Raw genomic sequence first — 115,075 nt, 5'->3', positions numbered from 1 at the left:
GTCCTGGTCGATCGTGCCCGCGTCCTGCGTGTCGGCAGCGTCCACGCCCGCGTCGTCGGTCGACGCAGCGGGGTCCTGGCTGTCGGTGTGGTCGAGCGCGGCCGGGTCGCCGGAGGTGTCGCCGTCGACGGTTTCGGCATCGTTGGCGGCGAGATCCTGGCCGCTGGCGCGATCGCCCCCGGCGGCATCGTCATCGCCGGGCGCATCCGCATCCGCGGCGGCGATCCCGCCGACGGCGCGTTCGCCCTCGAACTCGAGCTGCGGCTCCAGCTCGCCGAAGTCCTTCAACTCGGACAGTGGCGGCAGCTCGTCCAGGCGCTTGAGGCCGAAGTAGTCGAGGAAGGCCTTGGTGGTGCCTAGCAGTTCGGGGCGGCCGGGCATGTCGCGGTGGCCCACCACGCGGATCCACTCGCGCTCTTCCAGGGCCTTGATGATGTTGCTGTTGGTGGCCACGCCGCGCACCTGCTCGATCTCGCCGCGGGTGATGGGCTGGCGGTAGGCGATCAGCGCCAGCGTCTCGAGCGTGGCGCGGGTGTACTTGACCTGGCGCTCGGTCCACAGGCGCGCGACCCAGGCGTGCACGTCGGCCTTGACCTGGTAGCGCCATCCGGAGGCGACCTCGACCAGTTCCACGCCGCGATCCGCACTCTCGGCCTGCAGCGTCTCGAGCGCGGTCTGGATGCTGCCATCCGGCGCGGGTTCGTCGAGCGGGAACAGCGCGGACAGCTGGACGGCCGTCAGCGGCTGGCTGGAGGCCAGCAGCGCGGCCTCGACGATGCGGTTGATGAGCGGTTGATCCATCGGCAGTGCTTGCAGGTGGGAATGGGTGGATGGCGCGGGACGGATGGACGGCGGGCGGGTCGGCGGCGGTGGTGCCGGTCAGCGGCCTTCAGTTGTCCGGACGCTCCGCAGGCTCGTCGTCGAATTCGCTGGAGAACTCCAGCGGTTCGTCCGCGGCGCGGCCGAGCGCGAGCGATTTCACGTAGATCGGCGCCAGCGGAGCCTCCTGCACCACGTCGAGCAGGCGCTCCTTGGCCAGCTCGAGGATCGACAGGAAGGTGACCACCACGCCGAGCCGGCCTTCGTTCGGGTCGAACAGCCCCTCGAAGCGGTGGAAAGCGCCATCCTCCAGCCGGGTGAGCAGTTCGCCCATCCGCTGGCGAACGCTCAGCGCGTCACGCCGGATCGCGTGGCTGGTGAGCAGCTCGGCGCGCTTGAGCACGTCGTGCAGCGCCATCAGCATCTCGCGCAGTTCCACCGGCGGCGGGGTCCTGATCGCGGCCCGGTCGGGCACGAAGGCCGACACGGGCGCGGTATCGCGGTCCATGCGGGGCAGGGCGTCCATGTCCTCGGCCGCCTGCTTGAAGCGCTCGTACTCCTGCAGGCGCCGCACCAGGTCCGCGCGCGGGTCGTCCTCCTCGCCGTCCTCGCTGGCCGGCCGCGGCAGCAGCATCCGCGACTTGATCTCGGCCAGGATCGCGGCCATCACCAGGTACTCGGCGGCCAGTTCGAAACGCAGCTCCTGCATCACCCCGATGTAGTCGACGTACTGGCGGGTGATCTCCGCAACGGGGATGTCGAGGATGTCCAGGTTCTGGCGGCGGATCAGGTACAGCAGCAGGTCGAGCGGGCCCTCGAACGCCTCGAGGATCACCTCCAGCGCGTCCGGCGGGATGTACAGATCCTGCGGGATCTGCAGCACCGGCTGGCCATGCACCACCGCCAGCGGCATTTCCTGCTGCTGCGGATGGGCGTGCGCCTGCGCGGCGTTGTCCTGGGCGGGTTGGCTCATTCGAGGTGCGGCCCCTCCGGGCCGTCTTGCGTGTGTGGTGCCAGCGCCGCGGGCGGCCAAGGGCTGGGCGTGCGGACGCGCATCCCCGGCATGCACGGGTCCGGAACATCAGCACTGGTCAAAGCGTCTTGCGACCGGCCGCCACGTGCGGGCCACGCCGGAAGCCGGCAGGAAACCGCGAAGGGGGCGTCGGATCTGGCCGAAGGGCCGCGACTGTGCGTCCTTGAGCGACGTGAGCGGCGTTCGGCTGCGAAACCTGTTCCCTAGGGTAAGCGCAGGGCCGGCGGGCTGTCCAGCGATCGCGACGGCTAGAATCGTGTCCGGTCAGTCTGGAGCACGGGCATGTGGTATGCGATCGAGGGATACGACGGCGAATCGGTACTGGACCGCCGCATGGCGGCGCGTGCCCGTCATCTGGCCCGCCTGACCGCGCTTCGCGACGCCGGCCGGCTGCTGCTGGCGGGCCCGTGCCCGGCGATCGACGCCGACGATCCCGGGCCGGCGGGCTATAGCGGCAGCATCGTGATCGCGGAGTTCGAATCGCTGGAGGCCGCGCGCGCCTGGGCCGACGCGGACCCCTATGTGGAGGCGGGGGTCTATGCGCGGGTGGACGTCCGTCCCTTCCGCCCGGTGCTGCCGCAGCCGGCGATCTAGGTCGCCGCCATGTTGCGGCGTGCCATGCATGGCGGGTTGGAAGCGTTTACATTCGGTGCTCCCCCGCTGTCTGCTTCCTCATGATCCGCTCTTGTTCCCCCAATCGGCGCCTGGCGCCGGCCCTCACGGGCCTGCTGGCTGCGACGCTGCTGGCCCCCGTCGCCTGGTCGGCGCCCCCGCCGCCCCGTACGTCGGCAGGCAGCCCCGAGGCCGAGCGGGCCTATGTCGATGCGCTGATGGCGCGGATGACCCTGGCCGAGAAGCTGGGCCAGCTCAACCAGCCCCCGGGCGTGGGCAACAACACCGGCCCGGCGGCGATGGCCGGCAGCGAGGACCAGGTGCGCGAGGGCCAGATCGGCTCCTGGCTCGGTACCCAGGGTGCCGCGCTGACCTGCCGGCTGCAGAAGATCGCGGTGGAGGAGTCGCGGCTGGGCATTCCGCTGCTGTTCGCCTACGACGTGATCCACGGGATGCGCACCATCTTCCCGGTGCCGTTGGGCGAGGCTTCGAGCTTCGACCCTGATGGCGCGCGCGAGGCGGCGCGGATCGCCGCGGTGGAGGCCACCGCCCACGGCGTGCACTGGACCTATGCGCCGATGGTCGACGTGGCGCGCGACCCGCGCTGGGGCCGCATTGTCGAGGGCGCGGGCGAAGATCCCTATCTCAATGCGGTGTTCGCCGCGGCCAAGGTGCGCGGTTTCCAGGGCGAGGACCTCGCCGCACCCGACACCATGCTCGCCACCGCCAAGCATTTCGTGGCCTATGGTGCTGCGCAGGGCGGGCGCGATTACGACGTGGCCGACATCTCCGAGCGCACCCTCCACGAGGTCTACCTGCCGCCGTTCAAGGCGGCCGTGGACGCCGGCGCGCAGTCGATCATGGCCTCGTTCAACGAGGTGGGCGGGATCCCGATGCACGCGCATGGGCCGCTGATCCAGGACCTGCTGCGCGGACAGTGGGGCTGGGACGGCCTGCTGGTGAGCGACTACACCGGGGTGATGGAACTGATGCCGCACGGCATCGCCGCCGACCGCGAGGCCGCGGGCGCCGCCGGTCTGCGCGCTGGCGTGGATGTGGACATGGTCAGCGCGATCTACCTCCAGGACCTGCCGGCCGCGGTCGAGGCCGGCCGGGTGCAGCTGGCCGAAGTCGACGCTTCGGTGCGACGGGTGCTCAACGCCAAGTTCCGGCTGGGGCTGTTCGAGGATCCTTACCGCTACTGCAAGGACGCCGGACGCCAGCAGGCGATGACGCTCACCCCCGCGCATCGTGCCGCCGCGCGCCGGGCGGCGCAGAAGTCCATGGTGCTGCTGGAGAACGAGGGCGAGGTGCTGCCGCTGTCGAAGTCGCTGGGCACGCTGGCGGTGATCGGCCCGCTGGCGGACGAGCCCTGGGGCATGCTCGGCAACTGGGTCGGCATCGGACGCCCTGAGGATGCGGTCACGCCGCTGGCGGCGCTGCGCGAGGCGCTGGGCGACGGAACCCGGCTGGTCGTGGCCAAGGGCAGCGACATCGAGGGCGACGACACCTCGGGCTTCGACGAGGCGGTGCGCGCCGCGCGCCAGGCCGACGCGGTGCTGATGTTCCTCGGCGAGCATCCCGAGATGAGCGCGGAGGCCAACAACCGCACCTCCCTCGACCTGCCCGGCGTCCAGGAACAGCTCGCGCTGGCGGTGGCCGCGACCGGCAAGCCGGTGGTCGCGGTGCTGCTCAACGGCCGGCCGCTGTCGATCGGCGCCTTGCAGGGCAAGGTGCCGGCGATCCTGGAAGCCTGGTTCCCCGGCGTGGAGGGCGGCAACGCCATCGTCGACCTGCTGTTCGGCGACGAGGCCCCGTCGGGCAAGCTGCCGGTCACCGTGCCGCGCAACGTCGGCCAGGTGCCGATCTACCACGCGCATCGCAACACCGGCCGCCCCCCGGCGAAGGACAACAAGTTCACCAGCAAGTACATCGATGTGGACTGGACGCCGCTGTATCCGTTCGGCCACGGCCTGTCCTACACCACGTTCGAGTACGGTCAGCCCCAGGTCGGCCGCGCACAGGTGTCGGCGGCCGATCCGCGCCAGCAGGTGCGCGTACGCGTGACCAATACCGGCAAGCGCGCCGGCACCGAGGTGGTGCAGCTGTACCTGCGCGACGACGTGGCCAGCGTGACCCGCCCGGTGCGCGAGCTGCGCGGCTTCCAGCGGGTGGAACTGCAGCCAGGCGAGTCGCGCGAGGTCGCGTTCGAGCTAGGCAGCGAAGACATGGCGCTGTACGACGCGCGGATGCGGCGGGTGGTCGAGCCGGGCGGCTTCACCGTCTTCGTCGGCGGCAGTTCGGAGGCGACGCAGTCGGCGCGCTTCGAGGTGGTGGACCGGTGAGAAGGGCCGGGCCCCCGATCAGGCGCACCGGCTCCCGGTCGGGGCGTTTCGCGGTCCGCCACAAGCCTGTGCATGCGAGGGGGAAACCTGGGTGAGCATCACGATCAAGGACGTGGCCCGGCAGGCGAACGTGTCGGTGGCCACCGTGTCCCGGGCCTTGAACGGCCATCCCAACGTCGCCGCGGACGTGCGCCAGCGCATCCTTGCCGTGGCCGAGCAGCTGCGCTACAGCCCGCACCACGCGGCGCGCAGCCTCAGCAGCCGGCGCACCCAGACCATCGGCGTGGTGCTGCCCGACCTGTACGGCGAATTCTTCTCCGAACTGATGCGGGGCATCGACCAGGTCGCGCGCGAGCGCGGGCTGCACCTGCTGGTGTCGAGCTACCACGGCAATCCGCGCGAGCAGGGCGCGGCACTGCGCACCATGCGCGGACGCGTGGACGGGCTGTTGCTGATGTCTCCCTTCGTCGACGGCGCCGAAGCGCTGGCCGCCGAACTGCCGCCGATGCCGGTGGTGCTGATGAACCCTGCGCTGGCAGTGGACGGGCAGGCAGCGGTGGGGGTGGACAACTACGGTGGCGCGATGGCGATGGTGCGCCACCTCGTCGAATGCGGCCACAGGCGGATCGCGTTCATCGCCGGACCCGAAGACAACTTCGATGCCCGGGAGCGCCTGCGCGGCTATCGGGACGCGCTGACGCAGTTCGTGCCCGAGGCCGAGGCCCGGGTGCTGCCGGGCGACTTCGACGAAGCTTCGGGGCACCGCGCAGGGCAGTCGCTGCTCGATGGGGAAGGGCTTCCGGACGCGATATTCACCGCCAACGACATGATGGCGCTCGGCTGCCTGTTCGCGCTCAACCAGGGCGGGCTGCGGGTGCCGGACGACATCGCGCTGGCCGGCTTCGACGACATACCGCTTTCGCGCTACGTACACCCACCCTTAACGACCATGCGCGTCGAGATCGCCGAGCTCGGCGCACGCGCCATCCACCGACTGCTCGATATCGCGCAGGAGGCGGCGGAACCGGAACCGCTCCAGCAACTGCTGGAACCGCGACTGGTGATCCGCCGGTCGAGCCAGGCGTCCGCACACGGCGGATGAGGTGACGCCCCGACACCCGTCCGCTACAGAGTCGAAAAGCGATGCGTCGCTCGTCGCCGCGTCGATCCCCCGCTCAACGACGACAGGACCGCCCTGGGAGGGCAACAAGATGAATCCGAAGTCCCGCTCCGCGTCGCGCAGGCTTGAGCGCAGCCTGCTCAGCTGCGCATTGGCTGGCTGCATGCTGCTGTCGGCGCCCGCGTTGGCCCAGTCCACCGCCGCCACCATCCGCGGCCAGGTGATGGTCGACTCCACGCCCGCCGCGCAGGCGCAGGTAACCGCCACCAACCTCGCCACCGGCCTCACCCGCGGCGTGCAGACCGGCGCCAACGGCAGCTACAACCTCGCGGGCCTGCCCCCGGGAACCTACCGCATCCAGGTCGAGGCCAATGGCCAGGCCAGCTCGCAGAACGTGACCGTGGCTGTCGGCCAGACCGCCACCCTCAACCTCGGCGTCGGCGGCGTGGCCGAAACCGGGCCGACCGGCGAAGCGACCGACCTCGATGCGGTGGTGGTGACCGGGCAGTCGCTGGTGGAGACCAAGACCTCGGAGATCGCGACCTATGTCTCGCAGCGGCAGATCGAATCGCTGCCGCAGGCCTCGCGCAACTTCCTCGCATTCGCCGACATCGTGCCCGGCGTGACCTTCAGCACCGGCGCGGAGGGCTCGACCTCGCTGCGCAGCGGGCCGCAGCTCTCGAGCGGCATCAACGTGTTCATCGACGGCGTCGGGCAGAAGGACTACGTGCTCAAGGGCGGCATCACCGGCCAGGACTCGAGCCGTGGCAACCCGTTCCCGCAGCTCGGCATCTCCGAGTACAAGGTGATCACCTCCAACTACAAGGCCGAGTACGACCAGCTCAGCAGCGCCGGCATCACCGCCGTCACGCGTTCGGGCACCAACGATTTCAGCGGCGAGTTCTTCTGGGACCGCACCGGCGACGACTGGCGCAAGGCGACGCCGGCGGAGGAGGCCGGCAGCGGCAAGGTGCGTTCGAAGGAAGAGCAGTACGGGATCGCGTTCGGCGGGCCCATCGTGCGCGACCTGCTGCATTTCTTCGTGACCTACGAGGCCAAGGAGTACAACTCTCCCCGTACCATCACCCCAGGGCGCCAGTTTGCGGTCGAGGACCTGCCGCCAGCCTTCCAGGCCGCCGCGCGGGAGGCGGTGGCGGTGCCGTTCCAGGAGGATCTGTACTTCGGCAAGCTCAGCTGGACGCCGGGCGAGGCCCACCTGGTGGAACTCACCTTCAAGCGGCGCGACGAGGAAGAGGTGACCAATGTCGGCAACGGCCCCAACCTCGCCGAGCGCGCCACCCTGAAGGCCGGCGAGGAGACGCGCGCCGACCTGCGCTACCAGTTCAGCTCGGCCAACTGGCTCAATGACGCCCATCTCACCTACGAGGACGCCAATTTCGCGCCGCGGCCAGCGCTGATCGCCAATGGCATCGAACTCTACGTTCCGCGCCGGGGCGAGGAGACCCTGGAGAATCCGGACATGGAGCTCGTGCTCCGCGGAGGGGGCGGTGCCGACTACCAGAGCAAAGGGCAGAAGGGCTATTCGTTCCAGAACGACCTGACCTTCTTCGGCTGGGAGGGACACACCATCAAGATGGGCGTGAAGTACAAGAAGATCGACATCACCGCCTTCGAGCAGACGCCGTACAGCCCGCAGTTCCGCTACGACGTCGCCCAGGGTGCGTTGGTGCCTTACTTCGTCGAATTCACCGCGCCAGGCAACGGCAACCCCACGACGGTGGAGTCGGATGCGACCCAGGTCGGGCTTTATATCCAGGACGACTGGGAAGTCACCGATCGCCTGACGCTCAATCTCGGTATCCGCTGGGATTACGAGGAGAACCCCAGCTACGAGGAGCACGTCACTCCCGAGACCCTGTCCAGCCGGTTGCGCGCGTACGCGGCCGCGCGTCCGAACATGGACTACGACATCGAGAACTACATCAGCAACGGCAGCAACCGCGATTCGTTCAAGGATGGCTTCGCGCCACGCCTCGGCTTTTCCTACGACCTGACCGGCGACCAGCGCCACGTGCTGTTCGGCGGCGCCGGCCGCTCCTACAATCGCAACCAGTTCGATTACCTGTCCTACGAGCAGTACCGGCTGGCCTTCCAGCGCTACCAGTACAACTTCAATACGCCGGGCCACGACTGCACGGACCCGGAACGCCCGCGTACGCCCTGCATCGCCTGGGATCCGGCCTACCTGACTCCGGGTGTGCTCGAGTCGCTCGTCGTGCCGGGGACCAACTTCGGCGCCGAGGTCTTCCTGCTCAACAACGACCTCAAGACACCGTACTCCGACCAGTTCAGCCTGGGCATCCGCAATGCGTTCGGCATGCTGGGCTACGACTGGAATTCGTCGGTCACGCTGCAGCACATCCTCAGCCACGACGGCATCCTGTTCACGGTCGGCAACCGGCGCGAGGACGGCAGCTTCTACCCACCCGGCGTGGTGTTCGGCAGCGCGCCGGACGCGGACCTGCCGGGTTACAACCGCTTTTTCCGCGGCGACAACGGCGTCGAGACGCGGCTCAATTCGGTGCTGATCTCGCTGGACAAGGCGTATACCCAGGACTCGCCCTGGGCCACCGGCCTGGCCTACACCTACAGCGATGCCAAGGAGAACCGCCAGAACTCGGACCTGCTGACCTTCGACTATCCGGATCTGGAGAACGTCGCGTTCATGCATTCGGCGGGAATCCCCCGGCACAAGGTGGTGTTGACCGGCATCGGCGACTTCCTGGGCCTCACCCTCTCGGGCAAGGTCACCTGGACCAGCCCGCCTGGCAACAACGGCCTGGCCTGCTTCGAGGGATTCGATCCCGGCGCCTGCAGTGTCGTGGGCCGCTTCGAGACCTACTATTTTGACGAGCAGGACTTCTTCCAGCTCGACCTGGCCGCGCAGAAGGAGTGGGATACCGGCGGGGGGATCCGTTTCCGCGTGCGGGGCGATATCCTCAACGTGACCAACGAGCGCAACTACGCCGACTTCGGCAACTTCCGCGGCGTCAATCAGGTCCAGGATCCGAACTTCGGCCAGCGCACGGGCCTGGGCATCACCGGCCCGACGCGGACGTTCAAGCTGACCATGGGCTTCAGCTGGTAAGCAACCGATGGGCCGGCTGCCCGCGCGCAGCCGGCCTTTTTTTCACTTGCGAAGAAATCGTTTCCAGTAATTCCCACTCAAGATGCCTAGCCCTGCGTTTCCTCGATTCCTTCCACTGCTGGCGCTGATGCTGGCGCTTGCGGCCTGCCAGCGCGATGCGCCGCCCCCGGCCGAGCCCGCGGTGGCACCGCCCAAGCCAGGCCCCATTCCGCAGATCGTGCTGCCCGAACCGGATCCGCAGGCGGAGGAGCCACCGGGCCCGCCGGAGCTGCCGCCCCTGTTCCGCGACATCGAGCGACGCACCTTCCAGTTCTTCTGGGACACCACCAACGAGGTCAACGGGCTCACGCCCGACCGCTTTCCGTCGCGGCCGTTCGCCAGCATCGCCTCGGTCGGCTTCTCGCTGACGGCGTATCCAATCGGCATCGAGAACGGCTGGGTCAGCCGTACCCAGGCGGTCGACCGCACCCTGGTGACGCTGCAGTTCCTCGATGGTGCGCGGATGGGGCCGCAGGCCACCGGCCGCAGCGGCCACAAGGGGTTTTTCTACCACTTCCTCGACATGCAGAGCGGGGCGCGCTACGAGTCCTGGGTGGAGCTGTCGAGCGTGGACACGGCGCTGCTGATCATGGGCGTGCTGTTCGCGCAGTCCTACTACGACGGCGACGATGCGCGCGAGGTGGAGATCCGCGAGCTGGCCGACCGCATCTACCGGCGGGTGGAGTGGCCCTGGCTGCAGCAGCGGCCGCCGCTGATCTCGATGGGCTGGTATCCCGAGCGCGGATTCATCAGCCACGACTGGCGCGGCTACAACGAGGCGATGCTGGTCTACATCCTGGCACTGGGTTCACCCACCCATCCTGTCGAGCCGGAAGCCTGGGAGGCGTGGACGCGCACCTACGAACGCGACTGGGGCGTGTTCCAGGGGCAGGAGTACCTGAGCTTCGGCCCGCACTTCGGACACCAGTATTCGCACGTGTGGATCGATTTCCGCGGGATCCGCGACGAGTACATGAAGAATCGCGGCATCGACTATTTCGAGAACAGCCGCCGCGCGACCTATGCCCAGCGCGCCTACGCCATCGAGAACCCGATGGGCTGGGAGGACTACGGCCAGAACATCTGGGGCCTGACCGCGAGCGACGGGCCGCAGCGCACCACACAGCAGTTCAGGGACGAGCAGCGCGAGTTCCGCCACTACAGTGCGCGCGGCGCGGGCCTGTCGGACCATTTCGACGACGGCACGATCGCGCCCACGGCGGCGATCGCGTCGATCGCGTTCGCACCGGAGATCGTGATCCCCGCCACCGAGGAACTGTACGAGCGCTACGGCGAGTACCTCTACTCCAGTTACGGCTTCCTCGACGCGGTGAACCCGAGCTTCAAGTACGACGTGCCGCTCAAGACCGGGCGCCTGATCCCCGGCCGCGGCTGGGTGGCCAGCGACTACATCGGCATCGACCAGGGGCCGATCCTCACGATGATCGCCAATTACCGCAACGATTTCGTGTGGAAGGTGATGCGCGGCAATCCCTATATCCGCAAGGGGCTGGAGCGCGCGGGCTTCACCGGCGGCTGGCTGGCGCCGCCCGGGGCGCCCACCACCTCGGGCGAACCGGATCCCGAGGCGGCCGCCGCCAGCGACATCGGCATGGCGCAGTCGCGCGACCGCGACGAGGAGAAGCCGCCGGCCGAGCCGCGTGCATCGGATCCGCCGCCGCAATAGCGTGTCTGCCACAATGGGGGGCGATGCCGGCGGGCGACCGCGCCCGCCGCGTCGCCGTGCCCGGGACGGGATCTGGATGTCGATGCGATCGCGCTGGCCAATGCTGATCGCGCCGCTGCTGGCGCTGCTGCTCGCTGCCTGCGCCAGCGAGAACGACGCGACCACGGTGCGGTTCTGGGCCATGGGCCGGGAGGCCGAGGTGGTGGCGGAACTGCTGCGCGAGTTCGAGCGCGAGCATCCGGGCATCCGTGTCGAGCTTCAGCAGATCCCCTGGACGGCCGCGCACGAGAAGCTGCTGACCGCGTTCGCCGCGGACGGGCTGCCGGACGTTTGCCAGCTCGGCAATACCTGGATCGCCGAGTTCGCCACCCTCGACGCGCTCGAGCCGGTGCAGGGCAGGGTGGACGATTCGGCGATCATCGACGAGCGCGATTATTTTCCCGGCATCTGGGCCACGAATGTGGTCGACGGGGTGCTGCGCGGCGTGCCGTGGTACGTCGACACGCGCCTGCTGTTCTATCGCAAGGATCTGCTGGCCGAAGCGGGCATCGACGCGCTGCCGCGCACATGGGCCGAGTGGGAGCGCGCCATGGACGCGATCGTGCGCGCGGGCCCGCCCGGCCGCCACGCGGTGCTGCTGCCGCTCAACGAGTTCGAGCCGCAGCTGTCGCTGGCGCTGCAGACCGGGGATCCGCTGCTGCGCGAGGACGATGGACGCGGCAACTTCAGCGGGCCGGGCTTCCGCAAGGCACTCGCGTTCTACGCCGGAATCTTCGAGCGCGGTTGGGCACCGCGGGTATCGGAGACGCAGATCTCCAACGTCTGGGACGAGTTCTTCCGCGGCTCGTATGCGTTCTACCTGTCGGGACCGTGGAACATCCGCGAGTTCCGGCGTCGGCAACCGCCGGAACTCGCAGGTGCCTGGGGCACGATGCCGCTGCCGGGGCCCGACGGCCCGGGCGCGGGTATCGCTGGCGGCACCAGCCTGGTGCTGTTCCGCTCGTCGCCGAACAAGGACGCGGCCTGGCAACTGGTCGAGTTCCTGTCCAGGCCCGACGTGCAGCAGCGCTTCCACGCCCTGATCGGCGACCTGCCGCCCAGGCGCAGCGCCTGGGCCCACCCGGCCCTGGCCGGCGACGAACTCTCGCGGGCCTTCCGCGACCAGCTCGAGCGCGTGCGGCCCACGCCGCAGGTGCTGGAGTGGGAGCGGATCGTGCAGGAGATGCGCCTGTCCACCGAGCGCGTGGTGCGCGGCGGGCAGGCGCAGGATGTGGCGGTCCGGCAGCTGGATGCGCGCGTGGATGCGATCCTGGAGAAGCGCCGCTGGGTGCGGGCGCACGAGGCGGACCGATGAGCCGGCCGACGCCGATGGCGCCCGGCAGGCGCGGCGACGCGCACCCATGGACGGCCGGTACGCCGCGCCTGGGCCGGGAGCCTGCGCGGCCGGCGGGCAATGTGCCGGGTAGCGAGGGTCGCGGCCATCCCTGGCGCCACCTGGCAGCGGACAGGAGGCGACGCCTTCATGCGTCGTGACCTGGCCGCCTGGATCTTCGTCGCACCGGCGCTGATCGTGCTTGCCGTGTTCTTCGGGCTGCCGGTCTGCGCCGCGCTGCTGCTGAGCTTCACCGACTTCGATCTCTACGCGCTGGCCGATCCCGACCACCTGCGCCTCGTCGCATTGGACAATTATCTGGACCTGTTGCGCACGCCGATGTTCTGGAAGGCGCTGGGCAATACCGCGTACTTCGTCGCGGTCGGCGTGCCGCTGTCGATCCTGGTCTCGCTCTGCGCCGCGCTGCTGCTCAACTCGCCGCTGGCGAGGATGCGGGCCTTGTTCCGGACCGCGCTGTTCGCGCCGGTGGTGACCACCCTGGTGGCGGTGGCGGTGATCTGGCGCTACCTCTTCCACACCAGCTACGGCCTCGTGAACTGGGCACTGGGGCATTTGGGGATCGGACCGGTCGACTGGTTCGGCGATCCGCGCTGGGCCATGCCCACGATCATGCTGTTCGCGGTCTGGAAGAACTTCGGCTACAACATGGTGATCCTGCTGGCGGGGCTGCAGGCGATTCCGCAGGAGCTTTACGAGGCCGCGCGGATCGATGGCGCCTCGCGGTGGAGGCAACTGCTGCACATCACCCTGCCGCAGCTCGGGCCTGTGCTGCTGGTGGTCGGCGTGATCACGGTGTCGGGATATTTCCAGCTGTTCGCCGAGCCGTACGTGATGACCCGGGGCGACCCGCTGCAGAGTACGGTCAGCGTGCTGTACTACATGTTCGAGGAAGGCTTCAAATGGTGGAACCTGGGCCGCGCCTCGGCGGTGGCCTTCCTGCTGTTCCTGCTCATCCTCGGCGTGACCGCGATGATGCTGCGCGCGGGGCGGCGGCGGGGGCTGGTATGAGCCGGATCGGCGCGTCGCGCTGGCAGGCGCTGCAGGTCAACGGCGCGCTGCTGGCGCTGGCCGTACTCAGCGTGGCCCCGCTGCTGTGGATGCTGTCGGTCTCGCTGATGCCGCGTGGCGAGGCCAGCCATTTCCCGCCGCCGTTCCTGCCGTCGCGGGCCACGCTCGACAGCTATCGCGAACTGTTCGCCACCACCGGCATCGGCCGCAATTTCGCCAATAGCCTGCTGGTTTCGGTCGGCATCACCGTGCTGTCGCTGCTGCTCAATACGCTGGCCGGCTATGCCTTCGCCAAGCTGCGCTTTGCCGGGCGCGAGCGGATCTTCCAGTGGCTGCTGGCGGCGCTGGTGGTACCGGCGCAGGTGGCGATGCTGCCGCTGTTCCTGCTCATGAAGCAGCTCGGCCTGGTCAACAGCTACTGGGGCGTGATCGCGCCGGGCATGGCCTCGGTGTTCGGTATCTTCCTGGTGCGCCAGTACGCGCGCAGCATTCCCGATGCGCTGATCGAGGCGGCGCGCATCGACGGCGCCGGTGAGGCCCGCATCTTCTTCCGCATCGTGCTGCCGCTGCTCAAGCCGGTGCTGGTCACGCTGGCGACCTTCACCTTCATGGGCGCCTGGAACGACTTCATGTGGCCGCTGATCGTGCTCACCGACCAGTCCCGCTACACCCTCCCGGTGGGGCTCGCGGCGCTGTCGCGCGAACACATCATGGACGTGGAGCTAATGATGGCCGGGGCGGTGGTGACGGTGCTGCCGGTACTCATCCTGTTCCTGCTGCTGCAGCGCTACTACCTCCAGGGCCTGCTGCTCGGGAGCGTGAAAGGATGAGGGCGGGCGTTTGCGGGACATTCGAACGCAGCCGCGGGATCTGGGGCACTAGCGTCATCACCGAGACGGCGGGAATCCCGCGCTTCGAAGCGTCGACACGCCGGATTCGGACTTTCGCGGGAATGAGGGGGGATAAGGCCCTGCCCAGATTTCCAGCCCTCGATGTCATCCTGCCCGGTACGGAGCAATGGCAACATGCATTGGGGCTCGCCCGATGCCAGACGCTCTGGACTACGAACGACACATGAGTGACAGACCGCAACCCGTCATGGACGCACGCTCCTTCCACAGAGCGCTCCTTGCGAGCCTGTTCGCCCTGACCTGGCTCTGCTTGGCGAGCCCGCTTGCCGCGCAGCCGTCGCTGGAACCCGAACCCGCGCAGTCCCACCGGCTGCTGGATGGTTTCGACGACCTGTCGGCCTGGCGCGTGGTGGCCTCCGACCAGGTCAGCGGCAGCCTGCGTGCGGTCGCGGGCGACCAGGGCCAGGCGCTGTGCCTGGACTACGATTTCAATGGCGTATCCGGGCACGTCGGCATCCAGCGCGAGCTGGCGATGGACTACCCGGACAACTACCGGTTCTCGTTCCGGCTGCGTGGCGACTCGCCGGACAACGACCTGCAGTTCAAGCTGGTCGACGCCAGCAGCGACAACGTGTGGTGGGTGAACCGGCCGCGTTACCGGTTCCCGCGCCAGTGGAGCGAGGTGCGCTACCGGCAGCGCCATATCGCCAAGGCCTGGGGGCCCGGGTCCGATCCGGTCTTGCGCAACAGCGCCAAGGTCGAGTTCACGATCTACAACAACGCCGGCGGCCACGGCAGCGTGTGTTTCGACAGCCTGGGCTTCGAGGTCCTGCCGGCCGAGGACCGCAGCCCGCTGGTGGCCACCGCCGTGGCGACCGCGGGCGACGCAGCGCTGGCGGTGGACGGGCTGACGGCGACGGCGTGGAGCGCGGACGTGTCCCCGCTGCCGCAGCGGCTGGTGCTCGACCTGGGCCGCGCGCGTGAGTTCGGCGGGCTGCGCCTGCGATGGGAGAGCGGGCTGCATGCGTCGCGCTACCGCATCTCGCTGTCCGACGACGGGGCGGCCTGGCGTGACGTGCGCCAGGTGGAGCAGGGCGGTGGCGGCGACGACTGGATCGCGTTGCCCGAGTCCGAAGCGCGCTACATCGCCTTCGATTTCATCGACGGTCCGGGCGCCCGGTTCGTCCTGGGCGAGGTTGGCGTGCAGCCACTGTCGTTCGCCGCCTCACCGAACGACTTCGTCGTCGCGATCGCGGCGCAGTCGCGCAAGGGCCTGTTCCCGCGCGGCTTCCGCGGCGAACAGCCCTACTGGACGATCTTGGGGCTGGATGGCGGGACACAGCAGGGCCTGATCGGCGAGGATGGCGCGATCGAGGTCGCCCGCGGTGGTTTCAGCATCGAACCCTTCGTCCTGGTCGACGGCGCGCTCGCCACCTGGAGCGACGTGCGTACGCGGCAGTCGCTGCAGGAAGGCTACCTGCCCATCCCCGGCGTGCACTGGTCGCGCGAGGACCTGCAGCTGGACGTCACCGCGTTCGCGCATGGCGAGGCGGCCGACTCGCGGCTGGTAGCGCGTTACCGCCTGTCGAATCCGGGCGGCCGCGCGCGCGACTACACGCTGGCCCTTGCGGTGCGCCCGTTCCAGGTGAACCCGCCGAGCCAGTTCCTCAATACACGGGGCGGAGTGAGTCCGATCCACGGCCTGTCGATCGACGGCGGCACGGTGTCGGTGGACGGCCGGGCGCGGGTGTTCGCCAAGCAGTTGCCGAACGCGGCCTTCGCCACGCCCTTCGACGCGGGCATGGCGGTGTCGCATCTGGAAGCCAGGCGGCCGCCATCGTCCAGGAGCGTGGTGGACCCGACCGGGCTGGCCTCTGGCGCCCTGCTGTACCGCATGCGCCTGGCGCCCTGGGAAACGCGCACCATCGACATCATGGTGCCGATGACGGGCAACGCGGGCCTGGCGCGGCGCTGGTGGGACGCGGCCGAGCTGCAGAACGAAACCGCGGCGATGTGGCGCGGCAAGCTCGGCCAGGTGACGTTGCGGGTGCCACCCGAGGGCCAGGCCCTGGCCGATACGCTGCGGACGTCGCTGGCGCACATGCTCGTGTCGCGTGTCGGCCCGCGCCTGCAGCCGGGCACGCGTTCCTACTCGCGCAGCTGGATCCGCGATGGCGCGATGATTTCCGAAGGCCTGCTGCGCATGGGGCGGCCCGAGGTGGTGCGCGAGTACCTGGAGTGGTATGCGCCGTACCAGTTCGACAGCGGCAAGGTGCCGTGCTGCGTCGACGACCGCGGCAGCGATCCTGTCCCCGAGAACGACAGCCACGGCCAGCTGATCTTCAACATCGCCGAGTACTGGCGCTACACCGGCGACGACGCCTTTCTCGCACGCATGTGGCCGCATGTGGAGGGCGCCTGGCGCTACATGGAGCAGCTGCGGCTGTCCGAGCGCACCGCCGCCAACCGCCGGGTCAACCGCGCCTTCTACGGCATGATGCCGGCCTCGATCAGCCACGAGGGCTACTCGGCCAAGCCGATGCACTCGTACTGGGACAACTTCTGGGCGCTGCGCGGCTACAAGGATGCGGTGCGGATCGCGCAGGCGCTCGGACGCGAAGAAGAAGCCGGCCGCATGGCCGAATCGCGAGACCAGTTCCACGGCGACCTGATGGATTCGCTGCACGCCGCCACCCGCCTGCACGGCATCGACTTCCTGCCCGGCGCCGCCGAGCTCGGCGATTTCGACCCGACCTCGACCACGATCGCACTGGCGCCCGGCGGCGAGCAGCACCGGCTGCCGCAGGACCTGCTGCATGCAACCTTCGAACGCTACTGGCGCCACTTCTCCGGGCGCCGCGACGGCAGCCTCGACTGGAAGGACTACACGCCCTACGAATGGCGCAACGTGGGCGCACTCGTGCGGCTGGGCTGGCAGGAGCGGGCAAACGAAGCGGTGGACTACTTCTTCGCCGACCGCGCGCCGCCGGCCTGGAACCAGTGGGGCGAGGTGGTCTCGCGCACGCCGCGCAAGCCGTTCTTCCTCGGCGACCTGCCGCACGCCTGGGTGGGCTCGGACTTCGTGCGCGCGGCGTTGGACATGTTCGCCTACGCGCGCGAGCGCGACGGCAGCCAGGTGTTGGCCGCGGGCCTGCCCCCCGCATGGCTGGAGGGGGAGGGAGTCGGCATCGCGGGCCTGCGCACGGCGCATGGCCCGCTGGCCTACCGCCTGCGCCGCGACGGCGACGGCCTGCTGCTGGAGGTCGACGACACCGGGATGCGCCTGCCCGAGGGCGGCCTGGTGCTGCCCTGGCCGCTCGACGGCGCCCCGGGCGCGCTGTCGGTGGAATCGGGTGCCGCGGAGATGGACGGCGACGAACTGCGGGTCACCGCGCTGCCGGCCCGGGTGCGGATCGGAGCGCAGGACTAGCAGATGGCGCCGGTTGCGGACATCGGCGGGCGGCATCGGCAATCCACGCTTACGCCGGGCCTCGTCCGCGCACCTGCGGCGGCGCAGGCCGCGGCGTGCGCCTCCGCGGTTGGCTCGCGCTAGGCTGCAGGAAGAGGAGCGGCGCATGCCCGCACCGGTCGCGAACACCTCGTTCCCGCTGTGGCCGCTGCCGGCGGCGATCGCGCTGCTGTTCACCACCGCCGCGCACCTGGCGCTGTGGCTGTCGATCCGCGATGGCCATGTGGAGGCCTGCATCCCGGTGCTCGAGGGTTGCACCTCGATCAGCCGCGCCGCGCGCCACGGGCTGGGCAATCACGTGTTCCGGCTGCTGGTGCTGCCCTGCGCGCTGCTGGTGGGGCTGCACTGGTGGCTGGCGGCGCGCCGGCTCGGGCCTGGCTGGAGGGATGTGGGCTGGCTGGGCGGGATCGCCGCCACCGCGCTAGCGGTCTACGCGACCTTCCTCGGCAGCGACGGTGAGATCTACCGGTTCCTGCGGCGCTACGGCGTGGTGTGCTTCTTCGGTTTCGGCTATCTCGCGCAACTGCGCTTCCTGCACGGCATCGCCGCAAGCGGACAGGCCCGCCGCACCGTGCGCGCGATGCTGGCGGTTGGCGCGCTGATGCTGCTGCTGGGCCTGGCGAGCGTCGCCGCCACGGCCCTGGTCGCGGATGAAGGCTGGAAGGACCGGATCGAGAACGCGCTGGAATGGCAGCTGGGCTGGCTGCTGGCCGCGTGGTACCTGCTGCATGCGGCGCTGTGGCGCCAACTGCGGGTGCGGCTGGCGCTGGCCTGATCGACCGGTTCGCGCGGCCTGGCGTTGCCGGGGCCGCGCTGTGCCGGTCCCGGGCTCAGGCGCGTGCGGCTGCGATGATGGCCGCGGCCTTGGCCGCGCTGTCGCGGACCTTCTGCCACTCGCCTGCGTCCAGCCAGCTCTTCGGCACCATCCACGAACCGCCCAGGCACAGCACGTTCGGCTGCGCCAGGAACTCGGCGGCATTGGCCTCGCTGATGCCGCCGGTGGGGCAGAGCCTGAGGGCGGCGAGCGGGCCCGCCAGCCCCTTGAGCATGGCCAGGCCGCCGACCGCGTTGGCGGGAAACAGCTTGCAGCAGCGGAAGCCGTGCGCCATCAGCTGCAGGAACTCGGTGGGCGTGGCGCCGCCCGGCACGGCCGGAATCGATGCGCGTGCGAGCGCTTCGGCCAGCGGTGCCGGCGTGCCGGGCGTGACCAGGAAGTCGGCGCCCGCGTCGATCGAGCGGGCGATGTGCTCGGCCGTCAGCACCGTGCCCGCGCCGATCACGATCTCGGGCAGCTCCTTCTTCAGCACGGCGAGCGTCTCGAGCGCCGCCGGGGTGCGCAGGGTGAGTTCCAGCGAGGTGAGGCCACCTTCCAGCAGGGCTTCGGCGATGCGCCGCCCCTGGTCGACGCTGTCGGCGGTGATCACGGGCAGGATGCCGGCCTGGCGCAGCAGCTGTTCGGCGCGGTTCTGGAGCGATTCGATGGTCATGGGCTCGTCTGGAGTGGTGGCGGTCGGGCGTGCGCGCTCAGGCGTCGCGATGTTCGTGCGGAGCGAGCGCTGCCGCCTGCGGGTCGTCGCCCAGCTGGTATTCCTGGTCGTATTCCCACTGGCCGCCGTCACGCGCGGGCGGACCGCAGGAGATCGACAGCGCCCCCTGGTCGGCCGGCGACACCATCGCGCGGTTGAGGGCGAACAGATTGCGGCCCACATCCCAGGCGCAGTGCGCGGTGCTGGGCGCCAGCTCGCGCTCGGCCCATTCGCCGGCGTCGACCAGGGCTTCGAGGGTGCCGGCCTCGCCGTTCAGCCGCAGGATGTCGCCCTCGCGCAGGCGCGCGATCGGGCCACCGCGCGCGGCCTCCGGCGTGAGGTGGATCGCGGCGGGAATCTTGCCCGATGCGCCGGAGAGGCGGCCGTCGGTCACCAGCGCCACGCGGCGTCCCTGGTTCTGCAGCATGCCCAGCAGCGGCGCCAGCGAATGCAGTTCGGGCATGCCGTTGGCCTTGGGCCCCTGGTAGCGCACCACGGCCACGAAGTCCTGCGGCAGCAGGCCCTGCGCATGCAGCTTGTTGAGCGTGCGCGGATCGTCGACGACCACGGCGGGCGCTTCGATCGTGCGGTACTCGGGCTTCACCGCCGAGAGCTTGATCAGCGAACGGCCGAGGTTGCCGCGCAGCAGCCGCAGGCCGCCCTGGGCTTCGAACGGTGCGGACGCAGGCCGCACCACGTCCTCGTCGGCGCTGACCGTCGGCGCGGGCACGAACCCGAGCGAGCCGCCTGCGAGGCTGGGCTCGTCGCACCAGGCGCGCATGCCGCCGGGCAGGATGGTCTCGACATCGCCATGCATCAGGCCTGCGTCCAGCAGTTCGCGGAACACGAAGCCGATGCCGCCCGAGGCCTGGAACCGGTTCACGTCGGCCTCGCCATTGGGATAGACGCGGGCCAGCAGGGGTACGACCTGCGACAGCGCGTCCATGTCGTCCCAGGTCAGCACGATGCCGGCCGCGCGGGCCACGGCGGGCCAGTGGATGGTGTGGTTGGTGGAGCCGCCGGTCGCCATCAGTGCGACCACCGCGTTGACGATCGCGCGCTCGTCGATCAGCCGGCCGAAGGGGCGGTAGTCGTCGCCGAGCGCGGAGATCTCCAGCGCCCGTTCGGTGGCGGCCAGGGTCAGCGCGTCGCGCAGGCCGGTGCCCGGGTTGACGAACGAGCCGGGCAACTGCACGCCCATCGCCTCGAGCAGCACCTGGTTGGAGTTGGCGGTGCCGTAGAAGGTGCAGGTGCCGGGCGAGTGGTAGGACGCGGCCTCGGCCTCCAGCAGTTCTTCGCGCGTGGCCTCGCCTGCGGCATAGCGCTCACGCACTTCCGCCTTCTTCTTGTTGGGGATGCCCGGTGTCATCGGCCCGGCGGGAATGAAGACCGCCGGCAGGTGGCCGAACGCGAGCGCGCCGATCAGGAGGCCCGGCACGATCTTGTCGCAGATGCCCAGGTGCACGGTGCTGTCGAACATGTCGTGCGAGAGCGCGATCGCCGTGCCCTGCGCGATCACGTCGCGCGAGAACAGCGACAGGTCCATGCCCGCGCGGCCCTGGGTCACGCCGTCGCACATCGCCGGCACGCCGCCGGCGACCTGGGCGGTGGCGCCGAGGTGGCTGGCGTGCGCGCGGATCAGCCCCGGATAGGATTCGTAGGGCTGGTGCGCCGAGAGCATGTCGTTGTAGGCGGTGACGATGCCCAGGTTGGGCGTCACCCCGCCGCGCAGGCGCGACTTGTCGGACGGGCCGCAGGCGGCGAAGCCGTGCGCCAGGTTGCCGCAGCTCAGGCGGCTGCGGCTGGGGCCGGCCTGGCGCATCGCCTCGATGGCGGCCAGGTAGGCCGCGCGCGAGGCGCGGCTGCGCTGGCGGATGCGTTCGGTGACGGCGTGCAGTACGGGGTGCAGGTTCATCGGAATGGGGGCTGTCCCTGTCGTTGGCGCGCGCGGCGTGGGGTCACGGGCACCAGTGGATGTGCAGCGGCGCGCCGGGCGTCTGGAACGCGATGCGCGCGGGGTATTCGAGCGGATCGTCGCCGCCGAGCACGCGCTCGAGCAGCTTGCGCTTGCTCTCGCCGCGGATCAGCAGCAGGCGGGTATGCGCCGGCGCCAGGCCGGCGGGGGTGAGGCTGATGCGGCGCAGGAACTTGCCAGCGCCCGGGCAACCGGTGGCGTCGACCGCGACGTAGGGCGCGCGCGACTGCAGCGCCGCTTCGAGGTTGTGCATGCGCGGGAACAGCGAAGCGGTGTGTCCGTCTTCGCCCATGCCCAGCACGACCACGCCGGGTGCGGCCCGGGCGTGCAGGTTCGCGGCACTGACCGCTTCCTCGATGCTGCGCCCGGGGCGGGTGATGCTCTCGAAGCGGGCGGCAGCGGCGCGATCGCGCAGCAGGGATTCGCGGATCAGGCGCGAGTTGCTGTCCGGGTCGTCCGGCAGCAGCCAGCGCTCGTCCACCAGGGCGACATCGACGCGGCTCCAGTCCAGCGGCGCCTTGGCCAGCGCCTCGTACACCGGCGCAGGGGTGCTGCCGCCCGACAGCAGCAGGCGGGCACGCGGCCGGTCCTGCAGGTCGCGGCCCAGCACCGAGGAGATCGCCACGGCCGCGCCCCAGGTCCACTGGGTCAGCGACTCGTAGGTGTGCATCTGCACGGCCGGCGCGGGCGCTGCGTCCATGGCCCCGTCGTGCGCATCGTGCGGACTCATGGCGTGGGCGCCTCGAGCGCTTCGCGGCGCGCGATCGCGGCCGCGCCGAGCAGGCCGGCGTGGGGATGCAGCACCGCCAGCGACGGCACGCTCGCCATCGCCGGGGAGAAGCGCCCCTTGTGTTCGAAGCGCTGGCGGAAGCCGGAGTGCTGGAGCGCGTCGAGCATCTTCGGCACCAGGCCGCCGGTGAGGAACACGCCGTCCCAGGCGCCAAGTGTCAGGACCAGATCGCCCGAGACCGCGCCGAACACCGCGCAGAACACGTCGACCGCGCGCATGCAGCGCGGATCGCCCGCCTGCGCACGGGCGGTCACGTCGGCCGGCTGCAGCGGTCCCGGATCCTCGCCCGCGATCTCGCTCAGCGCGCGGTGGATGTTGACCAGGCCCGGGCCGCAGATCAGCCGCTCGTTCGACACCCGGCCGAACTGGGCCGAGAGCTGCGCCAGCACCGCCAGCTCTTCCGGGGTTCCGGGTGCGAAGCTGGCGTGCCCGCCCTCGGTCTCGAGCGGAAAGTGGCGGCCCTCGCGGATCATCAGCGCGCCCACGCCCAGCCCGGTGCCGGGACCGAGGATGGCGTAGGTGCGGTGCTGCGGCGCGCGCTCCGGCGTCCACGTGGCCGCGCCGATCGGCACCACGTCGCCGGGCTGGAACAGCGGAATCGCCATGGCCTGCGCGGCGAAGTCGTTGACCAGGCTGACCCGTTCGAAACCCAGCTGCGCCTGCGTGCGGCGGCGGCAGATCACCCAGGGATGGTTGGTGATGCGCGCCTCGTCGCCATCCACGCGCCCGGCCACGGCGAACACGCCATGGCGGATGCCCGTGTCCGCCTGGCCGGTCTCGACCAGGTAATGCCGGGCGGTATCGGCCAGGGATGGAAAATCGGCGACCGGAAAGCGCTGCACGCTGTCGACCAGCAGCGGCGACTCCGCAGCCGGATCCGCCAGGGCGAAGCGGGCGTTGGTACCGCCGATGTCGGCGAGCAGGATCCGGGGCGCGCTCATCCGCGGCTGCCCGCCTTGCCCACGGTGCGCGGCAGAAACCCCGCCGCGCCGGCCGGGCCCCAGGACCCGGCGGGATAGTCGTGGACCGGGGTGGCGGCGTCCGCCCAGGCGGCGCTGATGCTGTCGATCCAGCGCCACTGCGCCTCGACCTCGTCGTCGCGCACGAACAGGGTCTGGTCGCCCTTGAGGGCGTCGATCATGAGCCGCTCGTAGGCGATGCGCCGCTTGGGCGGCAGCATCGCGAGGTCCAGCGACATCGGCAACAGCTCGGTCGCACCCCATTCGGGCGCGGCCAGCGAACCCATCAGCCCCAGCTCGATGGTCTCCTCCGGCTGCAGGCGCATGCGCAGGCTGTTGGGGCGTGCGTGCTCGCGATCGGGGCGGTCGAACACCCAGTGGGTGACCGGCTTGAAGTTGACCAGCACCTCGGTGGTGCGCGAGGGCATGCGCTTGCCGGTGACCATCCGGAACGGCACGCCTGCCCAGCGCCAGTTGTCGATCCAGGCGCGCAGGCCGACGAAGGTTTCGACAGCGCTGTCAGCCAAAAAACCCTTCGCGGCCGAGCCTTCCACCACGCCCGCCGTATAGCGGCCGCGGATGCTGTCGGCGGCGGCGTCGGCGGCGGTCATCGGCCGCAGCGCGCGCAACACCTTGCGCTTCTCGTCGCGGATGCTGTCGGCGTCGAGCGCGGCCGGTGGCTCCATCGCGATCAGCGCCAGCAGCTGCAGCATGTGGTTCTGCACCATGTCGCGCAGCGCGCCGTAGTCGGCGTAATAGCCTTCGCGCCCGTCCACGCCGGCGGTCTCGGCCACCAGGATGTCGACCGACTCGATGGATCGGTTGTCCCACACCGCCTCGAGCAGGGTGTTGCCGAAGCGCAGGGCCAGCAGGTTCTGCACCGGCGCCTTGCCCAGGTAATGGTCGATGCGGAAGATCCGCGACTCGTCCAGGGCCGACTTGAGCGTGGCGTCGATCGCGCGCGCCGAAGGCAGGTCGTGGCCGATCGGCTTTTCCAGCACCAGGCGCGAGGGCGGTTCCAGCAGGCCGGCGCCCTTGAGCCCCAGGCAGGCGGACTCGAACAGGTTGGGCGGGGTGGACAGGTAGCTCACCGCAGGCCGGTCGGCATAGCGCGACAGCGTGCCGGCCATGCCCTCGACGTCGTTGAGGTTGAGCGGGTGGTAATGGATCCGCCCCAGCAGGTCGTCCAGGGCGCCGTTGTTGCGGGCGTCGCCGCCGATGCGTTCGCGCAGCCAGGCTCGGAAGGCGTCGTCGTCGTGCGGCGTGCGGCCGATGGCGACGACGCGGAAGTTCTCCGGCAGCAGCCTGTCGCGAAGCAGGTGCAGCAGGGAAGGGAACAGATAGCGTTGAGCCAGGTCGCCAGTGGCGCCGAACAGCAGAAGTGAGTCGTGCATTGACGCCCGCGTTGCCATCGTTAGGGAAGGGGATCGGACAGGCTTCGCCCGTGGCTCCGAATGATGCCAGAGTACCAGCGCGCGCTGTCCTTCGGGGTGCGCTCGAGCGTCCCGTAGTTGACGTGGATGATACCGAACCGCTTCGAATAGCCCAGCGACCACTCCAGGTTGTCCAGCAGCGACCAGGCCATGTAGCCGCGTACGTCCACGCCGGCGGCGATCGCGTCGTGGATGGCGGTCAAATGCTTTCGTAGGTAATCAATTCGCAAGGGATCGCGCACGCGGCCTTCCTCGGCCACCGGCGGGTCGAAGAAGGCCGCGCCGTTCTCGGTGATGTAGACGGGCAGGTCGCCATAGGTGCGCTTGAACCAGAGCAGCAGGTCGGTCAGTCCCTGCGGGAAGACCTCCCAGCCGGTCTCGGTATAGGTGCCCAGCGGCTGGCGCACCACCTTCGTCCTCTGGGGATAGCTGTCGCCATCGCCGGTGACGCTGCGCGTGTAGTAGTTGATGCCGACGAAATCCAGCGGCTGGCGGATCAGCTCGAAGTCCGCCTCGGGGAAGTCCGGCCAGGCCTCGCCGAAGATGTCCCTGAGTTCGTCGGGATAGCGGCCGAGCAGGGCCGGATGCAGGAACTGCTCGTTCATGTAGGCGTGAGCGCGGCGCACCGCGGCCGCGTCCTCGGCGGAGTCGCCAGCCGGATACTTGGGCTCGATGTTCACCACCAGGCCGATCTCGTGCGCGCCCTCGGCGCGATAGGCCTGCACCGCCGCGCCGTGGGCGCGCATCAGGTTGTGGGCCGCGATCGGCGCCTCGAAGCGGCTGCGATGCCCGGGCGCCAGTGCGCCGTGCAGGTAGCCGCCGTCGGTGACCACCCAGGGCTCGTTGATCGTCGCCCACTTCTTGACCCGCCCGTCGAGCGCGCGATAGAGCACGCCGCCGTACTCGGCGAACCAGTCGGCGCAGTCGCGGTTGAGCCAGCCGCCCCGGTCGTCCAGCGCGGCCGGCAGATCCCAGTGGAAGAGGGTGAGCAGCGGCTCGATCCCGTTCTCCAGCAGTTCGTCGACCAGGCGCGAATAGAAGTCCAGGCCCGCCTGGTTCACCCGGCCGGTGCCTTCGGGCAGGATCCGCGACCACGACACGCTGAAGCGGTAGGCCTGCAGGCCGAGTTCGCGCATCAGGCGCACATCGTCCTTCCAGCGATGATAGTGATCGCAGGCGACATCGCCGGTATCGCCGTTGAGGGTCATGCCCGGGGTGTGCGCGAAGCGCGTCCAGATGCTGGGGCCGGCGCCGTCGGCCAGGGGCGAGCCTTCGATCTGGTGGGCGGCGGTGGCGGCGCCCCAGAGGAAGCCGGGCGGAAAGCGAAAGTCCTTGGAAGAAGGCGAACTCATCGGTGTGCGGCGTCCTGGTGATGGCCTGCGCGGCATGAAAACGATTACATTGCGAGAATAACGCAATCGTCCGAAGCGTAGTGTCGAGGTGGCCGCCATCCTGCCATCTCGGCCGGCGCGGCAGCTTCGCGCAGCGCAAGGACGGATCCTCCAGCCGGGAGAAACGAGTGGCGCACGTGCAACTGGACCAGCTGCGCAAGGTGTATCCGGACGGCCATGTGGCCGTGGCCGGCGCCAGCTTCGAGGTGGCCGATGGCGAACTGCTGGTGCTGGTCGGCCCCTCGGGCTGCGGCAAGACCAGCCTGCTGCGGATGGTCGCCGGACTGGAGGAGATCACGTCCGGCCGCCTGCACATCGGCGGGCGGCCGGTGAACGATGTCGCGCCGGGCGAGCGCGACATCGCCATGGTGTTCCAGAACTACGCGCTGTACCCGCACATGACGGTGGCCGAGAACCTCGGCTTCGCGCTGAAGCTGCGCAAACTGCCTGCCGAAGCGATCGCGACACGGGTGGCCGAGGCGGCGCGGATGCTGGAGCTCGAGCCGCTGCTGTCGCGGCGACCGGCGCAGCTGTCGGGCGGACAACGCCAGCGGGTCGCGCTCGGGCGCGCGCTGGTCAGGCAACCGCAGGTGTTCCTGCTCGACGAACCGCTGTCCAACCTCGACGCCCGCCTGCGCGCCGGCATGCGGGTCGAGATCGCGCGGCTGCACCGCCAGCTGGGCGCGACCATGCTCTACGTCACCCACGACCAGGTCGAGGCGATGACCCTGGGCCAGCGCATCGTGGTGATGAAGGATGGCCAGGTGCAGCAGATCGACGCGCCCATGGCGCTGTACCGCAATCCGGCGAACCGGTTCGTGGCCGGGTTCCTCGGCAGTCCGGCCATGAACCTGCTGCAGGGCCGGCTGCTGCGCGGGGACGGCTGGCGGTTCGAGCTGGTCGACGGCACGACAGTTCCATTGCCGGACGACGACCCAATCGATCCGGCCCTGGACGGAAAGGATATGGAACTGGGCGTACGCCCCGAGCATCTGCTGCCTGTGAGCGGCGAGGGCGCCGGGTTCGAAGCCGGTGTCGAGGTGGTGGAGCCGATGGGTAGCGACGCGCACGTCCATGCCCGCGTGGGCGGACAGGCCCTGGTGGCTAGGCTCGCGGCGGAGTCGCTACCGGCGCCGGGCGAGCTCCTGCGGCTGCGCATCGCGCCTGGCCAGTTGCATCTGTTCGATCCTGCCAGCGGCCTGGCATTGACGCGCCGGTGACGGCATCTTCATGGCGCGACCGCGCGTCGCGGGTCATCATGGCCGAATGATGTCCGACGGCCCCCCCTTTCTGCCGCCGCCGCCTCCATTGTCCGAACGCTGGGCGTTGTTCCTCGACGTCGACGGCACGCTGGTGCCGTTCGCGGACGATCCGGAGCAGGTGTATGTCTCCCCCCGCCTGGTGGACCGCCTGGGCGCCCTGTCGTCCGCGATGGACGGCGCGGTGGCGCTGGTCAGCGGCCGGCACGTGGACGTGCTCGACCGGCTGTTCGCCCCGCTGAGGCTCGCCGCCGCCGGCCTGCATGGCCTGCAGCGCCGACGCGCGGGCGAGGCGCTGGCCGGCCCGCCGCCGCTGCCGCCGGCGCTGGAGCAGGTACGGCTGGAAGCGCTGGAGCTGGTGTCGGCCTGGCCGGGCGCACTGCTCGAGGACAAGGGCGAAACGCTGGCCCTGCACTGGCGTGCCATGCCCGACGCCGCGGACGCGCTGCAGGCATATGCGGCGCGGACGGTGCAGCGCCTGCCGGGTTACCAGCTGCAGCCGGGCGACATGGTGGTCGAACTGCGGCCGCAGCGCGCCAACAAGGGCACGGCGATCTCGGCCTTCCTGGCCGAGCCGCCGTTCCGCGGGCGCCAGCCGGTGTTCGTGGGCGACGACCTGACCGACGAATACGGCTTCCAGGCCGTGAATGCGCAGGATGGCCTGGGCGTGCTCGTGGGCGACCGGGCCGGCAGCGCCGCCCGCTGCCGGCTGCCGGACATCGCCGCGGTACACGCATGGCTGGGGACAGGCAATTGAACGGAGGACAACGCATGCGGCAGACGCTCGATCTCGGCGTCATCGGCAACGGAAGTTTCGGGGCGCTGGTCGATCGCGAAGCGCGCGTGGTGTGGTCGTGCCTGCCCGCATTCGACGGCGACCCGGCCTTCTGCGCACTGCTTTCGCCGCGCGCGCACGAGGGCGGCGACCTTGCGGTGGAGCTGGAAGACTTCGAGCGCAGCGAGCAGCAGTACGTCACCAATACCGCGCTGCTGCGCACCGTGCTCCACGACCGCCACGGGGGCGCGGTCGAGGTGCTCGATTTCGCGCCGCGCTGGAAGCAGAACGGGCGCATCTACCGGCCCGTGTCGATCATCCGCCGCATCACGCCGCTGGCCGGCAGCCCCCGGGTGCGGGTGCGCGTGCGGCCGTTGGCCGACTGGGGCGCTCGCGTGCCCGATTCGACCTGGGGCAGCAACCACATGCGCTGGCTGCTGCCTGGCTTCACCCTGCGCCTGACCACCGACGTGCCGATCCGCTTCGTGCGCGAGCAGACCGCGTTCGTGCTCAACGAGGCGCAGTACATGGTGCTGGGGCCGGACGAGCCGCTGCAGCGATCGCTGTCGGGCTACGTGGAGGAGGCGATCGGGCGCACCGACGCCTACTGGCGCGAATGGGTGCGCTACCTCTCGATCCCGCTGGACTGGCAGCAGGCCGTGATCCGCAGTGCGATCACGCTCAAGCTGTGCCAGTACGAGGACAGCGGCGCGATCATCGCGGCGATGACCACCTCGATTCCGGAGGCGCCGCACACCACGCGCAACTGGGACTACCGCTACTGCTGGCTGCGCGACGCGGCCTTCGTGGTGCGCGCGCTCAACCGGCTGGGCGCGACGCGCAGCATGGAGGAGTTCCTGCGCTACATCTACAACATCGCCACCCACGACGGCAGCCTGCAGCCGCTGTACGGCATCGACTTCGCCGAGGAGCTGGAGGAGGCCGAGGTCGAGAGCCTGGCCGGCTATCGCGGCATGGGGCCGGTGCGGCGCGGCAACCTGGCCTGGGTGCAGAAGCAGCACGACGTCTACGGCAGCGTGGTGCTGGCCTCGACCCAGCTGTTCTTCGACCAGCGGCTGGTACACCCCGGCGACGCGGCGGCCTTCGCCCGGCTCGAACCGCTCGGCGAGCGCGCCTGGGCGCTGCACGACCAGCCCGACGCCGGGCTGTGGGAGTTCCGCGGCCGGGCCGAGGTGCATACCTACACGGCCGCGATGTGCTGGGCCGCCTGCGACCGCCTGGCCAAGATCGCCGGGCAGGTGGGACGCGACGATCGCGTCGCGTACTGGCGCCAGCGCGCCGACGCCATCCAGGCGAGGGTCATCGAACGCGCCTGGCGGCCGGACGCCAATCATTTCAGTGCTTCGTTCGACAGCGACTACCTCGACGCCTCGCTGCTGCTGCTGGCCGACATCGGCTTCCTGGCGCCGGATGATCCCCGCTACATGGCCACCGTCGATGCGATCGGCCGCGACCTGCGCCGTGGCGACGCGCTGTTCCGCTACGTGGCGCCGGACGATTTCGGCGAGCCGGAAACCAGTTTCACCATCTGCACGTTCTGGTACATCGACGCGCTGGCCGCGACGGGCCGCGAGGACGAGGCGCGGGCGATGTTCGAGCGCCTGCTGGCGCGGCGCAACCACCTCGGGCTGCTATCGGAGGACCTGGCGTTCGACGACGGCGAAGCCTGGGGCAACTTCCCGCAGACCTATTCGCACGTCGGCCTGATCATCGCCGCGATGCGGCTGTCGCGCAGCTGGCAGGAGGCTTCATGAGTCGTCTGGTGGTGGTATCCAACCGCGTGGCGCTGCCGGGAGAGAACCGGGCCGGCGGCCTGGCCGTCGGGCTGGAGGCGGCGCTGGGCGCGCGTGGCGGGCTGTGGTTCGGCTGGAGCGGCAAGGTAGTGCGCGAGGACAGCGGGCGCCTGCACGAACAGCAGGCCGGCGACGTGCGCTACGTCACCATGGACCTCAACCGCGCCGACCACGACGCCTACTACAACGGCTTCGCCAACCGCACCCTGTGGCCGCTGCTGCACTCGCGGCTGGACCTGGTCGACTACGCGCGCGAAACCCGCGCCGGCTACCGCCGTGTCAACATGCTGTTCGCCGAGAAGCTGGCGCCGCAGCTGCGCGACGACGACGTGCTGTGGATCCACGACTACCACCTGATCCCGCTGGCGGCGATGCTGCGCGAGCGCGGCGTGCGCTGCCGGATCGGCTTCTTCCTGCACGTGCCGATGCCCTCGGCCGACCTGGTCTCGGCCCTGCCCGAGCATGGCCGCCTGTTCGGCACCTTGTTCGCCTACGACCTGGTCGGATTCCAGACCGTCCGCGATGCCGACCGCTTCCGCACCTATGCGCGGATCTTCGGCGGCGCCTCGGTCGATGCCGACGGCGTGGTGCGGCTGCCGGGCGGCGGCTCGGTGGCGGTTGGGGCCTTCCCGATCGGCATCGACGCCCATCGCATCGCCCAGCAGTCGGCCGCGGCGGTCAACAAGTCCGCGGTGCGGGCGCTGCGCGACAGCCTCAGCGGGCGCAAGCTGGCGATCGGCGTCGACCGGCTGGACTATTCCAAGGGCATGCCGGAGCGTTTCCGCGCCTTCGCCCGCTTCCTCGAACGCCACCCGGGCGAGCGCGGCCGGCTCACCTTTCTGCAGATCGCCCCGGTGTCGCGTGGCGACGTGCTCGAATACCAGCACCTGCGCGACCAGCTCGAGGGCATCGCCGGGCATATCAACGGCACCCACGCCGCGCCGGACTGGACCCCGCTGCGCTACGTCAACCGCAATTTCCCCCATCCCACGCTGACCGGCTTCTACCGGCAGGCGTCGATCGGCCTGGTGACGCCGTTGCGCGACGGCATGAACCTGGTGGCCAAGGAATACGTCGCCGCCCAGGATCCGGACGATCCGGGGGTGCTGGTGCTGTCGATGCTGGCCGGCGCCGCAGCCGAACTGGATGCGGCCCTGCTGGTGAACCCCTACGACCTGGACGGCGTGGCGGACGCCATCGCCCGGGCCGCGGCCATGCCCCTGGCCGAGCGCCGCGAGCGCTGGGAGTCGATGATGCGGCCGATCACCGGCTACGACATCCATGCCTGGTGCCGGGCGTTCCTGGCCCGGCTGGCCGGGGAGAAGGGCTGAACCGGGCGCGGGAGGTCCGCGACGGGCGGGCGGCCCGGTCGTTATACTCGCGGGTCGGAATGCGGTTGGGGTCGTTAGTATCCCAATGCATTCAATGACTTGAAAGTCATTCCTACCTTCTCGCTAGAACCATAGGAGCCGCGCCTGCGCGCGCGGCCAGGGCCTCCAACGCCGCATGCGCCTGTCCACGATCAAGCTCGCCGGATTCAAATCCTTCGTCGACCCCACCACCTTGCACCTGCCGACCAATATGACCGGCGTGGTGGGGCCGAACGGCTGCGGCAAGTCCAACATCATCGACGCGGTGCGCTGGGTGATGGGTGAAAGTTCGGCCAGCCGGCTGCGCGGCGATTCGCTCACCGACGTGATCTTCGCCGGCTCCACCGCGCGCAAGCCGGTGTCGCAGGCGATGGTGGAGCTGATCTTCGACAACTCCGACCACACCGTGGGCGGCGAATACGCGTCGTTCAACGAGATCTCGGTCAAACGCACGGTCAGCCGCGACGGCCAGAGCAGCTATTACCTCAACGGCGCGCGCTGCCGCCGCCGCGACATCACCGACCTGTTCCTGGGCACGGGCCTGGGCCCGCGCAGCTATTCGATCATCGAGCAGGGCATGATCTCGCAGGTGATCGACGCCAAGCCCGAGGAGCTGCGCGTCTATCTCGAGGAAGCGGCCGGCATCTCCAAGTACAAGGAACGGCGCAAGGAGACCGAGACCCGGATCCGCCACACCCGCGAGAACCTCGACCGCCTCAACGACCTGCGCGAGGAAGTGGGCAAGCAGCTCCAGCACCTGGCCCGCCAGGCCAGGCAGGCCGAGCAGTACACCGCCATCCAGGCCGAGCGGAAGATCCGTGACGCGCAATGGAAGGCGCTGGAATTCCGCGCGCTGGACGCGCAGCTGCAGGCGCTGCGGCAGGGCCTGTCGCAGGAGGAGACGCGGCTGCAGCAGCTGATCGCCGAGCAGCGCGAGGCCGAGCGCGAGCTGGAAACCGGTCGCGTGCGCCGTGACGAGGCCAGCACCGCGCTCAGCCGGGTGCAGGCCGCCAATTACGAGGTGGGCGGTACGCTGGCGCGGATCGAGCAGCAGATCGCGCACCAGCGCGAGATGGCCGAGCGCCTGCACAAGGCCCGCGACGAGGCCCGCCAGGCGCTGGAGGAGATCGGCCAGCACATCAGCGGCGACCAGTCGCGGCTGGAGATGCTGCAGTCGGCCATCGCCGATGTCGAGCCGCAGCTGGAGGCCCTGCGCGAGGGCGACGAGGTCCGTCAGGAGGCGCTGCGCGCCGCCGAGGAGGCGCTGGCCGACTGGCAGCAGCGCTGGGAAGCGCACAATCGCGAGCAGAACGAGGCCTCGCGCGCCGGCGACGTCGAGCGCACCCGCGTGGACTATCTCGACCGCCAGTCGATGGACGCCGACCGACGCCGCGAACAACTGCAGGCCGAGCGTGGCGCACTGGACCTGGACGCGCTGTCGGAAGCCTTCGAGGCCATCGCCCTGCGCCACGAGGAGCAGAAGCTCGCGCTGGACGGCCTCAACGAGCAGCTGGAGGCGCGCAAGCAGGCTGCGCTCGACCTGCAGGACCAGCAGCGCAGCGCCCAGAACGAACTGTCCGACCTGCGCAAACAGGCGCAGGAGGCGCGCGGCCGCCTGTCCTCGCTGGAGACGCTGCAGCACGCGGCGCTGGGCCAGGAGCAGGGCGCCGCGGTCGAATGGCTGCGCCGGCACGGCCTGGATTCGGCCAGGCGCGTGGGCGAGCAGCTGAGCGTCGAGCCGGGCTGGGAGAACGCGGTCGAAGGCGCGCTGGGGCAACTGATCGAAGGCGTGCTGGTGGAGGCGCCGGAGGCGCTGGTCGAAGCCCTGGCCGACCTCGGCGAAGGCCGGCTGGCCCTGGTGGCCTCGGCCGCCGGCGCGGACGATTTCGCGCCGACCTCGCTGGCGGCGAAGGTGCAGGGGCCGCTCGCCATCCGGCGCATGCTGGCCCGTCTGCACGTGGCCGAGAGCCTGGGCGAGGCGGCCGCCCTGCAGGCACGGCTGGATCCGGGCGAATCGGTCATCACCCGCGGCGGCGAGCGCCTCGGCAGCGGCTGGGTGCGCGTGATGCGCTCGGGCGCGGCCAAGCAGGGCGCGCTGCTGCGCGAGCGCGAGATCAAGCAGCTGCGCGCGACGATCGAACAACTGCAGGCGCGCGAGCATGAACTGGAAGCCGCGCTGGCGACCGGGCGCGAGCGCCTGCTGCAGGCCGAGCAGCAGCGCGAGGATGCGCAGCGCCAGCTCTATACCGCGCACCGCAGCGTCTCGGAACTGGCCGGCCAGCTGCAGGGCCAGCAGGGGCGGGTGGACAACGCGCGGGCGCGGATCGAGAAGATCGAGGCCGAACTCGGCCAGCTGATCGAAACCATCGACGGCAGCGCCGCGCAGGCGCGCGAGGCGCGTTCCCGGCTGGAGGATGCGGTGGCGCGCATGGCCGAGCTGGAGGCCGCGCGCAATGCGCTGGAAGCCGAGCGCCGCAGCCTGGTCGAGGCCCGCGACGCCGCCCGCGCAGCTGCGCGCGAAACCCGCGACACCGCCCACGCCCTGGCCCTGACCCTGGAATCCCAGCGTGCCCAGGTGGTCGCCCTGACCCAGGCCCTGCAGCGCATGGGCGGCCAGCGCGGCCAGCTGGACGCGCGCCTGGGCGAACTGGCTGCGCAGCTCTCCGATGGTGACGCCCCGGTGGTCGCGCTGGAGGAACAGCGCCAGGCCGCGCTGGAGCGCCGCGTCATCGCCGAGAAGGACCTGGCCGCCGCGCGCTCGGCGCTGGAGGGCGTGGACAACGACCTGCGTGCGTTCGAACGCGTGCGCCACGAGCGTGAGCAGCAGGCGCTGGCGCAGCGGGAAGCCATCGCCCAGCGCCGCCTCGACCAGCAGGCGCTGGAGATCAGTGCCGGCCAGCTCGCCGCGGCCGTGGCCGAGGCCGGCTTCGTCATGGACGAGACCATTGCCGCCCTGCCCGAGGACGCGACCGCGCCGGCCTGGGAAAAAATGGTCGTCGACTTCGACGCGAAGCTTCGCAGGCTCGAGCCGGTGAACCTGGCCGCGATCCAGGAACATGCCGAGGCCGCGCAGCGCAAGGAGTATCTCGACGCCCAGGACGCCGACCTGACCACCGCGCTGGAGACGCTGGAAGAGGCCATCCGCAAGATCGACCGCGAGACCCGCGGCCGCTTCAAGGACACCTTCGACCGGGTCAACTCCGGCGTGCAGGAGATCTACCCCCGCCTGTTCGGCGGCGGCCACGCCTACCTCGAACTCACCGGCGAGGACCTGCTCGACACCGGCGTGGCGATCATGGCGCGCCCGCCGGGCAAACGCGTGAGCAACATCTCGCTGCTGTCAGGCGGCGAGAAGGCGATGACCGCGGTGGCGCTGGTGTTCGCGATCTTCCAGCTCAACCCGGCGCCGTTCTGCCTGCTCGACGAGGTGGACGCGCCGCTGGACGAAGCCAACGTCGGCCGCTTCACCGCGATGGTCTCGGAGATGAGCCAGCAGGTGCAGTTCCTGTTCGTGACCCACAACAAGGCCACCATGGAAGCCGCGCAGCAGCTCAGTGGCGTTACCATGCGCGAGCCCGGCGTGAGCCGGCTGGTGTCCGTCGACCTGGCCGAGGCTGCGCGCCTGGCCGGGGCGGCGTGAGGCCCCGCACCAGTTCCGGAGGACATGCATGACCGAATTGCGCATTGGCATCCTGATCGCGGGCCTGATCCTGCTGGCGGCGATCTGGTACTTCGGCACGCGCCCCCGGCAGGGCAAGGAGCAGGGCAGGCGCCTGCCGCGCGAGGAGCGCGACGGCGACGCCAGCCGGGTCGAACCGACCCTGGGCGCGCAGATCGAGCGCGAACTGGCGGACGCACCGCCCGCGGGCGGCGAGGAGCTGGTGCAGACGGAGATGAGCCTGCTCGACGAGAGCGTCGGCGCGGCTTCGCCCAACAGCGAGCTGGGCAAGCGTGTGAGCGAGGACTTCGAGAAGATCATCACGCTCTACGTCGCCGCGCGCGCCAACCAGGTGCTGCGCGGGCCGGACATCGTGGTCGCCGCCGAGAAGGCGGGCCTGACCTACGGCCACATGAATGTGTTTCACCGCCTGGTCGAGAGTCATCCGGAGCGCGGGCCGATCTTCAGCGTGGCCAACATCCGCAAGCCCGGCAGCTTCGAGATGGCGAGCATCCAGTCGCTGGAAACGCCTGCGATCGCCTTCTTCCTGACCCTGCCGGCACCGGTGAGCGCGCTCGACGCCTGGGACGCCATGCTGCCGGCGGCCCAGCGCATGGCCGAGCTGCTCGACGGCGTGCTGCTGGACGAGTCGCGCAACGCGCTGGGCCGGCAACGCATCGCGGGCCTGCGCGACGAGATGCGCGCCTGGGATCGCGAGCACGAAGTTCCGCCGGTCACGCGCAGCCCGCGCTGGTGAATCCTGTCACCGGGCACAGCATGCCCGGTTGACGTTGCGGACTGGAGAGCCCCGCCGCGAACCAGGTCCTGCCTGCTGGGCGCTGAGACCTGTGGGACCCCGCCGCGAACGGCGGGCCCGCTCCGCAAATGTCCCCCGGAATCCGCCCCTGGCGGATTCCTCCTCCTTGATTTTGCTGCGCGGACCCACCGCCCCCGGCGGGGCTCGGCTGCGGATCGAGAAAACGCCGTATCCCTGATACCTGCAGGGTAGTGAGTTGCGCTGCTTCTACCGCGGTTGCGGAAGGACCGAGGTACGGGCGTCGCGCCGTTGGCGCTCTTTCCCGCTACCGTACCGAATGCTTGCGGTAAGGGGCGGGACGGCGTCCGCCGCGGCGCGCGAATGGTGCCGGCGTCATCGGACACGACCTGCGCACCTGCCCGGGCTGCACGGGAGCGCGCGCCCCACCATCAGCAAACCGAGCCTCGCCGCGGCCGGCGGGCTTCCGCAGCGAAATCAAGGAGGAGGCGTCCGCCGCCAGGCGGACGCCGGGGGACATTCGCGGAGGAAGCCCGCCGGTCGCGGCGAGGCCCCTCAGGTCGCCGCGCGCCAGCGCCCGTGATAGTCAAACCTGGCGCGCATCTGACGGATGCAGGGGGGACTTCCGCAAAGGAAGCCCGCCGGTCGCGGCGAGGCCCCTCAGGTCGCCGCGAACCAGGCCCCTCAGGTCGCCGCGAACCAAGTCCCTCAGGTCGCCGCGAACCAAGCCCCTCACGCCGCCGCGAACCAGGCGCCTGTGGTAGCCGAACCGGCCTCCGCATCCGACGATGCCGGGGCACATTCGCGGAATGAGCCCACCGTCGAGGTGAGGCACGTCAGGCCGCCGCGTGCCACCGCCCGTGACAGCCAAACGCGGCGCCGCATCCTACAATCCCGCGCATGCCCGACCCCGCCGCCACCGCCCGCGTCGCCGAACTGCGAGCCCGCATCGAAGACGCCAATCATCGCTACTACGTCCTCGACGATCCCGCGATTCCGGATGCCGACTACGACGCACTGATGCGCGAACTCGAGGCGTTGGAACAGGCCAACCCCGAACTCGCCAGCGAGGATTCGCCCACCCGCACCGTGGGCATCCGTCCCGATGGCGGCTTCCCGGAAGTGACGCACGCGATTCCGATGCTGTCGCTGGCCAACGCCTTCGAAACCGCGGGCGTGCCCGAGGATGCCGATGACCGTGTGCGCTACGCCGAGGTGGCCGATTTCGAACGCCGCATCGAACAGAAGCTCGGCATTGCCGAACCCGTGTTCTCGGTCGAACCCAAGCTCGACGGCCTGGCGATCAGCCTGCGCTACGAGGGCGGCGTGTTCGTCCAGGGCGCCACCCGCGGCGATGGCAGCACCGGCGAGAATGTCACCGCGAACCTGCGCCAGGTGCGCGCGGTGCCGCTGAAGCTGCGCCCCGGCCAGCTGCCGCCGCCGGCGGTGCTCGAGGTGCGCGGCGAGATCTACATGCCACGCAAGGCCTTCGAGGCCTGGAACGTGGCGGCGCTGGAGCGCAACGAGAAACTGCTCGCCAATCCGCGCAACGGCGCGGCCGGTTCGCTGCGCCAGCTCGATCCCGCGGTGACGCGGCGCCGGCCGTTGGCCTTCTTCGCCTACGGCGTGGGCGAGGTGCGGGGGCTGGAGCTGCCCGAAACCCACTCGCAGACCCTGGCCCTGCTGCGCGGCTTCGGTTTCCCGGTGTCGCCTGAAGTCGACACCGCCAAGGGCTTCGACGGCCTGCTGGCCTATTTCCGCCGGATCGGGAAGTTGCGCGATGCGCTGCCCTACGACATCGACGGCGTGGTCTACAAACTCGACGACTACGACCAGCAGCGCGAGATGGGTTTCGTCTCGCGCGCGCCGCGCTGGGCGCTGGCGCACAAGTTCCCGGCACAGGAGCAGTCCACCGTGCTGCGCGCGATCGAGGTGCAGGTCGGGCGCACCGGTGCGATCACGCCGGTGGCCAGGCTCGAGCCGGTGCAGGTGGCGGGCGTCACCGTCACCAATGCCACGCTGCACAATGCCGACCAGATCGCGCGGCTGGACGCGCGCGAGGGCGACACCGTGATCGTGCGCCGCGCCGGCGACGTGATCCCGGAGATCGTGCGCGTGATCGAGGAGCGCCGCCCCGCCAGCGCCGTGCCGTGGACGATGCCGTCGCATTGTCCCGTCTGCGGCTCGGAACTGGTGCGCGAAGAAGGCGCGGCCGCATGGCGCTGCAGCGGCGGACTGTCCTGCCCGGCACAGCGCAAGGAGGCGGTGCGCCACTTCGCCTCGCGTCGCGCGATGGACATCGAAGGCCTGGGCGACCGCCAGGCCGAGGCGCTGGTGGAGTTCGGATTCGTGCACTCGCCGGCCGACCTGTACGCGCTGACGGTCGAGGACCTGGTACGGATGAAGACCGCGCTCGACGCGGCCACCGCCGCCGATCTGTTCGCGACCGTGGCCGACAGCCGCGGCGCGTTGACGCTGGATATCGCGGGCCAGGAAGCGCTGGCCGACGAGGCGCTGGACTGGAAGAACGCAGCCTTCCTGCGCCGCCACCTGGCTGTGGACGTGTCGGGCAAGCTGGCGACGCGCTGGGCCGAGAACCTGGTCGCCGCAATCGAGGCGAGCAGGCGCACCACCTTGCCGCGCTTCCTGTTCGCGCTGGGCATCCCGCACCTGGGGGAAACCACGGCAAGGTCGCTGGCGGCCTGGCTGGGTTCGCTGGACTTCGTACGCACGACGCCGGCGGTGCTGCTGCAGGCGCTGCCGGATATCGGCGCCGAGGTCGCGCGCTCGATCGCGACCTTCTTCGAACAGCCGGGCAACGCGGCGGTGGTCGATGCGCTGCTGGCCGCGGGCATCACGTTCACCGACGAGGCGATGCCCTCGGCTGGGTTGCACGAGCGCCTGGGCCTGGCGCACCTGCTCGGCACGCTCCCGGTCGACAAGCTCGGCGGCAAGAGTGCCGAACGCCTGGCCGACACCTACGGCAGGCTCGACGCGCTGCTGCGCGCCAATGCCAGCGGATGGGCGGGTGCAGGCGCATCGAGTGCGGGCGCCGGGAATCTTGCCGCCTACCTGGCCGACGAGGACGCGCTGGCGGAGTTGCGCGCGACCGATGCCGCGATGCAGCGACTGCTGGACGCCGCGCCCGCGAAAGCCGAGCGCGCGGCGGGACCTCTGGACGGCAGAACCGTGGTCCTCACCGGCAGCCTGTCGGCGATGACCCGCGACGAAGCCGGCGAGAAGCTCGAAGCGCTGGGCGCCAAGGTCGCCGGCAGCGTTTCGAAGAAGACCCACCTGGTGGTGGCCGGCGAAGCCGCGGGCTCCAAACTCGCCAAGGCGCAGGAGCTGGGCATCGAGGTCTGGGACGAGGCGCAGCTGCTGGACTTCCTCGGGAAGCATGCATGAGCCCGCCGGTGTCGTTGCGGCCGGTGCAGCCCGATGAAATGCCGCGGCTGCTCGGCATGCTGCGCAGTTTCTACGCCGAGGACCGCATCCCACTGGACGAGGCGCGCGTGCGCCGCGGTTTCGACCAGCTGCTCGCAGATCCCTCGCTCGGCGCGCTGCTGTTCGCCGAGGCCGAGGGCGAATGCATCGGCTACCTGGTCCTCGGCTGGTGCTTCAGCATCGAGCAGGGCGGGCGCCACGTGCTGGTCGACGAGCTGTACCTGGCGCCGGCTGCCCGCGGTCGCGGGCTCGGCGGCGCGCTGCTGTCGGCGGCCTGCGACTGGGCGCGTGGACAGGGCGCGGCGGTCGCGCGGCTGGAAGTGAACCACCACAACGCGCGCGCGAAGGCGCTCTACCTGCGCAGCGGATTCCGCGACGACCAGCGCGACATCCTCACCCGCGCGCTGGCCGTGGAGTCGGCATGAACCACGAGGCACTGCGCCTGCGGGCTCGGCTCAACCGCCTGGTGCGCGAGTTCTTCGACGCGCGCGGCGTGCTGGAGGTCGAGACGCCGGTGCTGTCGCGCGCCGGCAACACCGATCCCAACATCACCTCGTTCCACCTCGAGTTCGGCGGACGCACCGATGGCGCACCCCGCAGGCGCTGGCTGCGCACCTCGGCCGAATTCCCGATGAAGCGGCTGCTCGCCGAAGGCCTCGGCGACTGTTACGAACTGGGCCGCGTGTTCCGCGACGGCGAGGCCGGCGGCCGCCACAACCCTGAGTTCACCATGCTCGAGTGGTACCGCGTCGGCTGGACGCTGGAGCCGCTGATCGACGAGACCGCGGCCCTGGTGCAGGCCGCGCTGGGCCTGGTTGGACGCGAGGCGACGCTGCGCAAGGCCTCGTTTCGCGAGGTGTACCGCGATGCGCTGGGAATCGACCCGATGACGGCGCCGGTCGATGAACTGCGTGCCGCGTTCCCGGGCGAGATCGATCCGGCCGGCCTGACCCGCGACGACTGGCTCGACCTGCTCATGACCCACCGCATCCAGCCGGCTTTCCCGCAAGGGCAGTTGCTGGCGATGTACGACTACCCGGCCACGCAATGCGCGCTGGCGAAGGTCGTGCGCCGCGGCGAGGTGGAAGTGGCGGAACGCTTCGAGCTCTATCTCGGCCCGCTGGAGCTGGCCAACGGCTACCACGAGCTGACCGATGCCGCCGAGCAGCGCGCGCGCTTCGAGCGCGACCACGCGGTCCGCGCCGGTCGCGGCGCGGCGCGGCCGCCGATCGACGAGGCCCTGCTGCAGGCGCTGGCGTCCGGCCTGCCGGATTGCGCCGGCGTCGCCCTGGGCATCGACCGCCTGCTGATGGCGATGCTCGGCACCGGCGCCATCGCCGACGTGCTGGCCTACGACTTCAGCCGTGCCTGAGCCGCGCGTGTCGGCGGCGTAGAATGCGCCGATGAGCCAGGCCATCGACTACGCACGCTACGACCGAATCCGTCCCATCCACTGGACCGGCGACGCGCTGGAACTGCTCGACCAGCGCAGGCTGCCGTTCGCGGTCGAGTACCTGCGCTGCAGCAGCAGCGAGGAGGTCGCCGCGGCCATCCATGCGCTGGCGGTGCGTGGCGCACCGGCGATCGGCATTTCTGCCGCCTGGGGCGCGGTGCTCGCCGCGCGCGAGGTCGAGGCGGCCGACGCATCAGCGGCAGCCCAGGCGCTGGAGCCAGCGCTGCAGCGTCTCAATGCCGCCCGTCCCACCGCGGTGAACCTGGCCTGGGCGTTGGCGCGGATGCGCGCGGCCCTGCTGCGTGCGCAGGCGGGCGAGGGCATGGACTGGCGCGCGGCGCTGGAAGCCGAAGCGCGCGCCATCGAAACCGAGGATCTTGCCGCCAACCACGCCATGGGCACCCTGGGCGCTTCGCTGATCGCGCCCGGCAGCGGCGTGCTGACCCACTGCAATACCGGCTCTCTGGCGACGGCCGGCTTCGGCACCGCGCTGGGCGTGATCCGGGCCGGCGTGGCCGAAGGACGCATCGGCAAGGTGTTCGCCGGCGAGACGCGTCCCTGGCAGCAGGGCGCGCGCCTGACCGCCTGGGAGCTGCTGCAGGACGGGATTCCTGCGACGCTCATCGCCGACTCCGCTGCCGCGCACCTGATGAAGACCGGGGCGGTGCAGTGGGTGGTGGTCGGCGCCGACCGCATCTGCGCCAACGGCGACACCGCCAACAAGATCGGTACCTACCAGTTGGCGATCGCCGCGCGCCACCACGGCGCGAAATTCATGGTGGTGGCGCCGTCCTCGACGGTCGACATGGACACCGCCTTGGGCGAACTGATCGAGATCGAGGAACGCGACCCTGCCGAGCTCTACGGCATCGGCGGCCAGCGCACCGTGGCCGAGGGCGTGCCGGCCTGGAACCCGGTGTTCGACGTCACCCCGTCCTCGCTGATCGATGCGATCGTGACCGAGAAGGGCATCGTCGAGCATCCGGACACCGCTTCGATGCGGGCGCTGTTCGCCGCCTGATCCGCGGCCGTCGCCGTATCCGGCGGCGGCCACCGTGCCTCGGCGCGCGGTCAGCCCTTGCGCGCCAGCCGCCAGATCGCGACCGCGCTGAACAGCAGGGTGAAGCCCAGCGAATAGGCGATCGCCATCGCCAGCGGTTCGAACTGGAACTTCTCCACGCGCGCGGCATGCATGGCCAGCTGGATGACGTGGAACTGCGGCCAAACCGGCACCTGCCAGTGCAGCGACTCGGGCAGCGGGAAGAACATCCCCGAGAGGTAGCAGCCCGGCAGGTAGACCAGGTTGGCATAGCCAGGCGCCGCGCTGCCCTTGAACAGGGTGCCGATCATCAGGCCCATCGCGCAGAACGGAATCGCGCAGGCGACCAGCACCACGCTCAGCGCGACGATGCGCGGCGCATCGAGCTCCAGCCGGCCGGCGAGCAGCGCCACGGCCAGGATCGGCAGGTAGGCGAGCACGCCGAAGCCGAGGCCGCAGGCGAGCTTGGCCACCAGCCAGGAACCGGCCGGCGCCGGCTGCGCGCGCTTGAGCCGCAGCAGGCCCATGTCGCGTTCCATCGCCAGCGAGGCGCCGATGCCGAACAGCCCCGGCATGCTGACCGCCATTACCGCGAAGGCGGCGAACAGGAACACCCCGACCATCGGATCCTCGGCCGTCGCCTGGCCCGCCACCAGCAAGGCGATCAGCGCGTACAGGGCGACCGGCATGATCAGCACCGGCAGGGCGAGACCGGGATTGCGCAGCATGCGCAGCGCCTCGCAACGGGTTTCCTCGGCGTAGGCGCGCAGCAGCCTGCGCGTGGAGGGTGCCGTCAGCAGCGGGGTCGATGCAAGGATGTTCATGCAGCCTCCTTCGTGAGGGCGTTGAAGGCGTCGTCGAGTCCGGCCTCGCGCACTTCCAGTCGCGACAGCGCGGGATCCTCGTCCAGCAGGCGCCGCACCACGCGCTCGGCGCCGACGGCGGTCAGGTGCAGGCGATCGCGCTCGCGGCGTGCTTCCTGCACGCCGGGCCAGGCGGAAACCTCGGCTTCGCTGAGCCGCGTCTGGCAGCTGATCCGGCGGCGCGCGACCAGGGCGCGCATCTCGTCGACGCTGCCGGAGGCGACCAGGCGCCCCTTGGCGATCACCGCCACGCGATCGGCCAGCGCCTCGGCCTCTTCCAGGTAATGCGTGGTCAGCACGATCGAGCAGCCGGTCGCGAGCAGGCCGCGGATGCTCGACCACAGCGCCGCCCGCGCCTGCACGTCCAGTCCCACCGAAGGCTCGTCGAGGAACAGCACGCGTGGCCGTCCGCAGAGGGCGACGGCGAACTGCGCCAGTCGCTTCTGGCCGCCGGAGAGCTTGCCGTAGGCGCGATCGGCGAAGCCCGACACGCCGGCGCGGTGCAGGCATTCGTCGAGGCCGAGCGGGTCGGCGTAGTAGCTCGAAGCCAGCCGCACCAGCTCGCGCGGAGTCAGCTCCTTCGGCAGCTCGACATCCTGCATCATCGCGCCCAGGCCCTGCCGGCGCGCGCTCTCCTGCGGCGGACCGCCGAGCAGGTCGACGGTGCCGGCATCGGGTTCGAGCAGGCCCAGCCATAGCGAGATCGCCGTGGTCTTGCCGGCGCCGTTCGGACCGAGCAGGGCCAGCAGTTCACCGCTGCGCAGCTGCAGGTCGAAGCGGTCGAGCGCGGTCACGCCGCCGAAGCTGCGGGTGATGCCCCGCAGCGTGGCGACGGGCGTCGCGTCATGCGTCTTCGTGGCAGGCGTGGGTCGGGGCGCGGGCGCTGGCGGCTCCGGCTGCGGCGCAGTGCCGCCGCCGCGGCGCACCCGGCGACCGTTGAGCAACTGCCCGATCAGCGTGGGCCGCACCAGCCAGTGGTAGCTGGCGAACAGCAGCGCCAGGCTGGCGACCACAATGAATGGATACTTCAGGCTCCAGTGCAGCGACCAGTGGCCCACCCAGACCTGCAGCGCGGCCACCACGGGCAGGTGCACGAGATAGATCCAGTACGAAGCGTCGGCAACGTAGCGGCGCACGGGGCTGTAGCCGCCGAGATATCGCAGCGCGGCGCCGGTGAGGCCGAGCGACAGGCCCCATGCGGCGACGCCATGCATCAGCGCGAAGCCCGCCTTGGTCAGCAGGGCACCCTCGAACAGCACCAGCGGATTGGCGGGGACGCCGTCCGGCGCCATCGGGGTGACTCGCAGGCTCACCAGCATCCAGGCTGCGGCGAGCGCGCCCGCCAGCAGGTTCGGCAGCCAGTACCGTGCCAGCGCCGCCAACCCATCGCGGGAACGGTGCAGCAGCCAGCCCACGGCGAACGCGGTGCCGTAACCCGTCAGCGACGCCAGCTGCGGAATCAGGCTCTGGTCTGGCGTGGGAATCCCGGTCCAGTAGAACCAGTTCGACAACGGCAGCAGTGCGCTCGCCACCGGCAGGGCGAGCACGAACAGGATAACGACCGGCAGCCGCAGCGCGGACGAGAACACGCGATCGGCCAGGCTGCGCAGCGCCTGCCTGCGGTCGAGGCGCGCGACCAGCCCGGCCACCAGCAGGACCAGCACATAGCACTGCAGCAACTGGTACAGGAACCACAGATGGGTCAGCGGGAATGCGCCGGCGACCTTCGGCATGTCCGGCATCTCCGGCAGGCTGCCGCCGAACACCTTGCTGAGGCCGACGACCCAGACCATCGAAATCAGCGGGAACAGCACCACCCAGCCCGCCACCAGCGGCAGGCCGATGCGCAGGATGCGGTTCTTCCAGAATCCGGCGGTGCCGAGCCGGCCATGCAGCAGGCGCGCGAAGTAGCCGGCGATGAAGAAGAACAGCGTCATCCGGAACACGTGCGAGACGAAGGCGGCATCGCCCAGGAACGCGCTCGGCGAGTGGTCCTGCATCGCCCACAGCCCCGGCGGCCAGCCCGGTATGAACGACAAGGCGGCATGGAAGGCCACGCCGAGCAGGAGCGCGAAGCCGCGGACGGCGTCCAGCGCATGCAGGCGCTGCGGATCGTGGTGGGGCATGGCGGTGTCCTTCAGAGGAAGTCGCGGCGGCGCGCGACGGTGAGCTGCGGCAGGGCGACGGCGAACACGAGGACAAGGGCTTCGACCAGCAGCACGCCGAGCACGCTGCCGTTCCACACCGGCGCGTCGGCATCGAGATGGGCGCGGATGCCGGGAAGCGCACCGACGACGAACATGAAGATGCTCACCGACATGTTGGTGAGGATGATCGCGGCCGTCATTGCGCCTTCGGAGCGCGCGTGCAGCGCGGCGCAGAGCACGATCGCGAAGTTGGCGAGCAGGTAGCCGCACAGCGCGACGACGAAGGGCAGCATGCCGTCGGGCACCGCAGGCGAGGCCAGCACCAGGGCCACGGCCGAGAGCGTGGCGGCCAGCCAGGGCAGCGCGAAGCACAGCAACAGGCCGAGGGTCTTGGCCAGCACGTACTGCGGGACCGAGACCGGCAGGCTGAGGATGAACTGCAGCGACTGCTCCTTGCGCTCGTTGGCCACGCCGTAGATCGCCAGCATCACCCCGCCAGCGATCACCGCGGTGATCCAGGCGATCGAGCCGACGTTGAAGGCGACGCGGCCGAATGCGCAGGCCAGGGCCGAGAGGGCGGCCGCGGTGGCGGTCGCCAGCATCATCCCCCGGTGGACGTGGAGTTCCTTGGCGATGAGCCGGTTGACGATACCGTTCATGGGTTGCGCGCTTCCCGGTGATGCATGACGTTGGCGACGAAGATCTCTTCCAGGCTCATGCGCTGGACGCCGTGCACGGCGCTTCCCAGCAACGCGAGCTGCGCCTGGTCGAAGCGGTTGGTGGTGAGGGTGCGGAACCGGCCTTCGCCGGCCTGCGCCACGATGTCGGGCAGCAGGGGCAGGGCGGCGCCGGGTTCCAGCTGCACCTCGATGCGGCGCCAGCGCTCCAGGAACGCTTCCTTGTCGCTGTTTTCCAGCAGCCGGCCGCGGTCCATGAAGGCGATGCGGTCGGAAATGCGCTCCACGTCGACGGTGTTGTGCGACGAGAACAGGATCGAGCGGCCGTCGTCGCGCAGCACGTCCATGAGTTCGGTCAGCAGTTCCTGGCGCGCGACCGGATCCAGGCCGTTGCCGGGCTCGTCGAGCAGCAGCAGCCGCGGCCGGCGGGCCAGCGCCAGCAGCATGGCGGCCTTGACCTGCTCGCCGTGCGACAGCGTCCGCGTCGGCTGCTGCGGATGCAGGTTGAAGCGGCGCTGCAGGGTGGCCGCATAGTCGGCGTCCCAGCCGGGGTAGGCCGAGGCGACGAAGGCCATGTGCCAGCCCAGCGTCGCGTTGGGGATCAGCCGCATGTCGGCCGACACATAGCCGATGTCGCGCTTGGCTTCGGCCTGCGCGGCCGGCATGGCGTGGCCGAGCACGCGGATCTCGCCAGCGTCGGGCGCGATCATGCCCATGGCCATGCGGATGGTGGTGGTCTTTCCCGCGCCGTTCGGGCCGACCAGGCCCATCACCTCGCCGGGCTCCAGGTCGAAGGAGAGCCCCTGCAGCTGGAAGAAACGATAGGCCTTGCCGACGCCCCGCAGGCGCAGGTGGGCGGTGTTGCTCATGGTGTGCTCCCGGCGCGCAGCGCGCTGCGCAGTCGTGCTTCGAGTTCCTTGTCGGTCATGCCGAGCTGGCGCGCGATCTCTGCGGCGCCGCGCAGATGCTCGTCGAGCTTCTGCTGCTGCAGCTCGCTGGCGGCGCTGCCGCGACCGCTGTCGGCGACGAACGAGCCCTTGCCGTGGCGGGTGACGATCACCCCTTCCGACTCGAGGTCGAGATAGGCGCGCTTGACCGTGATCACGCTGACCTTGATGGTCGCCGCCAGCGCCCGGATCGAAGGCAGCTCGTGGCCGGCGGGCCACTCCCCGGACGCGATGCGCGCGCGCATCTGCTCCACGATCTGGAGATACATGGGCCGCGCGTCGGTCTGCGAGATGTGGAGGTCAGTGTTCATACTGTGCATATAGTGTATGCACAGTTGAGGCGCGGTCGGGAAGTACCGTCTGTCGGGAGACCTGGGTCTGCAGGCCGGCGCGGAAGTCGGATCTGCCTCAGCGGTGCTCAGCGCTCGCGCCGGCGCCAGTCGAAGTCCGGCCGCTGCAGGCCCAGCACGATGCCGATGGTGGTCGAGGGCAGCAGGACGCAGGCCACGAACAGCAGGGTCTGCGCGCCGCTGATGTCGAACGCGGCCAACAGCCACTGGGTCGTGGTCATCCAGGCCCAGTGGATGCCGATGCAGGTCCACAGCCGGCCCGACAGCGCCCGCGCATAGCCGAGGATCAGCCCGAGCCCCGGCACGAACATCCATTGCTGCAGCGAATCCAGCGCGCCGACGGCCCAGGCGAAGGCGACGAACACCGCCAGCTGCGCCAGCAGGGCGACCCATGCCGGCGCGTGCCGCCCGACCAGCCCCTGGACGTAGCCGCGCAGCCCCAGTTCCTCGGGCAGGGCCTCCGACAGAAGAACGGCCAGCGCGATGCCCGGCAGGAGCAGGGCCAGATCCGTCGTCCCCAAGCGCGGCGACAGCGTCGCCCAGTCCAGCCACAGGCAGAGGGCCACGCCAGCGGCGGCGGGCAGCAGCCACAGCGCGATGCCCGCGGCGAAGGCGAGCAGGTTGCTGCCTGCCGCCGCGCTCCATCCCGCCACGCGCCAGGGCAGCCGCTCGTACCGGAGCAGGCCCCAGACCAGCGCGGCGACGCCCGCCGACAGCAGCACGCCTTGCGCAATACGCTGCGCGCGCGGGTCGGACGCGACCTCGGGCATTCCCAGCGTCAGCCGCCAGAGCACCACCAGGGCGACGGCGAACAGCAACAGGCGCGGAAGCGGGGACGGTGCGATCGACCTCATCGGGACCGGATGCGGGCGGGGTGCGGACAGTGTGGAGCGGCGGACCGCCTCGCTGTACTGACAGCTGTCAGGCACTGCTGCTGGCGGACGATCCGGAAGCGTGGCGCGGACGGCGTCGCGGATCCGGAGGGCGAAGGGGCGGGAGCGATGCGGCTGTCGCTGCGCAAAGGATCCGCAAGTGGTTGTTTTCGCGCAGGAATATGCTGGCGAAAAAACGGCGTTCGTGATAGCATTCCGCGATTGATTCCGGCGCGGCCGAGAGGCCCGCCGCCACGTTTTTCCGGGCGGCTGCCGGCAGCCGCGGGGAAGCCCGGCATACACAGGACGCAAGCAACTCGATGACCGATCTCGCGCAGGAAATCATCCCGGTCAACCTCGAAGACGAAATGCGGCGCAGCTACCTCGATTACGCCATGAGCGTGATCGTGGGGCGCGCGCTGCCGGATGTCCGCGATGGCCTGAAGCCGGTGCACCGGCGCGTGCTGCACGCGATGAACGAGCTCGGCGCGCACAGCAACAAGCCCTACTACAAGTCGGCGCGTATCGTCGGTGACGTGATCGGTAAGTACCATCCGCACGGCGACCAGTCGGTGTACGACACCCTGGTGCGCATGGCGCAGCCGTTCTCGCTGCGCTACATGCTGGTCGACGGGCAGGGCAACTTCGGTTCGGTCGACGGCGACTCCGCCGCGGCGATGCGATACACCGAGGCGCGCATGGCGCGCATCACCCACGAGCTGATGGCGGACATCGACAAGGAAACCGTCGACTTCCAGCCCAACTACGACGAGAAGGAGCTCGAGCCGTCGGTGATGCCGACGCGCTTCCCGAACCTGCTGGTCAATGGTTCGGCCGGCATCGCGGTGGGCATGGCGACCAACATCCCGCCGCACAACCTGGTCGAGGTGGTGGACGCGCTGATCGCGCTGATCGACAACCCCGAGATCGACATCGACGGCCTGATGGAATACATCCCGGGCCCCGATTTCCCCACCGGCGGCATCATCAACGGCGTGGGCGGCATCCACCTCGCCTATCGCACCGGCCGCGGCCGGGTGCGCATCCGCGCCAAGTGCGAGGTGGAGGTGGCCGACAACGGCCGCGAGTCGATCATCGTCACCGAGATTCCCTACCAGGTGAACAAGGCGCGGCTGATCGAGAAGATCGCCGAGCTGGTGAAGGACAAGAAGCTCGAGGGCATCAGCGAGCTGCGCGACGAGTCCGACAAGGACGGCATGCGCATCTACATCGAGATCAAGCGCGGCGACTCGGCCGAGGTGGTGCTCAACAACCTCTACGCCCAGACCCAGCTCGAGTCGGTGTTCGGCATCAACATGGTGGCCATCGTCGCCGGCCGCCCGCAGCTGCTCAACCTCAAGGAAATCCTCGAGGCCTTCGTTCGCCACCGACGCGAGGTGGTCACCCGCCGGACGATCTTCGAGCTGCGCAAGGCGCGCGCGCGCGCCCACATCCTCGAGGGCCTGACGGTCGCGCTCGCCAACATCGACGAGATGATCGAGCTGATCAAGACCTCGGAGAACCCGGCGGTCGCCAAGGAGCGCATGCTCGCGCGCCTGTGGCAGCCGGGCCTGGTCGGAGCGCTGCTGGAAGCCGCCGGCGCCGAGGCCTCGCGTCCCGAGGACCTGCCCGCGGGCGTGGGTCTGCTGGCCGACGGTTACCAGCTGACCGATACCCAGGCGCAGCAGATCCTGGAGATGCGCCTGCACCGCCTGACCGGGCTGGAGCAGGAGAAGCTGACCGAGGAATACCGCCTGCTGCTGGACACCATCCGCGGCCTGATCGAGATCCTCGAGGATCCGGAAGTGCTGCTCGAGGTGATCCGCACCGAGCTGCGCAACGTCAAGGAAGAATTCGGCGACGAGCGCCGCAGCGAGATCCGCGCCAGCGAGGAGGACCTCGACATCCTCGACCTGATCGCGCCGGAAGACGTGGTGGTCACGCTCTCGCACGCCGGCTACGCCAAGCGCCAGCCGGTGACCGCCTATCGCGCGCAGAAGCGCGGCGGCCGTGGCCGCAACGCCGCGGCGACCAAGGACGAGGATTTCATCGACCAGCTGTGGCTGGTCAACACCCACGACACCCTGCTGACCTTCACCAGTGCCGGCCGCGTGTTCTGGCTGCCGGTGCACCAGCTGCCCGACGCCGGCCCGAACGCGCGCGGCCGCCCGATCATCAACTGGATCGCGCTGGAAGAGGGCGAGAAGGTGCAGGCGGTGGTGCCGGTGCGCGGGTACGAGGCCGACAAGTTCGTGTTTTTCGCCACCCGCAACGGGACGGTCAAGAAAACCCCGCTGACCGAGTTCGCCTTCCGCCTGGCGCGGGGCAAGATCGCCATCAACCTCGACGAGGGCGATGCGCTGGTCAATGCCGAGCTGACCGATGGCAGCCGCGACGTGATGCTGTTCGCCAGCAACGGCAAGGCGGTGCGCTTCGACGAGGGTTCGGTGCGCGCCATGGGCCGCACGGCCACCGGCGTGCGCGGCATCCGCCTGGCCGATGGCGAGTGCGTGTGCAGCCTGGTGGTGGTCGATGGCGACGGCGACATCCTGACCGCCAGCGAGCGCGGCTACGGCAAGCGCACCTCGCTGGAGGAATACCCGAAGAAGGGACGCGGCACGCAGGGCGTGATCGCACTGCAGACCACGGCCCGCAACGGCAAGCTGGTCGGCGCGATCCAGCTGTCGGACCAGCACGAAGTGCTGCTGATCTCCGACGGCGGCACCCTGGTGCGGACGCGCGCATCGGAGATCTCGCAGGTCGGTCGCAACACCCAGGGCGTGACCCTGATCCGCCTGGGCGAGGGCGAGACGCTGCAGGCGATCGAACGCGTGGATGCCTCCCTGGGCGAGCAGGATGAGCTTGCCTCGCCGGTGGCAGGCGACGTCGAGGCCCGTCCCGAGGCCTGACGGCGCCGCCCGTTCCTGCAGGAAGCGGCCCGCCGCAAGGCGGGCTTCTTCTTTGGGGCGACGCGGGCGCGGGCGGCACATGGCCGAGGCGGCGGGGCAGGCAGGCGATCGCCTCTATCCGGACCGCAGCCCGGGGTGACGTCGCGCGGTGCCGTCCCCAAGGAACTGCTGTTCCGCGCCGGCGCAGCCGGATTCACGCTGTCTATACTGGCGGCAAGTCGGGGAAGGGCTGACAGCGATGGCAGGCGTGGGACGGCGGATGTTGGGCGAGGCCGCGCGCGGCGTAGCCGTGGTGGGGCTCCTGTTGCTGGCGCTGGTGGGCTGCAAGCGCAACGAAACCGGGCAACTGCCCGCGCTGAGCGGCGAGGCGATCCAGGCCGAGCGCGAGCAGGTCGAGGGTTTCGCGCTGGTGCGCGCCTGGCCCGACCAGACTGGCGAGGGGCTGTCGATCGCGCTGGAGTTCTCGCAGCCGCTGGTCGGCACGCAGGACTTCGACAGGCTGATCACCTTCGCCGAGCCCGTGGCCGAACCCAGCAGCTGGACGCTCGATGAGGCCGGCACGGTGTTGCGTTACCCGCACGTCAAGGCCGACCAGCACTACACCCTGCGCATCTCCACCGACCTGACCGCGGCCGACGGCAGCCGGCTTCCGCTCGCGCTCGAGGAGAAGGTATACACCGGCGAACTCGACCCGGTGGTCGGGTTCGCCTCGCAGGGCAGCGTGCTGCCGGCGAAGGAGTCGCGCGGCCTGCCGGTGGTGTCGGTCAACGTCGCCGAGGTGGACGTGGAATTCCTGCGCGTGCGGGAGGCGTCGCTGCCGAAGTTCTTCGCCGAATACCAGCGCGGCGGGCGCCGAGGCAGCTGGGAACTCGACAACCGCTGGAACGACCGCACGCCGATGTCGCAGCTGGCCGAGCCGGTCTACGTCAACCGCTTCGTGCTGGGCGGCGAGCGCAACGAGCGCGTGCTGACCTACCTGCCGCTGCAGGACATCGCCGAGCTGCAGCAGCCGGGCCTGTATTTCGCGGTGATGAAGCGCGCCGGCTCGTTCCAGGACGAGTTCGAGACCGCCTACTTCACCGTCAGCGACATGGGCCTGCACGCGCGTGCGTACAAGGACAGGCTGTTCGTGCACGCCGCTTCGCTGCGCGACGGGGCTGCGATCGGCAGCGCCGAACTGCGCGTGCTCGACGCGCGCGGCGAGACGGTCTACCGCGCCGGCACCGACGCCAATGGCAACGCCCTGCTCGACTACACGCTCGATGCCGGACACGTGCTGGTGGCCAGCCGCGGCAGCGATGTGGCGATGCTGCCCTTCAACCAGCCGGCGCTGGACCTGTCCGAATTCGCCGTGTCCGGGCGCGAGGCGAGCTGGTTCGACGTGTTCGCCTGGTCCGGGCGCGACCTCTATCGTCCGGGCGAGACGGTCCGCGTCTCGGCGCTGCTGCGCGACAACGACGGCCGGCCGGTGGCCGCGAAGGACGGCAAGGCGCAGACGCTGTTCGTTCGGCTCAAGCAGCCGGACGGCAAGCCGTTCTTCGAGACCCGGCTGCGGCCCGGCGCGCTGGGTTACTACAGCTTCGAGAAGAACGTGCCGGCCGACGCGCCCACCGGCCGCTGGCAGGTGGAGTTCCGTACCGATCCGTCCAGCCGCGAGGCCGTGCAGGGCATGGCGCTGCGCATCGAGGAGTTTCTGCCCGAGCGCATGAAGCTGGACCTGGATGCGGCCGACGCCATCCTGCGTCCGGGCCAGCCGCTGAAGCTGCAGGCCACCGGCGCCTATCTGTATGGGGCGCCGGCCGCGGGCAACCGCTTCACCGCCAGGCTGGCGGTCGCGGTCGAGCAGCATCCGCTGGAAGGCATGCCGGGCTGGTTCTTCGGCGATCCGACCGTGCAGTTGCCCAGGGAGGCGAAGGACGTCGTCGACGCCTCCCTGGACGGGCAGGGCAGGCTGCAGCAGGACATCGCGCTGCCAGAGGAAGCCAGGCCGACCACGCCGATCGCGGCGGTGGTCTCGGGCAGCCTGTTCGAGACCGGCGGACGCAGCGTGAACCGCACGCTGCGCCGGGTGCTGTGGCCGGCGCAGGCGCTGGTCGGCGTGCGCCCGCTGTTCGACGACGCCGAAGGCGCGGACGCCAACAGCAATCCCGGCTTCGAACTGATCCGCGTGGGCAGCGACGGCAAGCCGCGCGCGGCCAAGGGCCTGCAGGTGACCCTGGTGCGCGAGCACCGCGACTACCACTGGCGCTTCGACGAGGATGGCGGCTGGGAGTATGAGTACACCAGCCGCTACGAGAACGTGGAGACGCGCAGCATCGACACCGCGGCCGCGACCCGCGTGGACTTTGCGGTGGAGTGGGGCGAGTACCGCATCGACGTGCTCGATCCGGAAACCCGGCTGGTCACCCGCTATCCGTTCCGCGCCGGCTGGAGCTGGAGCGACGGCAATCGCGGACTCGACGCGCGCCCCGACAAGGTCAAGCTGGCGCTCGACCGCACCGCCTATCGCGCCGGCGACCGGATGAAGGTGACGGTGACGCCGCCGCATCCTGGCAAGGGCCTGTTGATGGTCGAGAGCGACCGCATGCTCTACGTGCAGGAGATCGAGGCCAGGGCCGGCAGCAGCTTCGAGATCCCGGTCACCGAGGACTGGGAACGCCACGACGTGTATGTGACCGCACTGGTGTTCCGCGGCGGCAGCGCCGCGAGCAAGGTAACCCCCGCGCGCGCCGTGGGCGTGGCGCACGTGCCGATGGACCGGCGCGACCGGCGTGTCGCGCTCGGCCTGAAGGTGCCCGCCCAGATTCGCCCGGAAGGTCCCGTGCAGGTGGTGCTGAGCGCGCCGCAGCTGGCGGGCAGGGAGGCCTATGCCACGGTGTCGGCCGTGGACGTGGGCATCCTCAACATCACCCGCTATCCGGTGCCGGACGCGCGCGCGCACTTTTTCGCCCAGCGCCGGCTGGGCGTGGATGCCTGGGATGTGTACGGGCGCGTGATCGAGAGTTTCGAGGGCGGCACCGCGCGCATGCGCTTCGGCGGCGACATGCCGCTGGCGGCCATGCCGCAGGCGCGCCGGCCCACTGCGCGCGTGCAGACCGTCGACCTGTTCAGCGGCCCGGTGAAGCTCGACGCCAGCGGCAATGCGCGGGTCACCCTGCCGGTGCCGGACTTCAACGGCGCGCTGCGCGTCTCGGCGCTCGTGTACTCCGCGGACGGCTACGGCAGCCGTGCGGTGGAAACCGTGGCGCGTGCCCCGGTAGTGGCCGAGGCCAGCATGCCGCGCGTGCTGGCGCCGGGCGACCGCGCCACCGTCACCCTGGACTTGACCAACTTCACCGGTCGGGCCGGCCGTTTCGACGTGCGCCTGGAAGGGATCGGCCCGCTGGAGGTGGGCGAGGGCGCCCGCACCGTGGAGCTGGCCGCCGACGGCAAGACCACGCTGACCTTCCCGCTGGCCGCACGCACCGGCTACGAGGTGGCCAGGGTGCGGGTGCGCGTGGACGGCAATGGCGCGCGCGTCGATCGCCGCTACGACCTGCCGGTACGGCCGGCCTGGCCGGCGGTGCTGCGTTCGCGCACCGAGGTGCTGCAGTCGGCTGCGCCGGTGACGCTGGACGGCGCCGTCGGCCAGGGGCTGATGGCCGGTTCGGTGCGCGCCCAGTTCACCGTCAGCGCCTTGCCGCCGATTCCCTTCGCCAGCGCCATCCGCGGTGCGCTCGACTATCCCTACGGCTGCGCCGAGCAGACCACCAGCAAGGGCTACGCGGCCCTGCAGCTGGACCAGGCCACCGCGGAGATGCTGGGTCTTCGCGACGTGGATGCCGCCAGGCGGCGCCAGTACGTGGAGGGCGCGTTCGGACGGCTGGCCTCGATGCAGGTCCGCTCCGGCCACTTCTCGATGTGGGGCAGCGACGGCTACGTCAATCCGGCGCTGACGCCGTACATCGTCGAGTTCCTCCTGGATGCGCGCGAGTCGGGATTCAACGTGCCCGAGCAGGTGCTGCAGAAGGCGCTTGAGCGCCTTGGCGAAGACCTGCTGTCCGGCGGCGAGCAGTTCTACGGCCAGGACCATCGCGAGCACCTGCGCTTCGCCTACCAGGCGCACGCCGGCTACGTGCTGGCGCGGGTGAACCGTGCGCCGCTGGGGACCCTGCGTGCGATGTACGACAACGACCGCGGCAAGTCCCTGACCGCGCTGTCGCTGGCCCATCTGGGCCTGGCGCTGAGCCTGCAGGGCGACAAGGCGCGCGGCGAGAAGGCGGTGGCCGAGGCCTTCGACCGGCCTGCGACGCGTCCGCGCCACCTGTGGGACTACGGCAGCGAGCTGCGCGACCGGGCGTTGATGATCGCGCTCACCCACGAACGCGGCATGGTCCGCGCGGCCTGGGATGCGAAGGCGATCGACATCGGCCGGGACCTCGATGCGCGCCGCGGCGGCGGCCGCCTGTACCTGAGCACGCAGGAGCAGATCGCGCTGGCGCGGCTGGGCAAGTCGCTGGCTTCGGCCCAGGGCAAGCAGGTCTCCGGCACGCTTGCCGAAGGCGGCGTGGAGCAGCCGGTCGCGCCCGCGCGCATCGTCGGCCGCAGCTACGACGCGGCCACCCTGGCCAAGGGCGTGCGCTTCGACCCGGTGGGCGAGCCTCCGCTGTTCGTGTCCATCGACGTGGCCGGCGTGCCGGTGGATGCGCCGGCGATGGACGAGGGCCGTGTGCGCATCCAGCGCGCGCTGTACACCACCGAGGGCAAGCCCTGGACGCCGGCACCGCTGAAGGAGGGCGAGGCGCTGATCGTGGCGCTGTCGGTGACGCCGGACCTGGACATGCGCGACGCGCTGGTCACCGACCTGCTGCCGGCGGGCCTGGAAATCGAGAACTTCAATCTCGGCGATGCCAGGCAGTGGGCCGACGTGGTGGTCAACGGCATCGCCATCAGCGATCGCGCCAATGCGGCGACGCTGCGCCATGAAGAGTTCCGCGACGACCGCTACGTGGCCGCGCTCGACCTGCGCCGCGGCGACACCGCGCGCGTGTTCTATCTGGTCCGCGCCGTCACGCCGGGCAGCTATACCGTGCCGCCGCCACTGGTGGAGGACATGTACCGTCCCGAGGTCCGCGGCGTGGGTCGCGCGCTGCCGGCATCGATCACGGTGGTGCAGCCGTGAGCGCTGCGTCCGGCGGCGCGACTGCCCGGGGCTGATGCCCGGCCCTTCCCGGACGGGGAAGGGCCGCCGTCGGGCCGCCAGGCGACACGACCCCATGCCAGGCGAGACCGACGTGCGATTGCAGCGACGGCACCATCCACCGGGCAGCACGGACGGGCCAGTGTCCTGGCGGCGGCGCCTGCTGCCGTGGCTGCGTTGGGGCACGGTTGCGCTGCTGCTGGCGCTGCTGGCGCTGGATCTCGCCTTCCCGCCCAAGCTGCCGCAGCGTCGCGATAGCAGCACGCTGGTGGTGTCGGCCGACGGCACGCCGCTGCGCGCCTTCGCCGATGCCGATGGTGTCTGGCGCCACCCGGCCACGCCGCAGAGCGTCTCGCCGCTGTACCTGCAGGCGCTGCTGCAGTACGAGGACCGCTGGTTCCGCTGGCATCCCGGGATCAATCCCCTGGCCCTGCTGCGCGCGGCAGGGCAGTGGGCTGGCGGCGGACGCATCGTTTCCGGCGGCTCGACCCTGACCATGCAGGTGGCGCGCATCCTCGAGCGCGACGCGGGACCGTCCACGCGCACGCTGCCCGGCAAGCTGGTGCAGATGCTGCGCGCGCTGCAGCTCGAAGCGCATCTGTCCAAGGACGAGATCCTCGCGCTCTATCTGGAGCGTGCGCCCTTCGGCGGCACCATCGAGGGCGTGGAAGCGGCCAGCTGGGCCTATCTCGGCAAGCCGTCCGCGCGCCTGTCGCACGCCGAGGCGGCGCTGCTCGCGGTGCTGCCGCAGGCGCCCAGCCGGCTGCGCCCGGATCGTCATCCCGAACCCGCCCGTCGCGCGCGCGACAAGGTGCTCGAGCGCATGGTGCGGCTGGGCGCATGGTCGCGTGCCGTGGCCGACGATGCGCGGATGGAGGCGGTGGTCGCGCGCGGCCTGCGTCCGCCGATGTCGGCGGCGCTGCTGGCGCAGCGCCTGCGCGCGGCGCATCCGACCCGGTCGCGAATCGTGTCCACGATCGACGCCAACCTGCAACGCACGCTGGAGGAGCGCGTGGCCGCGTATTTTTCCGGCCTGCCCGAGCGCACGTCGGCCGCGCTGCTGGTGATCGACAACGCCAGCCTCGAGGCGCGCGCCTACGTCGGCTCGCTGGACCTGCTCGACCGCAGCCGGCTGGGCCACGTGGACATGGTGCGTGCCTGGCGTTCGCCGGGCTCGACGCTCAAGCCCTTCCTCTACGGCATGGCCCTGGACGATGGCCTGATCCATTCGGAAAGCCTGCTGGTCGATGCGCCGCAATCGTTCGGCGGCTATCGGCCGGGCAACTTCGACGCGGCGTTCAACGGCCCGGTCGGCGCGGCGACTGCGCTGCGGCTGTCGCTCAACGTGCCGGCGGTGGACCTGCTCGACCGCGTCGGTCCGGCGCGGTTCGCGGCGCGGCTCGACAACGCGGGCATCGCCCTGCGCTTCCCGCGCGGCGCCTCGCCCAACCTGTCGCTGATCCTGGGCGGGACCGGCGCACGGCTGGAGGATCTCGTGGGTGCGCACGCCGCGCTGCACCGCGGCGGCATCGCCGGCCGCGTGCGCTATACGCCAGACGACCCCATGATCGAACGGCGCCTGCTGTCGCCGGGCGCGGCCTGGATCGTGGGGGAAATCCTGCAGTCCAATCCGCGCCCGGGCGAGGGCGAGGGCATGTTCGACGCCACGCGGCGCCCGCGCGTGTCGTGGAAGACCGGCACCAGCTACGGGTTCCGCGATGCCTGGGCGATCGGCGGAACCGGCAGTCATACCGTCGGCGTGTGGGTCGGACGGCCGGACGGTACGCCGCTGCCCGGCCAGTACGGTGCGCTCACCGCGCTGCCCCTGCTGTTCGAAGTGGTGGACAGCCTGCCGCGCGCGCGCGGCGATGCGGTCGCCCCACCCATGCCGCCCCAGGTCGCCCGGCAAGAGGTTTGCTGGCCGCTGGGGACGGCGGCCGACGTACAGGACGGGGCGCTGTGCCAGCGCCGGTTCGAGGCCTGGATCCTCGACGGCGCGATCCCGCCGACCTTCGCCGAACGCGATGCGCGGCTGTGGGGCGCGGGCCTGGAACGCTTCGACGTCGATGCGCAGACGGGGCTGCGCCTGTCGGCCGATTGCGCCCGTCCGCACGCGCGCAGGGCGATGTCGGTGGCGCGCTGGCCGGCGCTGGCCTCGCCCTGGCTGACGGCCGCTGTGCGGCGCGCGTCGCGGCCGCCGCCGCTCTCGCCCGACTGCGTCGACGACGGCCGCGACCAGGCCGAGCTCCGGATCGAAGGCCTGGCCGACGGCGCCGCCCTGGCCCGTCCGCCCGGCAGCCGCGGCGATATCCGGGTCTCGTTGCGTGCACTGGGGGCGGACGGACCCGTCCAGTGGTTGCTGGACGGGCGCTGGATCGCCACCACCCGCGGCAGTGCGCTGCAATACGGGTTCGCTGGCAGCGGACGCCACCGCCTCACCGCGCTGGCCGACAGCGGCGCCTGGGCCACGGTGGAGTTCCGCATCCTCCCGTGACGGGAAGGGTGCGGAGGTCGCCGCTTACGCCGGCAACTGCTCCAGCATGTGCTCCGCGCTCGATACCCGGAACTCGCCCGGCGCCTCGACGAACAACTGCTTCACGACGCCGTCCTCCGCGTACAGGGCGAAGCGCTTGCTGCGCACGCCCATGCCGTAGCCGCTGGCATCCATCTCCAGCCCGAGGGCCCGGGCCAGGTCGGCGTTGCCGTCCGAGAGCATGCGCAGCCCCTTGGGCACGTGCAACTGCTCGCCCCAGGCCTGCATCACGAACGGGTCGTTGACCGCCACGCAGGCCACATGGATCCCGCGTTCCTGGAAGCGGTCGAAATGCTCGACGTAGCCGGGCAGGTGGCGTTCGGAGCAGGTCGGGGTGAAGGCGCCGGGCACGGCGAACAGCACCACCTTGCTGCCCTCGAACAGCGTGGGCGTGTCGATCGCCTGCACGCCGTCGTCGATGTACTTGAGCACCACTTCCGGGATGCGGTCGCCGATCTGGATGGTCATGGAGAAGCCTGTACGGAGGGAGGAATGCCCGCCTATCCTCGCACGCCGCGGCGGGGCCGGGGGCTTGAAAGCCGCGGCCGCGTTCCCACATCCCGGGCATGGCGGCCCTGGCGCCGCCGCACACATCCAGGAGCCAGACATGAGCATCGTCCGTTACCGCCAGCGCCCCTCGGAGCTGGCGCTGCATGATGAAATCAAGCAGGTGTTCGACCGCTTCTTCGGCGAGCAGGACACCGACGCCTCGGCCGTGGTCACCGCGCAGTGGGTGCCGCGCGTGGACATCAAGGAAGAGGCGGGCCGCTTCGTGATCTACGCCGACCTGCCGGGGATCGACCCGCAGGACATCGAGGTGCAGATGGACAAGGGCATCCTCTCGATCAAGGGCGAGCGCAAGAGCGAATCGACCACCGAGACGGAGCGTTTCTCCCGCGTCGAACGCCGCTACGGCAGCTTCCATCGCCGCTTCGCGCTGCCCGACAGCGCCGATCCGGAGGGTGTGACGGCCGACGGCCGCAACGGCGTGCTGGAGATCGTGATCCCCAAGCGTGCCGAGACCACGCCGCGCCGCATCCAGGTGGGCGCGTCGACCGCGCACTGATCCGTTCCACGCACCGGTAAACTGCGACGGCCCGTACGCGGGCCGTCGTCGTGGAGCGAGCATGCAGTTCAAGGATTACTACAGCGTCCTGGGCGTGGAGCCCAATGCGGGCGAGGCGGAGATCAAGTCTGCGTATCGCCGGCTGGCGCGCAAGTACCATCCCGACGTCAGCAAGGAAGCGGGCGCGGAGGACAAGTTCAAGGCCGTCAACGAGGCCTACGAGGCGCTGCGCGACCCCGCGCGGCGCAAGGCCTACGACCAGTTGCGCGCCGGCGGATACCGCCCCGGCGACGAAGTGCCGCCGGCAGGCTTCGGATCCGGTGGTCCGGCCGGTTTCGATTTCGATGACGTGTTCGCAGGCGGTGGTGCCGGCGGCGGCTTCAGCGACTTCTTCGAGAGCCTGTTCCGGCGCCAGGGCAACGGTGGCGGTCCGCGGGCGCGCGGTGCCGGTGCGCCGGGCATGGGCGATACGCGCGCGCGGCTCGCGGTTTCGCTGGAGAACGTCTATCGCGGGGACAGCGTGCGGATCGGCGTGGACGGCCGTTCGTTCGATGTCCGCGTGCCGCCTGGCGTGCGGCCCGGGCAGGTGATCCGGCTGGCGCGACAGGGTAGCCAGGGCGGCAACCTGCTGCTGGAAATCGAGTACGCGGCCCATCCGCAGTTCGAAGTCGACGGTCGCAACATCATTCACGTGCTGCAGGTGGCGCCGTGGGAAGCGGCCCTGGGCGCGACGGTCAGCGTGCCGACCCTGGGCGGACGGGTGGAGCTGAAGATCCCGGCCGGTTCGGAAGCCGGACGCAAACTGCGCCTGCGCGGACGCGGCCTGCCCGGCAGCGGCGGCGCGCCGGCCGGCGACCAGCTGGTGGAACTGGAAATCCAGGCGCCCGCGCCGCGCGAGGCCGAGCAGCGCGAGGCTTACGAACGCCTGCGGGACGCCTTCGGCGGCGAGTGGCGTCGCGGCTGAGCCTGCGGTCGGCGCAGCCTCAGGCCGCGCTGTCGGCTGTCGGCGGCGGTTCGTTGCCGTGGCCGATGGTCGAGAGGATCGCTTCGGTGAGTTCCGATTCGCTGAAGGGCTTGGTGAGATAGCCCTGCGCGCCCTGGCGGATGCCCCAGATGCGGTCGGTCTCCTGGTCCTTCGTGGTCACCAGGATCACCGGGATGTGGCCGGTGGCGGCGTCGCGCTTGATCGTGCGCGTGGCCTGGAATCCGTTGAGGTTGGGCATGACCACGTCCATCAGGATCAGGTCGGGCAGATGCTCCTTCGCGGCGCGCACGCCAGCCGCGCCATCCTCGGCCGTCACCGCCTCGTGCCCGAGCTTCTCGACGATGCGGCGGATACCCATCAGCTGCGAGGGCGAGTCGTCGACGATCAGGATGCGCGCCATTCGGATTCCCCTTGTTGACGGTCGATTGTAGCGGCGGGACCGGCCCTGCCAACCGCCCTGGCTATGGGAATGTGACCAGGGTCCTGCCGACCGAACCGCCCGCGAGCATGCCGGAGAATACCTCCGGCAGGCCCTGCAGCGTGGTTTCGCGCGTGCAGATCCGGTCGAGGTAGCGTGGCTTCCAGTCCGAGGCCAGCAGTTGCCAGACCTCGTCGCGGATGCCGCGCACCGTGCCGGCCGAGGCCACGCCCAGCAGCGAGACGCCACGGATGATGAAGGGCATCACCGAGGCCGGGAGATCGGCGCTGGCGGCCAGGCCGGCGCTGGCGACGTTGCCGTAGGGCCGCGTCTGGGCGAGCAGGCTCGCCAGCATCGTGCCGCCGACGTTGTCGAGGCCGCCGCCGAAGCGCACCGATTCCATCGGCCTGGCGGTCGACAACGTCTCGCGGCCGAGCACTTCGCTGGCGCCGATGGCGCGCAGGTAGTCGGCATGCTCCGGCTTGCCGCTGATCGCGTGGACCGTGTAGCCGGCGCGGCTGAAGATATCCACGGCCAGCGATCCGACGCCACCGGTCGCACCGGTCACCGCCAGCGGGCCGAGCTCAGGGGACTGGCGGTTGTCGCGCATGCGCAGCAGCGCCAGCGCCGCGGTGAATCCGGCGGTGCCCAGCACCATGCTCTCGCGCATCGACAGGCCCAGCGGCATCGGCACCGCCCATTTCGCTTCGATGCGCGCGTACTGCGAATAGCCGCCATCGCGCGTCTCGCTCAGTCCCGACCCGGTGACCAGGACCTGATCGCCCTCGCGGAACTTGGGATCGGTCGACGCCACCACATGGCCGGCCAGGTCGATGCCACCGACCAGCGGGAAGCGGCGCAGGATCTTGCCCTGGCCAGTGCCCGCAAGCGCATCCTTGTAGTTGACCGACGAGAACGCGACCTTGACCACGATCTCGCCGGGAGACAGGTCGTCGAGAGCGACCTGCTCGATGCCGCTGCGGTAGCCGGCCTCATCGCTGTGGATGCGGAAGGCGTCGAAAGCGGCGGCAATGCTCATGCGGTTTCCTGTGAGGGCAGCGCAGGTCGGGAAGCCAAGCTCCAGGACTGCGCGGCGGGTCGATCGATCCGTAGTCCCGCATTGTCACAGGATATGCGGCGACAAGCCACGCTGCGCCCGGTCGCCACATGGGCGCCACGATGATGAACGCGTCGCCACGCGCTGCCTGGACCTACCGCAGGGACTTGCGGTGCTTCTCGTCCAACCGCGCCCGGTCATGACATGGGCGCCCCGAAGACGAACGCGCCGCCGCGCGCCAAGGACTCACCGCAGGGACTTGCGGTGCTTCTCGTCCAGCCACTTGTTGGCACTCGCCGGCGAATAGTCGCGCATCCACCCCAGCATCGTGTCGATATCGTCCCCGTGCCACAGGTCGGCGCGCTGGGCCTGGTGCAGGAAGCGCTCCTCGACCATGCGATCGATCATGCCGATCAGCGGCTGGTAGAAGTCGTCCACATCGAGGAAGGCGCAGGGCTTGCTGCCGATGCCGAGCTGGCGCCAGGTCAGCATCTCGAACATCTCGTCGAGCGTGCCGAAGCCGCCCGGCAGGGCCACGAATCCGTCGGCCAGGTCGAACATGCGCATCTTGCGCTCGTGCATCGAACCCACCACCTCCAGCTTGGTCACGCCCTTGTGTGCGACTTCCCAGTTGACCAGCTGTTCGGGGATCACGCCGATCACCTCGCCGCCGCCCTGCAGCACGGCGTCGGCCACGACGCCCATCAGGCCGACATTGCCGCCGCCGTACACCAGCTGCAGGCCATCGCGTGCGATGCGGGCCCCAAGGGCCATGGCGCGTTCGGTATAGACAGGCTTGCTGCCGGAATTGGAACCGCAGTAGACGCAGATCGAGCGCATGATCAGGTATCCGGTGTGGAAATGGAGGATGCGGGCGGGCTGTGGCCCGGCGCGGTATCGCAGTCGACCGACTCGACGGTTCCGCCGCTGACGTGCAGGCGCCAAACGCGGCTGCGGCCATGGAGGTCGGTCCCGTTCCAGAAATCGATCGCGTAGCTGCCGGCGGGAGGATCGCCACCCGGGCCGGCCGCGGTGTGGCCGGACAGCGTGCTGTCGGGCGGCCGTCCCATCAGCGCCAGGGCGTCGCGGTAGCCCATGCCCGGGCGGATGCGCGCGCAGCGCAGCTCGAGGGACTCTTCGTCCGCTGCTTCCGCCCCGGCCGCCGGCGGGTTCATCGATGCGGACATCGCGATGCCGTTGACGGCGAACAGGCACAGCGGAAGCCAGCGCGGCACGGGCGTCTCCCAACTCCCAACGGCGAAGGCCCGGGCAAGCCCGGGCCTTCGGAGATCGCGACCCCGGCCTCAGTTGGCCTTGTGGATCGCACGCTTGTCGACCGCCATGGCCGCGTCGTGGACGGCTTCGGACAGGCTGGGATGGGCGTGGCAGATGCGGGCGAGGTCGTCGGCCGATCCCTTGAACTCCATCGTCAGCACGCCCTCGTGCACCAGCTCCGAGACATTGGCGCCGACCAGATGCATGCCCAGCACGCGATCGGTCTCCGCATGCGCCAGCACCTTGACGAAGCCCGCCGGCTCCACCATCGCGACCGCGCGGCCGTTGGCCGCGAACGGGAAGCTGCCGGCCTTGTACGGAATGCCTTCGTCCTTGAGCTGCTGCTCGGTCTTGCCGACCCAGGCCAGCTCCGGCTCGGTGTAGATCACCCACGGGATGGTGTCGAAGTTCACGTGGCCGGGCAGGCCCGCGATCAGTTCCGCCACCGCGATGCCTTCCTCGAAGCCCTTGTGCGCCAGCATCGGGCCGCGCACGCAGTCGCCCACCGCCCAGACGCCGTCGACGCCGGTATGGCAGTGTTCGTCGACTTCGATCTGGCCGCGCTCGTTGAGCTTCACGCCGCTGCCCTCGGCCAGCAGGCCCTTGGACGCCGCCCTGCGGCCCACGGCCACCAGCAGCTTGTCGACGGTGATGGTTTCCTCGCCCTTCGAATCGGCGAAGGTGACCTGCACTTCCTTCTTCTTGCCCTTGCCGGTGACTTCGGCCTTGGACACCTTGGCGCCCAGGCGGATGTCCAGGCCCTGCTTCTTGAACTCGCGCGCGGCGACCTTGGACACCTCGGCGTCGGCCGCGGCCAGGAAGTCGGGCAGCGCCTCGAGGATCACCACCTCCGAGCCCAGGCGCTTCCACACGCTGCCGAGCTCCAGGCCTATCACGCCGGCGCCGATCACGGCCAGGCGCTTGGGCACTTCGGTGAAATCCAGCGCGCCGACGTTGTCGACGATGGTTTCGCCGTCGAACTTCGCGAACGGCAGCTCGATCGAATCGGAACCCGCGGCGATGATCACATTGGTGCCGGTCAGCTCGATCTCGCTGCTGTCGTGCTGCTTCACCTTCACCATGCGGTCGGCGTGCAGGGTGGCGAAGCCGTAATAGGGCGTGACCCTGTTGGCCTTGAACAGTTGCGCGATGCCGCCGGTGAACTGCTTCACGATGGCGTCCTTGCGGCCGATCATCGTGCCCACGTCGATCTTCGGATCCTTCGCGCTGATGCCGTGCTGCGAGAACACGTGCTGCAGGTTGTGGAACTGGCGCGAGGAGTCGAGCAGCGCCTTGGACGGAATGCAGCCCACGCGCAGGCAGGTGCCGCCCAGTGCGGGCTTGCCGTCCTTGCCGAGCGCGGCGTCGATGCAGGCCGTCTTCATGCCCAGCTGCGCGGCGCGGATGGCGGCGTGGTAGCCGGCCGGGCCGGCACCGATGACGACGACGTCGAATTGTTCGGTCATTTCATTCCCTCACAAGGGGATTCGGGATTGGGGATTGGGGATTGGGAGAGGCAGGGCGGCTTTGCCGACTCCCCATTCCCGAATCCCGAATCCCGGCATGCGTGTTCGGGCTTACAGCCCGAGCACCATGCGTCCTGGATTCTCGAGCTGGTTCTTGATGTCCACCAGGAACAGCACCGCGTCCTTGCCGTCGATGATGCGATGGTCGTAGGACAGGGCGATGTACATCATCGGCGCGGCCACGACCTGGCCGTTCTCGACGATGGCGCGCTCCTTGATGGCATGCATGCCCAGGATCGCCGACTGCGGCGGGTTGACGATCGGCGTGGACAGCAGCGAGCCGAAGGTGCCGCCATTGGTGATGGTGAAGGTGCCGCCCTGCAGGTCCTCGAGCTTGAGCCCGCCCTCGCGCGCGGCCTTGGCGTAGTCGCCGATGCCCTTCTCGATGTCGGCGAACGACATGCGCTCGACGTTGCGCAGCACCGGCGTGACCAGGCCGCGATCGGTGGAGATCGCCACCGAGATGTCGGCGTAGCCGTGGTACACGATGTCGTCGCCATCGACCGAGGCATTGACGACGGGGTGGCGCTGCAACGCATTGGCCGCGGCCTTTGCGAAGAAGCTCATGAAACCGAGCTTGACGCCGGTGTCCTTCTGGAACTGCTCGCCCAGCTCCTTGCGCAGGGCCATGACCTTGCCCAGATTGACCTCGTTGAACGAGGTCAGCATCGCGATCGATTCCTTCGACTGCATCAGGCGCTCGGCGATGCGCTTGCGGATGCGGGTCATCGGCACGCGCTCTTCCGGACGCGCACCGCCGGACACGCCGGCGGTCTTGCCGCTGGCGTAGTTGAGCAGGTCTTCCTTGGTCACCGCGCCGCGGCGGCCCGTGCCTTCCACCTGCGCGGGGTCGATGCCCTTGCTCTCGGCGGTGAAGCGGGCGCCGGGCGGCAGCTCGCCGGTCTTGCCGGACGACACCGGGGCGGGCTGGGTCGAGGCGGGTGCGGCAGCTTCGGCCTTGGACGCGCCCTTCTTTTCCTGCACCTGCTCGGCGCCGGCGGCGGGCTTGCTGTCGTTGCCCGCGTCGGCGGCAGGCGCGGCGCCCTCCTCGATGATCGCGAGCAGTTGCTGGCTGGTCACCGTGTCGCCCTCGGCGAACTTGATCTCTTTCAGCACGCCATCGACGGGCGAGGGCACTTCGAGCACGACCTTGTCGGTCTCCAGGTCGACGAGGTTCTCGTCGCGGCGGACGGCGTCGCCGGCCTTCTTGTGCCAGCCGGCGATGGTGGCGTCGGACACGGATTCGGGAAGGACCGGGACTTTGACTTCGGTGGCCATGGGATGGCGTCCTTGATGCGTTGGATTCGGGGCGGCGTTATTCGGCGACGATCTGGTCGCCGGACGGATTGACCAGTGCGTCGGCGACCAGCCGCAGCTGCTCCTCGACGTGGTCGGCGAAGTGACCCACCGCGGGCGACGGCGAGCGGCTGCGGCCGGCGTAGCTCAGGGCCTGGCCCTTGTCCAGGCAGGCCTGCAGGTGGTGCTTGATCTGGTACCACGCGCCCTGGTTCTGCGGCTCTTCCTGGCACCAGACCACGTCGCTGGCCTTGCCGTACTTCTTCAGTTCGGCGGCCAGCAGTTCGCGCGGGAACGGGTAGAGCTGCTCGATGCGCACCAGCGCGACGTCGTCCTGGCCGCGCTTCTGCGCGTCCTCCAGCAGGTCGTAATAGACCTTGCCCGAACACAGCACCACGCGCTTGACCTTCTTCGGGTCGGCCGAGGCATCCGGGATCAGGTGCTGGAAGTGGCCGTCGGCCAGTTCGTCCAGGGTCGAGACCGCCAGCTTGTGGCGCAGCAGCGACTTGGGGCTCATCACGATCAGCGGCTTGCGCGTGGCCATCTTCATCTGCCGGCGCAGCATGTGGAAGCACTGCGCGGGCGTGGTCGGCACGCAGACCAGCATGTTGTCCAGCGCGCACAGCTGCAGGAAGCGCTCCAGGCGCGCCGAGCTGTGTTCCGGACCCTGGCCCTCGTAGCCGTGCGGCAACAGCAGGGTCAGGCCGGAAATGCGTCCCCACTTGGCCTCGCCCGAGGCGATGAACTGGTCGATCACCACCTGCGCGCCGTTGGCGAAGTCGCCGAACTGGCCTTCCCAGATGTCGAGCGTGTTCGGGTCGGTGGTGGAGAAGCCGTACTCGAACGCCATCACCGCTTCCTCGCTCAGCAGCGAGTCGATCACGGTGGCCTGCTCGGGCCGCTCGACCAGCTGCCGCAGCGGCATGTAGTAGCTGTCGGTCTTCTGGTCGTGGAGGATGGCGTGGCGATGGAAGAAGGTGCCGCGGCCGGCATCCTGCCCGACCAGGCGCAGGCCGTGGCCCTCGCCCAGCAGGGTGGCATAGGCCAGGTTCTCGGCGAAGCCCCAGTCGCCCGGGATCTCGCCGGCGCTCATCCGGCGCCGGTCCTCGTAGATCTTGGCCACGCGCGGATGCAGCTGGACGCCATCGGGAATGGAATTGATCGCCTGCGCCAGGTGGCCCAGCGTCGCCTTCCGGACCCGGGTGTCGACCTCGTCGGCCAGGGTGCCCGACAGGTACTGCGACCAGTCGATGGTGAGCTCGTAGTCCTCGGGCTTGGAGCCCGCCAGCTCGGTGGTGACCTCGCCGGCATCGAGCTTGTCGCGATAGCTGTCGACCAGCGCCTTCGCACCGGCCGCCTCGATCACGCCGGCCTTCTCCAGCTGCGCGGCATACAGCTCGCGCGTGGTCGGGTGCTTGCGGATGGTCTGGTACATCAGCGGCTGGGTCGCCGCCGGCTCGTCGGCCTCGTTGTGGCCGTGGCGGCGATAGCAGACCAGGTCGATGACCACGTCCTTGCGGAACTGCTGGCGGAACTCGTAGGCCAGCTTGGCCACGAACACCACTGCCTCCGGGTTGTCCGCGTTCACGTGGAACACGGGCGCGCCGACCATCTTGGCCACGTCGGTGCAGTACAGCGTCGAGCGTGCGTCTTCCTTGTTGCTGGTGGTGAAGCCGACCTGGTTGTTGACCACCACGTGCAGCGTGCCGCCGACCGCGAAACCGCGCGCCTGCGACATCTGGAACAGCTCCATCACCACGCCCTGGCCGGCGAAGGCCGCGTCGCCGTGGATCAGGACCGGCAGCACCTGGCGGCGCTCCTCGTCCTGGCGGCGCTCCTGGCGCGAACGCACCGAGCCGGCGACCACCGGGTCGACGATCTCCAGGTGCGAAGGGTTGAAGGCCAGCGCCAGGTGCACCGGCGCGCCCGGCGTGGCGATGTCGGCGGAGAAGCCCATGTGGTACTTCACGTCGCCGGCGTGGGCCAGTTCGTTGTGCTCGAACTTGCCCTCGAATTCGTCGAACAGCTTGCGCGGGCTCTTGCCCAGCGTGTTGACCAGCACGTTGAGGCGGCCGCGGTGGGCCATGCCGATCACGATGTCCTTGACCTTCTCCATGCCGGACTGGCGGATCACCGTGTCCAGCAGCGGGATCAGCGAGTCGCCGCCCTCGAGCGAGAACCGCTTCTGGCCGACGTACTTGGTGTGAAGGTAGCGCTCCAGGCCTTCGGCGGCGGTGAGCCGCTCGAGCACGCGCTTGCGGGTCTCGGCGCTGAGGTTGTAGTCGCCGCCCGCCGCTTCCAGTCGCTGGTACAGCCACTGGCGCTGCTCGACCTCGGGGATGTGCATGAACTCGGCGCCGATCGGGCCGGTGTAGGTCGCCTTGAGCCGGTCCAGCAGGTGGCGCAGCTTCATGCGCGGCTTGCCGGCGACGCCGCCGGTGCTGAACTCCGCGTCCAGGTCGCGCTCGGACAGGCTGTGGAAGTCCAGCCCCAGGTCCGGCGGATTCATCGGCGGCGACAGCGCCAGCGGGTCGAGCTTCGCGCCGAGATGGCCACGCGAGCGGTAGGCGGTGATCAGGCGGCCGACGTTGCGCTCGCGCTCATCGCTGGTGCCCGAGCCGCCGGCGACGATCCCCCGAGCCGCCAGGCGGCCCGCCTGGGCCACCGCGGCCATGACCGGGGAATGTGGAACATCGCCGGCCTCGCGTCCCTGGAAGCCGTCGAACCAGGCCTTCCACTTCGGCCCGACGCTGTCGGGAGAGACGAGGTACTGCTCGTAGAGATCCTCGATGTAGGCGGCATTGGCGCCAAGCTGGGAGGACTGCGCAAACTGCTTGAGAAGACTGTCCACGTCGGGCGTCTGGGACTCTGTTGGGAAGGCAAATGGCTGATCCGGAAAGATTTTTGAGCTTCCGGGATCGGCTGAATGTAGAGCGCGCCATTATAGCCACTGCCTTTGTGGCGTTGCATCATGCTTTGGGTGGAAGAACCCCTGCATTCGGGTCGGGGACAGTTCCGGCAGGCCTGTTTCGCCGCGTTTTCGCGCGGATTTCGGGGTCTAAGCCCGTCGCGGCGGCTGCGCGCACGTGCGGGGAACGTGGCGTGCCGTGCGCAGGTCGCGTCGCTTCGGCGCCGACACGCGATGCCGCGAGCGCGGCGAGCAACGCGACGTCCTGCGCGATGGGCGGCTTCGAGGCCGCGCCCGGCGCGGCCCTAGAGCCCGAGCGCGCGCAACTCGCTGCAGGGGCGGGCACGCTCCCAGACCTCGTCGAAGCCGGTGGTGAGCTGGCGGGCACGGGCCCTGGCCGCGGACTCGGTTTCGCCGTCGAAGCGGTGGCCGAGCGGACGGAAGTAATAGCCACCCGCGTCGCTGACGATCAATGCCGACGGCCAGCTGCGGTCCACCGGATCCTCGACCTCGCGGAAGGCGAACACGCTGGGCAGGCGCTGCGCCAGGCCGATCAGCGGCGCGTGGTTGCGGGCCGCCGCGGCCGCATCCTGCAGCAGGATGCGCACCTGCGGGGCATCGCCCGCGACGCCGAAACGACGCAGCGCATCGAGCACCCGTGGATGGTCGTACAGGCCGGGATCGAGGACACGGCTGTAGATCCACAGACGCCGCCGCGCGTTCGCGATGATGGCCAGGGTGGTCGCGACCGCGGCCTCGCGGTCGTCGACCGCGACCGGCCGGTCCAGCTTCCGCTGCATGGCGAGGTGGACGATCCCGGCCTCGAGGAAACGCTCGCCCGCGGGTTCGAATCCATGCCGGCGATAGAACTCGATGGCAGCTTCCTGCGCGTGCAGGCTCACCCGGTCCAGCCCGTCTTCCCGCGCCAGCCGCAGCAGTGCGTGCAGCAGGGCGCTGCCGACCCCGTGGGCGCGCCATTGCGATAGCACCGCCATCCGTCCGATCCGCCCATCCGGCGCAAGCCGGGCGGTGCCGATCGCGAGGCCCGCGCCATCGCGCGCGAGCACGTGGCGGCAGTCGGGGTCGCGCCCGTCCACTTCCAGATCCACCGGTACGCCCTGTTCGCGCACGAACACGGCCTCGCGCACGGCGCGCAGTTGTTCCTGCGCCGCGCCGTAGTCGACGGCGACGACCTGGAACGGCCCGGTGGTACTCACCCCGCGTCGGTCCCGTCCAGCCACTGGTAGTGGCCGGACTGCAGCAACTGAAGCACGGCGTCGCGACCGGCCGGCGAGAGCGCGCCATACAGCGCGCCGTCGAACCGCTCGCTGCCGGCGATGCGTCGGGCATCGTCGACGGGGAGGGCCAGGTCCTGGCCCGAGACGTACAGCCGGCCACCGTCGGCGGCGCGGCGCCAGGCCATGCGCGAACAGGGATGGCGCTGCAGCACGCCGTCCTCATGCTCCAGCGACCATTCGATCTCGATGCGCGAAGGCGCTTCCTGGTCCGGCGCCGCCACGTCGGCGCTGCGGTACTGGGTGATGAAGCGCCCGAACCAGTCGCCGAGCCGGTCCGGATCGCGGAAGCGCAGGGTATTGAGCGCCTCGACCACGCGCCGCATCGCCTCGGCGTCGATCTCGTTGGGGTCCTGCGGCGGCGCCAGGTCGGCGTCGCCGTAGCGCAGCGCGTCGTCGGCCGTGGCGGCGAGGGTGTCGATGTAGTCCCCCATCAGTTCGGCGGCCGAGGGCGCGCGCATGCCCACCGAGAAGGTCAGGCAGGGGTCCTCGGCCACGCCGTGGTGCGGCACGCCCGGCGGCAGGTAGAGCATGTCGCCCGGTGCCAGCACCCAGTCGTGGCTGGGGCGGAACTCGCGCAGCAGCTTGATCTCGACATCGTCGCGGAAATCCAGCGACGGATGCGCCCCGGCATCGATCTGCCAGCGCCGATGTCCCTTGGCCTGCAGCAGGAACACGTCGTACTGGTCGACGTGGGCGCCCACCGACCCGCCGGTCGCCGCGAAGCTGACCATGATGTCGTCGATGCGCCAGCGCGGGATGAAGTCGAAATGCGCCAGCAGCGCCGCGATGTCCGTGTCCCACTTGTCCACGTCCTGGACCAGCAGCGTCCAGTCGCGCTCGCCCAGGGTGGGGAACAGTTCCTCGGGGAACGGCCCGGTCTGCACCTGCCAGGCGTCCCGCGCCCGGTCGTGGCGGATCAGGCGCGACAGCGCGAACTCCTCGCAGGCCAGCCCGGCCAGGTCCTCGGGTTCGATGGGCGAGACGAAATCCGGAAGCGCGGCGCGGATCAGCAGCGGCCGCTTCTGCCAGTAGTCGCGCAGGAACTGCGAGGCCGGCATGCCCAGCAACTGCCCGGGGCGCCCCTGGACCTCGATCGGAGGCGTGGGGCTCATGGCATGGTCCCGGTGCCGGCTTCCCTGGCCAGACGTTGCGCGAGGCGCGCGGCACCGGCGTCGGCGTAGGCCCGGCACGCGCCGGGGTCGGCCAGTGGGCGCGTCGCGTCCGGCCCCAGCCGCGTCCACAGGGCGCTGGCGGCGGGATGCGGGGTGACCAGGATCTCGCAGTCCAGCGCGGCGACATTGTCGAAGCTGTCGCGCAGGCGCGCGAGCGCGTCGGGATGGTCGCTGAAACGGTAGCCGTCGGCCGACACGGCGGTCAGGCTGTCGGCATAGACCATACGGCGGCAGTCGTCGCCGTCGCACGCGCGCCAGGTCCAGCTGGTGCCGCCAACCGCGTGCCCGGGCGTCGGGACGCCCCGCAGTTCGATGTCGCCCACGCGCACCACGCCATCGTCGGCGAGCAGGCGCACGTCGGCCACCGGCGCGAAATCGTCGAGTTCGCCGAACTGCGGATCGCTGGCGTCGGCGGCGCCGCGCCCCAGGGTGGCGACCGCGGGCTGGCGGGCGAAGACGGGCGCGCCGGTGGCGTCCTGCAGCGCCGCCAGGCCGCCAACATGATCGAAGTGTTCGTGCGAGAACACGATCGCGCGCACGTCCTCGGGGTCGAAACCCAGGGCGCGGATGTTGTCGATGATCTGGGGGCCACCCTTCGGGGTGGCGCCGTCGATCAGCACATGGCCGTCGGGCGAGGTCACCAGCAGCGCCGCGATGCCGCAGGTGCCCACGTACCAGGTATCGCCGTGGATGCGCAGTGGCGTGGCCGGGTCGTCCCAGCCCGAATCATCGCGACAGGGGGCGGGCGGCAGCGCAGCCGTTGTGGCGGCGGCTGCCTGGGCGGGCGCGCGGACGTCGCCGGTGCCTTCGTGCGAACAGGCCGCGAGCAAGACCAGCGCGGTGGCGAGGAGCGGGGCGGGGCGGAGGCTCATGTCGTGATCTCGTCGTAACCGTTGCCGAGGAACTGGATCAGGCACCAGCCGTGGCCGAAGGGGTCGGATATCTGCACGATGCGGCCCCAGGCCTCGTCGCGGATCTCGCCTTCCTGGCGGGCGCCAGCGCCCAGCGCGGTGGCGAGCGCCGCGTCGAGCGCGTCCACCACCACATCCAGGTGCAGTGGCGACCAGTGTCGCGCGTAGTGCCGCGGCTGGCCACCGGCGCCCTCGCTCCCCGGCGCCTTCAGCAGCAGATATAGCGGGACGTCCACGCCGAGCAGTTCGACACCGCCGCTACCGAACCGGCGCCCCGGACGCAGGCCGAAGGCATCAACGTAGAACCGTTCGGCCAGGGCCAGGTCGGGAACGTCGATGTTCACCAGCAGTCGCATGGTCACACGCCCGATGCCAGCTCCGCGGCCAGGCCGGTGTAGCTGGCCGGGGTCATCGCCAGCAGCCGCTCGCGATCCTCCGCCGGCAGGTCCAGCGACTGGATGAATCCGCGCATCGAATCGGCGTTGATCCCCTGGCCGCGGGTCAGCGCCTTGAGTTGTTCGTAGGGATTGGGCAGGCCGTGCCGGCGCATCACCGTCTGCACCGCCTCGGCCAGGACCTCCCAGGAAGCGTCGAGATCGGCCGCCAGCCGGTCGGGGTTGGCGCCCAGCTTGCCCAGGCCGCGCTGCAGCGCATCGAAGCCGATCAGGGCATGGCCGAAGGCCGTGCCCAATGCGCGCAGCACGGTGGAATCGGTGAGATCGCGCTGCCAGCGGCTGACCGGCAGCTTGGCGGCGAAATGCTCGAGCAGCGCGTTGGCGATGCCGAAATTGCCTTCCGCGTTCTCGAAGTCGATCGGATTGACCTTGTGCGGCATGGTCGAACTGCCCACCTCGCCGGCCACGACCGCCTGCTTGAAGTAACCCAGCGAGATGTAGCCCCAGACGTCGCGGCACAGGTCGATCGCGATGGTGCCGATGCGCTTGTGCGCATCGCACAGCTCGGCGATGTAGTCGTGCGGCTCGATCTGGGTGGTGTAGGCGTTGAACTCCAGGCCCAGCGATTCGACGAAGCGGCGCGCGAAGGCCGGCCAGTCGACTTCCGGGTAGCTGGCCAGGTGGGCGTTGTAGTTGCCCACCGCGCCGTTGATCTTGCCGCAGATCGCGATCGCGGCCAGCTGCTCGCCTTGGCGCTGCAGGCGTGCTACCACGTTGGCGATCTCCTTGCCCACCGTGGTCGGCGAGGCGCTCTGGCCATGGGTGCGCGAGAGCATCGGCAGCGCCGCGTGGGCATGCGCCAGCTCGCGCAGCTTGCCGATCAGCGCGTCCAGGCGCGGCAGCAGCACCTCCTGGCGCGCCTGGTCGAGCATCAGCGCGTACGACAGGTTGTTGATGTCCTCGCTGGTGCAGGCGAAGTGCACGAATTCCAGCGCCTGGGCCAGCGCCGGCTCGGCCTGCAGCCGCTCCTTGATGAAGTACTCCACCGCCTTGACGTCGTGGTTGGTCGTGCGCTCGATCGCCTTGACCCGGGCCGCATCGGCCGGCGAGAAGTCCTGCCACAGCGCCCGCAGCGTCGCGACCCGGCTGGCGTCGAACTCGGGCAGCTCGGCGATGCCCGGCTCGGCGGCCAGCGCGATCAGCCACTCGATCTCCACCCGCACGCGCGCATGGATCAGCCCGAACTCGGAGAAGATCGGGCGCAGGGCCTCGACCTTGGCGGCGTAGCGCCCGTCGAGCGGCGACAGGGCGAGCAGGGCGGCGTCTTGCGGGGAAGTGGCGGACATGGAGACGGGGCGCGCGAACGGGACGCGTATTCTAGTGTCGTTCGCGCATCGGGCGCAGGCGCGCCGCGATCGTTGCCCGCGCGGGCCGCTGCCGGCGGGTTCGGGTGCCCTGCGCAAGCGGCGGCCGACTGCGCCGGCATCCGGTGCGCCAGAGCCGGGGCGAACGCCTTGCCGGGACCCTTCCGGGCCCTGGCGTATCCTCCGGCGCATCGCAGCGAGGAGACAGCACGATGGCCCGGTCCCGGAAAGCCGCCACCGCCGACGCCGCCGGTTTCCGCGTCGAACACGACAGCATGGGCGAACTGCAGGTGCCTGCGGACGCGCTGTGGGGCGCTCAGACGCAGCGCGCGGTGCTCAACTTTCCCGTGTCCGGCCGGCCGATGCCGCGCGGCTTCATCCGCGCGCTGGGCCTGGTCAAGGCCGCTGCTTCGACGGTCAACGGTGGGCTGGGCCTGCTGCCCGAGGAGGCCGCCCGGGCGATCCGGCGCGCCGCGCTGGAGGTGGCCGAGGGCCGCCACGACAGGCATTTTCCGGTCGACATCTACCAGACAGGCTCCGGCACCTCGTCGAACATGAATGCCAACGAGGTGATCGCCACGCTGGCGTCGACCGCGCGGCGCCGCGTGCATCCCAACGACCACGTCAACCTCGGGCAGAGTTCGAACGATGTGGTGCCCACCGCCATCCGCGTCTCCGCGCAGCTGGCGGTGGTCGAGGACCTGCTGCCGGCGCTGCGGCACCTGCGCAAGACCGTCGATGGCCGGGCGCGTGCGTTCGGCAAGGTGGTCAAGACCGGCCGCACCCACCTGATGGATGCCATGCCGCTGACGTTCGGCCAGGAGTTCGGCGCCTGGTCCTCGCAACTGTCCTCGGCCGAGGCGCGCATTTCCGACGCGCTGCTGCGGCTGCGGCGGCTGCCGATCGGGGGGACCGCGATCGGCACGGGGATCAACGCGCATCCGAAGTTCGGCGACCGGGTGGCGCGTGAGCTGTCCAGGCTGGCCGGCACCCGGTTCGAGCCGGCGCGGGACCGGTTCGAAGGCATCGCCGCGCAGGACGACGCTGTGGAACTGTCGGGCCAGCTCAATGCGCTGGCGGTGGCGCTGATCAAGATCGCCAACGACCTGCGCTGGATGAATGCAGGACCGCTGGCGGGCCTGGGCGAGATCGAACTGCCGGCCCTGCAGCCGGGCAGTTCGATCATGCCCGGCAAGGTCAATCCTGTGCTGCCCGAAGCGGCGGTGATGGTCTGCGCGCAGGTGATCGGGCACCACACGGCGATCACCGTGGCCGGCCAGACCGGCAACTTCCAGCTCAACGTGGCCCTGCCGCTGATCGCCAGCAACCTGCTCGATTCGATCGGTCTGCTGGCGAACATCGCCCGGCTGCTTGCCGACCACGCGATCGCCGGCCTGAAGCTGCGCCGCGACAACATCGACGCCGCGCTGGACCGCAATCCGATCCTGGTCACCGCGCTCAATCCGGTGATCGGCTACGAGAAGGCCGCGGCGATCGCCAAGCGGGCGTATCGCGAGAACCGCCCGGTCTTCGACGTGGCACTGGAGGACAGCGGCCTGCCGGCCGCGCAGCTGCGGCGCCTGCTCGATCCGGCTGCGCTGACGCGCGGCGGGATCCACGGCGGCTCCGGCGGCGGCTGACGCCGCTGCGGGCGGACCTGCCGCGGGCGCGCCTCAGCGCCGCGCGAACTCCTGGTGCACCTGTTCCAGGCAGTCGTCCATTTCGTCGGGTTGCAGCGTGGCATAGGGCTGGAACTGCGGCAGGGCCGTGGCCAGCCGCTGCTGCGCATCGAACAGTCCCGGCAACCGCTGGCAGATCTGCCGCACGCCGGGCTCGACGGTCTGCCGGATGGTCTTCTCCAGGCGTCGTTCCAGGCCGCCGCTCATGGCGCTGAAGATCAACCGGAACAGGCCCTGGTCCACCGCGTCCAGCGCCGCGTTCGCGCTGCGCTCGCCGATGTCGATGCCGGCCCTGGCGACGTCGATCACCTCGCGGCGGTAGGCCAGCAGCTCGCGCCGCTGGCGCGCGTCGATGGCCACCGCCTCGCCTGCGATCAGAAAGTCGCCGGCGGGCGTGATTTCGGCCTTGGGCAGTGCTTCGCCGCGGCTGTCCGGACGGTCCCGGTCGCCGAAGCGCAGGTTCTGCCCGAGCTCCAGGTTGTCCGTATCGAGCCGGGCGCGGGCCACTGCGAGCTCCGCACCCACCTCGCGACGGGCCTCGGCCAATTCCGTCCGGATCTCGTCGCCGACGCCCCCGGGTTGCGACGGAGCCGCGAAGGCGGCAGCCGGCGGGAACAGCAGCGCCGCGGCAAGCAACCACGGCAGGCCGGCGGCGTGGGACGGGGCATCGCGCATCTCGATTCTCCTGTTCTTCTGGTGGGTCAGCGTCGCCGCGGCAGTTCCACCGCGCCGCGCACCCCGCTGTGATCGATGTCGCCGCTGCCGACCGACGACACGCTGAGGCCGCCGCCGACGCCCTGCGCGTCCACGTCGCCGGAGCCGATGGATCCGATGCGGACGTCGCCTTCGATGTCCGCCAGGTCCGCGTCGCCCGAACCGATCGATTCGATCGAGACGCTGCCCGCCGCGCGACGCAGGCTGAAATCGCCCGAACCGATGCTGCCCACCTCGCTGTCGCCGCGCACATCGCGCGCCTCGACGTCGCCCGAACCGATCGAGAGCACCTTCAGTCGGCCCGCGTCGTCGACCGCGACATCGCCCGAACCGACCTTGACCGTCGCCAGGCCCCGGATGCGCCGCAGCTCGACATCGCCCGAGCCCACGTCGGCGCTCGCGGCCGCCGCGCCGGTCAGCCAGGCATCGCCCGAGCCGACGTCCAGCTGCACGAGGACATCGTCCGGCACGCTGGCCTGCAGGCTGAGATAGGCGTAGCGCCTGCCCAGTCCGAGGCTCCAGCCCGCCTCCCCGTGGGCCAGGCGGACGCGCAGCCGGTCGCCCTCGCGCTGCTGGGTGAGGGTCAACGCGTCGAGACGGTCCGCGCTGGACGCACAGGCGCGTCCACTGAGGGCGCCGGTGGCTGCGGGGGTGGCGTCCACGCGCAATTCGTGCGGCCCGACCTCGAACATCACCGTCTTCACCCCGCGCAGGTCGAGGTCCAGGCTGCGTGGCGCGGAGTGGCTGCACTCGGCCGCCAGTGCGGGCGCGAGGGCGGAAGAGGCGACCAGGACCAGAGAGGCGATCTTCGTCGAAAGGGGCATGCCGGGAATTCCTTGCTGTGGTGGATGCCACATGGGATGCGGCGACCGGGCCAACGGTTTAAGCCGGGCTTCAGTCGACGCGCGCAGCCGCGGCATCGGCCTCGGCGGCCGCTTCCGCATCAGCATCCGCATCCGCATCCGCATCCGCATCCGCGGACAGCATGGCGGTGTCGACGTCGTTCGACTGGTCGCGGCAGTCGTCGACGTCGCTGACGTCCATGCGCGCATAGGGGGCGAACTCCGGTACCGCCTTCGCCAGCGCCTCCTGCGCGGCCAGCACCGCCGGCAGCTGGTCGCACAGGCGCATGGCCGAGGCCTCGAGTTCGGCAGCCTCGGCCTCGATGCGCTTTTCCATCTCCTCGGTATCGCCGCGCAGGAGGCTGCCGATGGCGTCCTTGGCCGCGCGCATGCCGAGGTCCGCGCCCTGCACGCCGAGGTCCATGCCGGTTTCGATCACGGCGAGCATGCCGCTGCGGTAGTCGCGGGCCAGCGCGCGGCCGGCTGCGTCCATCGCGACCGCGCTGCCGTCCACGATCAGTTGGCCGTCGGGCGTGATCTCGGCCTTGGGCAGGTCGTCCGCGTCACGCTGGATCCGCTTGCCGTTGATGCGGATATCGGTCGAGCCGTTGAGGCCCAGGTTGCCTTCATGCAGCTCTTTCCTGGCCTTGTCGAGCGCCGAGGCCACGGTGCGGCCCAGTGCCGTCTGCGGGGCCGGCCGGCCCGGTTCGGCGCTTGCAGGCGCCGTCGGGCCGGTGTCGTCGCGCTGGCAGGCAGCAAGCGGCAGCAGGCTGGCAATGAGGGCGAGGGTGGCGAGCGGCTTCATGGCAGGGCCTCGTGGCATCTGGGAATGAACGTGACGCGTGGCGGGAGGGCGGTGTGACGCTGGAGCGGATGGGGCAGGGGTGGGTTCGTTTCTTGGGGCGACCCGGACCGGCCGTCTGTGGCCGGGTGTTCGCGAACGTGGTGCGAGTGCCGGTGGACTGCGTCGTGCCACCATGGTGGTACAACAGTGCTTCGGGATGATCCGGCCCGGCCATTCATGGCCGGGCGTTCGCGAACGCGGTCGATGCCGATAGGGCATCGACCAGGCGCGTTCGCTCACCCCTCGTCGCGCCAGCGGCGCAGGCGGATCGCGGCGAAGATCATGGCCGCGCCGGCGACGACGCCGATCCACAGGTTGACGCTGCCCAGGTTGCGGTACATCGAGACCGGGCTGATCAGTTCCCGCAACGCGGCGGGCGTCTCGTCCATCCCGGCCAGCATCTGGATGTCCAGATAGGTCAGCGGGAACACGCTGGTGAGCGAGCGGAACACGACGTTCTTGAAGAACGGCCAGGTCATGTCGTCGAACACGCCGAGGAACTCGAGCCAGCCGACGAAGATGCCGGCGAACAGCGGGATCATGATCGCCCACAGGAAGGGTTTGCTCTTGGCCCAGGCCGAGCACAGCATCAGCCAGCCGATGGTCGGCATCGCCCACAGCGCGTAGACCGGCAGGCCCACCAGGTACAGCAACGCGATCTTCAGCGGACTGGCCGGGCCCCACAGCAGCTCGACCGGGTTGCCGCCGTAGAACAGTACGACCAGGCTGATCAGCAGCAGGAAGCCGAACAGGGTGGCGATCGCGGCCAGTATCGCCAGCAGCGGCGCCACCAGCGTGGCGCTGGCGAGCTTGGACAACACCGTCTGCGTGTCCGACAGCGGCAGCGACTTCCAGAACAGCACGCTGCGGTCCTTGCGCTCGTCGTACAGCGAACCCAGGCAGTAGAAGAACAGCACGAAGGCCAGCACGATGAAGGGCCAGCTCGATGCCAGCAGCAGGGTGAGGTCGAGGCCCGCGCCCAGCTGCGCCAGCTCCTCATGGCCCAGCTGCGAGGTGAGCATGTTCAGGTCCATGCCGTTGATCTGGATCCGCGTCCCGTCGTCGAGCGAGATATGCGCGTCGTGGGGCACGTTGCGTCCCGCGGCCACCATGGCCAACACGATGCCCATGGTCGAGAGCAGCAGCGAGACGCCGCCGGCCACGAACGGCGCCCAGAGGAAGCCGCCGCGGTTCTCCCAGTATTCCCGCCGGAGCAGCCAGCCGAAGCGGCGGCCCGGGGTGACGTGCGCTGCACCGGCCGGACGCGTGGCTTCGGTCAGGGTGTGTGCGGCGGCGTTCATGCGTAGGTTCCTTTCATCGTGGCGACGAACAGATCGGCCAGGCCCGGGCTGCGGGTCTCGCCAAAGGGCGACAGCGCGGACTGCGACACGCCGTCGAACAGCATCACGGTCTTGCCGAAGGGCAGGGCGCGCTCGTCGATCGGACCCAGCGCGCGGGCGGCATCGGCCTGGTCGGCATTGACCAGCACCTCGACGAAGCGCTCGCCCACATCCTCCATCGGCGCGTCCAGCACCACCTTGCCGTCGCGGATGAACATCACGTCGGTGAGGATGTGCTCGATCTCCTCCACCTGGTGGGTGGTGATGACGATCGTCTTCTGCTCGTCGAAGTAGTCCTCCAGCAGGCGCTGGTAGAACTGCTTGCGGTAGAGGATGTCCAGCCCCAGGGTGGGCTCGTCGAGCACCAGCAGGCGCGCGTCGATGGCCATCACCAGCGCCAGATGCAGCTGCACGATCATGCCCTTGGACATCTCGCGCACGCGCTGGTTGGGCTTGAGCTGGGTATTGGCCAGGAAGCGCTCGCAGCGGGCGCGATCGAAGCGGGGATGCACGCCGGCGACGAAATCGATCGCCTCGCGCACCCTGATCCAGCGCGGCAGCACCGCCACGTCGGCGATGAAGCACACGTCGTTCATCAGTTCGTCGCGCTGGCTGCGCGGATCGCGGCCGAGCACGCTCAGCTCGCCGTCGAAGGGGATCAGGCCGAGCATGGCCTTGAGCGCGGTGGTCTTGCCGGCGCCGTTGGGGCCGATCAGGCCGACGATGCGCCCGGCCTCGATCCGGAAGCCTGCGCCATCGAGTGCGAGCTTGTTCTTGTAGCCCTTGCGCAGCCCGCGCGCGTGCACCACCTGGAGATTGCCGGCCACCGCGTTCATCGCGTACCTCCGGCGGGCGCCTGCGCCTGCATCAGCTCGTCCAGCGCCAGGCCCAGGCGCTGGATGCGTTCGAGCACCAGCGGCCATTCCTCGCGCAGGAAACGCTCGCGTTCGTTGACCAGCAGTTTCTTCGCCGCTTCTTCGGTGACGTACATGCCCAGGCCCCTTCGTTTTTCGACCAGCGACTCGTCGGCCAGCTCCTGGTAGGCGCGCGAGACGGTGATCGGATTGAGTTGGTATTCCGCGGCCACCTGCCGCACCGAGGGCAGCGCGTCGCCGGGTTTCAGTTCCCCGTCCAGCATCATCGCGATGACGCGCTCCTTCAGCTGGCGGTAGATGGGAGCGCCGTCGCTCCACTGGATATTGGTCATGGCTCAGCTCCGGCCGCCGTGGCCCGCGCGCGCGAACGAGAAATAGGGAACCGCCACGGCGCGCCGGACGTGTCCACGGTGCTTGCGCGGAGCGGTGTCCGGCTCGCCGGCGCTCTTGGCACCCGCACTGGCCGGGGCCGCTTCGGAACTGGCCAGTCCGGCCACGACGGCTTCCGCGGTGGCCGCGGCGACGAAGCCGACGGTCAGGGCCAGGGCGCCTTCGAACGAGGTGGCCTTCGCGATGTCGTCCTCGAACTGCCGCGCGCGCGCGTTCACTCGCGCTTCCACCTGCTGGTCCAGCGCCGGGGCGGTGGCCAGGGCAGCCGGTCCGGGGGGGGCGGCGTCGGTGGCGGCCGCATCGGTGGCCTCGGCCAGCGGCATGGCCGCGATCGCGGCGGGCTGCAGGGCCTCGGACGGGAGCGGACGCGCCGTGATCAGGGCCAGCGCCAGCACCGTGCCAGTCACCGAGAAAGCCAGTATCGTGTTGCGGAGCTTGCGGTTCATGATGAACGTCCTGCTCTGGTGGATAGGTGTTGTATTCAACTATAACACCAGAACAGGCCGACGCAAGCGGTTTTGCACCTGTTGTCCCCCAACTGAAGTCATGGTCGGGCGCGAGTTCCCACCTTTCCGGGCGCAAATTCCAATGAAGACAATCAGATACGTGCTGGCGCTGGGTCTGTTGCTGGCGTCGGTGACCGCTTCGGCGGCCGGTTTGCTCGATCGCAGCTACCGTCCCCTGACCGGCAAGCAGCCGGTGGACCTGGGCGCCACCTACGGGGGGCAGGTCCTGCTGATCGTCAACACGGCAAGCAAATGCGGGCTGGCCCCGCAGTTCGAGGGGCTGGAGGCACTGCACGCCCGTTACAAGGAGCGGGGGTTCTCGGTGCTCGGCTTCCCGTCGGGCGATTTCCGGAACCAAGAGTTCGAGGACGAGGAGAAGATCGCGGAGTTCTGCACGCTCACCTACGGGGTCAAGTTCCCGATGTTCGAGCCGGTGCACGTGCTGGGCGACCAGGCCACTCCGCTGTACCGCGACCTGCGCGCGGCCACAGGCGAAGCGCCAGCCTGGAATTTCCACAAATACCTCGTCGGCCGAGATGGCAAGGTCATCGCGTCGTGGGGCAGCCGTCTGTTGCCGCAGGATCCGTCGATCGTGTCCGCGATCGAACGCGCACTCGAGGCGCCCGTCCCGGGTGCCTGAGCGGCTGAACGCCGATCTCGACACGCGCCGGCGGGCGATTGCCGGCGCGCGTGCGGCCCGCGACAATAGGCGGCTTGCGCCGTGTCGTGGCGACTGTCCGGAGTGTTGTTTCCCATGAACCGTGTGATGCGTGGCCTGGCCGCGCTGGGCCTGTCTGCGCTGCTGGTGTGCGGAACCGCGTGGGCGCTGCAGACGCAGGGCGCCGGCCCGCTTGGCAGCGAGCGCGAGCGGATGAGCTATGTGATCGGAATGGACGTGGGCGAGTCGCTGACCGCGGCGGCCCCCGACATCGACTTCCCCAGTTTCGAACGCGCGGTGGCCGCGGCGCTGGCGGGTGGCGAACCCCTGATCGGCGAGCAGGAAGCCGTGCAGGTGGGCCAGGCGCTGATGCAGCGGGTGGCCGCGCGCAGCGGACGCAGGGTGCCCGGAATGGCCCCCGGCGCGCAGCCGCCCGAGGTCGACAAGGCCAAGGTGGGCCTGCTGACCGGGCTCAACGTCGGCCGGTCGCTTGCGCCGCTGGCCGATGCGATCGACCTGCCGGTGCTGGTCCAGGCGGCACGTACCGTCGCCAGCGGCGGCAAGCCCCTGCTCGACACTGAACAGGCGTCGCAGGCGCGCGCCGCGCTGGAGGCGCATTCGCGCGAGCGTGCCCAGCGGCAGGCCGAGGCCAACCGCCAGGCCGGTGCGGATTTCCTGGCCCGCAATCGTGGCGCCAAGGGCGTCTTCGCCACCGGCTCGGGGCTGCAGTACAGCGTCCTGAAGCAGGGCGCCGGCGCCCGCCCCAAGCCCGGCGACCGGGTTCGCGTGCATTACCGCGGCACCCTGCTGGACGGTACCGAGTTCGACAGTTCGCTGGCCCGCAACGAGCCGGCCGAGTTCGGCCTCAACCAGGTCATTGCCGGCTGGACCGAGGGCCTGACCCTGATGCCGGTCGGTTCGAAGTACCGGCTCTGGATTCCCGGCGAGCTGGCCTACGGCCAGCGCGGCAGCCCGCCGCTGATCGGCCCGAACGCGACCCTCGTGTTCGAGGTCGAGCTGCTCGACATCCTCTGACGCGGCGGCCCCGCCGCCGCCGTCCCCCGCACTCATGTTCCGCATTGGAGTAAGCCGATGAAGGTTTCGAAGCGTTCCACCTCCCTGGTCGTGCTCGGCGCGTCGCTGTCGCTGGCACTGCTGGCCTGCGAGCCGCTGGACAAGGACACCGGCAAGCCGGTCGACGGCAGCGACACCGAGTCGGCGACGGCCACGGCCGGGACCACGGCGCGCGGCGGCATGAAGACCGAGCGCGAGCAGGTGAGCTATGTCATCGGCATGCAGATCGGCGAGAGCCTGAAGGGCGCCAAGGACGAGGTCGACCTCGACACCCTGTTCAAGTCCGTGCGCAGCACCATCGACGGCAAGGAGCCGCTGCTGACCCAGGAAGAGGCGATGCAGGTCATGCAGGACTTCAGCACGCGCATGCAGGCTAAGCAGCTGGCGGAGTTCCAGGAGTCGGGCAAGCGCAATGCCGAGGAGGGCGAGAAGTTCTTCGCCGAGAACGGCAAGAAGCAAGGCGTGCAGACCACCGAGTCGGGCCTGCAGTACGAAGTGCTCACCGCAGGCGAGGGCGCGCGCCCGGCCGCCGGCGACACCGTGCGCGTGCACTATCGCGGCACCCTGCTCGATGGCGAGGTGTTCGACGATTCCTATGCGCGCGGCGAGCCGGTCGAGTTCGCCCTGGCCCAGGTCGTGCCGGGCTGGCAGGAAGGCCTCCAGCTGATGCCGGTGGGCAGCAAGTACCGCCTGTGGATCCCCGGCAAGCTCGGCTACGGCGAGCAGGGCACCCCGGGCGGCCCGATCGGCCCGAACGCCACCCTGGTGTTCGAGGTCGAACTGCTCGATATCGTCGACGCCGCGCGCTGAGCGCGGCGGATCGGGCATCGGACACGCGTAATGCAAGTAGCGATTTTCGGAACCGGCTATGTTGGCCTGGTCAGCGGAACCTGTCTGGCCGAGGTCGGGCACAAGGTGGTATGCGTCGATGTCGACCAGGGCAAGATCGATGGCCTTGAGCGGGGCGTGGTGCCGATCTACGAGCCAGGCCTGGAAGCGATGGTCCACAGCAATCACGGGGCCGGCCGGCTGACATTCACCACCGACGCTGCAGTGGCAATAGCGTCAGCCGAGGTCATCTTCATTGCCGTGGGTACGCCACCGGACGAGGACGGCAGCGCCGACCTGCAGTACGTGCTGGCTGTCGCCGGGACGATTGGCCGGCATCTCCAGGGTCCCGCGATAGTGGTGGACAAGTCGACCGTACCGGTCGGTACCGCCGATCTGGTGCGCGAGACCATCGCGGCGGAGCTGTCTGCACGGGGTGCGCAGGTCGACTTCGACGTGGTCTCCAACCCCGAGTTTCTGAAGGAGGGAGCCGCTGTCGAGGACTGCATGCGCCCCGACCGCATCATCCTTGGCAGCGCCAGCGAGGCATCGATCGCGAAGCTGCGCCGGCTGTATGCGCCGTTCAACCGCAATCACGATCGCATCGTAGCCATGGACGTCCGTTCAGCGGAGCTGACCAAGTACGCTGCCAACGCGATGCTGGCCACGAAGATCAGTTTCATGAACGAGATCGCCGGCATCGCCGAGAAGGTGGGCGCGGACGTCGAGCAGGTCCGTAAGGGCATCGGTTCCGATCCCCGGATCGGCTGGCACTTCATCTACCCGGGCGCGGGCTATGGCGGGTCGTGCTTTCCGAAGGACGTGCAGGCGCTCGCCCGTACGGCTGCGCGGTACGGACATGAGCCGATCCTGCTACAGGCGGTCGAGGCCGTGAACGATCGTCAGAAGGGACACCTGTTCGAACTGATGCTGCGCCATTACGGCACGGTCGAAGCGCTGCGCGGCCAAACGGTGGCGCTGTGGGGCTTGGCATTCAAGCCCGATACCGACGACATGCGCGAAGCGTCCAGTCGGCGCCTGCTGCAGCAACTGTGGGAGGCAGGCGCCATCGTGCAAGCCTTCGATCCCGAAGCGGGCGAAGAGGCGCGGCGCCTCTTCGGCGAGCGCCGGGATTTCGTGCTGTGCGAGAGCGCTGAAGATGCGTTGCAGGGCGCGCATGCCCTGGCCGTCGTCACGGAATGGAAGCAGTTCCGGAGCCCCGACTTCGCGCTGCTGCGCAAATCACTGCTGGAACGGGTGATATTCGATGGCCGCAATCTTTACGATCCCGTCGAGGTGGAGGAGGCCGGTATCGCGTATTGGGGCATCGGCCGCGGCCGCTCCATCGGCCGGGGGTGAGTCTGGCCATGTCCGAAGCACTCGAACAGCGCGTGGTCGAGCTTGAGATGCGGCTGGCTTTCCAGGAGCAGCTGATTTCCGAGCTCAACGAGGCGCTGACGCAGATGCGCCTGGAGGGGGTCTCCAACGCGGAGCTGTTGAAGCGCGTGCTGGAAGACCTGAAACTCACCCGTGGCGATGGCCCGGGTGATCCGGCGCTCGAACCTCAGCCCCCGCATTACTGATCTTCCGCATGCCATGAGCGATTCGTTGCGCGACCAACTGATGGGGCTGGGCTTCAAGCCCGCGCCCACCCCTGCGCGCGAGCGCAAGCCGGCGTCGCCGCAGCGGGCACCGCACAAGGGCGCGTCCGCAGCCGCGGCGCCTGGCGGCAAATCGCGTAAACCAGGCAAGCCCGGCAAGCCGGGCCGTCCGCGCACGCGCGAGGACATCGACCTGGCGAAGGCCTACGCGATCCGCGCCCAGAAGGAAAAGGACGAGCGCATCGAGGCCGAGCGGCAGCGCCAGGAACAGGCGCGCCAGCGGCGCGAGGCACGGGCGAAGCTGGAAGAGTTCCTCAAGGACCGCGCCCTGAACGACGCCGGCGCCGAGATCGCCCGCCACTTTCCCTATGGCGGCAAGATCAAGCGCATCTACGTCAACGCCGAGCAGCTGCGCGCGCTCAATGCGGGCGAGCTGGGCGTTGCGCAGCTCAATGGCCGCTATGTGCTGGTGACGGCGGCCGACCTGGCCGAGGTCGAGTCGATCTTTCCTGCCGCGGTCGCGCTCCGGGTCGATCCCGATGCGCCGGCCGGCGAGGACCCCTACGCCGATCCCAGGTACCAGGTTCCCGACGACCTGCTCTGGTGAGCATGGCGGCCCCGGTCCACGAAGCGGAGCACGCTGGGCGCGGGCACCTGGTGTTCTCCCACGCGAACGGTTTTCCCGGTCCGGTCTACGGTGAACTGTTCGACGCCTGGCGCCCGGGCTTCGAGGTTTCCGCGGTCGACCGCTTCGGACATGCGCCCGGGTATCCGGTCGCACCACGATGGCCGGGGCTGACGCGGCAGCTTGTCGATCATGTGCAGGCGCGGGTCGCGCCCGATCAGCGGCTCTGGCTGGTGGGGCATTCCCTGGGCGGCTATGTCAGTGTGCTGGCGGCCGCTGTCCTGGGCGAGCGCGTCGCCGGCGTCGTGCTGCTCGATTCGCCTTTGATCGGCGGCTTCAGTGCGCGACTGGTGCGCTATGGACGTCAGCTCGGCTTCGACCGTTACATGATGCCGATCCGGCAGACGCGCAGGCGCCGCATGACCTGGCCCGACGTCGAGGCCGTGCATGCGCATTTCGCGGCGCGCGCCGCGTTCGCGCGCTGGGACCCGCGCACGCTGCGCCGCTATGCCGAGTACGGCACGCGGGCCTCGGAAGACGGCGGCCGCGTGCTTGCCTTCGATCGCGACATCGAGCTTGCGATCTACCGCAGCCTGCCGACGATGACCGTCGTGGCTGCCGCGCAGGCCACGGCCGCGCCGATCGGTTTCATCGGCGGTACCGGTTCGCGGGAGGTGCGGCAGGTGGGCCTGCATGCCACCCGCACGGCCACGCGCGGGCGGATCGCGTGGCTGGAGGGCAGCCACCTGTTCCCGATGGAGCGCCCGCGGGAAACGGCGCGCGCGGTGCAGTCGATGATCGCAGCCATGGATGCGAGCCGCGCCGACGCGGCCTGAGGGTCGGCTGCGGTGCCAGGCTCGCCTGCCGGTCGCAGCCGTTCGCTCCGGAACATCGCGCTCGAGCCGCATGATCTGGTGCGAAGGATGAGTCGCATGGCATGGCGTCGCCCCGCCGCGGCCCATCCGGGTCGTCATCGAGGTTGGACGCCCGCCACGCCGCCCGGTCCCGACACGCGAAAGCCGTGAACGCGTGCGCGACGCCCCGGCGGTTGCGGCTACTCCGGATCGTAGTCTAGGTTGGAGGCGAGCCAGCGCTCCACCTGCGCGAGGTCCACGCCCTTGCGCTTCGCGTAGTCCTGCGCCTGCTCCTTGGACACGCGGCCGACCACGAAGTACTGGCTGCGCGGATGGCTGAAGTAGTAGCCCGATACCGCCGCGGTGGGCAGCATCGCGAAGCTCTCGGTCAGGCGCATGCCGGCGTTGCGCTCGGCGTCCAGCAGGCGGAACAGCGTCGCCTTCTCGCTGTGCTCGGGGCAGGCCGGATAGCCGGGCGCCGGCCGGATGCCGCGGTAACGCTCGGCGATCAAGGCCTCGTTGTCGAGCGATTCGTCGGCATCGAAGCCCCAGAACTCCTTGCGCACGCGCTGGTGCAGGCGCTCGGCGAAGGCTTCGGCCAGGCGGTCGGCGAGCGCCTTGAGCAGGATCGCGTTGTAGTCGTCGTGGTCGGCCTGGAATCGTTCCAGGTGCGGTTCGATCCCGATCCCGGCGGTGACGGCGAACAGGCCCATCCAGTCCTGCACGCCGCTGTCGGCCGGGGCGATGAAATCGGCGAGGCAGAAGTCCGGCCGCTCGACCGGCTTGTCCACCTGCTGGCGCAGGAAGTGGAGCATGGCCTCGCCGTCATCGTGGCGCAGGAGGACGTCGTCGCCCACGCTGTTGGCCGGCCAGAGGCCGAACACGCCCCTGGCGGTCAGCCACTTCTCGCGGATGATCCGCTCGAGCATCGCGCGCGCATCGCGGTACAGTTCGCTGGCCTGGCGGCCGACGATCTCGTCCTCGAGGATCGCCGGGAACTTGCCCGCAAGTTCCCAGGCCTGGAAGAACGGCGTCCAGTCCAGGCAGGCCACCAGTTCCTCCAGCGGGTAGTCCTCGAACACGTGCAGGCCCGGCTGCTTCGGCGCCGGCGGTGTGTATTCCGCCCAGCCGCCGTCGAAGCGCTGGGCGCGCGCCTTGTCCAGGGCCACCAGTCTTTTGGCGTCGCCGCGGTTGCGGTGGCGCTCGCGGATCTCGGCGTAGTCCGATTCGTTGGCCGCCACGAAGGGGCCGCGCAGTTCGGCGGAGACCAGCGACTGGGCGACCCCGACCGCGCGCGAAGCGTCCTTCACCCAGATCGTCGGCGACTTGTAGAAGGGGTCGATCTTGAGCGCGGTATGCGCGCGCGAGGTGGTCGCGCCGCCGATCATCAGCGGGATCGCCAGGCCCTGGCGCTGCATCTCGCGCGCGACGTGGCTCATTTCCTCCAGAGACGGCGTGATCAGCCCGGACACCCCGATCAGGTCGGCATTCTCGGCGATGGCGGTATCGATGATCTTCTGCGCCGGCACCATGACCCCGAGATCGACCACCTCGAAGTTGTTGCAGGCCAGCACCACGCCGACGATGTTCTTGCCGATGTCGTGCACGTCGCCCTTGACCGTGGCCATCACGATCTTGCCGTTGTTCTTGCCGGTGTCGCCGGTACGCAGCTTCTCCGCCTCGATGAACGGCAGCAGGTAGGCGACCGCCTTCTTCATCACGCGGGCGGATTTCACCACCTGCGGCAGGAACATCTTGCCGGCGCCGAACAGGTCGCCGACGATGTTCATGCCGTCCATCAGCGGGCCTTCGATCACGTCCAGCGGGCGCGGGGACTGTTGGCGCGCCTCTTCGGTGTCCTGCTCGGCCCAGGCGTCGATGCCGTGCACCAGCGCATGGGCCAGGCGCTCGCGCACCGGTCGCTCGCGCCAGGCCAGGTCTTCGACCTTCGCCTGGCCCTTGCTGCCCTTGTAGCGCTCGGCGATCTCCAGCAGGCGCTCGGTGCCGTCGGCGCGGCGATTGAGGACCACGTCCTCCACGCGCTCGCGCAGTTCAGGGTCGAGGTCGTCGTAGATCGGCATCGCGCCGGCGTTGACGATGCCCATGTCCATGCCCGCCTGGATGGCGTGGTACAGGAACACCGAATGGATGGCCTGGCGCACGGTCTCGTTGCCGCGGAACGAGAACGAGACATTGGAAACCCCGCCCGAGACATGGCAGTGGGGCAGGGTGCTCCGGATGATGCGGGTGGCCTCGATGAAGTCGACCGCGTAGTTGTCGTGTTCCTCGATGCCGGTGGCGATGGCGAAGATGTTGGGATCGAAGATGATGTCTTCGGGCGGAAAGCCGACCTGGTCGACCAGGATGCGGTAGGCGCGGGTGCAGATCTCGACCTTGCGCGCGCAGGTGTCGGCCTGGCCCTGTTCGTCGAAGGCCATGACCACCGCGGCGGCGCCATAGCGCAGCACCTTGCGCGCCTGCTCGACGAAGGCCTCCTCGCCTTCCTTGAGCGAGATCGAGTTGACCACGCTCTTGCCCTGCAGACACTTCAGGCCGGCTTCGATCACGCTCCACTTGGAGGAGTCGACCATCACCGGGATCCGGGCGATGTCGGGCTCGGACATGATCAGGTTGAGGTAGCGCGTCATCGCCGCCTCGGAGTCGATCAGGCCTTCGTCCATGTTCACGTCGAGGATCTGCGCGCCGCTGGCGACCTGCTGGCGCGCGACGTCAACCGCTTCCTCGTAGCGGCCTTCCTTGATCAGCTTGCGGAACTGCGCGCTGCCGGTGACATTGGTGCGTTCGCCGACGTTGACGAACAGCAGGTCGGGGGTAATGACCAGCGGTTCGAGGCCGGAGAGACGGGTGTAGCGGGGCGTGTCGTTCATCGCAGGACGTCCTTGGCCACCCACGGGCGCGGGCCGGTGCGAGTGGGGCCATTCGAATATGTCAGGGCTTGCCGGCCCGTCGGTTGCGGTCCAGTCACGTCTGCGGCCGACCAGTGGGTCGGCCGCCACACGCGGTGGCGGGTACTTCCACGACCTGCCGTCACGCCGCGAGCGCCGCCGTGGTGCGCAGCGTCCGCGGCGGAAGGCCGGCCACGGCGTCTGCGATCGCGCGGATATGGTCGGGGGTGGTGCCGCAGCAGCCGCCCACCAGGTTCAGCAGGCCGGCTTCGGCGAACTCGCGCAGGATCGCGGCGGTTTCCTCCGGCGCTTCGTCGTAGCCGCCGAAGGCGTTGGGCAGCCCGGCGTTCGGATGCGCGCTGACATGGCAGTCGGCCACGTTCGCCAGTGTTTCCACGTGCGGGCGCAGATCCCTGGCGCCGAGCGCGCAGTTCAGGCCCACCGAAAGCGGCCGGCCGTGCGCAACCGAGGCGTAGAACGCTTCGGCCGTCTGCCCCGACAGCGTGCGGCCCGAGGCGTCGGTGATCGTGCCCGAGATCATCACCGGCAGCCGTGCGCCGCGATCGTCGAACGCTTCCTCGATCGCGTAGAGCGCAGCCTTGGCGTTGAGCGTGTCGAAGATGGTTTCGACCATCAGCGTATCGGCGCCGCCGTCGATCAGGCCGTCGATGGCCTCGCGGTAGGTGCTGCGCAGTTCGTCGAAACTCGTGTTGCGGAAGCCCGGGTCGTTGACGTCGGGGCTGATCGAAGCGGTGCGGCTGGTGGGCCCGAGCACGCCGATGACGAAGCGGGGGCGCCCGGTGCGGGCGGCCACCGCGTCGCAGCAGGCGCGGGCGACACGCGCACCTTCGAGGTTGAGCTCGCGCACCAGGTGCTCCAGGCGGTAATCGGCCTGGCTCACCGAGGTGGCGTTGAAGGTGTTGGTTTCCACCAGGTCCGCACCGGCCTCCAGGTAGGCGGTGTGGATGCCGGCGATGATGTCGGGGCGGGTGAGCAGCAGCAGGTCGTTGTTGCCCTTCAGGTCGTGGCCACCGGCAGGCGGCGCCTCGCGGGTGCTGTCGAAACCGCCGGCGAACCGCTCGCCGCGGTAATCCGGCTCTTCCAGGCCGTGGCGCTGGATCATGGTCCCCATCGCGCCGTCGATGATCAGGATGCGTTCGCGCAGCGCGGCCTCGAGCAGGGCGACGCGGTCGGGGTGGAGCCAGGGCAGGGCGTGCATGGGAACCTCCGGAAGGCTCAGGGCTTGCGGGCGATCATCGAGATCACTTCGAAGTGCGGCGGCCGTTTCTCGCGGGTGACGGTCTCGGCATTGAGCAGTTCCAGGCCGGCCCGCGCGACGAAGCGGCGCAGATCCTTCTCGCTGAAACCGAGGTTGGCGTGGCCGTAGGCCTGGACCACGTTCTGGTGCTCGTGCCGGGCCAGGCTCGACAGCAGCAGGCGGCCCCCCGGGCGCAGCACGCGGGCGGCATCGGCCACCGCCTGCGCCGGCTTGTCGGCGTAGGTGAGGGCATGCATGAGCACGACCAGGTCGAACTCGGCCGTGGCGAAGGGCAGGGCATGCATGTCGCCCTCCATCACCTCGACGTTGCGGAACCGGCGCAGGCGCTCGGCCGCGGCGGCCACCACGCGGCGGCTGCTGTCCACGCAGACGTAGCGGTGTGCGTGCGGGGCGAGCAGTTCGGCCAGCACCCCGTCGCCGGAAGCGATGTCGAGCACGTCGCCTGTCTCCAGCAGCGGCAGCGCGCTGCGCGCCAGCGCTTCCCAGGTGCGGCCCGGCGAGTAATGCCGTTCCATGTCCCCGGCCACGGAATCGGCCCAGTTCTGGTCGGCCGCGCGCATCGCCAGCACGCCGGCCACGCGTTCGGCATCCTGGCGCAGCAGCGGGTCGTCGGTGCCCGTCGACAGTGCCTGCCACAGTGCCCGCTGCGGCGCCTCGAGCGACTCGTCGTCGAAACGGTAGTAGGCGGAGACCCCGGCGCGCCGGTCGCGCACCAGCCCGGCCTCCTTCAGCTTGGCCAGATGGGTGGACACGCGCGGTTGCGCAAGCCGGGTGATGGCGGAGAGTTCGGCCACGGTCAGCTCCTCGCCCTCGAGCAGGGCGAGCAGGCGTACCCGGGTGGGGTCGGCCAGTACCTTCAGCCGCGAGGACCAAGCCTCGAGGTCCATAAATATCTCCGTATCTCGATATAGAGATATTCTGGAAGCGGGATCGGTACCCGTCAACCTCGCGCGGGTTCTGACCGGCGCGGGGTAGGCCGATTTGCGCATGGTCGATGCAACGAAAACGATAGGGTTTGCCGCGCGCGCCGGGCTACAATTAAGGTTTCTCCCGAAACGTTGTGAGGCTGCCGTGGAGTTCGGTTTCAACGAAGAACAGTTGATGCTGCAGGACGTCGCCCGCCGCATCGCCCAGGAAAAGATCGCGCCCAGCGCCGAACACCACGACCGCACCGGCGAATTTCCGCTGGAGAACATCCGAACCCTCGGCGAGAACGGGCTGATGGGGATCGAGGTGCCGGCAGAGTACGGTGGCGCGGGCATGGATCCGGTGGCCTACGTGCTGGCCATGGTCGAGGTCGCCGCCGCCGACGCCGCGCATTCCACCATCATGTCGGTCAACAACTCGCTGTTCTGCAACGGCATCCTCACCCACGGCACGGAGGCGCAGAAGCAGAAGTACGTGCGCGCGATCGCGGAAGGGGCGGAGATCGGCGCGTTCGCGCTGACCGAGCCGCAGTCCGGCTCCGACGCGACCGCCATGCGCTGCCGCGCGGTGAAGCAGGCCGACGGCAGCTACGTGGTCAATGGCAAGAAGAGCTGGATCACCTCCGGGCCGGTGGCGAAGTACATCGTGCTGTTCGCCATGACCGATGCTGAGAAGGGCGCGCGAGGCATCACCGCCTTCCTGATCGACACCGCGCGCGAGGGCTTCGGCCGCGGCAAGACCGAGCCCAAGCTCGGGATCCGCGCCTCTGCCACCTGCGAGATCGAGTTCAACGACTATGTGGTCCAGGCCGACGAGGTGCTCGGCCAGGAGGGCGAGGGCTTCAAGATCGCCATGGGCGTGCTCGATGCCGGCCGCATCGGCATCGCCTCGCAGGCGATCGGCATCGCCCGCGCCGCCTATGAGGCCACCATCGCCTACGTCAAGGAGCGCAAGGCCTTCGGCGCCGCGATCGGGACGTTCCAGATGACCCAGGCCAAGATCGCCGACATGAAGTGCAAGCTCGACGCGGCCTGGCTGCTGACGCTGCGGGCGGCCTGGCTCAAGGGCCAGGGAAAGAAGTTCTCGGCCGAGGCGGCGATCGCCAAGCTCACCGCCTCGGAGAACGCGATGTGGATCGCCCACCAGGCCGTGCAGATCCATGGCGGCATGGGCTATTCGAAGGAAATGCCGATCGAGCGCTATTTCCGCGACGCCAAGATCACCGAGATCTACGAAGGCACCAGCGAGATCCAGCGCCTGGTGATCGCGCGTGCCGAGACCGGGCTGCGCTGAGGGCGATCGTGCCGATCCCCGATCCAGAACCACGCGCCGGAGCCGTCGGCGCGGCCATTGCGAACCTTTGCGGCGGGACCCTCGCGGTGCCCGCCAACCGCCCCGGCCCGCGTGAGAACGCGGGCCTTACTCCATCCGGAGCCCGTCCGTCATGACACCCGCAAAACCCGGCAAGACCCCCGCAGGCAAACGTGCAGGCCGCCAGGCCTCGCCCGGCGCACGCGCGACGCGTGCGCAGGAGCGCCCGGCCGACGTGCTGGAACCGATCTTCGCGGCGATCCGCCGACGCGGCGGCAAGGGCGGCAGCGAGAGCGCCAGCGCCTTCGCCGGTGCCTTCTACCGGCGCATGACCGAAGATGAGCTGCCCGTGCACGATGCCGAGGGCTGGGCCGCGCTGGCCGACGACCTGCTGGGCTTCGCGCACAGGCGCAAGCCCGGCACGGCGCTGGTGCGCCTGTTCAACCCGGCCCGCGAGAGCCACGGCTGGGAATCTCCGCGCACGGTGCTGCAGATCGTCAACGACGACATGCCGTTCCTGGTCGACTCGGTGACCATGGCCCTGGCCGAGGCCGGCGTGGGTGTACACGTGCTCGGCCACCCGGTGATCCAGATCGCGCGCGACAAGGCCGGGCGCTTGACCGGCGTGGGCGAGGGCGAAACCGAGTCGGTGATGCATCTGGAGATCGACCGCCAGAGCGCCGACGGCATGGCCGCGATCGAGGCCAGCGTGAACCGCGTGCTGGAGGACGTGCGTGCCATCGTCGGGGACTGGGCGGAGATGCGCGACAGGATGCGGCAGGTCGCCACCGAACTGGCCGACCGGCCCCTCCCGGTGGGCGATGCCGAGCGCGCCGAAGCACAGGAGTTCCTCCGCTGGGCGGCAAGCGATCATTTCACCTTCTTCGGCTATCGCGAGTACCAGCTCCAGCGCAAGGGAGGCGAGGAACTGCTGGTGCCGGTGGAAGGCAGCGGCCTGGGGCTGCTGCGCGGCGGCCAGGGCAAGGGGCGCCCGCTGAAGTCGCTGGCCGCGCACAACATCAGCGCCGCCGGCGATGGCGAGGTGCTGGTGCTGACCAAGACCAATGCGCGTTCGACCGTGCACCGCCCGGGTTACATGGACTACATCGGCGTGCTCGGTTTCGACGACCAGGGCCGGGCCGTGTCGGAGCAGCGCTTCCTCGGCCTGTACACCTCGGGCGCCTACAACCGCCGTCCCTGGGACATCCCGCTGGTGCGCGAGCGCTACGAACACGTGATGAGCGCGTCGGGCCTGAAGCCGACCGGACACAGCGGCAAGGCGCTCAAGCACATCCTGGAGACGCTGCCCCGCGACGAGCTGTTCCAGTGTTCGGAAGACGAACTCTACCGCCTGGCCACCGGCGTCCTGGGCCTGCAGGAGCGCGTGCGCAGCCGCCTGTTCCTGCGCCGCGACCGGTACGGCCGCTTCTATTCGGTGCTGGTCTACATTCCGCGCGACCGCTTCAGCACCGAAGTGCGCCGCCGGGTGGAGGCGATGTTGCGCCGCGTGCTGCATGCCGACCACGTGGACGCCAACGTGGCGATCGGCGAGTCGCCGCTGGCCCAGGTGCACCTGATCGTGCGGCCGCGCGGTGGGCAGCAGGTCGAAGTGGACCAGGCATTGCTGGAGCGCGAGCTGGCGGTGATCGTGCGCAACTGGCAGGACGACCTGCGCGACGCGCTGGTCGTCCGCCACGGCGAGGAGCAGGGCCTGGCCCTGGCGAGCCGCTACGGCCGCCTGCTGCCGGCCGGCTATATCGAGAGCGCGACGCCAGCGATCGCCGCACGCGATGTCGAACGCCTGGCCGCGCTCGCCACGGGCAGCGATCTGGAACTGAGCCTGCAGCAGTTGCCGGCGCCGGTCGCCGGCGAGACCGCGCTGCGCTTCAAGCTCTACCGCAGCGGCGGCGACATCGCCCTGTCCGACGCGTTGCCGATGATGGAGAACCTGGGCCTGCGCGTGGTGACCGAGCATCCCTACCGGCTCGAGCTCGACGACGCAGCCCTGTACATCCAGGACTTCGAAGTCGAAGCCGGCGTGGCGGGACTCGATGTGGAGGAGGCGGGCGCCGATTTCACCGAGGCCTTCGCGCGGCTGTGGCGCGGCGACGCCGAGAACGACGGGCTGAACCGGCTGGTGCTGGGCGCGTCGCTGGATTGGCGCCAGGTGGCGCTGCTGCGCGCCTACGCCAAGTACCTGCTGCAGGTGGGCGTGCCGTTCTCGCAGAGCTACGTCGAGGATACGTTCGCGCGCAATCCGCTGATCGCGCGCCTGCTGGTGGAGCTGTTCGAGGCGCGTTTCGACCCGGATGCGGCCGCCGCGGCGTCCGGCGCCGAGCGCCTGGCTGCGCAGTTGCGGGTGCTGGTGGGCGGCGATGACGCGCTGCGCGCCATCCTGCAGCCGGTGGTCGATGCGCGTCGGCTGGATCGCGACAGCCGGGCCGACGCCGTGCGCCGCGCGCTGAAGGCGCTGCTGGACAACGTCTCCAGCCTGGACGAGGACCGCATCCTGCGCAGTTTCATGGGCGTGATCGATGCCACCCTGCGCACCAGCTATTTCCAGCGCACCGCCGATGGCGGCTACAAGGAAACGATCGCCTTCAAGTTCGATCCGGCCAACGTGCCCGAGCTGCCCAAGCCCAAGCCCTATCGCGAGATCTTCGTGTACGGGCCGCGCATCGAGGGCACGCACCTGCGTTTCGGTCCGGTGGCCCGTGGCGGACTGCGCTGGTCCGACCGCCGCGAGGACTTCCGCACCGAGGTGCTGGGCCTGGTCAAGGCGCAGATGGTGAAGAACACCGTCATCGTGCCGGTCGGTTCCAAGGGCGGGTTCATCGTCAAGCGCCCGCCCGCGGGCGGCGACCGCGATGCCCAGTTCGCCGAAGGCGTGGCCTGCTACAAGCTGTTCATCAGCGGCATGCTGGACATCACCGACAACATCGTCGAGGGCGCGATCGTGCCGCCGCGCGACGTGGTGCGCCACGACCAGGACGACCCCTACCTGGTCGTCGCCGCCGACAAGGGCACGGCCACCTTCTCCGATACAGCCAACGGCATTGCCCGCGACTACGGCTTCTGGCTGGACGACGCCTTCGCGTCGGGCGGCTCGGTGGGCTACGACCACAAGGGCATGGGCATCACCGCGCGCGGCGCCTGGGAGTCGGTGAAGCGCCACTTCCGCGCGCTCGGCCACGATTCGCAGTCGCAGGACTTCACCTGCGTCGGCATCGGCGACATGTCTGGCGACGTGTTCGGCAACGGCATGCTCCTGTCGAAGCACATCCGCCTGGTGGCCGCGTTCGACCACCGTCACCTGTTCATCGATCCGAATCCCGACGCGGCACGTTCGTACGAGGAGCGCGCGCGGTTGTTCAAGGTGCCGCGCTCGAGCTGGGCCGATTACGATGCGAAGCTGATCTCCAAGGGCGGCGGCGTCTACCCTCGCACGCTCAAGTCGATCGAGATCTCGCCGCAGGCGCGCGAGGCGCTGGGCCTGCCCGAGGGCACCACCTCGATGGCGCCGAACGCGCTGCTGTCGGCCGTGCTCAGGGCGCCGGTCGACCTGCTGTGGAACGGCGGCATCGGCACCTACGTCAAGGGCAGCACTGAGCAGCACTCCGATGTCGGCGACCGCGCCAACAACGCGATCCGCGTCGACGGCCGCGACTTGCGCTGCCGCGTGGTGGGCGAGGGCGGCAACCTGGGCATGACCCAGCTCGGCCGCATCGAGGCCGCGCGCAACGGCGTGCTGCTCAATACCGACTTCATCGACAACTCCGCCGGCGTGGACACCTCCGACCACGAGGTCAACATCAAGATCCTGCTCAACGCCCAGGTGCGCGACGGCAAGCTCAAGATGGATGCGCGCAACAAGCTGCTGGCCTCGATGACCGACGAAGTCGCGCAGCTCGTGCTCTGGGACAACTACCGCCAGAACCAGGCGATCAGCCTGATGGAGCGCATGAGCGTGTCGCGGCTCGGTTCCAAGCAGCATTTCATCCGCACGCTGGAGCAGCAGGGCCTGCTCGACCGGCAGATCGAGTACCTGCCGTCGGATGCCGAGATCGCCGAGCGCAAGAGCCGCGGCGAGGGCCTGACCCGGCCGGAACTGGCGGTGCTGCTGTCGTATTCCAAGCTGGTGGCCTTCGACGAGCTGCTGCGCTCGGACGTACCCGAAGACCCGTACCTGTCCAAGGAGCTGCAGCGCTACTTCCCGCAGCCGCTGCAGAAGAAGTACGCAGGGGCGATGGAGCAGCACCGGCTCAAGCGCGAGATCATCGCCACGGCGGTGACCAATACGATGATCAACCGCATGGGCGCGACCTTCCTGCTGCGCATGCAGGAAGACAGCGGCCGCAGCTACGGCGAGGTCGCCAAGGCCTTCACCATCACCCGCGAGACGCTCGAAGCCCGTGCGCTGTGGCTGGACATCGACGCGCTCGACGGCAAGGTCGCCGAATCGGTGCAGATCGATGCCCTGCAGGTGATCTGGAACCTGCAGCGCTCGTTCACCCGCTGGCTGCTGTCGCGTCCGGGCGCGATCCCGGACATCACCACCGCCGTGGATCGGTACCACAACGGCTTCCGTGACATCCGCGCGGGCGAGAACATCATCCCCGACTCGATGCGCCCGGAGTACGAGGCCAGCCTGGCCGACTGGCTCGGCAAGGGCGTACCGGCCGACCTGGCCGGGCAGCTGGCCGCGCTGCCGTACCTGGAGCCTTGCGCCGACATCATCGAGCTGGCCACCGAGCGCAAGCGCAAGCCCATCGACGTGGCCAAGCTGCACTTCCGCGTCGGCGAAGCGCTGCGGGTGCCGTGGCTGACCCGCCAGATCGACGCGCTGGAAGTGGATGGCCGCTGGCATGCCGTGGCGCGCGGCGTGCTGCGCGAGGAACTGGCGGCGCAGCAGCGGATCATCGTGGGCCAGGTGCTCGAGTGCCCCGGCAACACGGCCGAGGCCAAGGTGCGCCACTGGCTGGATCGCGACGATCCGGCGCTGCGCTTCACCCTGGCGATGCTGGCCGAACTGGGCGCGCAGAAGACCGTGGACTATCCCACGGTGTCGGTCGCCGTCCAGCGCCTCTCCCAGCTGGCCCAGCGCGGCTGAGCCAACCCGGCCGCGGCCGTCGCCGCGGCCGGTCATCCCGGTAGGAAGGGGCCGGCATGTCGCAGTCCGCGACATGTCGGCCTTGGCAGTGGGGCGGGTCGCCCCTGCGTCCGGCCCCACATCGACCTTGCGATCCCCGGCTGTTGCGCGAGCGTCGTCCGCATCGGGTTCGCGGCTCCCGCATCGTTCGTCTCCGATCCCGGCCGCCAATGCCTGTGGCCTCCCGTGCTCCAGGCGTCGCTTCGCCAAGGTCGGGCCGTTCCCGCGTTCCGGGTCCGTCGCGCTATCCTCCAAGGCCCCACGCGCAGGAGCCGCCGATGAGCACGACGCCCCGCATCGCCTTTCTCGCCAGCCAGACCGAGGAGGCGCGTGCCGCGCTCGATACGCTGGTCGGCGAACACGGCCAGTGCGAGCCAGACGAGGCCGACGTGCTGTGCGCGCTCGGCGGCGACGGCTTCATGCTGCAGACCCTGCACCGCCACGGCAGTCTCGGCAAGTCGGTGTTCGGCATGAAACTGGGGACCGTCGGCTTCCTGATGAACCAGTTCCGCCCCGACGGCTTGCTCGCGCGCATCGCGGCGGCCGAGCCGGCGGTGCTGCATCCGCTCGAGATGATCGCGCAGACCGAGTCCGGCGCCACGGTCGGCTCGCTGGCCTACAACGAGGTCTCGCTGCTGCGCCAGACCCGCCAGGCCGCGCATCTGTCGATCGAACTCAACGGCAAGCTGCGCCTGGACGAACTGATCGCCGACGGGGTCATGGTGGCGACCGCCGCCGGCAGCACCGCCTACAACTATTCCGCGCACGGCCCGATCCTGCCGCTGGGCGCCAACGTGGTGGCGCTGACGCCGATCGCCGCATTCCGACCGCGCCGCTGGCGCGGCGCCCTGCTCAAGGCCGATACCGAAGTGCGCTTCCGCGTGCTCGACCCCTACAAGCGTCCGGTCAGCGCGACCGCCGACTCGCACGAGGTGCGCGATGTGGTGGAAGTGATGATCCGCGAATCGCGCGAGCGCACGGTGCGCCTGCTGTTCGACCCCGAGCACAATCTCGAGGAACGCATCCTCAGCGAGCAGTTCGAGGCCTGAACGCCGGGACGGTCGTGCCGGTGCCGTGGATCCGCGAGCCACGTGCCAGCGTGGGCTTGCGATCCTCACCGCCACCGGGCGGAATGGGTAGGTAGCGGGTCCCTGCCGCGACCCGCGGCAACCGCCGCGCGAGGCGAACCGGCCATCGCAGCCGCTGCGACGCCCCTCGGGCCATAATCGGTGCATGTCCAGTAAAGAAGCCGTCGCCGTCCTCACCATCGCGGTGTCCTCGCGCGCCTTGTTCGACCTCGAGGACAGCCATGCGCTGTTCGAGCGCGAAGGTATCGAACGCTATGCCGATTTCCAGCGAGAGCGCGAGGACGACGTGCTCGAGCCGGGCATCGCGTTCGGGCTGGTGCGCAAACTGCTGGCGCTCAACGAGGCCGCGCCCCCGGAGGCGCCGCGCGTCGAGGTGATCCTGCTGTCGCGGAACTCGGCCGATACCGGCCTGCGCATCTTCAACTCGATCCAGCATCACCGGCTCGCGATCTCGCGCGCCACCTTCACCTCGGGCGAGCCGACCTGGCCCTATGTGCGGCCGTTCGGCGCGCACCTGTTCCTTTCCGCCAACCCCGACTCGGTGCGCCAGGCGCTGGCCAACGGCGTGGCGGCGGCCAGCATCCTGCCCGAGCGCCCCAAGCCCGGGCGGGCCGCCCGCGAGCAGATCCGGATCGCATTCGATGGCGATGCGGTGATCTTCGACGACGAGGGCGAGCGGGTCTCGCGCGAGGGCGGCATCGCCGCCTTCCATCGCCACGAGATCGAGCGCGCGCGCGAGCCGCTGCCGGGTGGTCCGTTCCGCGCGTTCCTGTCGGCCCTGCACGATCTGCAGGCCGCATTTCCCGCGGGCGAGGCTTCCCCGATCCGGACAGCGCTGGTCACCGCCCGCTCCGCGCCGGCGCACGAGCGTGTGATCCGCACCCTGCGCGAGTGGGGCGTGCGCCTGGACGAGGCGCTGTTCCTGGGGGGGCGCGCCAAGGGCCCCTTCCTCGAAGCCTTCGGCGCCGACATCTTCTTCGACGACTCGCTGCACAACATCGACAGTGCGCGCCAGCACGTACTGGCGGGGCATGTGCCGCACGGGGTGTCGAACCTGTAGCGCGGGAGCTGGTTGCGGCGGGGCCGACTGCCTGCCACTGCGCGCGATCGTCGCCCCGGACTTCGAGGCGGCGTGCGACTGGGGCCGGCCGGTCGGGCGCACCGGATCCGCCCGGGGCCTGTCCTCGTGCCGCCGGGTTCAACCGTCGCGGCGCGGCGGTTCATGGCGCGCCAGCCACGCGGCGCGCCATTCCGCCGCCGCGGGCAGGCCGCACAGCAGCGCCGCCGGTGCCAGGACGAGCAGCCAGACCCAGGCCGGAAGGCCTGGCTGGCGCAGGGCCAGCGTCCATTCGGTGCTGACCGCAGCCGGCCAGGTGGCGGCAATCACCAGGCCCAGGCCGATCCAGGGCGCCATGTCGAGCACGCTGTGGATGTGCTGCTCGAACGGGAGGATCGGGCGATGCCTGAACGCCTGCCGCGTGTCGAGGTAGCCCACGCAGGCGTGCACGGCCACCAGTGCGGTCATGGTGGCGATCACCGGCATGTGGAACTCGAACAGCATGCCCAGCACGATCGCGGCCCCGACCAGGGCGAGTTGCAGCAGGTGCAGGCTCGATTCGACCAGGCCCGAGGTATGCGGCAGGTCGGTGCGCCGATGGCAGCGGAAGTCGAGCAGGCCCGCACACATCCAGCCCAGCAGCCCGAGATAGGCGAGCAGCCAGCCCAATGCCTCCTGGCTGTCCATGCCGTTGCCCTGGCCCAGGCCGGTGAGGTCAATCGACATCGCGGCCGTCGTCCGTGCCCCGACGGGCGGTGCAGCCCCCCACGTACCGATGTCGTCCGCCAGCGCGGCGCGCGCGAAGGCAGGCCGATGGACTGCGGGGCGGAAGAGTCCGTGCCGGGTGCATGGCGGCTCCAGCGGTGGCGGGGCTGGCTGCCGGCCGGCTTGCCGAAGCCAGTGCGGCGCATTCTGCCAGCGGGGCGTGTTGAGGGTTCGTGCAGGGCCGGCGACACGCGCCTGTGGTCGCCGGGTTTGCCAGGGCAGCGCCCCGCCCGTCGGCGGGGCGCACGCAGCCGGGGCGATACCGGCCTTTCTCAAGCCGCCGGCCCTGAGCGTCCGCCTCCGGCACGGCCTGCCGTTAGCCTCCTCGGACGTCCCAGGGATGACGGGAGTGGCGCAGCTGCGCGGATCAGCGGAATCCACTCGGCCGATGCGGGAGGCCATCGTTGCCTTCGCGTCCGGCCCGCACGCGCCGATCGACTGGCGCGGGAAGGTCATCGAACTGGAAGGCTTGCGCGGCATCGCGATCCTGATGGTGACGATCCATCACTTCTGGCCAGAGGGCGGTGGTCTGCTCGGCGAATGGTCGGCCGTGGCCCACCTGGGATGGGTGGGCGTGGATCTGTTTTTCGTGATCAGCGGCTTCCTGATCGGCGGCATCCTGCTGGACACGCGTCACGACGAACGCTACTTCCGGAATTTCTACGCGCGCCGGGTGCTGCGCATATTCCCGCTCTACTACGCGCTCGTGCTCGCGCTCTTCATCGCGGTGCCGCTAGCGCAGACCGTGCTCCACGATGTGCAGTACCGGGACACCGAATTCCTGCGCGAGTCGGGAAGTCCGGTCTGGTACCTGCTGTTCGCCGGCAACATCCGCGAATCGATCACGGGCACCGAGCCGGCCTATCTGCTGGCCCCGCTGTGGTCGATCTCCATCGAGGAACAGTTCTACCTGCTGTGTCCGCTGCTGGTGCGCTGGCTGGACGTGGCCACGCTCAGACGCGTGCTGATCGGCTTCATGGTGCTGTCGCCGCTGTTCCGGCTGGCGATGCTGGCCGCGTTCCCGGACAACGAGCGCATCCAGTACCTGTCGACCATCGCCAGGCTGGACAACCTGAGCGTCGGCGTATGGCTCGCGATCCTGGCCAGGTCCGGCGTGGCGCTGTCATCGCGCGGGCTCTCGATCCTGCTGGCGGCACTGACCTGCACGGCGGTCGTCATCTTCGTCAACGACGGCTTCGACCGCACCCGCGCCTTCTGCAGGATCCTCGGCTACAGCTTCCTCGCGCTCTACTTCTTCGTCGTCGTCGCCTGGGCGTTGCGCCACCGGGGGACGCGCGTGGCCGCGGTCCTGCGGATGCCCTGGCTGGTGTCGCTGGGCGGCATCTGCTACGGGCTGTATATCCTGCAGCGTCCGGCGGAAGTGGCGCTCAACAAGGCCTTCGCGCTGATGGACGTGGACCTTGCGCAGCTCGGACTGCTGTCGCTGGTCGCCAAGACGCTGTTCGCCATCCTGGTCGCCCACCTGAGTTTTCGCCTGTTCGAGGCCCCCATCAACCGGTTGAAAGGCCGGTTCGTTTCCGGGCGGCATCCGCTGGTGCAGCCGGGGGGCGAGGCCGTACGTGGGAGCGTAGCGCTGGACGGTCTACCCTCACAGGTGCGCGTCACGGAGCCGTTGGACCGGGAATGCCCGGCCGCGCAGCCGCGCTAGGGTCTGGGCAGCCGGATGTCCGACAGCCGCCAGCGCAAGCCCTCCCGGGTCAGCACGAATACCACCGGTTGGCCGTCGTCGGTGTGGACGGTGGCCGTGAAGCGCGAGGTGGATTCGTAGCGGCGCTGCGCATTGCGCCAGGGATCGGGACGGGCGGCGGCACCGGCCTCGGTGCGGGCCGGCGGCAGGCCGGTGGCGCGATTCCAGACCTTCCGGCCCTCGATCAGCGCGCCCAGGCCGTAGGGCGTGACCATCAGGTCCACGGCGCCGCCGGCAAGTTCGCCGGCGATGGTCGTCCCCAGCGCACCCAGCCATCCCGAGCGCGCCTCGGCCCCCACGCTGCGCGCGATGCGGTCGCCGAGCTGGTCCCTGATGCTGGCCCGCAGCCGCGGAAAATCGATATGGCGGGCCAGTGCGGTTGCGTTCTCCTCGCGCACCGCCTTGCCGATGGCGTGCATGGTGATCCAGGGTCCGGCCGCCACCCAGGCCAGCAGCGCGGCCAGCAGCAGGCTGGCGAGAACCGTCCACTTGCGCATCAGAACTCCAGGTCGAGGGCCGCGCACAGATAATCCATGAAAGGAGCCAGCGCGTGCAGGTCCTTGCGCAGGATGCCGAGCAGGCGCGGCCCCAGCATCACGCTGTCCTCGATCGGGCGCCAGGCGACGAAGTTGCGATGGCGCAGGTCGTCGATGAACTCGAAATCGCCGGGGAAACCGCGCGGCGGACGCACCAGCATCTCGTCGTTGTCCAGGTCGAAGCGGCGCCGGAACGCGGGCGCGTGCGCCGCAGCCTTCCAGCCGCCGGGATTGTCGACGATGAACTGGCGGATCTGCCGCTGCACCGGCGTATCCGGATGCCAGATGCCGCCGCCGAAGAAGCTGCCGCCCGGCTGCAGGTGCAGGTAGAACGAGGGCGCCGGCACCTGGCGGCAGCGCTCGTGGTACAGGCGCGCACCCTGCCACTCCTTGTACGGCGCCTTGTCGTGCGCATAGCGCGTGTCGCGCTGGATGCGGAACATCGAGCCGCCGACCTTGCGCGAGTCGGAGCGGAAATGCAGGCTGACCTCCGCCAGTGGGCCGACCAGGTCGTCGAGCAGACGCTGGAAGGGCTGGCGCACGTGGGTCTCGTACTCGTCCCTGTGTTCGAGAAACCAGGCGCGCTCGTTATGCCGTGCCAGGGCGCGCAGGAACTTCAGGGACTTGTCGGTGAAATAGCTGCTCATGCGAGAGATGCGTGGAGTTGTCGGCCCCAGTCCTCGAGCCGGTCGAGCAGGGCCAGGCGCGCGGCATCGCCGGCGTGTTCGCCGCGCAGTGTGGCGATACGCGCGAAATAGGACGTGAACCCGAGTTCGGACAGCGCACTGCCGTCGGCCAGGCGACGCCGGCGGAACTCGTCCCAGCGCTGGCGCTCGCCAGCGTCGAGCGTATGGGGCCAGTTGCGCGCGCGGTAGCGGAACAGCAGCTCGGGCATGCGCGGATCGCGGAAGCCGAAGGCACGCGCGCCCAGCGCCTCGGGCAGCGTGGCGCGCACCTCGGCGAACAGGCGCTTGTCGGCGTCCTGCAGGAAGCCGTCGTAGAGGGCGGCGTCGGCATCGGCCGCGGGCTGCTCGCGTTGCTGGGCATAGACGCGGCGCAGCTTTTCCGCCAGCGCCGGCCCGGCCTCGCGCAGGCGCGCGGTGCGAGCCTGCACCAGGGCGGGATCGATCGAAAGGCGGCTGAAGTCCTGGTCGCGCAGGTGGTCCCAGCGCACGATCGCGGGACACCGGTTGAGATGCACTTCCTTGAGCGGGATGCGCGCGGCGCCCTCGGGCAACTGGTCGGCGCGCAGGTACAGGCGCGCGGCGATGGTGTCCGCGTCCAGCTGCAGCAGCACGTCCGGGTCGGCGTCCAGGTCGTACACGATCACCCGGCTGTCGATGCGCGGATGGCGCGTGATCGGCGCGACGGCGGCCGCGCACAGCCGCGTGGCGGGGTAGCGCTGGGAGACGTGCAGCACCGGCGCCATCGCCACGGTATCGAGCAGGGTGGCGACGTGTCGCCTGTCGCGCAGCCTGAGCGCGTAGTCCCACAGCCGCGGCTGGGCGTCGCGGAACCGTCGCGCCAGGCCGATCAGGGCGCGCACGTCCGACAGCGCCTCGTGCGCGTCGCCGACGCGCACGCCGTTGGCGGCGGCCAGGTGTTCGAGCTTGAACGAGGTGCCCTTGCCGTCGTCGCGCTGCGGCCAGGCGATGCCGTCCGGTCGCAGTGCGTGCATCAGGCGCAGCACGTCCAGCAGGTCCCAGCGGCAGTTGCCGCCGCGCCACTCGCGCTCGTAGGGATCGTGGAAGTTGCGGTACAGGCCGTAGCGCACGAACTCGTCGTCGAAGCGCAGCGAGTTGTAGCCCAGGGTGCAGGTCTGCGGCCGCGACATCTCCTCGAAGATGCGGGCGAAGGCCTCAGCCTCCGGGACGCCTTCGGCAAGGGCGCGCTGCGGCGGCAGTCCGGTGACGAGGGTGGCGTCGGGCGAGGGCAGCAGGTCGTCGGCGGGACGGACCAGGAAATCGATCGGTTCCTCGATCTCGTTGAGGTCCTCGTCAGTGCGGACGGCCGCGAACTGCGCGATCCGCGTGCGGCGCGGATCGGCGCCGAAGGTCTCGAGGTCGTAGAACAGGAAACTGTTGCCCATGGCCCATTGTAGGCCCCGCCGAGCGGCGCGCCGTCAGTCGGCGATGGGCGTCAGCCTGCGCAGCACCTCCGCATCCATCGCTGGCCAGTCCACCTCGTCCAGGGACCCCAGCCCCTGCGTCGCCCGCACCAGGATCGCGCGCTGGATCTCGCTGCGCGCCAGCGCCAGCGAATAGGGGATGCGCATGAAGGTGACCATGCTGTAGTGCGGGATGAAACGCCCGGGATGGCGTTCCTGCAACTGCAGTTCGAGGGCGCGCTGCAGGCGGTAGTCGTGGTTGTCCACGCGGTCGCGCATTTCCAGATAGTTTTCCAGCGCCATGTGCTGGATGGCCGCGGCATCGGGCATGCGCTGCGCGGCGAACGCCGCATAGGCGCTGGCGATGTCGGGCGCGGACTGCAGGTGGTCGGCCAGCGCGACGCAGTCCTCGAAGGCGCAGTTCATGCCCTGGCCGTGGAAGGGCACCATGGCGTGGGCGGCATCGCCCAGCAGCACCGCGCGCCCGTCGACGTGCCAGCGCTCGAGGTACAGCGTGCCGAGCGTGCCGATGGGATTGCGATCGTAGTCCTGCTCCAGCATCGGGATCAGCGGCACGGCGTCGGCGAACTGCTCCTCGAACAGCGCCAGCGCCGCCGCGCCATCGGGCACGGTCTCGAAGCTGGGGTAGGGGCCGGCATGCGGCATGAACAGGGTGACGGTGAAGGTGCGTTCGTCGTTGGGCAGGGCGATGCACATGTAGTGCCCGCGTGGCCAGATGTGCAGGGCATTGGCTTCGATGCGGAAGCGGCCGCCGGCACCGGGCGGAATCTCCAGCTCCTTGTAGCCATGGTCCAGCCATTCGGTGCGCTCGCCGAGGTCTGCGTGGCGCATCATCTGCAGGCGCAGGGTCGATCCCGCGCCGTCCGCGCCGACCAGGCTGTGGAAGGGGATGGCCTGGTCGTGGCCGTCGCCGCAGACGCGCATCGTGCGCGCGTCGAAGTCCACCGACTCCAGGCGGCGGTCGAAATGCAGCGTGGCGCCCGCCGCCTCGGCGGCCTCGATCAGCACGATGTTGAGCTCGCCGCGGCTGATCGACCAGATCACCTCGCTGTCGTCGCGCCCGTAACGCTGCAGCTCGGGCTGGCCGCCCAGCGGATGCACCATGCGCCCGCGCATCATCACCGCCTGGCGCATCACGCCGGGGTCGGCGCCGGCCTGCCGCAGCGCGTGCAGGCCGCGTTCGGCCAACGCCAGGTTGATCGAGCGCCCGCCAGCGTAGCCATGCAGGCGCGGGTCGCCGCGGCGCTCGAACACGTCCACCGCCCAGCCGCGCTGGGCGAGAAGGGTGGCGAGCAGGGTGCCGGCGAGTCCTGCGCCGATGATGGTGATGTGGCGCGGGTTGGGTGTGTTCATGGGGTGGTCCTCACGCCGAGCGCCACTGCTCGACCGCGGTCGCGAAGCGCAGGACGTCGGCATGGGTGTTGTACAGCGGCGCCGGCGAGATCCGGATCACGTCCGGCTCGCGCCAGTCGCCAACGATGCCCTGGCTGCCGAGATGCTCGAACAGCGCGCGTCCGGCGTCGCGTCCGGCCAGGCCGCGGCCGCGAATCACCCGCAGCGACAACTGGCAGCCGCGCTGCGCCGGATCGCGCGGCGTGACCACTTCCAGCGTGTCGCGCAGCCGGGCATCGACCAGGGCCTCGAGATAGCCGGTGAGGCGTTCGGACTTCGCGCGCAGCGCCGGCATGCCGGTGCGCGCGAACAGCTCGAGCGAGGCGCGCAGCGGTGCCAGGGCGAGGATCGGCGGGTTGCTCAGCTGCCAGCCCTCGGCGCCGGGCGTGGGCAGGAACTGCGGCCCCATCCGGAAGCGCGTGGCCTGTTCGTGGCCCCACCACCCGGCGAAGCGCGGCCGATCGCTGTGCGCATGGCGTGCATGCACGAAGCAGCCGGCGACCGCGCCCGGCCCCGCGTTCATGTATTTGTAGTGGCACCACACGGCGAAATCGGCGCCGCTGTCGTGCAGCGCGAGCGGCAGGTTGCCCGCCGCGTGCGCCAGGTCGAAGCCGGCGATCGCACCGGCGGCATGCGCCATGCGGCTGATCTCGGCGAGGTCGAAGGCCTGCCCGGTGCGGTATTGCACGCCGGGCCAGAGCACCAGCGCCAGGCGCGGGCCGTGTTCGACGATCGCACGCTCGATCGCCTGCATCGACACCGTGCCGGTGGATTGGTCGGGCGTCACCTCGATCAGCGACTGCTCGGGCGACAGGCCGTGGAAGCGCAGCTGCGACTCCACTGCGTAGCGGTCGGAGGGGAAGCTGCCGGCCTCGACCAGGATCGCGTTGCGTTCGCCCTGCGGGCGGAAGAAGCTCACCATCATCAGGTGCAGGTTGGCGGTGAGCGAATTCATCGCCACGACCTCGCCGAGCTGGGCGCCCACCACCTCAGCCAGCGGTTCGCGCACCAGCTCGTGGTAGGGCATCCACTGCGCCTGGCCGGTGAAATGGCCCTCGACCGCTTCGGTCGCCCATTTCTCCAGCACCTGTTCCACATGCGCCCGCGCGCCGCGCGGCTGCAGGCCCAGCGAGTTTCCGCAGAAGTAGGCCTGCTCCGCCTCGCCGTGGCGCGGCAGCAGGAACTCATCGCGCAGGCTGGGCAGGGGATCGGCCGCGTCGAGGTGGCGGGCGTGCTGGTCGTCGTACAGGTCGCTCATGCGGGCATTGTAGGACCGAGTTCCGGCGGGTGAGGATCCGGGCGGTGGACGACGCGCACCATGTCAGGCGAAGCGCGAAGCCGGCAGGCCCAGCCACTCCAGCGCGGTGCCGTGGTAGAGGCGCGCGCGGTCGGGATCGGCCAGATCGAGCTGCTCGATGCCCGCGCCAGGCTCCTGCTCGCCCAGCGGGAAGGGGTAGTCGGTGCCGAGCATGACCCGGTCCACGCCGCAGGTGTCGAGCAGGTAGCGCAGTGCGCGTGGATCGGCCACCCAGGAGTCGAAGTACAGGCGGCGCAGGTACTCGCGCGGATTGTGCGGATTGTCGGTGGCGACCAGGTCGGGGCGCATGTTGAAGCCGTGCTCGATGCGGCCGATGGTGTAGGGGAAGCTGCCGCCGCCATGGGCCATGCAGATCTTGAGCTTCGGCAGACGCTCCAGCACGCCGCCGAACACCAGGCAGCAGGCCGCGCGCGACTGCTCGGCAGGCATGCCCACCAGCCAGGGCAGCCAGTACTTGGGCATGGTGTCGGTGCCCATCATGTCCCAGGGATGCACCAGGATCGCCGCGCCCAGGTCGGCGGCAGCCTCGAAGAACGGAAACAGCTCGGGCGCGTCCAGGTTCCAGTGGCTGCCGTCCGGACCGGTGACGTGCGAGCCGATCTGCACGCCCTGCAGCCCCAGCTGGTCGACGCAGCGCTCGAGTTCCTGCACCGCCAGCCGCGGCGACTGCAGCGGCACGGTACCCAGGCCCGCGTAGTGGCGCGGATGGTCGCGGCAGGTGGCGGCCATGTGGTCGTTGAGCGCCTGGTGCAGCTCCAGCGCGTGCTGGGGCCGCGCCCAGTAGCTGAACATCACCGGCACGGTGCTGATCACCTGCACCTGCACGCCGAAGCGGGCGTAGTCGTCGATGCGCTCGCGCGCGTCCCAGGTGCGCGACCAGATCTCGCGGAAGAAGCGTCCGTCCTTGTAGATCCGGTGGCGGCCGTCCTCGGTGTGGTGGATCACCGGGAATCGGGCCTCGCCGTACTTGCGCGCCAGGTCCGGCCAGTCGCGGGGCAGGTAGTGGGCGTGGATGTCGATCCTGAGCATCGCCCGATTGTAGGCACTGTCGGCGCGGCGGGCGCGCCGCAGTGCGGCAACGCTGCCGCCCGGCTTCAGCCGAACAGGCGGTGCACCGTGCGCTTGAGCCAGCCGCCCTGCTGGTGCTCGCGCACGAACAGGTTCAGGTGCTGCTTGACCTGGTCGGCGTAGGCCTTGTCGTCGTTGCGGATGTGGTTGAACAGCCAGCGCGAGAGCATGCCCTGCAGTTCGCCGACCACGTCCTCGCCTGCCTCGAAGCGCATCCGCATCTCCGCCACGCGCCTGGCGAACACCTCGTGCACGCGCTTGTGCGCGGCGCAGAACGGATAGCCGGCCTCTTCCATCAGCTCCTCCTCGAAAGCGAAGTGGGACAGGGTGTAGTCGACCATCTCGTCGATCACCTCGGTGATCGCGGCTCTCGACCCGGACTTCTGCGCAACGTGCAGGTGGTTGATCATCTCGACGATGCGCTGGTGCTGGCTGTCGATGATGTCGATGCCGGTATTGAGGCTGTCCTGCCAGGTCAGAAGTGCCACGGTGTCGTCCCCTGTCGCGCGTTGCGTCCAGGCAGACTGTGCGCCGGCCGTCGCGGCGCAGCATTGATCGCGATCAAACCCGTCGGCACCCCAGCCGTGCAGGCCGGGGGCCACTCAGGTGATGTCGGCCTGGGAGTCGGCCTGCATCTCGTAGCGCGACGGCCGCGGATTGAGGTGGCCGCAATGCTTGCAGGTGCGCAGGTCCTGGCTGCGGTAGAAGGTCTCGAACACGCGGAAGAAATCCTGTTCGATGTCCTGCAGGTGGAAGAACTCCTCGTACAGCTTCGCGTTGCATTGCACGCAGAACCACATCAGGCCGTCGTCCTCGTGCGCCAGGCGCCTGCGCTCGATCACCAGGCCGATCGAGCCTTCCGCGCGCTGCGGCGAGTGCGGTACCCGCGGCGGCAGCAGGAAGGTCTCGCCGGCGCGGATCGGGATGTCGCGTACCCGACCATCCTCCTGGATGCGCAGCACCATTTCGCCCTCAAGCTGGTAGAACCACTCCGGGCCTTCCTCGAAGTGGTAGTCGGTGCGCGCGTTCGGCCCGCCGACCACCATCACGATGAATTCGCCGTCGTAGATGCACTTGTTGCCGACCGGCGGCTTGAGCAGGTGGCGGTTGTCTTCGATCCAGCGCTGGAAGTTCAGAGGTGCAGGGATCACGGCGGGTTCTCCTGCCCGGCCATGCCGGGCGGCGACAGGGCGGCGACGCACTTGAGCTCGATCGCGATCGGCGTGGGCAGCGCGTCGATGCCCAGGGTGGTGCGGCAGGGAGCGGTGGACGGGTCGGGAAAGTACTCCGCCCAGACCGCGTTGTAGCCGGCGAAATCGCCGGCCATGTCGGTCAGGTACACGGTCACGTCGACCAGGTCCTCCCAGCGCGCACCGCTGGCTTCGAGCACCGCGCGGACGTTGGCGAAGACCGCATGCGCCTGGGCGACGATGTCGTGCGCGACGAGCCTGCCGTCCGCATCGTGGACGTTGCCCGGCACCGCATTGCTGGACGGGTCGCGCGGGCCGATGCCCGACAGGAACAGCAGCCCGCCGGCGCGGCGCGCGTGCGGATATCGGCCCACCGGCGCCGGCGCCGCGGTCGCGCGGATGCCGGCGCCCGCCATCAGCGGTCCTCCCGGTCCGTGCGGATCCGCTCCAGCGCTGGCGCGTACTGCTCGGCCAGCGCCTGCTCGCTGTCGACGTCCAGCCCCAGATCGTGCACGCGGCCGTCGCGCAGGGTGTAGACCCAGCCGTAGACGTGAAGCGGCTGCCCGCGCGACCAGGCATCGCGCACGATCGTGGTCTCCGAGACGTTGGTGACCTGCTCGAGTACGTTGAGTTCGCACAGCCGGTCGTGGCGCAGCGCGTGTTCGTCGATACCCTCCAGCACGTCGCTGTGGCGGTTGGCCACGTCCTTGACGTGGCGGATCCAGTTGTCGGCCAGGCCCACGCGCATCCCGTCCAGCGCGGCGAGAACGCCGCCGCAGCCGTAGTGGCCCACCACCAGGATGTGTTCGACCTTGAGCACATCGACCGCGAACTGGATCACCGACAGGCAGTTGAGGTCGGTGTGCACCACCACGTTGGCGATGTTGCGGTGGACGAACACCTCGCCCGGGGCCATGTCCACGATCTGGTTGGCCGGCACCCGCGAGTCGGAACAGCCGATCCACAGGAACTTGGGCGTCTGCAGCTTCGACAGCCGCTGGAAGAAGGTCGGGTCCTCGGCCTCGATGCGTGAAGCCCAGGCTTCGTTCTTCTGCAGCAGTTCGTCGAGTCGGCTCATCGCGGGTCCAGTGGCGGGGTCGCCGCCATTATCGCAAAGCGATGCAGACGTTCCTGGGTTCGGTGAAGAAGCGCATGGCCTCCATGCCGCCTTCGCGTCCCAGCCCGGAGTGCCCGCTGCCGCCGAAGGGCGTGCGCAGGTCGCGCAACATCCAGCTGTTGATCCAGACGATACCCACCCGCATGGATGCGGCCAGGCGGTGGGCACGGTCGAGGTCGCGGGTCCACAGCGAGGCCGAGAGCCCGTAGTCCACCGCGTTGGACAGCCGCAGCGCGTGCTCCTCGTCGTCGAAGGATTGCAGGGTGACCACCGGCCCGAAGATCTCCTGGCGGTTGGTGTCCGATTCCGGCCCCAGGCCCTCGATCACGGTCGGCTCGACGAACCAGCCGGGTCGGTCGAGCGCATGACCGCCGCACAGGATGCGACCGCCTTCCGCGCGCGCGCGCGCCAGCGCCGCGGTCACCTTGTCGAAATGGGCCTGCGAGACCAGCGGGCCGAAGCGCGTGTCCGGATCCACCGGATCGCCAATGCGCAGTGCGCGCACGCATTCGACGAACGCCTCGCTGAACTGGCGCGCGATGCCGCGCTCGACCAGGATGCGCGAACCGCACAGGCAGATCTGGCCGCTGTTCTGGAAAGCCGAGCGCACCAGGGTGTCCAGGTGGTCCTGCCAGTCGCTGTCGGCGAACACCACCGTGGCGTTCTTGCCGCCGAGTTCCAGCGACAGCTTCTTCAGTTGCGGAGCGGCCAGGGCGGCGATGTGCCGGCCCACGGCGGTGCTGCCGGTGAACGAGACCGCACGCACGTCCGGGTGCGCGACGACCACCTCGCCGGCCCCGGAGCCGCGGCCGTGCACGATGTTGAGCACGCCGGCCGGCAAGCCGATGTCCATCGCCAGTTCCCCGAGCATGGCCGCACTGAGCGGCGTGACCTCGGACGGCTTGGCGACCACCGTGTTGCCGGCGGCCAGCGCCGGGGCGATCTTCCAGGTCAGCAGGTACAGCGGCAGGTTCCAGGGCGAGATCGTGCCCACCACGCCCAGCGGCTGGCGCAGGGTGTAGTTGAGCCCGGCCTGGCCGTGGTGCGATTCGCTGGCGAACTGGGTGGCGGCATGCGCGAAGAAGCGCAGGTTGGCCACCGCGCGCGGGATCTCGATCTCGCGCACCAGGGCGATCGGCTTGCCGGCGTCGCGCGATTCGGCCTGGGCGAACAGTTCGGCCCGGGATTCCAGCGCATCGGCCAGGCGCTCCAGCCAACGCGCGCGGGCATCGGCGGGAAGCGCGGCCCAGGCGGGGGCTGCCGCCGCGGCGGCGTCCACGGCGGCCGCGACATCGCTGGCATCGCCGTCGGCCACGCACGCGAAGACGCGGCCGGAGGCGGGCTCATGGACATCCAGCCAGCGGCCGGAGGCGGGTTCGCGCGACGCGCCTCCGATCAGGTGCAGGCAGCGTTTCATCGGGCCAGCTTACTCCGCCCGCCGTGCGGCCGTGTCGACCGGCGGCCGGGCCCGCGCGTCAGCGTTGGCACTCCGGGCAGGCGTACATCCGTCGGCCCGCGGTCTGGCTGCGTACGACCCGCGCGCCGCAGCGGGGGCAGGGCTCGCCCTCGCGATCGAACACCTGGAAGCGAAAGCCGTCCGGCGTGTCGGTGAGATAGTCCGCGCGCATCCCGCGCGCCGGTTCGATGCCGCGCGCGCGGTAGCTGCGCCTGGGTACCGCCAGCAGCGCGCTCGCCAGCCGCGCGACCTCGGCATCGGCCAGCTCGAGGGGTCGGCGCCCCGGCGCGATGCCGGCCTCGAACAGCACCTCCGCGCGCAGGTAGTTGCCCATGCCGGCGAGGAAGCCCTGGTCCAGCAGCAGGCTGTCCAGGCGTCGCCGCGCGAAGGCGGGCGAGCGCAGGCGCGCCGCGACCGCCGCCGCGTCCAGCGCGGGATCGAGCACGTCCGGGCCCAGTCCGGCCAGGAACGGATGACGATGCAGGTCCTCGTCGCGCCACATCGCGATGTCGGAGGCCGAGTAGAGCAGGATCGCGCGTTCCGCGGTGTCCAGCGCCACCCGCAGCGAGCGCGTGGTCTGAGGGCGCTGGCCGGCGTCGCAGATCTTCCAGACGCCGTAGAGCTGGTTGTGGCTATACAGCGTCCAGCCGTGGTCGAAGCGGGTCAACAGGGCCTTGCCGTGCGGCTGGATGGCGAGGATGCGCCGCCCGAGCAACGTCTTTTCGTGCCGCTTGAGAGCCGGAAACGCGAACCACGCCGACACCAGCGGCTGCCCAACCACCGCCTCAGCAAGGCGGTCGGCGGCACGCCGGATTTCAGGACCTTCGGGCATCGGGTGGGGACCGGGATTCGGGATTCGGGATTGGACAAAACACAGGCCTGGCGCTCGCCGCTCTTCCAATCCCCAATCTCGAATCCCCAATCCCGGCTCTCAAATCGACTGCATCCGCCCGCCATCCACCGCCAGGCTGACGCCGGTCACATAGGCGGCCGCCGGCGAGCACAGGAAGGCGATCACGCCGCCGGTTTCCTCGGGCCGGGCCATGCGCCCGACCGGCACGCTGGCCAGCATCGCGGCCAGTACCTGTTCGCGCGACCTGCCGCTGGCCGCGCTGCGGTCGGCCAGGATCTGGTCGATGCGTGCGGTATCGGTGTAGCCGGGCAGGACGTTGTTGACGGTGATCCCGGCCGGCGCCAGTTCGCGCGACAGCGTCTTGGCCCAGCCTGCCACCGCGCCACGGATCGCGTTCGACACGCCCAGGCCGGCGATGGGCTCGTACACCGAGGTCGAGACCACGTTGACGATGCGGCCCCAGCCCGCCGCGCTCATCCCCGGCACCACCGTCTGCACCAGTGCGTGGTTGGCCAGCAGGTGGTGGTTGAAGGCGTCGAGGAAGGCCGCCTCCGTGGCGTCCAGCGCCGGGCCGCCCGGGGGGCCCCCGGTATTGTTGACCAGGATGTGCACCGGGGCCTCTTCGCCCAGCGCGGCGACCGCCTCGCGCAGCGCGTCGCGCTGCGAGACGTCGGCCGCCAGCACGCGATGGCGCTGCGCGCCGCTGCGGGGCAGGGCATCGGCCACGGCCTGCAGCGCCGGCGCACGGCGCGACAGCACGGTGACGTCGGCGCCGAGCAGTGCCAGTTCGCGCGCCGCGGCGCGCCCGATGCCCTCGGAAGCGCCGCAGACCAGGGCGTGGCGGCCGGTGAGATCGAGATCCATCGGAGTTCCTGTTCAGTCGAGGCGGTCGCGCATGAGCCGCGCCACCGCCTGGCTGTCGACGGTGGCGCCGGTCGCGAGCGCATCGGCCACCGCCAGGCGGTTGGCGACGGGATGATTCTGGTTGAGCTTGAACTTGAGCGCGATGCGTTCGGGTTCGAACCGGAAGCCGACGATGCCGCGCAACTGCCGGCGATGGTCGTCGCGGTCGGGCTCGAAGCGCCACGACTGGCCCACGCTCGCCTCGAAGCGGTCGCTCAGGCGCGAGACCAGGTCGGCCAGCGTGTCCTCGTCCCGGTACGGCTGCAGCTGGCCGGACAGGTGCGCGACGGCGTAGTTCCAGGTCGGCACGCGCGCGGCCGCTTCCTTGTCGGGATACCAGCCCGGCGACACGTAGGCATGGGGGCCATGCACGATCAGCAGGGCGGGACCGTGGTGGCCTGCCTGCGGATTCGGTCGCGCCCAGTGGCCTTCGACGAGCACGCGTTCGCCTTCGCGGCGGTAGAGCACGGGCAGATGGCTGGCGAAGGGCGCGCCCTCGGCGTCGACGGTCACGAGGGTGACGAAGGGGTCGGCCGCCAGCAGCGCGTCGAGCTGGGCGAGGTCGGTCTCGGCGAAGGCGCGCGGGGCGTACATGGCCCGATCTTAGGGCATCCGCACGTCCGGGACGCCTGCATCGCGGCGCGGCCCAGGTTCTGGCAGCGCCGGGAGCCTCAGGCCCGCTTGCCCAGCGACTGCACCATGCGCGGCCGCAGTGCAGCCTCGTCGTTGCCGGCCGGTGGTGCGACCTCGGTCAGGGAGAAGCCGCGCTGCAGCGCGTCGTCTTCGTCGAGCCCGTCGTA

90 protein-coding genes and 2 pseudogenes (2 of these 92 cut by a window edge) are annotated in these 115,075 nt (G+C 70.0%); 38 read left to right on the top strand and 54 right to left on the bottom strand.

Annotation, left to right across the window (positions count from 1 at the left end; translation table 11 throughout):
• A pseudogene (scpB, locus tag ACQYVW_RS02825) lies at window positions 1–801 on the bottom strand (SMC-Scp complex subunit ScpB) (its annotated part extends 135 nt beyond the left edge of the window); the annotation flags it as partial.
• 88 nt (window positions 802–889) lie between these two features.
• A complete protein-coding gene (locus tag ACQYVW_RS02820; protein ID WP_434934003.1) occupies window positions 890–1,792 on the bottom strand; it encodes a segregation and condensation protein A in 903 nt (300 codons plus the stop codon).
• 342 nt (window positions 1,793–2,134) lie between these two features.
• Between ACQYVW_RS02820 and ACQYVW_RS02815 the strand changes: the two genes are divergently transcribed.
• The 10 genes from ACQYVW_RS02815 to ACQYVW_RS02770 all read left to right on the top strand — a co-directional run bounded on the left by ACQYVW_RS02815 (window position 2,135) and on the right by ACQYVW_RS02770 (window position 18,260).
• On the top strand, window positions 2,135–2,446 hold the full coding sequence (locus ACQYVW_RS02815) for a YciI family protein (protein ID WP_434934005.1): 312 nt from the start codon (window positions 2,135–2,137) through the stop codon (window positions 2,444–2,446).
• Between the two features lie 80 nt (window positions 2,447–2,526).
• On the top strand, window positions 2,527–4,809 hold the full coding sequence (gene bglX / locus ACQYVW_RS02810; protein ID WP_434945972.1) for a beta-glucosidase BglX: 2,283 nt from the start codon (window positions 2,527–2,529) through the stop codon (window positions 4,807–4,809).
• Window positions 4,810–4,900: 91 nt separating this feature from the next.
• Window positions 4,901–5,911, top strand: a complete 1,011-nt coding sequence (locus ACQYVW_RS02805; protein WP_434934007.1) for a LacI family DNA-binding transcriptional regulator — start codon at window positions 4,901–4,903, stop codon at window positions 5,909–5,911.
• A gap of 109 nt (window positions 5,912–6,020) precedes the next feature.
• A complete protein-coding gene (locus ACQYVW_RS02800; RefSeq protein ID WP_434934008.1) occupies window positions 6,021–9,038 on the top strand; it encodes a TonB-dependent receptor domain-containing protein in 3,018 nt (1,005 codons plus the stop codon).
• Between the two features lie 127 nt (window positions 9,039–9,165).
• A complete protein-coding gene (locus ACQYVW_RS02795) occupies window positions 9,166–10,764 on the top strand; it encodes a glucoamylase family protein (protein ID WP_434945971.1) in 1,599 nt (532 codons plus the stop codon).
• Window positions 10,765–10,864: 100 nt separating this feature from the next.
• Window positions 10,865–12,118 (top strand): sugar ABC transporter substrate-binding protein, encoded by a 1,254-nt coding sequence (locus ACQYVW_RS02790; protein WP_492012002.1) that lies wholly within the window; start codon window positions 10,865–10,867, stop codon window positions 12,116–12,118.
• Window positions 12,119–12,286: 168 nt separating this feature from the next.
• Window positions 12,287–13,165: a carbohydrate ABC transporter permease gene (locus ACQYVW_RS02785; protein ID WP_434945969.1), complete on the top strand. Its 879-nt coding sequence runs from the start codon at window positions 12,287–12,289 to the stop codon at window positions 13,163–13,165.
• Window positions 13,162–13,995, top strand: coding sequence for a carbohydrate ABC transporter permease (locus ACQYVW_RS02780; protein ID WP_434945968.1), 834 nt, complete (start codon window positions 13,162–13,164; stop codon window positions 13,993–13,995). Before ACQYVW_RS02785 ends, ACQYVW_RS02780 begins: the two co-directional genes overlap by 4 nt.
• A gap of 268 nt (window positions 13,996–14,263) precedes the next feature.
• Window positions 14,264–17,446, top strand: coding sequence for a discoidin domain-containing protein (locus tag ACQYVW_RS02775; RefSeq protein ID WP_434945967.1), 3,183 nt, complete (start codon window positions 14,264–14,266; stop codon window positions 17,444–17,446).
• Window positions 17,447–17,591: 145 nt separating this feature from the next.
• Window positions 17,592–18,260 (top strand): hypothetical protein, encoded by a 669-nt coding sequence (locus ACQYVW_RS02770; protein ID WP_434945966.1) that lies wholly within the window; start codon window positions 17,592–17,594, stop codon window positions 18,258–18,260.
• A gap of 55 nt (window positions 18,261–18,315) precedes the next feature.
• On the opposite strand, the gene eda is transcribed toward ACQYVW_RS02770, so the two are convergent.
• Genes eda through ACQYVW_RS02740 form a run of 6 tightly spaced genes read right to left on the bottom strand, consistent with a single transcriptional unit; the run spans window position 18,316 to window position 25,520 of the window.
• Entirely contained in the window at window positions 18,316–18,972 is a 657-nt protein-coding gene (eda, locus tag ACQYVW_RS02765) for a bifunctional 4-hydroxy-2-oxoglutarate aldolase/2-dehydro-3-deoxy-phosphogluconate aldolase (protein ID WP_434945965.1), read from the bottom strand.
• 37 nt (window positions 18,973–19,009) lie between these two features.
• A complete protein-coding gene (gene edd, locus ACQYVW_RS02760) occupies window positions 19,010–20,926 on the bottom strand; it encodes a phosphogluconate dehydratase (protein ID WP_434945964.1) in 1,917 nt (638 codons plus the stop codon).
• Window positions 20,927–20,969: 43 nt separating this feature from the next.
• Window positions 20,970–21,686: a 6-phosphogluconolactonase gene (gene pgl, locus ACQYVW_RS02755; RefSeq protein ID WP_434946251.1), complete on the bottom strand. Its 717-nt coding sequence runs from the start codon at window positions 21,684–21,686 to the stop codon at window positions 20,970–20,972.
• A 26-nt stretch (window positions 21,687–21,712) separates the two neighbouring features.
• Entirely contained in the window at window positions 21,713–22,717 is a 1,005-nt protein-coding gene (gene glk / locus ACQYVW_RS02750; RefSeq protein WP_434945963.1) for a glucokinase, read from the bottom strand.
• The gene (gene zwf, locus ACQYVW_RS02745) at window positions 22,714–24,129 is read right to left on the bottom strand and encodes a glucose-6-phosphate dehydrogenase (protein ID WP_434945962.1); all 1,416 of its coding nucleotides are present in this window, start codon (window positions 24,127–24,129) and stop codon (window positions 22,714–22,716) included. Before zwf ends, glk begins: the two co-directional genes overlap by 4 nt.
• A 20-nt stretch (window positions 24,130–24,149) precedes the next feature.
• Window positions 24,150–25,520 (bottom strand): GH1 family beta-glucosidase, encoded by a 1,371-nt coding sequence (locus tag ACQYVW_RS02740; protein WP_434934022.1) that lies wholly within the window; start codon window positions 25,518–25,520, stop codon window positions 24,150–24,152.
• Between the two features lie 167 nt (window positions 25,521–25,687).
• On the opposite strand from ACQYVW_RS02740, the gene ACQYVW_RS02735 reads away from it, so the two are divergent.
• The 10 genes from ACQYVW_RS02735 (at window position 25,688) to mtnA (ending at window position 41,128) form a co-directional block, all read left to right on the top strand.
• Window positions 25,688–26,779, top strand: a complete 1,092-nt coding sequence (locus ACQYVW_RS02735; protein ID WP_434934024.1) for an ABC transporter ATP-binding protein — start codon at window positions 25,688–25,690, stop codon at window positions 26,777–26,779.
• Between the two features lie 49 nt (window positions 26,780–26,828).
• Window positions 26,829–27,575 carry a trehalose-phosphatase gene (gene otsB / locus ACQYVW_RS02730; protein ID WP_434945961.1) on the top strand — a complete coding sequence of 249 codons (747 nt, stop codon included), beginning with the start codon at window positions 26,829–26,831 and terminating at the stop codon, window positions 27,573–27,575.
• A gap of 14 nt (window positions 27,576–27,589) precedes the next feature.
• Window positions 27,590–29,368, top strand: coding sequence for a glycoside hydrolase family 15 protein (locus tag ACQYVW_RS02725; RefSeq protein WP_434933870.1), 1,779 nt, complete (start codon window positions 27,590–27,592; stop codon window positions 29,366–29,368).
• Window positions 29,365–30,738 carry an alpha,alpha-trehalose-phosphate synthase (UDP-forming) gene (otsA, locus tag ACQYVW_RS02720; RefSeq protein WP_434933871.1) on the top strand — a complete coding sequence of 458 codons (1,374 nt, stop codon included), beginning with the start codon at window positions 29,365–29,367 and terminating at the stop codon, window positions 30,736–30,738. Before ACQYVW_RS02725 ends, otsA begins: the two co-directional genes overlap by 4 nt.
• Window positions 30,739–30,913: 175 nt before the next feature.
• Window positions 30,914–34,417 carry a chromosome segregation protein SMC gene (gene smc, locus ACQYVW_RS02715; RefSeq protein ID WP_434945960.1) on the top strand — a complete coding sequence of 1,168 codons (3,504 nt, stop codon included), beginning with the start codon at window positions 30,914–30,916 and terminating at the stop codon, window positions 34,415–34,417.
• Window positions 34,418–34,445: 28 nt separating this feature from the next.
• Window positions 34,446–35,192 carry a cell division protein ZipA gene (gene zipA / locus ACQYVW_RS02710; protein WP_434933873.1) on the top strand — a complete coding sequence of 249 codons (747 nt, stop codon included), beginning with the start codon at window positions 34,446–34,448 and terminating at the stop codon, window positions 35,190–35,192.
• 918 nt (window positions 35,193–36,110) lie between these two features.
• Window positions 36,111–38,615 carry an NAD-dependent DNA ligase LigA gene (gene ligA, locus ACQYVW_RS02705; RefSeq protein ID WP_434945959.1) on the top strand — a complete coding sequence of 835 codons (2,505 nt, stop codon included), beginning with the start codon at window positions 36,111–36,113 and terminating at the stop codon, window positions 38,613–38,615.
• Window positions 38,612–39,079 carry a GNAT family N-acetyltransferase gene (locus tag ACQYVW_RS02700; protein WP_434945958.1) on the top strand — a complete coding sequence of 156 codons (468 nt, stop codon included), beginning with the start codon at window positions 38,612–38,614 and terminating at the stop codon, window positions 39,077–39,079. Before ligA ends, ACQYVW_RS02700 begins: the two co-directional genes overlap by 4 nt.
• A complete protein-coding gene (gene epmA / locus ACQYVW_RS02695; RefSeq protein WP_434945957.1) occupies window positions 39,076–40,026 on the top strand; it encodes an EF-P lysine aminoacylase EpmA in 951 nt (316 codons plus the stop codon). Before ACQYVW_RS02700 ends, epmA begins: the two co-directional genes overlap by 4 nt.
• 31 nt (window positions 40,027–40,057) lie before the next feature.
• Window positions 40,058–41,128, top strand: a complete 1,071-nt coding sequence (gene mtnA, locus ACQYVW_RS02690) for an S-methyl-5-thioribose-1-phosphate isomerase (RefSeq protein WP_434933877.1) — start codon at window positions 40,058–40,060, stop codon at window positions 41,126–41,128.
• 50 nt (window positions 41,129–41,178) lie between these two features.
• On the opposite strand, the gene ACQYVW_RS02685 is transcribed toward mtnA, so the two are convergent.
• The 7 genes and pseudogenes from ACQYVW_RS02685 to ACQYVW_RS02655 all read right to left on the bottom strand — a co-directional run bounded on the left by ACQYVW_RS02685 (window position 41,179) and on the right by ACQYVW_RS02655 (window position 46,984).
• On the bottom strand, window positions 41,179–41,970 hold the full coding sequence (locus ACQYVW_RS02685) for an ABC transporter permease (protein ID WP_434933878.1): 792 nt from the start codon (window positions 41,968–41,970) through the stop codon (window positions 41,179–41,181).
• Window positions 41,967–42,833 (bottom strand): ABC transporter ATP-binding protein, encoded by an 867-nt coding sequence (locus ACQYVW_RS02680; RefSeq protein ID WP_434933887.1) that lies wholly within the window; start codon window positions 42,831–42,833, stop codon window positions 41,967–41,969. The genes ACQYVW_RS02685 and ACQYVW_RS02680 overlap by 4 nt, the downstream gene beginning before the upstream one ends.
• Window positions 42,834–42,998: 165 nt before the next feature.
• Window positions 42,999–44,135, bottom strand: a pseudogene (locus ACQYVW_RS02675) (acyltransferase family protein); the annotation flags it as partial.
• Between the two features lie 11 nt (window positions 44,136–44,146).
• A complete protein-coding gene (locus ACQYVW_RS02670) occupies window positions 44,147–44,815 on the bottom strand; it encodes an ABC transporter permease (RefSeq protein WP_434933879.1) in 669 nt (222 codons plus the stop codon).
• The gene (locus ACQYVW_RS02665; RefSeq protein WP_434933880.1) at window positions 44,812–45,702 is read right to left on the bottom strand and encodes an ABC transporter ATP-binding protein; all 891 of its coding nucleotides are present in this window, start codon (window positions 45,700–45,702) and stop codon (window positions 44,812–44,814) included. Before ACQYVW_RS02665 ends, ACQYVW_RS02670 begins: the two co-directional genes overlap by 4 nt.
• Window positions 45,699–46,091 carry a GntR family transcriptional regulator gene (locus tag ACQYVW_RS02660; RefSeq protein ID WP_434933881.1) on the bottom strand — a complete coding sequence of 131 codons (393 nt, stop codon included), beginning with the start codon at window positions 46,089–46,091 and terminating at the stop codon, window positions 45,699–45,701. Before ACQYVW_RS02660 ends, ACQYVW_RS02665 begins: the two co-directional genes overlap by 4 nt.
• A 107-nt stretch (window positions 46,092–46,198) precedes the next feature.
• The gene (locus tag ACQYVW_RS02655; RefSeq protein ID WP_434945956.1) at window positions 46,199–46,984 is read right to left on the bottom strand and encodes a CPBP family intramembrane glutamic endopeptidase; all 786 of its coding nucleotides are present in this window, start codon (window positions 46,982–46,984) and stop codon (window positions 46,199–46,201) included.
• Between the two features lie 338 nt (window positions 46,985–47,322).
• Here ACQYVW_RS02655 and gyrA point away from each other — a divergent pair, with 338 nt between their 5' ends.
• The 3 genes from gyrA (at window position 47,323) to pbpC (ending at window position 57,584) form a co-directional block, all read left to right on the top strand.
• Window positions 47,323–49,911 (top strand): DNA gyrase subunit A, encoded by a 2,589-nt coding sequence (gene gyrA, locus ACQYVW_RS02650; RefSeq protein ID WP_434933884.1) that lies wholly within the window; start codon window positions 47,323–47,325, stop codon window positions 49,909–49,911.
• 259 nt (window positions 49,912–50,170) lie between these two features.
• Window positions 50,171–55,072 (top strand): alpha-2-macroglobulin family protein, encoded by a 4,902-nt coding sequence (locus ACQYVW_RS02645; RefSeq protein WP_434933885.1) that lies wholly within the window; start codon window positions 50,171–50,173, stop codon window positions 55,070–55,072.
• 94 nt (window positions 55,073–55,166) lie between these two features.
• Window positions 55,167–57,584: a penicillin-binding protein 1C gene (pbpC, locus tag ACQYVW_RS02640; protein WP_434945955.1), complete on the top strand. Its 2,418-nt coding sequence runs from the start codon at window positions 55,167–55,169 to the stop codon at window positions 57,582–57,584.
• Between the two features lie 24 nt (window positions 57,585–57,608).
• Here pbpC and ACQYVW_RS02635 read toward each other — a convergent pair whose 3' ends face one another.
• A complete protein-coding gene (locus tag ACQYVW_RS02635) occupies window positions 57,609–58,091 on the bottom strand; it encodes a peroxiredoxin (RefSeq protein ID WP_434945954.1) in 483 nt (160 codons plus the stop codon).
• A 139-nt stretch (window positions 58,092–58,230) separates the two neighbouring features.
• Between ACQYVW_RS02635 and ACQYVW_RS02630 the strand changes: the two genes are divergently transcribed.
• Window positions 58,231–58,689, top strand: a complete 459-nt coding sequence (locus tag ACQYVW_RS02630; RefSeq protein WP_434935267.1) for an Hsp20/alpha crystallin family protein — start codon at window positions 58,231–58,233, stop codon at window positions 58,687–58,689.
• Between the two features lie 61 nt (window positions 58,690–58,750).
• Entirely contained in the window at window positions 58,751–59,653 is a 903-nt protein-coding gene (locus ACQYVW_RS02625) for a DnaJ C-terminal domain-containing protein (protein WP_434935265.1), read from the top strand.
• 19 nt (window positions 59,654–59,672) lie between these two features.
• Here ACQYVW_RS02625 and pilH read toward each other — a convergent pair whose 3' ends face one another.
• The 12 genes from pilH to purB all read right to left on the bottom strand — a co-directional run bounded on the left by pilH (window position 59,673) and on the right by purB (window position 73,276).
• Complete coding sequence (pilH, locus tag ACQYVW_RS02620; RefSeq protein ID WP_434935263.1) at window positions 59,673–60,074, bottom strand: twitching motility response regulator PilH; 402 nt, start codon at window positions 60,072–60,074, stop codon at window positions 59,673–59,675.
• 61 nt (window positions 60,075–60,135) lie between these two features.
• Complete coding sequence (locus ACQYVW_RS02615; RefSeq protein WP_434945953.1) at window positions 60,136–61,131, bottom strand: YhdH/YhfP family quinone oxidoreductase; 996 nt, start codon at window positions 61,129–61,131, stop codon at window positions 60,136–60,138.
• A gap of 264 nt (window positions 61,132–61,395) precedes the next feature.
• Window positions 61,396–61,989, bottom strand: a complete 594-nt coding sequence (locus ACQYVW_RS02610) for an LOG family protein (protein WP_434945952.1) — start codon at window positions 61,987–61,989, stop codon at window positions 61,396–61,398.
• A 2-nt stretch (window positions 61,990–61,991) separates the two neighbouring features.
• Entirely contained in the window at window positions 61,992–62,384 is a 393-nt protein-coding gene (locus ACQYVW_RS02605; protein WP_434945951.1) for a hypothetical protein, read from the bottom strand.
• Window positions 62,385–62,453: 69 nt separating this feature from the next.
• A complete protein-coding gene (gene lpdA / locus ACQYVW_RS02600) occupies window positions 62,454–63,890 on the bottom strand; it encodes a dihydrolipoyl dehydrogenase (protein ID WP_434945950.1) in 1,437 nt (478 codons plus the stop codon).
• A 111-nt stretch (window positions 63,891–64,001) separates the two neighbouring features.
• The gene (gene sucB / locus ACQYVW_RS02595) at window positions 64,002–65,228 is read right to left on the bottom strand and encodes a dihydrolipoyllysine-residue succinyltransferase (RefSeq protein WP_434945949.1); all 1,227 of its coding nucleotides are present in this window, start codon (window positions 65,226–65,228) and stop codon (window positions 64,002–64,004) included.
• Window positions 65,229–65,265: 37 nt separating this feature from the next.
• On the bottom strand, window positions 65,266–68,097 hold the full coding sequence (locus tag ACQYVW_RS02590) for a 2-oxoglutarate dehydrogenase E1 component (protein WP_434945948.1): 2,832 nt from the start codon (window positions 68,095–68,097) through the stop codon (window positions 65,266–65,268).
• A 362-nt stretch (window positions 68,098–68,459) separates the two neighbouring features.
• Window positions 68,460–69,371 (bottom strand): GNAT family N-acetyltransferase, encoded by a 912-nt coding sequence (locus tag ACQYVW_RS02585; RefSeq protein WP_434945947.1) that lies wholly within the window; start codon window positions 69,369–69,371, stop codon window positions 68,460–68,462.
• Window positions 69,368–70,564 (bottom strand): ribosomal protein uL16 3-hydroxylase, encoded by a 1,197-nt coding sequence (locus ACQYVW_RS02580; protein WP_434945946.1) that lies wholly within the window; start codon window positions 70,562–70,564, stop codon window positions 69,368–69,370. The genes ACQYVW_RS02585 and ACQYVW_RS02580 overlap by 4 nt, the downstream gene beginning before the upstream one ends.
• Complete coding sequence (gene bla / locus ACQYVW_RS02575; protein ID WP_434945945.1) at window positions 70,561–71,496, bottom strand: subclass B3 metallo-beta-lactamase; 936 nt, start codon at window positions 71,494–71,496, stop codon at window positions 70,561–70,563. The genes ACQYVW_RS02580 and bla overlap by 4 nt, the downstream gene beginning before the upstream one ends.
• The gene (locus tag ACQYVW_RS02570) at window positions 71,493–71,891 is read right to left on the bottom strand and encodes a VOC family protein (RefSeq protein WP_434945944.1); all 399 of its coding nucleotides are present in this window, start codon (window positions 71,889–71,891) and stop codon (window positions 71,493–71,495) included. Before ACQYVW_RS02570 ends, bla begins: the two co-directional genes overlap by 4 nt.
• Before the next feature lie 2 nt (window positions 71,892–71,893).
• On the bottom strand, window positions 71,894–73,276 hold the full coding sequence (gene purB, locus ACQYVW_RS02565; protein WP_434945943.1) for an adenylosuccinate lyase: 1,383 nt from the start codon (window positions 73,274–73,276) through the stop codon (window positions 71,894–71,896).
• A 230-nt stretch (window positions 73,277–73,506) separates the two neighbouring features.
• On the opposite strand from purB, the gene ACQYVW_RS02560 reads away from it, so the two are divergent.
• Window positions 73,507–74,934 (top strand): class II fumarate hydratase, encoded by a 1,428-nt coding sequence (locus ACQYVW_RS02560; RefSeq protein ID WP_434945942.1) that lies wholly within the window; start codon window positions 73,507–73,509, stop codon window positions 74,932–74,934.
• Window positions 74,935–74,967: 33 nt separating this feature from the next.
• Here ACQYVW_RS02560 and ACQYVW_RS02555 read toward each other — a convergent pair whose 3' ends face one another.
• The 7 genes from ACQYVW_RS02555 to ACQYVW_RS02525 all read right to left on the bottom strand — a co-directional run bounded on the left by ACQYVW_RS02555 (window position 74,968) and on the right by ACQYVW_RS02525 (window position 80,424).
• Window positions 74,968–75,648 carry a YggN family protein gene (locus tag ACQYVW_RS02555; protein WP_434945941.1) on the bottom strand — a complete coding sequence of 227 codons (681 nt, stop codon included), beginning with the start codon at window positions 75,646–75,648 and terminating at the stop codon, window positions 74,968–74,970.
• Between the two features lie 26 nt (window positions 75,649–75,674).
• Complete coding sequence (locus ACQYVW_RS02550; protein WP_434945940.1) at window positions 75,675–76,511, bottom strand: DUF4097 family beta strand repeat-containing protein; 837 nt, start codon at window positions 76,509–76,511, stop codon at window positions 75,675–75,677.
• Window positions 76,512–76,581: 70 nt separating this feature from the next.
• Window positions 76,582–77,334, bottom strand: a complete 753-nt coding sequence (locus tag ACQYVW_RS02545) for a YggN family protein (protein WP_434945939.1) — start codon at window positions 77,332–77,334, stop codon at window positions 76,582–76,584.
• A gap of 275 nt (window positions 77,335–77,609) precedes the next feature.
• On the bottom strand, window positions 77,610–78,674 hold the full coding sequence (locus ACQYVW_RS02540) for a hypothetical protein (protein WP_434945938.1): 1,065 nt from the start codon (window positions 78,672–78,674) through the stop codon (window positions 77,610–77,612).
• On the bottom strand, window positions 78,671–79,549 hold the full coding sequence (locus ACQYVW_RS02535; RefSeq protein WP_434945937.1) for an ABC transporter ATP-binding protein: 879 nt from the start codon (window positions 79,547–79,549) through the stop codon (window positions 78,671–78,673). The genes ACQYVW_RS02540 and ACQYVW_RS02535 overlap by 4 nt, the downstream gene beginning before the upstream one ends.
• Window positions 79,546–79,920, bottom strand: a complete 375-nt coding sequence (locus ACQYVW_RS02530; RefSeq protein ID WP_434933251.1) for a GntR family transcriptional regulator — start codon at window positions 79,918–79,920, stop codon at window positions 79,546–79,548. Before ACQYVW_RS02530 ends, ACQYVW_RS02535 begins: the two co-directional genes overlap by 4 nt.
• Window positions 79,921–79,923: 3 nt before the next feature.
• Window positions 79,924–80,424 carry a hypothetical protein gene (locus tag ACQYVW_RS02525; RefSeq protein ID WP_434933252.1) on the bottom strand — a complete coding sequence of 167 codons (501 nt, stop codon included), beginning with the start codon at window positions 80,422–80,424 and terminating at the stop codon, window positions 79,924–79,926.
• A 142-nt stretch (window positions 80,425–80,566) separates the two neighbouring features.
• Between ACQYVW_RS02525 and ACQYVW_RS02520 the strand changes: the two genes are divergently transcribed.
• The 7 genes from ACQYVW_RS02520 (at window position 80,567) to ACQYVW_RS02490 (ending at window position 86,106) form a co-directional block, all read left to right on the top strand.
• A complete protein-coding gene (locus ACQYVW_RS02520) occupies window positions 80,567–81,124 on the top strand; it encodes a glutathione peroxidase (protein ID WP_434933253.1) in 558 nt (185 codons plus the stop codon).
• A 114-nt stretch (window positions 81,125–81,238) separates the two neighbouring features.
• Window positions 81,239–82,177 (top strand): FKBP-type peptidyl-prolyl cis-trans isomerase, encoded by a 939-nt coding sequence (locus ACQYVW_RS02515; RefSeq protein WP_434933255.1) that lies wholly within the window; start codon window positions 81,239–81,241, stop codon window positions 82,175–82,177.
• Window positions 82,178–82,234: 57 nt separating this feature from the next.
• Window positions 82,235–83,026 (top strand): BamJ family beta-barrel-assembly machinery protein, encoded by a 792-nt coding sequence (gene bamJ, locus ACQYVW_RS02510; RefSeq protein ID WP_434933256.1) that lies wholly within the window; start codon window positions 82,235–82,237, stop codon window positions 83,024–83,026.
• Between the two features lie 30 nt (window positions 83,027–83,056).
• A complete protein-coding gene (locus ACQYVW_RS02505; RefSeq protein WP_434933257.1) occupies window positions 83,057–84,403 on the top strand; it encodes a UDP-glucose dehydrogenase family protein in 1,347 nt (448 codons plus the stop codon).
• Between the two features lie 8 nt (window positions 84,404–84,411).
• Window positions 84,412–84,627, top strand: a complete 216-nt coding sequence (locus tag ACQYVW_RS02500) for a SlyX family protein (protein WP_434933259.1) — start codon at window positions 84,412–84,414, stop codon at window positions 84,625–84,627.
• Window positions 84,628–84,640: 13 nt separating this feature from the next.
• Window positions 84,641–85,252 carry a DUF2058 domain-containing protein gene (locus tag ACQYVW_RS02495; RefSeq protein WP_434933260.1) on the top strand — a complete coding sequence of 204 codons (612 nt, stop codon included), beginning with the start codon at window positions 84,641–84,643 and terminating at the stop codon, window positions 85,250–85,252.
• A 2-nt stretch (window positions 85,253–85,254) separates the two neighbouring features.
• On the top strand, window positions 85,255–86,106 hold the full coding sequence (locus ACQYVW_RS02490) for an alpha/beta hydrolase (protein ID WP_434945936.1): 852 nt from the start codon (window positions 85,255–85,257) through the stop codon (window positions 86,104–86,106).
• Between the two features lie 218 nt (window positions 86,107–86,324).
• Here ACQYVW_RS02490 and metH read toward each other — a convergent pair whose 3' ends face one another.
• The 3 genes from metH to ACQYVW_RS02475 form a co-directional block, all read right to left on the bottom strand.
• Window positions 86,325–89,012: a methionine synthase gene (gene metH / locus ACQYVW_RS02485; RefSeq protein WP_434945935.1), complete on the bottom strand. Its 2,688-nt coding sequence runs from the start codon at window positions 89,010–89,012 to the stop codon at window positions 86,325–86,327.
• Between the two features lie 160 nt (window positions 89,013–89,172).
• Window positions 89,173–90,249 carry a homocysteine S-methyltransferase family protein gene (locus ACQYVW_RS02480; RefSeq protein ID WP_434933263.1) on the bottom strand — a complete coding sequence of 359 codons (1,077 nt, stop codon included), beginning with the start codon at window positions 90,247–90,249 and terminating at the stop codon, window positions 89,173–89,175.
• A 17-nt stretch (window positions 90,250–90,266) separates the two neighbouring features.
• Window positions 90,267–91,196, bottom strand: coding sequence for an ArsR/SmtB family transcription factor (locus ACQYVW_RS02475; RefSeq protein WP_434933264.1), 930 nt, complete (start codon window positions 91,194–91,196; stop codon window positions 90,267–90,269).
• A gap of 184 nt (window positions 91,197–91,380) precedes the next feature.
• Here ACQYVW_RS02475 and ACQYVW_RS02470 point away from each other — a divergent pair, with 184 nt between their 5' ends.
• The 4 genes from ACQYVW_RS02470 to ACQYVW_RS02455 all read left to right on the top strand — a co-directional run bounded on the left by ACQYVW_RS02470 (window position 91,381) and on the right by ACQYVW_RS02455 (window position 99,844).
• Window positions 91,381–92,529: an acyl-CoA dehydrogenase family protein gene (locus tag ACQYVW_RS02470; RefSeq protein ID WP_434933266.1), complete on the top strand. Its 1,149-nt coding sequence runs from the start codon at window positions 91,381–91,383 to the stop codon at window positions 92,527–92,529.
• Window positions 92,530–92,680: 151 nt separating this feature from the next.
• Window positions 92,681–97,657, top strand: a complete 4,977-nt coding sequence (locus ACQYVW_RS02465) for an NAD-glutamate dehydrogenase (RefSeq protein ID WP_434945934.1) — start codon at window positions 92,681–92,683, stop codon at window positions 97,655–97,657.
• A gap of 317 nt (window positions 97,658–97,974) precedes the next feature.
• Complete coding sequence (locus tag ACQYVW_RS02460; protein WP_434945933.1) at window positions 97,975–98,745, top strand: NAD kinase; 771 nt, start codon at window positions 97,975–97,977, stop codon at window positions 98,743–98,745.
• A gap of 184 nt (window positions 98,746–98,929) precedes the next feature.
• Window positions 98,930–99,844, top strand: coding sequence for a 5'-nucleotidase (locus tag ACQYVW_RS02455; protein WP_434945932.1), 915 nt, complete (start codon window positions 98,930–98,932; stop codon window positions 99,842–99,844).
• 138 nt (window positions 99,845–99,982) lie between these two features.
• Here the strand turns inward: ACQYVW_RS02455 and ACQYVW_RS02450 are convergent, their stop codons facing one another.
• Window positions 99,983–100,567: a hypothetical protein gene (locus ACQYVW_RS02450; protein WP_434945931.1), complete on the bottom strand. Its 585-nt coding sequence runs from the start codon at window positions 100,565–100,567 to the stop codon at window positions 99,983–99,985.
• Window positions 100,568–100,955: 388 nt separating this feature from the next.
• Here ACQYVW_RS02450 and ACQYVW_RS02445 point away from each other — a divergent pair, with 388 nt between their 5' ends.
• Window positions 100,956–102,275 carry an acyltransferase family protein gene (locus tag ACQYVW_RS02445; protein WP_434945930.1) on the top strand — a complete coding sequence of 440 codons (1,320 nt, stop codon included), beginning with the start codon at window positions 100,956–100,958 and terminating at the stop codon, window positions 102,273–102,275.
• Here ACQYVW_RS02445 and ACQYVW_RS02440 read toward each other — a convergent pair.
• The 15 genes from ACQYVW_RS02440 to ACQYVW_RS02370 all read right to left on the bottom strand — a co-directional run.
• Window positions 102,272–102,811: a DUF2939 domain-containing protein gene (locus ACQYVW_RS02440; RefSeq protein WP_434945929.1), complete on the bottom strand. Its 540-nt coding sequence runs from the start codon at window positions 102,809–102,811 to the stop codon at window positions 102,272–102,274. The genes ACQYVW_RS02445 and ACQYVW_RS02440 overlap by 4 nt on opposite strands.
• The gene (locus tag ACQYVW_RS02435; RefSeq protein WP_434945928.1) at window positions 102,811–103,497 is read right to left on the bottom strand and encodes a DUF2461 domain-containing protein; all 687 of its coding nucleotides are present in this window, start codon (window positions 103,495–103,497) and stop codon (window positions 102,811–102,813) included. The genes ACQYVW_RS02440 and ACQYVW_RS02435 overlap by 1 nt, the downstream gene beginning before the upstream one ends.
• Complete coding sequence (gene sbcB / locus ACQYVW_RS02430; protein WP_434945927.1) at window positions 103,494–104,939, bottom strand: exodeoxyribonuclease I; 1,446 nt, start codon at window positions 104,937–104,939, stop codon at window positions 103,494–103,496. The genes ACQYVW_RS02435 and sbcB overlap by 4 nt, the downstream gene beginning before the upstream one ends.
• A gap of 33 nt (window positions 104,940–104,972) precedes the next feature.
• A complete protein-coding gene (locus ACQYVW_RS02425; RefSeq protein ID WP_434945926.1) occupies window positions 104,973–106,331 on the bottom strand; it encodes an FAD-dependent oxidoreductase in 1,359 nt (452 codons plus the stop codon).
• A 10-nt stretch (window positions 106,332–106,341) separates the two neighbouring features.
• Window positions 106,342–107,628, bottom strand: coding sequence for a kynureninase (kynU, locus tag ACQYVW_RS02420; RefSeq protein WP_434933278.1), 1,287 nt, complete (start codon window positions 107,626–107,628; stop codon window positions 106,342–106,344).
• 63 nt (window positions 107,629–107,691) lie between these two features.
• Entirely contained in the window at window positions 107,692–108,717 is a 1,026-nt protein-coding gene (locus tag ACQYVW_RS02415) for an amidohydrolase family protein (protein ID WP_434933279.1), read from the bottom strand.
• 65 nt (window positions 108,718–108,782) lie between these two features.
• Window positions 108,783–109,244, bottom strand: a complete 462-nt coding sequence (locus ACQYVW_RS02410) for a bacteriohemerythrin (RefSeq protein WP_434933280.1) — start codon at window positions 109,242–109,244, stop codon at window positions 108,783–108,785.
• Between the two features lie 114 nt (window positions 109,245–109,358).
• Window positions 109,359–109,907 (bottom strand): 3-hydroxyanthranilate 3,4-dioxygenase, encoded by a 549-nt coding sequence (locus tag ACQYVW_RS02405; RefSeq protein WP_434933281.1) that lies wholly within the window; start codon window positions 109,905–109,907, stop codon window positions 109,359–109,361.
• Window positions 109,904–110,362 (bottom strand): RidA family protein, encoded by a 459-nt coding sequence (locus ACQYVW_RS02400; protein WP_434933283.1) that lies wholly within the window; start codon window positions 110,360–110,362, stop codon window positions 109,904–109,906. Before ACQYVW_RS02400 ends, ACQYVW_RS02405 begins: the two co-directional genes overlap by 4 nt.
• Complete coding sequence (gene can, locus ACQYVW_RS02395) at window positions 110,362–111,024, bottom strand: carbonate dehydratase (protein WP_434933286.1); 663 nt, start codon at window positions 111,022–111,024, stop codon at window positions 110,362–110,364. The genes ACQYVW_RS02400 and can overlap by 1 nt, the downstream gene beginning before the upstream one ends.
• A 28-nt stretch (window positions 111,025–111,052) precedes the next feature.
• The gene (locus ACQYVW_RS02390; RefSeq protein ID WP_434945925.1) at window positions 111,053–112,480 is read right to left on the bottom strand and encodes an aldehyde dehydrogenase; all 1,428 of its coding nucleotides are present in this window, start codon (window positions 112,478–112,480) and stop codon (window positions 111,053–111,055) included.
• A gap of 58 nt (window positions 112,481–112,538) precedes the next feature.
• Window positions 112,539–113,351, bottom strand: a complete 813-nt coding sequence (gene nei / locus ACQYVW_RS02385) for an endonuclease VIII (protein ID WP_434933289.1) — start codon at window positions 113,349–113,351, stop codon at window positions 112,539–112,541.
• Window positions 113,352–113,450: 99 nt separating this feature from the next.
• Window positions 113,451–114,236 (bottom strand): SDR family oxidoreductase, encoded by a 786-nt coding sequence (locus ACQYVW_RS02380; protein ID WP_434945924.1) that lies wholly within the window; start codon window positions 114,234–114,236, stop codon window positions 113,451–113,453.
• A 12-nt stretch (window positions 114,237–114,248) separates the two neighbouring features.
• Window positions 114,249–114,869: an FMN-binding negative transcriptional regulator gene (locus ACQYVW_RS02375; RefSeq protein ID WP_434933203.1), complete on the bottom strand. Its 621-nt coding sequence runs from the start codon at window positions 114,867–114,869 to the stop codon at window positions 114,249–114,251.
• Window positions 114,870–114,946: 77 nt separating this feature from the next.
• Window positions 114,947–115,075, bottom strand: the 3' end of a protein-coding gene (locus ACQYVW_RS02370) for a hypothetical protein (protein ID WP_434945923.1). 192 nt of this gene lie beyond the right edge of the window; 129 of the gene's 321 nt are visible here — the last part of the coding sequence; its start codon lies beyond the right edge, outside the window — the gene reads right to left on this strand; it ends in the stop codon at window positions 114,947–114,949.

The sequence above is a fragment of the Luteimonas campi genome, assembly GCF_051162505.1.
Lineage (GTDB): Bacteria > Pseudomonadota > Gammaproteobacteria > Xanthomonadales > Xanthomonadaceae > Luteimonas.
This window is presented reverse-complemented; position numbering and strand designations above follow the sequence as displayed.

Excerpts from the sequence above, each read along its gene's own strand:
- sbcB (WP_434945927.1), bottom strand. The coding sequence starts at position 104,939 with ATGGGCAACAGTTTCCTGTTCTACGACCTCGAGACCTTCGGCGCCGAT.
- ACQYVW_RS02520 (WP_434933253.1), top strand. The coding sequence starts at position 80,567 with ATGAAGACAATCAGATACGTGCTGGCGCTGGGTCTGTTGCTGGCGTCG.
- zwf (WP_434945962.1), bottom strand. The coding sequence starts at position 24,129 with ATGCACGACTCACTTCTGCTGTTCGGCGCCACTGGCGACCTGGCTCAA.
- ligA (WP_434945959.1), top strand. The coding sequence starts at position 36,111 with ATGCCCGACCCCGCCGCCACCGCCCGCGTCGCCGAACTGCGAGCCCGC.
- ACQYVW_RS02415 (WP_434933279.1), bottom strand. The coding sequence starts at position 108,717 with ATGCTCAGGATCGACATCCACGCCCACTACCTGCCCCGCGACTGGCCG.
- pgl (WP_434946251.1), bottom strand. The coding sequence starts at position 21,686 with ATGGACGCAGCGCCCGCGCCGGCCGTGCAGATGCACACCTACGAGTCG.
- glk (WP_434945963.1), bottom strand. The coding sequence starts at position 22,717 with ATGAGCGCGCCCCGGATCCTGCTCGCCGACATCGGCGGTACCAACGCC.
- ACQYVW_RS02475 (WP_434933264.1), bottom strand. The coding sequence starts at position 91,196 with ATGGACCTCGAGGCTTGGTCCTCGCGGCTGAAGGTACTGGCCGACCCC.
- nei (WP_434933289.1), bottom strand. The coding sequence starts at position 113,351 with ATGCCCGAAGGTCCTGAAATCCGGCGTGCCGCCGACCGCCTTGCTGAG.
- ACQYVW_RS02615 (WP_434945953.1), bottom strand. The coding sequence starts at position 61,131 with ATGAGCATTGCCGCCGCTTTCGACGCCTTCCGCATCCACAGCGATGAG.
- ACQYVW_RS02505 (WP_434933257.1), top strand. The coding sequence starts at position 83,057 with ATGCAAGTAGCGATTTTCGGAACCGGCTATGTTGGCCTGGTCAGCGGA.
- ACQYVW_RS02820 (WP_434934003.1), bottom strand. The coding sequence starts at position 1,792 with ATGAGCCAACCCGCCCAGGACAACGCCGCGCAGGCGCACGCCCATCCG.
- ACQYVW_RS02580 (WP_434945946.1), bottom strand. The coding sequence starts at position 70,564 with ATGAGCCCCACGCCTCCGATCGAGGTCCAGGGGCGCCCCGGGCAGTTG.
- ACQYVW_RS02425 (WP_434945926.1), bottom strand. The coding sequence starts at position 106,331 with ATGAACACACCCAACCCGCGCCACATCACCATCATCGGCGCAGGACTC.
- ACQYVW_RS02455 (WP_434945932.1), top strand. The coding sequence starts at position 98,930 with ATGTCCAGTAAAGAAGCCGTCGCCGTCCTCACCATCGCGGTGTCCTCG.
- edd (WP_434945964.1), bottom strand. The coding sequence starts at position 20,926 with ATGAACCTGCACCCCGTACTGCACGCCGTCACCGAACGCATCCGCCAG.
- ACQYVW_RS02725 (WP_434933870.1), top strand. The coding sequence starts at position 27,590 with ATGCGGCAGACGCTCGATCTCGGCGTCATCGGCAACGGAAGTTTCGGG.
- kynU (WP_434933278.1), bottom strand. The coding sequence starts at position 107,628 with ATGAGCGACCTGTACGACGACCAGCACGCCCGCCACCTCGACGCGGCC.
- ACQYVW_RS02540 (WP_434945938.1), bottom strand. The coding sequence starts at position 78,674 with ATGAACGCCGCCGCACACACCCTGACCGAAGCCACGCGTCCGGCCGGT.
- ACQYVW_RS02465 (WP_434945934.1), top strand. The coding sequence starts at position 92,681 with ATGACACCCGCAAAACCCGGCAAGACCCCCGCAGGCAAACGTGCAGGC.
- ACQYVW_RS02535 (WP_434945937.1), bottom strand. The coding sequence starts at position 79,549 with ATGAACGCGGTGGCCGGCAATCTCCAGGTGGTGCACGCGCGCGGGCTG.
- ACQYVW_RS02515 (WP_434933255.1), top strand. The coding sequence starts at position 81,239 with ATGAACCGTGTGATGCGTGGCCTGGCCGCGCTGGGCCTGTCTGCGCTG.
- ACQYVW_RS02635 (WP_434945954.1), bottom strand. The coding sequence starts at position 58,091 with ATGACCATCCAGATCGGCGACCGCATCCCGGAAGTGGTGCTCAAGTAC.
- ACQYVW_RS02500 (WP_434933259.1), top strand. The coding sequence starts at position 84,412 with ATGTCCGAAGCACTCGAACAGCGCGTGGTCGAGCTTGAGATGCGGCTG.
- ACQYVW_RS02530 (WP_434933251.1), bottom strand. The coding sequence starts at position 79,920 with ATGACCAATATCCAGTGGAGCGACGGCGCTCCCATCTACCGCCAGCTG.
- pbpC (WP_434945955.1), top strand. The coding sequence starts at position 55,167 with ATGCCAGGCGAGACCGACGTGCGATTGCAGCGACGGCACCATCCACCG.
- pilH (WP_434935263.1), bottom strand. The coding sequence starts at position 60,074 with ATGGCGCGCATCCTGATCGTCGACGACTCGCCCTCGCAGCTGATGGGT.
- bla (WP_434945945.1), bottom strand. The coding sequence starts at position 71,496 with ATGAGCCTCCGCCCCGCCCCGCTCCTCGCCACCGCGCTGGTCTTGCTC.
- ACQYVW_RS02700 (WP_434945958.1), top strand. The coding sequence starts at position 38,612 with ATGAGCCCGCCGGTGTCGTTGCGGCCGGTGCAGCCCGATGAAATGCCG.
- ACQYVW_RS02610 (WP_434945952.1), bottom strand. The coding sequence starts at position 61,989 with ATGCGCTCGATCTGCGTCTACTGCGGTTCCAATTCCGGCAGCAAGCCT.
- ACQYVW_RS02380 (WP_434945924.1), bottom strand. The coding sequence starts at position 114,236 with ATGGATCTCGATCTCACCGGCCGCCACGCCCTGGTCTGCGGCGCTTCC.
- ACQYVW_RS02490 (WP_434945936.1), top strand. The coding sequence starts at position 85,255 with ATGGCGGCCCCGGTCCACGAAGCGGAGCACGCTGGGCGCGGGCACCTG.
- ACQYVW_RS02440 (WP_434945929.1), bottom strand. The coding sequence starts at position 102,811 with ATGCGCAAGTGGACGGTTCTCGCCAGCCTGCTGCTGGCCGCGCTGCTG.
- ACQYVW_RS02685 (WP_434933878.1), bottom strand. The coding sequence starts at position 41,970 with ATGAACATCCTTGCATCGACCCCGCTGCTGACGGCACCCTCCACGCGC.
- ACQYVW_RS02800 (WP_434934008.1), top strand. The coding sequence starts at position 6,021 with ATGAATCCGAAGTCCCGCTCCGCGTCGCGCAGGCTTGAGCGCAGCCTG.
- ACQYVW_RS02435 (WP_434945928.1), bottom strand. The coding sequence starts at position 103,497 with ATGAGCAGCTATTTCACCGACAAGTCCCTGAAGTTCCTGCGCGCCCTG.
- ACQYVW_RS02780 (WP_434945968.1), top strand. The coding sequence starts at position 13,162 with ATGAGCCGGATCGGCGCGTCGCGCTGGCAGGCGCTGCAGGTCAACGGC.
- metH (WP_434945935.1), bottom strand. The coding sequence starts at position 89,012 with ATGAACGACACGCCCCGCTACACCCGTCTCTCCGGCCTCGAACCGCTG.
- gyrA (WP_434933884.1), top strand. The coding sequence starts at position 47,323 with ATGACCGATCTCGCGCAGGAAATCATCCCGGTCAACCTCGAAGACGAA.
- ACQYVW_RS02390 (WP_434945925.1), bottom strand. The coding sequence starts at position 112,480 with ATGAAACGCTGCCTGCACCTGATCGGAGGCGCGTCGCGCGAACCCGCC.
- ACQYVW_RS02555 (WP_434945941.1), bottom strand. The coding sequence starts at position 75,648 with ATGCGCGATGCCCCGTCCCACGCCGCCGGCCTGCCGTGGTTGCTTGCC.
- ACQYVW_RS02550 (WP_434945940.1), bottom strand. The coding sequence starts at position 76,511 with ATGCCCCTTTCGACGAAGATCGCCTCTCTGGTCCTGGTCGCCTCTTCC.
- ACQYVW_RS02770 (WP_434945966.1), top strand. The coding sequence starts at position 17,592 with ATGCCCGCACCGGTCGCGAACACCTCGTTCCCGCTGTGGCCGCTGCCG.
- ACQYVW_RS02740 (WP_434934022.1), bottom strand. The coding sequence starts at position 25,520 with ATGAGTTCGCCTTCTTCCAAGGACTTTCGCTTTCCGCCCGGCTTCCTC.
- ACQYVW_RS02645 (WP_434933885.1), top strand. The coding sequence starts at position 50,171 with ATGTTGGGCGAGGCCGCGCGCGGCGTAGCCGTGGTGGGGCTCCTGTTG.
- otsA (WP_434933871.1), top strand. The coding sequence starts at position 29,365 with ATGAGTCGTCTGGTGGTGGTATCCAACCGCGTGGCGCTGCCGGGAGAG.
- can (WP_434933286.1), bottom strand. The coding sequence starts at position 111,024 with ATGAGCCGACTCGACGAACTGCTGCAGAAGAACGAAGCCTGGGCTTCA.
- ACQYVW_RS02560 (WP_434945942.1), top strand. The coding sequence starts at position 73,507 with ATGGCCCGGTCCCGGAAAGCCGCCACCGCCGACGCCGCCGGTTTCCGC.
- ACQYVW_RS02480 (WP_434933263.1), bottom strand. The coding sequence starts at position 90,249 with ATGCACGCCCTGCCCTGGCTCCACCCCGACCGCGTCGCCCTGCTCGAG.
- ACQYVW_RS02630 (WP_434935267.1), top strand. The coding sequence starts at position 58,231 with ATGAGCATCGTCCGTTACCGCCAGCGCCCCTCGGAGCTGGCGCTGCAT.
- eda (WP_434945965.1), bottom strand. The coding sequence starts at position 18,972 with ATGACCATCGAATCGCTCCAGAACCGCGCCGAACAGCTGCTGCGCCAG.
- purB (WP_434945943.1), bottom strand. The coding sequence starts at position 73,276 with ATGTCCGCCACTTCCCCGCAAGACGCCGCCCTGCTCGCCCTGTCGCCG.
- ACQYVW_RS02525 (WP_434933252.1), bottom strand. The coding sequence starts at position 80,424 with ATGAACCGCAAGCTCCGCAACACGATACTGGCTTTCTCGGTGACTGGC.
- bamJ (WP_434933256.1), top strand. The coding sequence starts at position 82,235 with ATGAAGGTTTCGAAGCGTTCCACCTCCCTGGTCGTGCTCGGCGCGTCG.
- epmA (WP_434945957.1), top strand. The coding sequence starts at position 39,076 with ATGAACCACGAGGCACTGCGCCTGCGGGCTCGGCTCAACCGCCTGGTG.
- sucB (WP_434945949.1), bottom strand. The coding sequence starts at position 65,228 with ATGGCCACCGAAGTCAAAGTCCCGGTCCTTCCCGAATCCGTGTCCGAC.
- ACQYVW_RS02795 (WP_434945971.1), top strand. The coding sequence starts at position 9,166 with ATGCTGGCGCTTGCGGCCTGCCAGCGCGATGCGCCGCCCCCGGCCGAG.
- lpdA (WP_434945950.1), bottom strand. The coding sequence starts at position 63,890 with ATGACCGAACAATTCGACGTCGTCGTCATCGGTGCCGGCCCGGCCGGC.
- ACQYVW_RS02400 (WP_434933283.1), bottom strand. The coding sequence starts at position 110,362 with ATGGCGGGCGCCGGCATCCGCGCGACCGCGGCGCCGGCGCCGGTGGGC.
- ACQYVW_RS02655 (WP_434945956.1), bottom strand. The coding sequence starts at position 46,984 with ATGAGGTCGATCGCACCGTCCCCGCTTCCGCGCCTGTTGCTGTTCGCC.
- bglX (WP_434945972.1), top strand. The coding sequence starts at position 2,527 with ATGATCCGCTCTTGTTCCCCCAATCGGCGCCTGGCGCCGGCCCTCACG.
- ACQYVW_RS02460 (WP_434945933.1), top strand. The coding sequence starts at position 97,975 with ATGAGCACGACGCCCCGCATCGCCTTTCTCGCCAGCCAGACCGAGGAG.
- ACQYVW_RS02625 (WP_434935265.1), top strand. The coding sequence starts at position 58,751 with ATGCAGTTCAAGGATTACTACAGCGTCCTGGGCGTGGAGCCCAATGCG.
- ACQYVW_RS02450 (WP_434945931.1), bottom strand. The coding sequence starts at position 100,567 with ATGTCGATTGACCTCACCGGCCTGGGCCAGGGCAACGGCATGGACAGC.
- ACQYVW_RS02375 (WP_434933203.1), bottom strand. The coding sequence starts at position 114,869 with ATGTACGCCCCGCGCGCCTTCGCCGAGACCGACCTCGCCCAGCTCGAC.
- otsB (WP_434945961.1), top strand. The coding sequence starts at position 26,829 with ATGTCCGACGGCCCCCCCTTTCTGCCGCCGCCGCCTCCATTGTCCGAA.
- ACQYVW_RS02545 (WP_434945939.1), bottom strand. The coding sequence starts at position 77,334 with ATGAAGCCGCTCGCCACCCTCGCCCTCATTGCCAGCCTGCTGCCGCTT.
- zipA (WP_434933873.1), top strand. The coding sequence starts at position 34,446 with ATGACCGAATTGCGCATTGGCATCCTGATCGCGGGCCTGATCCTGCTG.
- ACQYVW_RS02660 (WP_434933881.1), bottom strand. The coding sequence starts at position 46,091 with ATGAACACTGACCTCCACATCTCGCAGACCGACGCGCGGCCCATGTAT.
- ACQYVW_RS02815 (WP_434934005.1), top strand. The coding sequence starts at position 2,135 with ATGTGGTATGCGATCGAGGGATACGACGGCGAATCGGTACTGGACCGC.
- ACQYVW_RS02495 (WP_434933260.1), top strand. The coding sequence starts at position 84,641 with ATGAGCGATTCGTTGCGCGACCAACTGATGGGGCTGGGCTTCAAGCCC.
- ACQYVW_RS02790 (WP_492012002.1), top strand. The coding sequence starts at position 10,865 with ATGCTGATCGCGCCGCTGCTGGCGCTGCTGCTCGCTGCCTGCGCCAGC.
- mtnA (WP_434933877.1), top strand. The coding sequence starts at position 40,058 with ATGAGCCAGGCCATCGACTACGCACGCTACGACCGAATCCGTCCCATC.
- smc (WP_434945960.1), top strand. The coding sequence starts at position 30,914 with ATGCGCCTGTCCACGATCAAGCTCGCCGGATTCAAATCCTTCGTCGAC.
- ACQYVW_RS02775 (WP_434945967.1), top strand. The coding sequence starts at position 14,264 with ATGGACGCACGCTCCTTCCACAGAGCGCTCCTTGCGAGCCTGTTCGCC.
- ACQYVW_RS02670 (WP_434933879.1), bottom strand. The coding sequence starts at position 44,815 with ATGAACGGTATCGTCAACCGGCTCATCGCCAAGGAACTCCACGTCCAC.
- ACQYVW_RS02570 (WP_434945944.1), bottom strand. The coding sequence starts at position 71,891 with ATGCGACTGCTGGTGAACATCGACGTTCCCGACCTGGCCCTGGCCGAA.
- ACQYVW_RS02785 (WP_434945969.1), top strand. The coding sequence starts at position 12,287 with ATGCGTCGTGACCTGGCCGCCTGGATCTTCGTCGCACCGGCGCTGATC.
- ACQYVW_RS02665 (WP_434933880.1), bottom strand. The coding sequence starts at position 45,702 with ATGAGCAACACCGCCCACCTGCGCCTGCGGGGCGTCGGCAAGGCCTAT.